This is a genomic window from Pseudomonas sp. AK181, assembly GCF_051122975.1.
GTDB classification, from domain to species: Bacteria; Pseudomonadota; Gammaproteobacteria; order Pseudomonadales; family Pseudomonadaceae; genus Aquipseudomonas; species Aquipseudomonas lactis.
Window position 1 is genome coordinate 1,593,977 of sequence record NZ_CP146348.1, and the last position, 112,025, is coordinate 1,706,001.

The 112,025-nt window shown below is 59.7% G+C and carries 108 protein-coding genes, 1 tRNA gene and 4 pseudogenes (2 of these 113 running past the window's edge); 63 read left to right on the top strand and 50 right to left on the bottom strand.

Going from position 1 to position 112,025, the window contains the following annotated elements; genetic code table 11:
* Positions 1-1,181, bottom strand: the 5' portion of a protein-coding gene (locus tag V8689_RS07435; protein WP_056790515.1) for an OprD family porin. Its footprint begins 112 nt before the window's first position; the window shows 1,181 of its 1,293 coding nt (coding positions 1-1,181); the start codon lies at positions 1,179-1,181; its stop codon lies beyond the left edge, outside the window.
* Between the two features lie 235 nt (positions 1,182-1,416).
* Here V8689_RS07435 and V8689_RS07440 point away from each other — a divergent pair, with 235 nt between their 5' ends.
* Entirely contained in the window at positions 1,417-2,088 is a 672-nt protein-coding gene (locus tag V8689_RS07440) for a response regulator (protein WP_014717358.1), read from the top strand.
* On the top strand, positions 2,081-3,466 hold the full coding sequence (locus V8689_RS07445) for a sensor histidine kinase (RefSeq protein ID WP_003189439.1): 1,386 nt from the start codon (positions 2,081-2,083) through the stop codon (positions 3,464-3,466). Before V8689_RS07440 ends, V8689_RS07445 begins: the two co-directional genes overlap by 8 nt.
* On the opposite strand, the gene V8689_RS07450 is transcribed toward V8689_RS07445, so the two are convergent.
* Positions 3,467-4,288: an HDOD domain-containing protein gene (locus V8689_RS07450; protein WP_056790517.1), complete on the bottom strand. Its 822-nt coding sequence runs from the start codon at positions 4,286-4,288 to the stop codon at positions 3,467-3,469.
* Positions 4,289-4,323: 35 nt separating this feature from the next.
* Positions 4,324-5,265 carry a YgfZ/GcvT domain-containing protein gene (locus V8689_RS07455; RefSeq protein ID WP_056790519.1) on the bottom strand — a complete coding sequence of 314 codons (942 nt, stop codon included), beginning with the start codon at positions 5,263-5,265 and terminating at the stop codon, positions 4,324-4,326.
* A 139-nt stretch (positions 5,266-5,404) separates the two neighbouring features.
* Between V8689_RS07455 and V8689_RS07460 the strand changes: the two genes are divergently transcribed.
* Both V8689_RS07460 and V8689_RS07465 read left to right on the top strand, forming a co-directional pair.
* Complete coding sequence (locus V8689_RS07460) at positions 5,405-5,659, top strand: succinate dehydrogenase assembly factor 2 (RefSeq protein WP_014717362.1); 255 nt, start codon at positions 5,405-5,407, stop codon at positions 5,657-5,659.
* Positions 5,643-6,089 carry a protein YgfX gene (locus V8689_RS07465; RefSeq protein WP_056790523.1) on the top strand — a complete coding sequence of 149 codons (447 nt, stop codon included), beginning with the start codon at positions 5,643-5,645 and terminating at the stop codon, positions 6,087-6,089. The genes V8689_RS07460 and V8689_RS07465 overlap by 17 nt, the downstream gene beginning before the upstream one ends.
* Here the strand turns inward: V8689_RS07465 and V8689_RS07470 are convergent.
* Positions 6,058-6,249 (bottom strand): annotated as a pseudogene (locus V8689_RS07470) (L-aspartate oxidase); the annotation flags it as partial. The gene V8689_RS07465 and the pseudogene V8689_RS07470 overlap by 32 nt on opposite strands.
* Before the next feature lie 43 nt (positions 6,250-6,292).
* On the opposite strand from V8689_RS07470, the gene V8689_RS07475 reads away from it, so the two are divergent.
* The 6 genes from V8689_RS07475 to V8689_RS07500 all read left to right on the top strand — a co-directional run bounded on the left by V8689_RS07475 (position 6,293) and on the right by V8689_RS07500 (position 11,989).
* Positions 6,293-7,735, top strand: coding sequence for a tyrosine-type recombinase/integrase (locus V8689_RS07475; protein ID WP_046784946.1), 1,443 nt, complete (start codon positions 6,293-6,295; stop codon positions 7,733-7,735).
* Positions 7,736-7,814: 79 nt separating this feature from the next.
* A complete protein-coding gene (locus tag V8689_RS07480) occupies positions 7,815-8,429 on the top strand; it encodes a hypothetical protein (RefSeq protein ID WP_046784947.1) in 615 nt (204 codons plus the stop codon).
* 749 nt (positions 8,430-9,178) lie between these two features.
* A complete protein-coding gene (locus tag V8689_RS07485) occupies positions 9,179-9,922 on the top strand; it encodes a hypothetical protein (RefSeq protein ID WP_046784948.1) in 744 nt (247 codons plus the stop codon).
* A gap of 2 nt (positions 9,923-9,924) precedes the next feature.
* Positions 9,925-10,224 carry a hypothetical protein gene (locus V8689_RS07490; RefSeq protein ID WP_020301032.1) on the top strand — a complete coding sequence of 100 codons (300 nt, stop codon included), beginning with the start codon at positions 9,925-9,927 and terminating at the stop codon, positions 10,222-10,224.
* Positions 10,225-10,411: 187 nt separating this feature from the next.
* Positions 10,412-10,828, top strand: coding sequence for a hypothetical protein (locus V8689_RS07495; RefSeq protein ID WP_020301033.1), 417 nt, complete (start codon positions 10,412-10,414; stop codon positions 10,826-10,828).
* Between the two features lie 105 nt (positions 10,829-10,933).
* Complete coding sequence (locus V8689_RS07500) at positions 10,934-11,989, top strand: hypothetical protein (protein ID WP_020301034.1); 1,056 nt, start codon at positions 10,934-10,936, stop codon at positions 11,987-11,989.
* A 614-nt stretch (positions 11,990-12,603) separates the two neighbouring features.
* On the opposite strand, the gene nadB is transcribed toward V8689_RS07500, so the two are convergent.
* Complete coding sequence (gene nadB, locus V8689_RS07505; RefSeq protein ID WP_120247647.1) at positions 12,604-14,211, bottom strand: L-aspartate oxidase; 1,608 nt, start codon at positions 14,209-14,211, stop codon at positions 12,604-12,606.
* 461 nt (positions 14,212-14,672) lie between these two features.
* On the opposite strand from nadB, the gene rpoE reads away from it, so the two are divergent.
* The 4 genes from rpoE (at position 14,673) to V8689_RS07525 (ending at position 18,521) form a co-directional block, all read left to right on the top strand.
* The gene (gene rpoE, locus V8689_RS07510; RefSeq protein WP_003172477.1) at positions 14,673-15,254 is read left to right on the top strand and encodes an RNA polymerase sigma factor RpoE; all 582 of its coding nucleotides are present in this window, start codon (positions 14,673-14,675) and stop codon (positions 15,252-15,254) included.
* Between the two features lie 32 nt (positions 15,255-15,286).
* Positions 15,287-15,874 (top strand): sigma-E factor negative regulatory protein, encoded by a 588-nt coding sequence (locus V8689_RS07515; RefSeq protein ID WP_003189451.1) that lies wholly within the window; start codon positions 15,287-15,289, stop codon positions 15,872-15,874.
* Positions 15,875-15,890: 16 nt separating this feature from the next.
* On the top strand, positions 15,891-16,850 hold the full coding sequence (locus V8689_RS07520) for a MucB/RseB C-terminal domain-containing protein (RefSeq protein WP_056789505.1): 960 nt from the start codon (positions 15,891-15,893) through the stop codon (positions 16,848-16,850).
* Positions 16,851-17,084: 234 nt separating this feature from the next.
* On the top strand, positions 17,085-18,521 hold the full coding sequence (locus tag V8689_RS07525; RefSeq protein WP_014717365.1) for a DegQ family serine endoprotease: 1,437 nt from the start codon (positions 17,085-17,087) through the stop codon (positions 18,519-18,521).
* Between the two features lie 69 nt (positions 18,522-18,590).
* Here the strand turns inward: V8689_RS07525 and V8689_RS07530 are convergent, their stop codons facing one another.
* A complete protein-coding gene (locus V8689_RS07530) occupies positions 18,591-20,024 on the bottom strand; it encodes a M48 family metalloprotease (protein ID WP_003189458.1) in 1,434 nt (477 codons plus the stop codon).
* A gap of 95 nt (positions 20,025-20,119) precedes the next feature.
* Between V8689_RS07530 and V8689_RS07535 the strand changes: the two genes are divergently transcribed.
* The gene (locus V8689_RS07535) at positions 20,120-20,359 is read left to right on the top strand and encodes a sulfurtransferase TusA family protein (RefSeq protein WP_056789507.1); all 240 of its coding nucleotides are present in this window, start codon (positions 20,120-20,122) and stop codon (positions 20,357-20,359) included.
* Between the two features lie 628 nt (positions 20,360-20,987).
* Here V8689_RS07535 and V8689_RS07540 read toward each other — a convergent pair.
* Together V8689_RS07540 and V8689_RS07545 are read right to left on the bottom strand one after the other, a co-directional pair.
* Positions 20,988-21,461, bottom strand: coding sequence for a peroxiredoxin (locus V8689_RS07540; RefSeq protein ID WP_056791658.1), 474 nt, complete (start codon positions 21,459-21,461; stop codon positions 20,988-20,990).
* A 14-nt stretch (positions 21,462-21,475) separates the two neighbouring features.
* Positions 21,476-22,036: a glycine cleavage system protein R gene (locus tag V8689_RS07545; protein ID WP_003189463.1), complete on the bottom strand. Its 561-nt coding sequence runs from the start codon at positions 22,034-22,036 to the stop codon at positions 21,476-21,478.
* A 262-nt stretch (positions 22,037-22,298) separates the two neighbouring features.
* On the opposite strand from V8689_RS07545, the gene dapA reads away from it, so the two are divergent.
* The 7 genes from dapA to hepT all read left to right on the top strand — a co-directional run bounded on the left by dapA (position 22,299) and on the right by hepT (position 26,913).
* Positions 22,299-23,177: a 4-hydroxy-tetrahydrodipicolinate synthase gene (gene dapA, locus V8689_RS07550; RefSeq protein ID WP_056791661.1), complete on the top strand. Its 879-nt coding sequence runs from the start codon at positions 22,299-22,301 to the stop codon at positions 23,175-23,177.
* A 17-nt stretch (positions 23,178-23,194) separates the two neighbouring features.
* Positions 23,195-24,310 (top strand): outer membrane protein assembly factor BamC, encoded by a 1,116-nt coding sequence (gene bamC, locus V8689_RS07555; protein WP_032892980.1) that lies wholly within the window; start codon positions 23,195-23,197, stop codon positions 24,308-24,310.
* Between the two features lie 4 nt (positions 24,311-24,314).
* Entirely contained in the window at positions 24,315-25,073 is a 759-nt protein-coding gene (locus V8689_RS07560) for an MBL fold metallo-hydrolase (protein ID WP_003189469.1), read from the top strand.
* 27 nt (positions 25,074-25,100) lie between these two features.
* Positions 25,101-25,814 carry a phosphoribosylaminoimidazolesuccinocarboxamide synthase gene (gene purC, locus V8689_RS07565; protein WP_027604309.1) on the top strand — a complete coding sequence of 238 codons (714 nt, stop codon included), beginning with the start codon at positions 25,101-25,103 and terminating at the stop codon, positions 25,812-25,814.
* Between the two features lie 83 nt (positions 25,815-25,897).
* A tRNA-Ser gene (locus tag V8689_RS07570) sits at positions 25,898-25,987 on the top strand.
* A 121-nt stretch (positions 25,988-26,108) separates the two neighbouring features.
* Entirely contained in the window at positions 26,109-26,504 is a 396-nt protein-coding gene (gene mntA / locus V8689_RS07575) for a type VII toxin-antitoxin system MntA family adenylyltransferase antitoxin (RefSeq protein ID WP_056791664.1), read from the top strand.
* Complete coding sequence (gene hepT, locus V8689_RS07580; protein WP_056791666.1) at positions 26,494-26,913, top strand: type VII toxin-antitoxin system HepT family RNase toxin; 420 nt, start codon at positions 26,494-26,496, stop codon at positions 26,911-26,913. Before mntA ends, hepT begins: the two co-directional genes overlap by 11 nt.
* A 31-nt stretch (positions 26,914-26,944) precedes the next feature.
* Here hepT and V8689_RS07585 read toward each other — a convergent pair.
* Positions 26,945-27,028 (bottom strand): annotated as a pseudogene (locus V8689_RS07585) (type II toxin-antitoxin system RelB/DinJ family antitoxin); the annotation flags it as partial.
* Between the two features lie 529 nt (positions 27,029-27,557).
* On the opposite strand from V8689_RS07585, the gene V8689_RS07590 reads away from it, so the two are divergent.
* The gene (locus tag V8689_RS07590; protein ID WP_056791669.1) at positions 27,558-27,812 is read left to right on the top strand and encodes a DUF6124 family protein; all 255 of its coding nucleotides are present in this window, start codon (positions 27,558-27,560) and stop codon (positions 27,810-27,812) included.
* 72 nt (positions 27,813-27,884) lie between these two features.
* Here V8689_RS07590 and V8689_RS07595 read toward each other — a convergent pair whose 3' ends face one another.
* From V8689_RS07595 to V8689_RS07610, 4 genes and pseudogenes are all read right to left on the bottom strand, one after another.
* Positions 27,885-29,111: an MFS transporter gene (locus V8689_RS07595; protein WP_056791672.1), complete on the bottom strand. Its 1,227-nt coding sequence runs from the start codon at positions 29,109-29,111 to the stop codon at positions 27,885-27,887.
* A gap of 244 nt (positions 29,112-29,355) precedes the next feature.
* Complete coding sequence (nadS, locus tag V8689_RS07600) at positions 29,356-29,643, bottom strand: NadS family protein (protein ID WP_056791674.1); 288 nt, start codon at positions 29,641-29,643, stop codon at positions 29,356-29,358.
* Between the two features lie 2 nt (positions 29,644-29,645).
* Positions 29,646-29,764, bottom strand: a pseudogene (locus tag V8689_RS07605) (type II toxin-antitoxin system RelE/ParE family toxin); the annotation flags it as partial.
* 30 nt (positions 29,765-29,794) lie between these two features.
* Complete coding sequence (locus tag V8689_RS07610; RefSeq protein WP_056791677.1) at positions 29,795-30,736, bottom strand: LysR family transcriptional regulator; 942 nt, start codon at positions 30,734-30,736, stop codon at positions 29,795-29,797.
* Positions 30,737-30,893: 157 nt separating this feature from the next.
* On the opposite strand from V8689_RS07610, the gene V8689_RS07615 reads away from it, so the two are divergent.
* The 3 genes from V8689_RS07615 to V8689_RS07625 all read left to right on the top strand — a co-directional run bounded on the left by V8689_RS07615 (position 30,894) and on the right by V8689_RS07625 (position 34,626).
* Positions 30,894-32,210 carry an MFS transporter gene (locus V8689_RS07615; protein WP_032892903.1) on the top strand — a complete coding sequence of 439 codons (1,317 nt, stop codon included), beginning with the start codon at positions 30,894-30,896 and terminating at the stop codon, positions 32,208-32,210.
* An 11-nt stretch (positions 32,211-32,221) separates the two neighbouring features.
* Positions 32,222-33,454, top strand: a complete 1,233-nt coding sequence (locus V8689_RS07620) for a Zn-dependent hydrolase (RefSeq protein WP_056791680.1) — start codon at positions 32,222-32,224, stop codon at positions 33,452-33,454.
* A 134-nt stretch (positions 33,455-33,588) separates the two neighbouring features.
* On the top strand, positions 33,589-34,626 hold the full coding sequence (locus tag V8689_RS07625) for a histone deacetylase family protein (RefSeq protein WP_056791683.1): 1,038 nt from the start codon (positions 33,589-33,591) through the stop codon (positions 34,624-34,626).
* Between the two features lie 18 nt (positions 34,627-34,644).
* Here the strand turns inward: V8689_RS07625 and V8689_RS07630 are convergent, their stop codons facing one another.
* Complete coding sequence (locus V8689_RS07630; protein WP_056791685.1) at positions 34,645-34,998, bottom strand: type II toxin-antitoxin system RelE/ParE family toxin; 354 nt, start codon at positions 34,996-34,998, stop codon at positions 34,645-34,647.
* Positions 34,995-35,399, bottom strand: coding sequence for a ribbon-helix-helix domain-containing protein (locus tag V8689_RS07635; RefSeq protein WP_081089413.1), 405 nt, complete (start codon positions 35,397-35,399; stop codon positions 34,995-34,997). Before V8689_RS07635 ends, V8689_RS07630 begins: the two co-directional genes overlap by 4 nt.
* 209 nt (positions 35,400-35,608) lie before the next feature.
* Between V8689_RS07635 and V8689_RS07640 the strand changes: the two genes are divergently transcribed.
* Entirely contained in the window at positions 35,609-36,511 is a 903-nt protein-coding gene (locus V8689_RS07640) for a LysR family transcriptional regulator (protein ID WP_032897556.1), read from the top strand.
* On the opposite strand, the gene V8689_RS07645 is transcribed toward V8689_RS07640, so the two are convergent.
* The gene (locus V8689_RS07645; protein ID WP_056791688.1) at positions 36,503-37,261 is read right to left on the bottom strand and encodes a substrate-binding domain-containing protein; all 759 of its coding nucleotides are present in this window, start codon (positions 37,259-37,261) and stop codon (positions 36,503-36,505) included. The two genes, V8689_RS07640 and V8689_RS07645, sit on opposite strands and share 9 nt — an antisense overlap.
* Complete coding sequence (locus V8689_RS07650; protein WP_056791690.1) at positions 37,258-38,565, bottom strand: MFS transporter; 1,308 nt, start codon at positions 38,563-38,565, stop codon at positions 37,258-37,260. Before V8689_RS07650 ends, V8689_RS07645 begins: the two co-directional genes overlap by 4 nt.
* Positions 38,566-38,762: 197 nt before the next feature.
* On the opposite strand from V8689_RS07650, the gene V8689_RS07655 reads away from it, so the two are divergent.
* Positions 38,763-38,906, top strand: coding sequence for a hypothetical protein (locus V8689_RS07655; protein WP_003189552.1), 144 nt, complete (start codon positions 38,763-38,765; stop codon positions 38,904-38,906).
* Between the two features lie 192 nt (positions 38,907-39,098).
* Complete coding sequence (locus V8689_RS07660; protein ID WP_003189553.1) at positions 39,099-40,025, top strand: LysR substrate-binding domain-containing protein; 927 nt, start codon at positions 39,099-39,101, stop codon at positions 40,023-40,025.
* A gap of 474 nt (positions 40,026-40,499) precedes the next feature.
* Here the strand turns inward: V8689_RS07660 and V8689_RS07665 are convergent, their stop codons facing one another.
* From V8689_RS07665 to V8689_RS07690, 6 genes are all read right to left on the bottom strand, one after another.
* Positions 40,500-41,456: a hypothetical protein gene (locus V8689_RS07665; RefSeq protein WP_056791696.1), complete on the bottom strand. Its 957-nt coding sequence runs from the start codon at positions 41,454-41,456 to the stop codon at positions 40,500-40,502.
* 41 nt (positions 41,457-41,497) lie between these two features.
* Entirely contained in the window at positions 41,498-42,682 is a 1,185-nt protein-coding gene (locus V8689_RS07670) for an amidohydrolase family protein (protein ID WP_056791699.1), read from the bottom strand.
* Positions 42,683-42,700: 18 nt separating this feature from the next.
* Complete coding sequence (locus V8689_RS07675; RefSeq protein WP_081089414.1) at positions 42,701-43,720, bottom strand: TauD/TfdA family dioxygenase; 1,020 nt, start codon at positions 43,718-43,720, stop codon at positions 42,701-42,703.
* Between the two features lie 141 nt (positions 43,721-43,861).
* Positions 43,862-44,959, bottom strand: a complete 1,098-nt coding sequence (locus tag V8689_RS07680) for a fatty acid desaturase family protein (protein ID WP_434520697.1) — start codon at positions 44,957-44,959, stop codon at positions 43,862-43,864.
* A 146-nt stretch (positions 44,960-45,105) separates the two neighbouring features.
* Positions 45,106-45,642, bottom strand: coding sequence for a hypothetical protein (locus V8689_RS07685; RefSeq protein ID WP_056791704.1), 537 nt, complete (start codon positions 45,640-45,642; stop codon positions 45,106-45,108).
* Positions 45,643-45,656: 14 nt separating this feature from the next.
* A complete protein-coding gene (locus V8689_RS07690) occupies positions 45,657-46,616 on the bottom strand; it encodes an isopenicillin N synthase family dioxygenase (protein ID WP_056791707.1) in 960 nt (319 codons plus the stop codon).
* A 278-nt stretch (positions 46,617-46,894) separates the two neighbouring features.
* Between V8689_RS07690 and V8689_RS07695 the strand changes: the two genes are divergently transcribed.
* A complete protein-coding gene (locus tag V8689_RS07695; RefSeq protein ID WP_081089415.1) occupies positions 46,895-47,854 on the top strand; it encodes a LysR substrate-binding domain-containing protein in 960 nt (319 codons plus the stop codon).
* A 32-nt stretch (positions 47,855-47,886) separates the two neighbouring features.
* Here V8689_RS07695 and V8689_RS07700 read toward each other — a convergent pair whose 3' ends face one another.
* From V8689_RS07700 to V8689_RS07715, 4 genes are all read right to left on the bottom strand, one after another.
* The gene (locus tag V8689_RS07700; RefSeq protein ID WP_056791710.1) at positions 47,887-48,822 is read right to left on the bottom strand and encodes a LysR family transcriptional regulator; all 936 of its coding nucleotides are present in this window, start codon (positions 48,820-48,822) and stop codon (positions 47,887-47,889) included.
* A 137-nt stretch (positions 48,823-48,959) separates the two neighbouring features.
* Entirely contained in the window at positions 48,960-50,147 is a 1,188-nt protein-coding gene (locus V8689_RS07705) for a cyanate transporter (protein ID WP_056791713.1), read from the bottom strand.
* A gap of 91 nt (positions 50,148-50,238) precedes the next feature.
* Positions 50,239-51,645 carry a saccharopine dehydrogenase C-terminal domain-containing protein gene (locus V8689_RS07710; RefSeq protein WP_056791716.1) on the bottom strand — a complete coding sequence of 469 codons (1,407 nt, stop codon included), beginning with the start codon at positions 51,643-51,645 and terminating at the stop codon, positions 50,239-50,241.
* Positions 51,646-51,747: 102 nt separating this feature from the next.
* Positions 51,748-53,370: a 5-guanidino-2-oxopentanoate decarboxylase gene (locus tag V8689_RS07715; protein ID WP_056791719.1), complete on the bottom strand. Its 1,623-nt coding sequence runs from the start codon at positions 53,368-53,370 to the stop codon at positions 51,748-51,750.
* A 111-nt stretch (positions 53,371-53,481) separates the two neighbouring features.
* Between V8689_RS07715 and V8689_RS07720 the strand changes: the two genes are divergently transcribed.
* The gene (locus V8689_RS07720; RefSeq protein ID WP_056791724.1) at positions 53,482-54,354 is read left to right on the top strand and encodes a LysR substrate-binding domain-containing protein; all 873 of its coding nucleotides are present in this window, start codon (positions 53,482-53,484) and stop codon (positions 54,352-54,354) included.
* A gap of 636 nt (positions 54,355-54,990) precedes the next feature.
* Here V8689_RS07720 and V8689_RS07725 read toward each other — a convergent pair.
* Both V8689_RS07725 and V8689_RS07730 read right to left on the bottom strand, forming a co-directional pair.
* Positions 54,991-55,605, bottom strand: a complete 615-nt coding sequence (locus tag V8689_RS07725; protein ID WP_056791726.1) for an NAD(P)-dependent oxidoreductase — start codon at positions 55,603-55,605, stop codon at positions 54,991-54,993.
* Positions 55,606-55,639: 34 nt separating this feature from the next.
* A complete protein-coding gene (locus V8689_RS07730) occupies positions 55,640-56,506 on the bottom strand; it encodes an MBL fold metallo-hydrolase (RefSeq protein WP_056791728.1) in 867 nt (288 codons plus the stop codon).
* Positions 56,507-56,611: 105 nt separating this feature from the next.
* On the opposite strand from V8689_RS07730, the gene V8689_RS07735 reads away from it, so the two are divergent.
* Together V8689_RS07735 and V8689_RS07740 are read left to right on the top strand one after the other, a co-directional pair.
* Positions 56,612-57,517: a LysR family transcriptional regulator gene (locus tag V8689_RS07735; protein ID WP_044273488.1), complete on the top strand. Its 906-nt coding sequence runs from the start codon at positions 56,612-56,614 to the stop codon at positions 57,515-57,517.
* Between the two features lie 91 nt (positions 57,518-57,608).
* A complete protein-coding gene (locus V8689_RS07740; protein WP_003189580.1) occupies positions 57,609-57,788 on the top strand; it encodes a hypothetical protein in 180 nt (59 codons plus the stop codon).
* Here the strand turns inward: V8689_RS07740 and V8689_RS07745 are convergent.
* Positions 57,781-58,656 (bottom strand): helix-turn-helix domain-containing protein, encoded by an 876-nt coding sequence (locus tag V8689_RS07745; RefSeq protein ID WP_003189581.1) that lies wholly within the window; start codon positions 58,654-58,656, stop codon positions 57,781-57,783. The two genes, V8689_RS07740 and V8689_RS07745, sit on opposite strands and share 8 nt — an antisense overlap.
* Before the next feature lie 180 nt (positions 58,657-58,836).
* On the opposite strand from V8689_RS07745, the gene pobA reads away from it, so the two are divergent.
* The gene (pobA, locus tag V8689_RS07750) at positions 58,837-60,030 is read left to right on the top strand and encodes a 4-hydroxybenzoate 3-monooxygenase (RefSeq protein WP_056791730.1); all 1,194 of its coding nucleotides are present in this window, start codon (positions 58,837-58,839) and stop codon (positions 60,028-60,030) included.
* Between the two features lie 66 nt (positions 60,031-60,096).
* Positions 60,097-61,614 carry an MDR family MFS transporter gene (locus V8689_RS07755; protein WP_056791733.1) on the top strand — a complete coding sequence of 506 codons (1,518 nt, stop codon included), beginning with the start codon at positions 60,097-60,099 and terminating at the stop codon, positions 61,612-61,614.
* Between the two features lie 56 nt (positions 61,615-61,670).
* Here the strand turns inward: V8689_RS07755 and V8689_RS07760 are convergent, their stop codons facing one another.
* From V8689_RS07760 to V8689_RS07770, 3 genes are read right to left on the bottom strand one after another with little or no spacing between them, the layout of a single operon-like run.
* Entirely contained in the window at positions 61,671-62,510 is an 840-nt protein-coding gene (locus V8689_RS07760) for a cache domain-containing protein (RefSeq protein ID WP_056791735.1), read from the bottom strand.
* 55 nt (positions 62,511-62,565) lie between these two features.
* Positions 62,566-63,036 (bottom strand): cyanase, encoded by a 471-nt coding sequence (cynS, locus tag V8689_RS07765; RefSeq protein WP_014717475.1) that lies wholly within the window; start codon positions 63,034-63,036, stop codon positions 62,566-62,568.
* Between the two features lie 28 nt (positions 63,037-63,064).
* The gene (locus tag V8689_RS07770) at positions 63,065-63,706 is read right to left on the bottom strand and encodes a carbonic anhydrase (protein WP_003189587.1); all 642 of its coding nucleotides are present in this window, start codon (positions 63,704-63,706) and stop codon (positions 63,065-63,067) included.
* Between the two features lie 112 nt (positions 63,707-63,818).
* On the opposite strand from V8689_RS07770, the gene cynR reads away from it, so the two are divergent.
* Positions 63,819-64,670 carry a transcriptional regulator CynR gene (gene cynR, locus V8689_RS07775; protein ID WP_434520698.1) on the top strand — a complete coding sequence of 284 codons (852 nt, stop codon included), beginning with the start codon at positions 63,819-63,821 and terminating at the stop codon, positions 64,668-64,670.
* 501 nt (positions 64,671-65,171) lie between these two features.
* Here the strand turns inward: cynR and V8689_RS07780 are convergent.
* A complete protein-coding gene (locus V8689_RS07780; protein WP_056791738.1) occupies positions 65,172-65,945 on the bottom strand; it encodes a transporter substrate-binding domain-containing protein in 774 nt (257 codons plus the stop codon).
* A gap of 448 nt (positions 65,946-66,393) precedes the next feature.
* On the opposite strand from V8689_RS07780, the gene V8689_RS07785 reads away from it, so the two are divergent.
* From V8689_RS07785 to V8689_RS07805, 5 genes are all read left to right on the top strand, one after another.
* Positions 66,394-67,764 (top strand): glutamine synthetase family protein, encoded by a 1,371-nt coding sequence (locus V8689_RS07785; RefSeq protein WP_056791740.1) that lies wholly within the window; start codon positions 66,394-66,396, stop codon positions 67,762-67,764.
* Positions 67,765-67,865: 101 nt separating this feature from the next.
* The gene (locus V8689_RS07790; protein ID WP_056791741.1) at positions 67,866-68,465 is read left to right on the top strand and encodes a class I SAM-dependent methyltransferase; all 600 of its coding nucleotides are present in this window, start codon (positions 67,866-67,868) and stop codon (positions 68,463-68,465) included.
* Positions 68,466-68,587: 122 nt separating this feature from the next.
* Complete coding sequence (rnd, locus tag V8689_RS07795) at positions 68,588-69,721, top strand: ribonuclease D (protein ID WP_056791743.1); 1,134 nt, start codon at positions 68,588-68,590, stop codon at positions 69,719-69,721.
* Positions 69,718-70,011, top strand: a complete 294-nt coding sequence (locus V8689_RS07800) for a YcgL domain-containing protein (RefSeq protein WP_014717482.1) — start codon at positions 69,718-69,720, stop codon at positions 70,009-70,011. The genes rnd and V8689_RS07800 overlap by 4 nt, the downstream gene beginning before the upstream one ends.
* A gap of 107 nt (positions 70,012-70,118) precedes the next feature.
* Positions 70,119-71,051, top strand: a complete 933-nt coding sequence (locus V8689_RS07805; protein ID WP_056791744.1) for a D-2-hydroxyacid dehydrogenase — start codon at positions 70,119-70,121, stop codon at positions 71,049-71,051.
* Between the two features lie 137 nt (positions 71,052-71,188).
* Here the strand turns inward: V8689_RS07805 and V8689_RS07810 are convergent, their stop codons facing one another.
* Positions 71,189-71,782, bottom strand: a complete 594-nt coding sequence (locus V8689_RS07810) for a nitroreductase family protein (RefSeq protein ID WP_003189601.1) — start codon at positions 71,780-71,782, stop codon at positions 71,189-71,191.
* A 153-nt stretch (positions 71,783-71,935) separates the two neighbouring features.
* Between V8689_RS07810 and V8689_RS07815 the strand changes: the two genes are divergently transcribed.
* Together V8689_RS07815 and V8689_RS07820 are read left to right on the top strand one after the other, a co-directional pair.
* Positions 71,936-72,385, top strand: a complete 450-nt coding sequence (locus V8689_RS07815) for a YcgN family cysteine cluster protein (protein WP_003172524.1) — start codon at positions 71,936-71,938, stop codon at positions 72,383-72,385.
* A gap of 13 nt (positions 72,386-72,398) precedes the next feature.
* Entirely contained in the window at positions 72,399-73,619 is a 1,221-nt protein-coding gene (locus V8689_RS07820; protein ID WP_056791747.1) for a hypothetical protein, read from the top strand.
* Positions 73,620-73,761: 142 nt separating this feature from the next.
* Here the strand turns inward: V8689_RS07820 and V8689_RS07825 are convergent, their stop codons facing one another.
* The 4 genes from V8689_RS07825 to V8689_RS07840 form a co-directional block, all read right to left on the bottom strand.
* Entirely contained in the window at positions 73,762-74,112 is a 351-nt protein-coding gene (locus V8689_RS07825; protein WP_056791748.1) for a YgaP family membrane protein, read from the bottom strand.
* A gap of 67 nt (positions 74,113-74,179) precedes the next feature.
* Positions 74,180-74,647 (bottom strand): RNA methyltransferase, encoded by a 468-nt coding sequence (locus V8689_RS07830; protein ID WP_003189607.1) that lies wholly within the window; start codon positions 74,645-74,647, stop codon positions 74,180-74,182.
* 160 nt (positions 74,648-74,807) lie between these two features.
* On the bottom strand, positions 74,808-75,182 hold the full coding sequence (locus tag V8689_RS07835) for a YajD family HNH nuclease (RefSeq protein WP_003189609.1): 375 nt from the start codon (positions 75,180-75,182) through the stop codon (positions 74,808-74,810).
* Between the two features lie 89 nt (positions 75,183-75,271).
* Complete coding sequence (locus V8689_RS07840) at positions 75,272-75,958, bottom strand: spermidine synthase (RefSeq protein WP_056791750.1); 687 nt, start codon at positions 75,956-75,958, stop codon at positions 75,272-75,274.
* A gap of 78 nt (positions 75,959-76,036) precedes the next feature.
* Between V8689_RS07840 and V8689_RS07845 the strand changes: the two genes are divergently transcribed.
* Entirely contained in the window at positions 76,037-76,318 is a 282-nt protein-coding gene (locus tag V8689_RS07845; protein WP_032892870.1) for a hypothetical protein, read from the top strand.
* Here V8689_RS07845 and V8689_RS07850 read toward each other — a convergent pair.
* On the bottom strand, positions 76,315-78,357 hold the full coding sequence (locus tag V8689_RS07850) for a S9 family peptidase (RefSeq protein WP_056791751.1): 2,043 nt from the start codon (positions 78,355-78,357) through the stop codon (positions 76,315-76,317). The genes V8689_RS07845 and V8689_RS07850 overlap by 4 nt on opposite strands.
* 24 nt (positions 78,358-78,381) lie before the next feature.
* Here V8689_RS07850 and V8689_RS07855 point away from each other — a divergent pair, with 24 nt between their 5' ends.
* The 3 genes from V8689_RS07855 to V8689_RS07865 are packed head-to-tail and all read left to right on the top strand — an operon-like array spanning position 78,382 to position 80,269.
* Positions 78,382-78,909 (top strand): hypothetical protein, encoded by a 528-nt coding sequence (locus tag V8689_RS07855; protein WP_056791752.1) that lies wholly within the window; start codon positions 78,382-78,384, stop codon positions 78,907-78,909.
* Positions 78,910-78,939: 30 nt separating this feature from the next.
* Positions 78,940-79,716: a class II glutamine amidotransferase gene (locus tag V8689_RS07860; RefSeq protein ID WP_003189615.1), complete on the top strand. Its 777-nt coding sequence runs from the start codon at positions 78,940-78,942 to the stop codon at positions 79,714-79,716.
* 10 nt (positions 79,717-79,726) lie between these two features.
* Positions 79,727-80,269, top strand: a complete 543-nt coding sequence (locus V8689_RS07865; RefSeq protein WP_003189617.1) for a DUF2937 family protein — start codon at positions 79,727-79,729, stop codon at positions 80,267-80,269.
* Positions 80,270-80,410: 141 nt separating this feature from the next.
* On the opposite strand, the gene V8689_RS07870 is transcribed toward V8689_RS07865, so the two are convergent.
* The gene (locus V8689_RS07870) at positions 80,411-81,331 is read right to left on the bottom strand and encodes a LysR family transcriptional regulator (protein ID WP_044272889.1); all 921 of its coding nucleotides are present in this window, start codon (positions 81,329-81,331) and stop codon (positions 80,411-80,413) included.
* 175 nt (positions 81,332-81,506) lie between these two features.
* On the opposite strand from V8689_RS07870, the gene V8689_RS07875 reads away from it, so the two are divergent.
* From V8689_RS07875 to V8689_RS07885, 3 genes are read left to right on the top strand one after another with little or no spacing between them, the layout of a single operon-like run.
* Entirely contained in the window at positions 81,507-82,247 is a 741-nt protein-coding gene (locus V8689_RS07875; protein WP_056791753.1) for a 5-oxoprolinase subunit PxpA, read from the top strand.
* Complete coding sequence (gene pxpB, locus V8689_RS07880; RefSeq protein WP_056791754.1) at positions 82,244-82,948, top strand: 5-oxoprolinase subunit PxpB; 705 nt, start codon at positions 82,244-82,246, stop codon at positions 82,946-82,948. The genes V8689_RS07875 and pxpB overlap by 4 nt, the downstream gene beginning before the upstream one ends.
* Positions 82,945-83,862, top strand: a complete 918-nt coding sequence (locus V8689_RS07885) for a biotin-dependent carboxyltransferase family protein (protein ID WP_056791755.1) — start codon at positions 82,945-82,947, stop codon at positions 83,860-83,862. Before pxpB ends, V8689_RS07885 begins: the two co-directional genes overlap by 4 nt.
* 108 nt (positions 83,863-83,970) lie before the next feature.
* On the opposite strand, the gene V8689_RS07890 is transcribed toward V8689_RS07885, so the two are convergent.
* The 3 genes from V8689_RS07890 to V8689_RS07900 all read right to left on the bottom strand — a co-directional run bounded on the left by V8689_RS07890 (position 83,971) and on the right by V8689_RS07900 (position 87,283).
* Positions 83,971-85,149, bottom strand: a complete 1,179-nt coding sequence (locus V8689_RS07890; RefSeq protein ID WP_032892863.1) for a vWA domain-containing protein — start codon at positions 85,147-85,149, stop codon at positions 83,971-83,973.
* Positions 85,149-85,994, bottom strand: a complete 846-nt coding sequence (locus tag V8689_RS07895) for an AAA family ATPase (protein WP_003210690.1) — start codon at positions 85,992-85,994, stop codon at positions 85,149-85,151. The genes V8689_RS07890 and V8689_RS07895 overlap by 1 nt, the downstream gene beginning before the upstream one ends.
* Positions 85,995-86,206: 212 nt before the next feature.
* On the bottom strand, positions 86,207-87,283 hold the full coding sequence (locus V8689_RS07900) for a DUF748 domain-containing protein (protein ID WP_056791756.1): 1,077 nt from the start codon (positions 87,281-87,283) through the stop codon (positions 86,207-86,209).
* A 127-nt stretch (positions 87,284-87,410) separates the two neighbouring features.
* On the opposite strand from V8689_RS07900, the gene cysK reads away from it, so the two are divergent.
* The gene (gene cysK / locus V8689_RS07905; protein ID WP_003189630.1) at positions 87,411-88,385 is read left to right on the top strand and encodes a cysteine synthase A; all 975 of its coding nucleotides are present in this window, start codon (positions 87,411-87,413) and stop codon (positions 88,383-88,385) included.
* Here the strand turns inward: cysK and V8689_RS07910 are convergent.
* Positions 88,384-88,476: pseudogene (locus V8689_RS07910) on the bottom strand (outer membrane lipoprotein carrier protein LolA); the annotation flags it as partial. The gene cysK and the pseudogene V8689_RS07910 sit on opposite strands and share 2 nt — an antisense overlap.
* A gap of 148 nt (positions 88,477-88,624) precedes the next feature.
* On the opposite strand from V8689_RS07910, the gene V8689_RS07915 reads away from it, so the two are divergent.
* On the top strand, positions 88,625-89,563 hold the full coding sequence (locus V8689_RS07915) for an aspartyl/asparaginyl beta-hydroxylase domain-containing protein (RefSeq protein WP_003189633.1): 939 nt from the start codon (positions 88,625-88,627) through the stop codon (positions 89,561-89,563).
* 177 nt (positions 89,564-89,740) lie between these two features.
* Here the strand turns inward: V8689_RS07915 and acnA are convergent, their stop codons facing one another.
* Positions 89,741-92,482 (bottom strand): aconitate hydratase AcnA, encoded by a 2,742-nt coding sequence (gene acnA / locus V8689_RS07920; RefSeq protein ID WP_056791757.1) that lies wholly within the window; start codon positions 92,480-92,482, stop codon positions 89,741-89,743.
* 196 nt (positions 92,483-92,678) lie between these two features.
* Here acnA and rlmM point away from each other — a divergent pair, with 196 nt between their 5' ends.
* Together rlmM and tusA are read left to right on the top strand one after the other, a co-directional pair.
* Positions 92,679-93,755: a 23S rRNA (cytidine(2498)-2'-O)-methyltransferase RlmM gene (gene rlmM / locus V8689_RS07925; protein WP_032892859.1), complete on the top strand. Its 1,077-nt coding sequence runs from the start codon at positions 92,679-92,681 to the stop codon at positions 93,753-93,755.
* Between the two features lie 128 nt (positions 93,756-93,883).
* Positions 93,884-94,129, top strand: a complete 246-nt coding sequence (gene tusA / locus V8689_RS07930; RefSeq protein WP_056791758.1) for a sulfurtransferase TusA — start codon at positions 93,884-93,886, stop codon at positions 94,127-94,129.
* Here the strand turns inward: tusA and V8689_RS07935 are convergent.
* On the bottom strand, positions 94,126-95,520 hold the full coding sequence (locus tag V8689_RS07935; protein WP_056791759.1) for an MATE family efflux transporter: 1,395 nt from the start codon (positions 95,518-95,520) through the stop codon (positions 94,126-94,128). The two genes, tusA and V8689_RS07935, sit on opposite strands and share 4 nt — an antisense overlap.
* A gap of 252 nt (positions 95,521-95,772) precedes the next feature.
* On the opposite strand from V8689_RS07935, the gene pdxB reads away from it, so the two are divergent.
* A complete protein-coding gene (gene pdxB, locus V8689_RS07940) occupies positions 95,773-96,915 on the top strand; it encodes a 4-phosphoerythronate dehydrogenase PdxB (RefSeq protein WP_056791760.1) in 1,143 nt (380 codons plus the stop codon).
* Between the two features lie 162 nt (positions 96,916-97,077).
* On the opposite strand, the gene V8689_RS07945 is transcribed toward pdxB, so the two are convergent.
* Positions 97,078-97,257, bottom strand: a complete 180-nt coding sequence (locus tag V8689_RS07945; RefSeq protein ID WP_056791761.1) for a PA1571 family protein — start codon at positions 97,255-97,257, stop codon at positions 97,078-97,080.
* A 238-nt stretch (positions 97,258-97,495) separates the two neighbouring features.
* On the opposite strand from V8689_RS07945, the gene V8689_RS07950 reads away from it, so the two are divergent.
* A complete protein-coding gene (locus V8689_RS07950) occupies positions 97,496-99,274 on the top strand; it encodes an ABC transporter ATP-binding protein/permease (RefSeq protein ID WP_162259491.1) in 1,779 nt (592 codons plus the stop codon).
* Positions 99,275-99,419: 145 nt separating this feature from the next.
* On the opposite strand, the gene V8689_RS07955 is transcribed toward V8689_RS07950, so the two are convergent.
* A complete protein-coding gene (locus V8689_RS07955) occupies positions 99,420-101,348 on the bottom strand; it encodes a transglycosylase SLT domain-containing protein (RefSeq protein WP_056791764.1) in 1,929 nt (642 codons plus the stop codon).
* Positions 101,349-101,561: 213 nt separating this feature from the next.
* Here V8689_RS07955 and V8689_RS07960 point away from each other — a divergent pair, with 213 nt between their 5' ends.
* Positions 101,562-103,484 (top strand): ATP-binding cassette domain-containing protein, encoded by a 1,923-nt coding sequence (locus tag V8689_RS07960; protein WP_056791766.1) that lies wholly within the window; start codon positions 101,562-101,564, stop codon positions 103,482-103,484.
* A gap of 183 nt (positions 103,485-103,667) precedes the next feature.
* Here the strand turns inward: V8689_RS07960 and V8689_RS07965 are convergent, their stop codons facing one another.
* Positions 103,668-104,108 (bottom strand): universal stress protein, encoded by a 441-nt coding sequence (locus V8689_RS07965; protein WP_056791768.1) that lies wholly within the window; start codon positions 104,106-104,108, stop codon positions 103,668-103,670.
* A 105-nt stretch (positions 104,109-104,213) separates the two neighbouring features.
* Here V8689_RS07965 and V8689_RS07970 point away from each other — a divergent pair, with 105 nt between their 5' ends.
* The 6 genes from V8689_RS07970 to V8689_RS07995 form a co-directional block, all read left to right on the top strand.
* Positions 104,214-104,651, top strand: a complete 438-nt coding sequence (locus V8689_RS07970) for a hypothetical protein (RefSeq protein ID WP_056791770.1) — start codon at positions 104,214-104,216, stop codon at positions 104,649-104,651.
* Between the two features lie 567 nt (positions 104,652-105,218).
* Positions 105,219-107,366 carry a fatty acid oxidation complex subunit alpha FadB gene (gene fadB / locus V8689_RS07975; protein ID WP_003189649.1) on the top strand — a complete coding sequence of 716 codons (2,148 nt, stop codon included), beginning with the start codon at positions 105,219-105,221 and terminating at the stop codon, positions 107,364-107,366.
* A gap of 29 nt (positions 107,367-107,395) precedes the next feature.
* Positions 107,396-108,571 carry an acetyl-CoA C-acyltransferase FadA gene (fadA, locus tag V8689_RS07980; RefSeq protein ID WP_003189650.1) on the top strand — a complete coding sequence of 392 codons (1,176 nt, stop codon included), beginning with the start codon at positions 107,396-107,398 and terminating at the stop codon, positions 108,569-108,571.
* 98 nt (positions 108,572-108,669) lie between these two features.
* A complete protein-coding gene (locus V8689_RS07985) occupies positions 108,670-108,906 on the top strand; it encodes a DUF1653 domain-containing protein (protein ID WP_056791772.1) in 237 nt (78 codons plus the stop codon).
* A gap of 114 nt (positions 108,907-109,020) precedes the next feature.
* Complete coding sequence (topA, locus tag V8689_RS07990) at positions 109,021-111,642, top strand: type I DNA topoisomerase (RefSeq protein WP_056791774.1); 2,622 nt, start codon at positions 109,021-109,023, stop codon at positions 111,640-111,642.
* A 219-nt stretch (positions 111,643-111,861) separates the two neighbouring features.
* Positions 111,862-112,025, top strand: partial view of a DUF6586 family protein gene (locus tag V8689_RS07995; protein ID WP_003189653.1) — the start only. 358 nt of this gene lie beyond the right edge of the window; only the first 164 of its 522 coding nucleotides appear in the window; it begins with the start codon at positions 111,862-111,864; its stop codon lies off the right edge, out of view.

Consider the following 112,025-nt stretch of genomic DNA (forward strand, 5'->3'; position numbering starts at 1 on the left):
GTGCCGCTTTGCACCACGTACTTGATCTCGCTGTTGCGTTCCCACTCCTTGCCGGTCTCGCCGTTCTTGAGCTTGATGTTGTCCCCCGAGAGGTAACGGCTCATGAAACTCAAGCCCGGAATGCCCAGCTTGGCGAAGTCGTAGTCATAGCGTGCCTGCCAGGAGCGTTCTTCGGCGCCGGCAAAATCGTTGATCTGCACGAAGTTGACCAGGTACGGGTCACTGCCATCCACATACGGGAAGGCGCTGTCGCCGGACATGTGCTGGTAGCCGGCGCTGAGCTTATGGCCATTGAGGGCATAGCTGAACAGGCCGTTGAGGGACGTGTTGTCGATATTGCCGCCGCGGGCTGAGCCTGTGTCATCGCTGATCGCCAGGCGCAGGTCGGCGCCGAAAGTGCCAGGGCCCATCGGGCGGGATGCGACCATGCCGAGGAAGTGCTGGCGGTACACGTCGTCGAGTTGGGCGAAGTGGTAGCTGCCGGTGATCTTGTCGGCGAACTTGTAGTCGACGCCACCGAAGTTGAAGTGCTTGCCGGTGGCACCGCTGAGGAAGCGGCTGTTTTTGTTATTGAGCGCGATGTCTTCGTAGTTGGTGTCGTCGCGGTCCTTGGCTTTGTCCAGGCGGCCACCAGTGAACACCAGGTTCTTGAATTCCTTGGAAGTGATCAAGCCACCGTTGAAGGTCTGCGGCAGGATGCGCCCGTCGTTGGGTTTGAGAATCGGCAGTTCGGGGATCAGCGAGCCGATCTTAAGCTCAGTGGCGGAGATTTTCACTTTGCCGGTCAGGCCCAGCTTGGCGTACTCGTTGGCGGCGCGGCCGTCATCGTGGGTCGGCAGCAGGCCGGTGCCGGTGCGGTCGGGGCTGGAGTCGAGCTTGACTCCGAGCATGCCCAGCGCATCCACGCCAAAGCCGACGGTGCCGTCGGTGTAGCCTGATTGCAGGTTGAGCATGAAGCCCTGGGCCCATTCGTCGCGCTTGGATTGCTGGGCACTGGTACCGTCGCGAAAGTCGCGATTGAAGTACATGTTGCGGGTTTCCAGGGTCGCGCTACTGTCTTCGAAGAAGGCAGCCTGGCTGAGTGGCGCAAAGCCGGCAAGGGCAGCGGCACTGGCGAGGGCGGTGTGGGTCAGGCGGGAAGAGCGAACAGGCGGGCAAGCCTGTGGCTGGGTCGACAGCATCGTGGTGTACTCCGTTATTGTTCTTATTTTGGCGAAAACGCTTCGAGGCGTTTTTCGGGCGCTGCGGGTCAGGCAACTCGGCGGGCATAGACCACCGTGGTTAGATCCTAAAGGGCGAAGCTTTCACTAACCTTTCAATCGCCTTTCAATGTTTTCGGGCTTCACAGGCCAGGTTGCGGCTGTAAACTGCCGGGCAAAGCGTGGCGCCGACCACCCCTGAATGAGGTAGAAATCCATGCGTGTCCTGTTGGTTGAAGACCATCTGCAGCTCGCCGAAAGTGTCGCCCAAGCGCTCAAGAGCATGGGTTTGACCGTTGATGTGTTGCATGACGGCGTGGCGGCGGACCTGGCCTTGAGCAGCGAGGAATACGCCGCGGTGATCCTGGACGTAGGGTTGCCGCGCCTGGATGGTTTCGAGGTGCTCGCGCGTTTGCGGGCACGTGGAAAAAACCTGCCGGTGCTGATGCTGACCGCTCGCAGTGATGTAAAAGACCGCGTGCACGGCCTGAACCTGGGCGCCGATGACTACCTGGCCAAGCCGTTTGAACTCACGGAGCTTGAAGCACGGGTCAAGGCACTGTTGCGGCGCAGCGTGTTGGGCGGCGAGCGCCAGCAGACCTGCGGTGTGTTGGTGTACGACCTCGACACCCGGCGCTTCACGGTCGCAGGTGAACTGATGACCTTGACCTCCCGAGAGCAAGCGGTGCTCGAAGCCTTGATCGCCCGGCCGGGCCGCGTGATGAGCAAGGAGCAATTGGCTTCCCAGGTATTTGGCCTGGACGAGGAGGCCAGCCCCGACGCCATCGAGATCTACGTGCATCGCCTGCGCAAAAAGCTCGATGGTCAGCCCATCGCCATCGTCACCTTCCGCGGCCTTGGCTACTTGCTGGAAGCCCGTGATGCATAAGCCCAGCAGCCTGCGCTGGCGCTTGCTTTGCAACCTCGCGTTATTGCTGGTGTTGTTGATGCTCGCCAGCGGCATGAGCGCTTATTGGAACGGTCGCGAAGCCGCCGACACCGCCTATGACCGCACGCTGCTGGCCTCGGCACGCACCATTGCCGCCGGCCTGACCCAGGTGGACGGCACCCTCAGCGCCAATGTGCCTTATGTAGCCCTGGACACCTTTGCCTACGACAGTGCCGGGCGCATTTATTATCAGGTCAATGACATTGATCAGAAGCTGATTTCCGGTTACGAAAACCTGCCCGGCCCGCCGCCCGGCACGCCCCGCACCGACGATTATCCAGCCTTGGCGCGGTTCTACAACGCCATGTACCTGGGCCAGCATGTACGCGTGGTGAGCCTGCTCAAGGCCGTCTCGGAGCCGAACATGAATGGCATGGCCGAAATTCGTGTCGCGGAGACCGACGAAGCGCGGGTGGCCATGGCTCGCAGCCTGATGGCTGATACCCTGCTGCGCCTGGGCATGCTCGCCATCGGCGCATTGTTGCTGGTGTGGTTCGCGGTAAGCGCCGCCCTGCGCCCGCTGGAACGCCTGCGCACGGCTGTAGAAGAGCGCCAGCCCGATGACCTGCGGCCCCTGCCTTTGGTGGAAGTTCAGGATGAATTCGGCCCCTTAGTGCGCTCGCTCAACCATTTCACCGAACGCCTGCGCGGGCAGTTCGAGCGCCAGGCGCAGTTTATTGCCGATGCTGCCCACGAGCTGCGCACACCGTTGGCGGCGCTCAAAGCCAGGCTGGAACTGGGCCTGCGTGCCGAAGAGCCGGCCACCTGGCGCAGCACCCTGGAAACGGCCGCCCAGGGCACCGACCGCCTGACGCACCTGGCCAATCAATTGTTGTCACTGGCCCGCATCGAGAACGGTGCCCGGGCCATTGCCGAAGGCGGTGCGCAACTGCTCGATTTAAGCCAACTGGCCCGTGAGCTCGGTATGGCCATGGCGCCGCTGGCCCACGCGCGGGGCGTGGCCCTGGCGCTGGAGGCCGATGAGCCGGTATGGCTGCGCGGCGAACCGACGCTGCTTAATGAGTTGCTTAGCAACCTGGTGGATAACGCCTTGGCCCATACGCCGCCCGGCGGCAATGTGATTCTGCGGGTGACCGCCCCGGCGGTGCTGGAGGTGGAAGATGACGGCCCCGGTATCCCGCTGGATGAGCGGGATCGGGTGTTCGAGCGCTTTTATCGACGCAGCCAGCAGGGCATGGGCTCGGGCTTGGGGCTGGCGATTGTCGGGGAGATTTGCCGTGCGCACCTGGCGCAGATCAGCCTGCATGATGGCGAGCTGGCGGGGCTTAAGGTACGCGTGAGTTTTATCGCGGGTTGATCAGTAAAACATCGAGCGAGCTTCGTCCAGTTCGCTGCGCAGGGCGTCGCTGTGCAGGTCTATGCGTAACTTCATGAGAGCCGGCAATGTGGCAATCGGCACGGTCCCCAGGGGATGGTCGGTGCCGCGGTGGCAGTACAGCGCGGCGACCTGCACCAGGTCGACGTAGTCCAGGCTGGCAGAGTCGCGTGTCAGGTCCAGGTATTGGCCCGGCACGTTCACCAGCATCTCGGGAAAGTCCCACACCCGCAGCAGCTTGTCCCCCAGCACCGGGTGGATGCTGTCGATGACGTGGTTGAGGCTGACGGGATCGGCCAGCAGCTCGTAGTGGTCCTCGGCATACGTGAGGATCGGCAGCACGCCGATCTGATGCACCAGGCCGCCCAGCGCCGCCTGGTCTGGCTTGAGCTGGCTGTGGCGACGGCACAAGGCGTAGCTCACGCCCGCCACTTCCAGGCTGCGGCGCCACACGTCGCGCATTTTCTGTTCGACCACCTCGGAGCGGGCGTGAAAGATCTGCTCCATCACCAGGCCGATGGCCAGGTTGCTGCTGTAGTTGGTACCGAGCCGGGTAATGGCGGTGTGCAGGTCGGTGACTTCCTGGCTGGCCCGCAGCAACGGGCTGTTGACCACTTTGATCAGGCGCGCCGACAGGGCCGTGTCCCGACTGATCACTTTGCTCAGGTGGCTGATGCTGATCTCCGGGTCTTCGGCGGCCTGGCGAATTTTCAGGGCCACCTCCGGCAATGTCGGCAGAACCAGGTCATCGTTATCGATGGCCGTTACCAACGCTTGTTGGACTTTTTCCGCCAGCTTGTTCATTCATGCTCTCTAGGGTGCTGCAAAAAGTACGGCGATTAACGCTGGATCTCGCGATCTCGGTCCAGTGGGTAGGGCAGGTCAAGCAGGTGCAAGCCCGGGCCTTCCAGGGTGCCCAAGCGCACGTCGCCACTGTCGGCAGCTTCGGCTTGCAGCACCGCGAGAAGTTCAATCGACTGGTCAGCTTTTGCGGCGATGACCACTTCGCCGATTGCGCTGTTATGGCTGGGGGAAAACAGTGGAGTGCCTGGCTCGGGGAGTTCGGCTGTTTCCAGGCTCAGGCGATACAAGCGCCGCTTGAGTTTGCCCAGGTACTGCATGCGCGCGACGATTTCCTGGCCGGTGTAGCAGCCTTTCTTGAAACTCACGCCGCCCACGGCTTGCAGGTTGAGCATCTGCGGGATGAACAGCTCGCGCGTCTGGGGCATTACCTGGCCGATACCAGCACGGATCTGGCCAAGCAGCCAGGCATTCAAGTCGGCCTGTTGCAACTGCGCGGCCAATTGGCTGCGCACGGTGTCGGCGTGTTCGGCAGGTACCCAGAGTTCGGCACGGCCCGGGGAAACGCGGACGGCGATCAATGCCTCGTTGCGTGCCACGCTGTCGGTTTCGACCGGCAGTTCCAGGCCCAGAGCGGTCAAGGCCGCGTCTGCGTTCGCCAGGCCGAAGCGCGCCCAGGCAGCGCTTTCGTCGGTGAGCTTGGACTTGGAGAACACCGCGTACTTTTTCAAATCCGCCAACTGCGGTTCTAGCAATTCGGTGGCCATGGCCAGGAGTACGCCATCACCCTGTAGCAGGATGCGGAAGCTCGACTGCATCCGGCCTTTTTGCGTGCAGCGCGCGCCCAGGCTGGCCTGGGTATCACTCAGGTAATTGAGGTTGCAGGTCAGTTGGCCCTGCAGGAACTTGGCAGCATCGGAGCCGCGGACGGCGAGAACGCCTTCGTGGGACAGGGAGCAGAAAAAAGCGGAGTCAGCCATGGGTCATCGCAGGTCAAAAAGTCATGGGTGCATCATAGAGGGGCGTCCGGCAAATGCATAGTTTCGTCGCGGTCGACCAAAGCCGACTGTTCCGGTGTCGTCGGGGCTGTATACTTGCGCTCTAATTTAGGAGGGCTCCATGGTCGAAGATGTAGAAATCAATCGCCTCTACTGGCACAGCCGTCGCGGCATGCTGGAGCTGGATGTGCTGCTGGTGCCTTTCACCAAAGAGGTGTACGCGACGCTCAATCAGGTGGACCGCGACCTCTACGTCAGGTTGCTCACGTGCGAAGACCAGGACATGTTTGGCTGGTTCATGGAGCGCGCCGAATCCGAAGACCCGGAGCTGCAGCGCATGGTTCGGATGATCCTGGATCGTGTCCAGCCCAAGTAATCGTTTCGAATGCCGCTGGCAGGCCTCGCGGCTGTTGCTGGCGGCCTATGTGCTTGCCCAACTGATCGCGTTGGGCAGCCTGCTGGTTCTAAACCTGCCTTACTCAAGCCTTGGCATCCTGTTATGCCTGGCTCATTGTGCCTGGGTATTACCGCGGCAAATCCTGCTCACTCACCGTTCGTCGATTCGTGGCCTGCGCCGTGACGACGATGGCTGGCAATTATGGAGCGCCGCACGTGGGTGGCACTCTGGGCAACTGCGGCCCGACAGCCTGGCGTTGCCGCTGATCGTGGTGTTGCGTTACCGGGTACAGGGTGAACGGCGAGTGCGGTCCATCTGCGTGCCCAAGGATGCGCAGGCCGCCGATGTGCATCGGCGCCTGCGTGTACGCCTGAAGTTCAGCCGCCGTAGGTGGTTGGCACCAGGATAGTGTCCCGGGCTTCGGGCAGCATCTGGGGGTAGTCGAGGGTGTAATGCAGGCCGCGGCTTTCCTTGCGTTCCATGGCTGAACGAATCATCAACTCGGCCACTTGGGCCAGGTTGCGCAATTCGATCAGGTCGCGGCTGACCTTATAGTTGCTGTAGAACTCGACCCTGTGAGGCTAAACCCAATGGATACAGGGGTTTCAGCCGATGACCGTCAACCACCGCTCCCAAAGTGGGACAAACCTGTTACAAACTGCGCTCGCCAAGCCATACCACTATCGCCGGTCTGGTCGCTATTACCTTCGCCTTCGCCCGCAAGGAACCGTTAAGGGCTTCTTCACGCTGTCACTCAGGACCACCGACAAGGCCACCGCAATGACCATCTCAGACGACATCCTTTCGACCCTCAAGGCCTACCACTTGGACAACCCAGAGGCGTCATGGGATGAACTGCGCGCGCGCCTGACTGACTTCGCTGAGTACAACTTGACGATGGCACACGGTGACAGCTCACTGGTCGCTTACGAGATGATCAACGATGAGCATCACTTGGCGTTGCGTAAGGCGTCCGCAACGTTGCCTCTGAGTGTGAATCAGCAGCGGGCAGTCAGTAAGGCCCTTGAGATCCTTGAGGCCTCTCAGGAGCGTATGCGGGGCCGTTCAGGGAAGCTGGTCGAGATCGTTAAGGACCTCAACGATGAACCTTGTGGCACGCCTGAAGCCCTCTTTCTCTCCCAATCTGTAAATGCTTCTCCGGGTCTGACCTTTAAGTCTCTCTCTGCGCTCTACATGGAGGAACGCAAGGACAGCATTCAGGCCAGCACCATGCGGGACGTGAAGTCATCGTGTGAGGCCATCGGTGCGGTCCTTGGTGACTTGGACATGAAGAGCCACACACGGGAGGACATGAAGGGCCTCAGGGAAAAGCTCCTTGAGGCCCGTAAGCCTTCGACAGTTAAGAAGCTGCTGACCCGGCTATCAACGGTCATGGATTGGGCTGTGAACAATGGCTACCTCGATAAGAGTTTCGATAAGGGCCTGAAGCCAACTAAAGGAGCTGACAGCTCCCGTGAGGCGCTCTCTCAGGATCAGGTAAAGGCCCTGATGGCTCACGCTAAGTCGCTTCCAGTGGACGCTTGGCAGCGCTGGGCGTTGTCCCTTGGAGTGATCACTGGGACCCGTATTGAGGAACTCAGGCAGTTGACCAAGGCTGACGTTAAGCAGGTCGGGACTGTGTGGGTCATCGACATCAATAGGAACGATGGCAAGACAGCCAAGACCAAGAATGCTCTACGTGTCGTACCGCTGACTGACGGGGCCTATGGCTTCGACCTTAAGGCGTTCCTTGAGTTTGTCAGGAAGGCCGACTCTCGGCTGTTCACCTTGGGCGCTGGTCAGTTCTCGAACCTGCTTAATGGTGCGTTACGGGATGTCTTGAGCTTGAACGCTGATCGGACCCAGACTTTCCACTCATTGCGTCACTCACTGGCCGGTGCCTTGAAGGCCGCTGAGGTGCCTGTGGGAACCGCTGAGTCCATCTTGGGTCACGCTTCAGGGTCTATCAGTTATGACCTGTACGGGGCTGGGAGTGCCGTTGAGGTGGGCCGTATGGCGGACGCTCTGGTGAAAGCTTTGAAGCTGGTAAGCTAAGGCTGCATCTATGCTGGTCGCCAACGAGCGCTTAGTATGCGGACATCATGGAACATTAACTAAGTAACGGAGCTGTCAATTGAACAATGGACGTTTCTTCAGTGGCCTCGCTCTTTGTGCAGTGCTTCAAGTCTTTGCGGCTCATGCGCTGGGGCAGGAAAAACTATGGGTCACCACAGATCGTACTGATCGACACACTTGCCCATCTACAGAGTGTGGGGTCGCAGGCCGTCTTATGTTCAGGGAAGGCGTTGACATCTTAGAGCGTAAAGGTCAGTGGGTGCGTATTACTAAAACCTATTCTGCATCCTGTACTGGCGGCGTCAGCGAGTACATTAAGTCTGGAAATAAAGCCTGTACGGCCGTTAATGGCATCAAGGACGGGAAGTTTGCTGAATGGGTTCAGAGCAAAGATTTTAGCCGAGATCGCCCTAAGGACCCTTCAGAGGATGCAAGTGGAGATTACTCTCTCGTAAAAGGTTCAGACGATTATAGGATTTATAAGGACCCATTTGCTAAAGCAGCGCGGGCATTGATAGATGACGGCACTTGTACTGAGGATGACTTCAAGGAAATTGGTGGCTGGATGGCCTCAACGAATCGTGGCGAAGGTGTGTACTTCACTTATTGCGGCGGTATGAAAGTCAACAATAAGGTCTACCTTGATGTCACTTCAGGGAAGACCAGCCGTTAGGTTCGATAAGGACATGCGAGCGGTTGTGAGTCCTGACGTGTTAGCTACACGTTCGTCGAAGATTTAAAAACCCTCACCCAAAGAGGGACAGGCTAAATCAGCGTTGCTTTCCTTTCAAGATGCCGCAAGGTCACCTCAAAGGTGGCCCTCTGCGGGCAAGGCGTGTACGTCCAGTGATCAACGTTACCTCTTTCAGGTAGACCAATGTCCAAGACACCACGACCACCAAGCGCAGCCCTAACGGGATCTGCGGGGCCAGCATCAGGTCCACTGTAGCGATTCTGTCTGCGCACTTCGTGTGAATAGACCCTTGATAGGTTTGGGCCTCCTATCTCTGATCGCACAGTATAAAGGGGCCTTTTAACTTAAAGATCTCTACAAGATGACTCTAAGATTAAGTTTTATTAGTTTAGTTCTATAAATAATAAAAACTTAAAGAGAATGCTCTTAGAGTTACCTTAAGGTCGATCATTAAGATCTTGGGTCTACCTTCGATGTCGTGGTTGTAGAAGTGTGACCGTAGCGGCTCGTTGGTGCTCCAGTATGACCAGATTAAAAACCCTCACAAGAACAGGGACAGACCGCTAAGCTAATCGGTCGCTCTGAATTCCTCTACGCCCGTCGCTGGGCTTTTATCAACGTCAAGTCTTTCTGAATGCTTCTTGAGCCATAGTCGATGCCCGTAGTGGGGCCTTGACGGTCGGCCTGTGGGAGCGAACTCAGGGGGCATTCAAAAGGAGTCCACTACTATGCTGGCCAACACCAATAACCAAACTGATCTGCTGCCTATCGTGATTGAGGGGCAGACCTTCAAGCCGAACGAAGATGGAATGTGGAATCTCAACGAGATCGCCAAGACTCTGAATGTTCGGGAACCGGGTCAGTGGCGTAATGCTGTTCAAGCTGCCCTGATCAAAGATGCAAATTTGCATGTCTCCCACGGTAACGGGACCCTTGCAACAGAAGAGGGCGCAATTGCATACGCCATGTGGGTTTCAACCGACTTTTACCTGATGGTCATTCGTGCGTTCATCGCCATGCGTAACAGTGCCGTCCGTGAGCTGCGCCATAAAGATGCCCTTCTGGACGCAAACATGCCCAAGGCTACGACTCTCGACATGAAGGCTCGCGGCGCGGGTCTGACATGGACCGAGGCTTGCCGTGTGGCTGGTATTCAACAGCCTCGACTTGCTCTTGAATTTCTCGCAAAGGGGGCGATGTTCGTTCACGTCTGTGACGATTTTGGTAGCCGTACTGGTCAGATCCGACCAAAGCAGCAAGGTTTCTCATCAGGCGCCTTTGTGGCGATCTCATCGGACTTCGGCAACCGTGAAGGCTGGAGGGTCAAACCCCGTGGCCTTGACTGGTTGCGTGCAAATACTGAGACCATCAACGTCGGCGTAGCTGAAGCCAAGGCCGCTCAGGCCAAAGCTAAGAAGGCCACTCAGGCATCCCGTGTGGATCGCTGGGGCCGTGCATGCAAGGAGGCATAGCTATGAGCAGTTCCTTCCTCGACCAGCTCAATGCCCTGTGCGTCACCCCCGCGTCCCGCGTGAAGTTGCTGACCCTCCGAGGCATCTGGCGTGATCGACGTGCCCGTAACAGCTTCTATTGCGAGTCATCATGCGGGGTCCATTTGGATTCCCTACTGGCCCACCTCGAAGCCAATCACCCCGGTCTGAGCGCCTTCGTTAAGTCGATCATCGGGTCACCATCGCTCCACATCGACGCGGTACTCCGTGCACGCTTAAAGGTCCCTTTAGGGAAAGCTCAACGCATCATCCATCTACTGTAACGCCGTCCGCCATCGGCACCAAGATCACACCCCGCCAAGTTACAGACCCGTGATCGCACCAACCCAAACCCAGAAGATATTGATCATGTCCTTGAGAGGTCCGTGCGGCTACTCCTTGCCATCTGGTCACGTTGCCTCTATGCGGCAGGGCCATGAATCAATGTCTCGAATTTAGGAGACACCTACCATGCAATTGAACATTCAAAACGTAACGCCCGAAACTGTTGAAGTCCAAGGCCAGAGCGTGACCCGTACCTTCGCTGAAGGCGTGATGCTGTCTGGGCTGATCGCTGGTGCAGGTAAGAATGATTCGGCCCGTGAGGCCATCGTTAAGCAATACCTTGACGCTGGTCTGATCGCTGATGCGTTCCCCGCTGTGGTCCGAGCAGTTCGTGCTCGTGAGGCCCATTCAGCAGCCGAGCGTGAGCGCCAGTTAGCTGAGTCTCGTGCCCATGCTGAGCGCGTTGCTTCCTATGCGACCCCTACGGCCCTTGAGGTCGCCCGTCGCCGTGCCAAGCGTGAGGCCCGCGAAGCTGAATACCGTGCACGTGGTGCTGCTATCCGTGCCGCTAATGGCCGGTCCTCATGGTCCTCGTGGGAATGACTCACGGGCAACCTACTGACTCACACCGTCTTGCCTCCGGTGGCGCTGGCTCTTGTTGGCGTCCCGTTGAACCCCTTCAAGTAAACTTTCAGGAGATACTCAATCATGCCTACTCGTAAACAGAACGCTTTCAAATCCGCCGACCACCGCGAGAACACTGACCGTTACAGCGCACCGACTGCCTATGAGCAGGCCGTGTGGGGCAATGGTGGTAACCTTCAGTTCAACACCCAGGCATCCACAAGCGCCCCATGCAGTGACGGCAGCGTCGCCGCTGAAGGTATCGTTGCGGTCCTTGACGACTTCTTTAATGGTGGCGAATGGCACCAGAACGCCGTTGATGCTATCCCGTGTGAGTTTCGACCTAAGGGCACTGAGCCGACCCCTGTGCAACTGGTCAACATGGTCGACCGCAACGTCGAGTTCGACCCACGTAAGTCGATCTACGACACCTCGACCATTACAAAGGGTGAAGCTGTTGCCGGTGACGTGATCTTTACGGAGCCCACTGATACCGCCGCGTTCTTCTCGCACCGTATGACTCTGTTAGATGCTCATGTGGTGGCAGGTTTCACCAGCAACTCCATCGGCCAAATGCTGGATAAGGCCATGCAGGACTTTGAGAAAGCGTGCGGCTCTACCATCGTGGACATTCTCCTGAAGTCCCCAAGTGTCGAGGTCAAGGAAGTCACCATTGCTGGCACTGGACCACGTGATCGTGCTGAGGATTGGATTGACCAACTAACACTGAGCATCAACCACTCAGTGGGCAACTCCCTGAGTGACTTCGTGCTGCTGATGCACATGACCGAACAGGCAATCCTTGAGCGTGCTGCCCAGCGTGCAGGCGTAGATGATATTGAGGACCTGTTGGGCTGCCGTACCCAGTTCTATTCGGATGGCAACCGTGGCGTCTTCATGCTCCCTAAAGGCTTCGCCTCCCTGTCGTTCCGTGAAGGTAACGACGGTGATGTGTGGTCAATCCTCGCCAGCCGTAACGCCTCGGTACAGGGCTGGGACATCGAAATCACCGGTATCGCTGACGTAATGGCTCAGGCCAAGGTCAAGCTGAAGCTGGCAAACCCAGCGGACCCTACTGAGAAACTTCAGGTCGAGACCGTAGACTTTCCGCTGATCACCCGTGTGGTCGTCAAGCCGTAACACCCGCTGTATCCATGAGGTCCGTAATGGGCCTCATGGGCGAGCTGTTTAGTTGCTATGCTTGGGCATCGACCATGTTACGGCAAGGCCAGCCATGAGTTTTACTCTCTGTTATACCTACAAGGACAAACGGGTGGTTACGAAGATACAAGTCGATCACCTGACCCCATATGCAGCCGTTTGCTTTGCCCTGCTCCAGTCAGGGGCCACCAACGACTCAAGTGGTGGAGGCTGGCCTAAATCCTATGAGGGCATCCTTGAGATTGCCACTCAATACGGTCTCACAAACCTGACGGTTCACCGATCCCTTAACTCTTAGGACAACTTCATGGACACGTTTAGCGCGGCCTACGGGCCTGCGTTGGTGTTCATGTGGCCTTCTGGCTGTATGGGTGCCTCAAGAGCACCTCATGAGGATCTGGCACAAAAATCTGAGTGACCACCTGTAACTACTAACCTGCGCGCTTACCCCCATAGGCCCTCGCATGCTCGCTCAGGCGCACGATAAGGACCCTTGCGGGCAGGTGATAAGGACCTCAGCGTTGGGACAAATGTGCGCCAAAGCTGTTACAAACTGGGGCCCCATGGTGCTACGCTATGGCTCCTAACGTGCCTCATTTGTCGGGTGTAAGGATCGTATCCTTCGCCTCTGGCAGCAGCTCTGGATAGTCCAACGTGTAGTGCAGACCCCGAGATTCCTTACGTTTCATGGCAGACCTGATCATCAGTTCCGCTACTTGAGCAAGGTTCCTCAATTCAATCAGGTCTCTGCTTACGCGATAGTTGCTGTAGAACTCGTCGATCTCATCCAACAGCAAGCGCACCCGATGTTGCGCCCGTTGCAGGCGCTTGTTGGTGCGCACGATGCCCACATAGTCCCACATGAAGCGCCGCAGCTCGTCCCAGTTGTGGGCGATGATCACGTCCTCGTCCGAATCGGTGACCTGGCTTGCGTCCCAGCGGGGCAGGGCAGCTGGTACCGGGATGCGCGGCAGTTGCTCAAGAATGTCCGCTGCCGCCGAGCGCGCATACACGAAGCATTCGAGCAGTGAGTTGCTGGCCATGCGGTTGGCGCCGTGCAGGCCGGTGAAGCTGGTTTCGCCGATGGCATACAGGCCCGGCACGTCGGTGCGGCCATGCTGGTCGACCATTACGCCCCCGCAGGTGTAATGCGCGGCCGGTACCACGGGGATCGGGCCCTTGGTGATGTCGATATTGAAGGTCAGGCAGCGTTCGTAGACCGTCGGGAAGTGGGTCTTGATAAAGGCTTCGGGCTTGTGGCTGATGTCCAGGTACACGCAGTCGATACCCAGGCGCTTCATTTCGTGGTCGATGGCGCGGGCGACGATATCCCGTGGCGCCAGCTCGGCGCGTGGGTCGAAGCGCTGCATGAAGCGCTCGCCATTGGGCAGCTTCAAATGCGCACCTTCGCCGCGCAGGGCTTCGGTGATCAGGAAGCTCTTGGCCTGCGGGTGATACAGGCAGGTGGGGTGAAATTGGTTGAACTCCAGGTTGGCGACCCGGCAGCCCGAGCGCCAGGCCATTGCAATGCCGTCGCCGCAGGCACCGTCGGGGTTGCTTGTATAGAGGTAGACCTTGGCGGCGCCACCCGAGGCGAGAATGGTAAAGCGTGCGCCATAGGTATCGACTTCACCGCTGGTGCGGTTGAGTACGTAGGCGCCCAGGCAGCGCTCGCCCGCCAGGCCCAGGCGTTTTTCGGTGATCAGGTCGACGGCGACGCGCTGCTCCAGCAATTGGATGTTGGGGCGTTGGCGGGCCTGGTCGAGCAGGGTCTTGAAAATCGCGGCCCCGGTGGCATCGGCGGCGTGAATGATTCGGCGATGGCTGTGGCCACCTTCGCGGGTCAGGTGGAACTCAAAACCACCGTCGTCGCTGCCGGCATGTTCATCGCGGGTAAAGGGCACACCTTGGTCGATCAACCATTGGATGGCTTCCCGGCTGTGCTCGACGGTGAAGCGCACGGCGTCTTCATTGCACAGGCCACCGCCAGCGTTAAGGGTGTCTTCGACGTGGGATTGTACGGTGTCGGTGTCATCCAGCACTGCGGCGACACCGCCCTGTGCCCAGAAGGTCGAGCCGTTGGCCAGGTCGCCTTTGCTCAAAACCGCTATACGCAAATGGCTGGGCAGGGTCAGGGCCAGGCTCAAGCCGGCGGCGCCGCTACCGATAACCAGGACATCGTGTTGAAACTGTTGGCTCATTTGACGGATTCCGCAAAAAGCGATCCAAAGGGGGGGCGCAAACAGGACGCCTGGATCGGCGAATCAAAGGGTCACACGGGCCACTAGTATATAGAGGGGTGGAGCGGCACAATAGCCACGCCTTCGTGGCATTGTGAGATTATGCTGCGCAGCTTTGGGAAACAGCCGGTTGGCGGGACGGGAACTTTTTGCATGAGCCCCGACTCAATAGCAGGTTGCCCGAAAGCTGGGAAAACGTTGAGTTTATTGGCCCGTCGGGAGCATTGGACGCGTCACGAAACCGGCGACAAGATTATTCGCGCAGCCGGCACCGACCGTGCTGCGTTTTTCGTGTGTGCCAAATCAGTGCATGCCGGAAACTTGCTTGAAGGGGGAGAACTTTTGCGAAAAGCCCGAGTCTATGTTTGCAAGCCTGATCGTTTAGTTATGCAAGCCTCCTTCAAGTACAACGAGGAGTGTTCATGCTAACCCAGGAAGAGGATCAGCAGCTGGTCGAGCGCGTACAGCGCGGTGATAAGCGAGCATTTGATCTGCTAGTGCTGAAATACCAGCACAAAATTCTCGGGTTGATCGTGCGGTTTGTGCACGACACCCATGAAGCGCAGGACGTTGCACAGGAAGCCTTTATCAAGGCTTACCGTGCACTTGGAAATTTCCGCGGTGACAGTGCGTTTTATACGTGGCTATACCGCATCGCCATTAACACGGCGAAAAACTATCTGGTGTCACGCGGTCGCCGCCCACCAGACAGTGATGTCAGTTCAGAAGATGCAGAATTTTACGATGGTGATCACGGCCTCAAAGATCTCGAGTCGCCGGAGCGTGCATTGCTGCGCGATGAGATCGAAGGCACCGTTCATCGCACTATTCAGCAACTGCCAGAAGATTTGCGTACGGCGTTAACTTTACGTGAATTCGATGGTCTGAGTTACGAAGACATTGCGAGCGTCATGCAATGTCCGGTGGGGACTGTGAGGTCACGGATTTTCCGGGCCCGGGAAGCCATCGACAAAGCCTTGCAACCGTTGTTGCAGGAAAACTAAAGACAGCGGCGACAGCCAAGAGAGGAACCGCCATGAGTCGTGATGCCCTGCAGGAATCGCTGTCCGCAGTGATGGATAACGAAGCGGATGAACTGGAACTTCGTCGAGTGCTCAATGCATTTGATGACGCCGAAACCCGTGATACCTGGTCTCGTTACCAAGTCGCTCGGGCGGTGATGCACAAGGATCTCCTAATCCCTCGTCTGGATATTGCTGCGGCCGTTTCTGCTGCACTGGCTGATGAAGCCGTTCCGGCAAAAGCCTCGCGTGGTCCATGGCGCAGCCTGGGTCGTCTGGCAGTGGCCGCCTCGGTGACCGTTGCTGTGTTGGCAGGTGTTCGCCTGTACAACCAGGACGAGATCGCAGGTAACGAGCTGGCCCAACAGACTCAGCAACCGGTCATGGCCGGTCCGCAAGTCAAAGGCCCGGCCGTGCTGGCTGGCTACAAGGAAAGCACCGATACCACCGGCCCTATGGCCAATGGTGTACTTCAGGGGCAATCCGGCTGGCAGGATCAGCGCCTTCCAGGCTACCTGCGTCAACATGCGCAGGAATCGGCCGCCAAAGGCACTGAAAGCGCTCTGCCATACGCTCGTGCAGCAAGCCAGGAAAACCGCTGATTCGCTAAGGAGCCCTATGCGCGCCATACCGCTCCTTGCGCTTTTGCTCAGTAGTTGGTTTGCACTATCCGCCCATGCCGATGAAGCCCAAGACTGGCTGACTCGACTTGGGCGTGCAGAGCAGCAGCAAAGCTTTGAAGGTACGTTTGTCTACGAACGTAACGGCAGTTTTTCCACCCATGACATCTGGCACCGTGTCCAGGATGGTCATGTCCGTGAACGCTTGTTGCAGCTTGACGGCTCGGCCCAGGAAGCGGTTCGGGTAGACGGCCGGGCGCAATGTGTCAGCGGCTCGTTGGTTACCAGCCTCGGCCATTCTTCTGATGCACCCTCGCGTATTCTTGATCCCAAAAAACTCAATCCATTCTATGAGCTGGCCGTCATTGGAAAATCCCGCGTGGCCGGTCGTAATGCGGTGATTGTGTCGATCAGCCCGCGTGACCCTTACCGTTATGGGTTTGAATTACATCTGGATCGTGAGACTGCGCTGCCGCTCAAGTCCTTGCTGCTCAACGATCAAGGGCAGTTGTTGGAGCGTTTTCAGTTCACGCGCCTGGACCCCTCGGCCATTCCTTCTGACCATGACTTGCAGCCCAGCAGCGACTGTTCGCCGGTAACAATGTCTGCGGCTAAAGCACCTGACCTGTCTGCCACGCAAAGGTGGCATCTGGACTGGCTACCGCCTGGTTTCCAACAGATCAGCAGCGCTACACGCAAAGAACCCCAAACGAAATCTACCGTCGACAGCCTGATGTATGACGACGGGCTCGCGCGTTTTTCGGTGTTTCTTGAGTCGGCCAGTGGCGCTGACGTGAATGAAACCCGCGCTCAGCTTGGGCCAACCGTGGCAGTCTCGCGGCGCTTGAATACGGTGGATGGCGAAATGATGGTCACGGTGGTCGGCGAAATTCCCATCGGCACTGCTGAGCGTATCGCGTTGTCGGTGCGTGGTGAAAAGGCCGCCGCCAAGCCCTGAGATTGTTAATCTTATGTTCATCCTGTTCTTTCAATCTGAGCCCGAATTTCGTTGAGTGCTGGGTGTATGAAATCTCTGGATCAGCATTTTCACTTGCAAAAACTTCCCATGTTTTTTATAGGTCAGGGTTTGATGGCTCTGGCCTTGTTTGTTCGCGGAACAAAAATGCCGGTCGCAGTACCCGGCGTTTATTGAACCCTGTCGCTTAACCCTGCTCGTCGTAACGGGAGCTGTATGTCGATACCACGTTTGAAGTCTTACTTATCCATAGTCGCCACAGTGCTGGTGCTGGGTCAGGCCTTACCTGCGCAAGCGGTCGAGTTGCCTGACTTCACCCAACTGGTGGAGCAGGCCTCGCCTGCCGTGGTGAACATCAGTACCACGCAGAAACTGCCGGATCGCAAAGTCTCGAACCAGCAGATGCCCGACCTGGAAGGCTTGCCGCCCATGTTGCGCGAGTTCTTCGAACGGGGGATGCCGCAACCACGCTCCCCGCGGGGCGGTGGTGGCCAGCGCGAAGCCCAGTCCCTGGGCTCCGGCTTCATCATTTCGCCTGATGGCTACATCCTCACCAACAACCACGTGATTGCCGATGCCGATGAGATTCTCGTGCGCCTGGCTGACCGCAGTGAACTCAAGGCCAAGCTGATTGGCACCGATCCACGTTCTGACGTGGCCTTGCTTAAAATCGATGGCAAGGACTTGCCGGTGCTTAAACTGGGCAAGTCCCAGGACCTGAAGGCCGGTCAGTGGGTGGTCGCGATCGGTTCGCCGTTCGGCTTTGACCATACCGTTACCCAAGGCATCGTCAGCGCCATCGGTCGCAGCCTGCCAAACGAAAACTACGTGCCGTTCATCCAGACCGACGTGCCGATCAACCCGGGCAATTCCGGTGGCCCGCTGTTCAACCTGGCCGGCGAAGTGGTGGGCATCAACTCGCAGATCTACACCCGCTCCGGTGGCTTCATGGGCGTGTCCTTCGCGATCCCGATCGATGTGGCCATGGACGTCTCCAATCAGCTCAAAAGCGGCGGCAAGGTCAGCCGCGGCTGGTTGGGCGTGGTCATCCAGGAAGTGAACAAGGACCTGGCTGAGTCCTTCGGTCTCGACAAACCGGCCGGTGCCCTGGTTGCCCAGATTCAAGACAATGGCCCTGCGGCCAAAGGCGGCCTGAAAGTCGGTGACGTCATCCTGAGCATGAACGGCCAGCCGATCATCATGTCGGCGGACCTGCCTCATCTGGTCGGCGCGCTCAAGGCCGGCGGCAAAGCCAAGCTGGAAGTGATTCGTGACGGCAAGCGCCAGAACGTCGAACTGACCGTAGGTGCCATCCCGGAAGAAGGCGCGACCCTGGATGCCCTGGGCAACGCCAAGCCAGGTGCCGAGCGCAGCAGTAACCGCCTGGGTATCGCGGTGGTTGAACTGACCGCCGAGCAGAAGAAAACCTTCGACCTGCAAAGCGGTGTAGTGATCAAGGAAGTTCAGGACGGCCCAGCCGCCTTGATCGGCCTGCAACCGGGTGACGTGATCACTCACTTGAACAACCAGGCAATTGACACCACCAAGGAATTTGCCGACATCGCCAAGGCGTTGCCGAAGAATCGCTCGGTGTCGATGCGCGTCCTGCGTCAAGGCCGTGCCAGCTTCATCACCTTCAAGCTGGCCGAGTAATCCGCTAGACCCATAAAAAAGCCCCGCTGCCGAACTAACGGCAGCGGGGCTTTTTTGTGGGCGGAGGGTTTAGCTCATCATGCCTTTTACCAGGCGCTCCTGTTCGATCAGTTCACGCTGACGGGCGTCGATGCGTGAGGACAACGGGAAGTTATTGCCAGCGCGCCGCTTGGCAAAGTCCAACTGCTGGATGGCTTGCTGGAAATCCCCCACCAGTGCGAAATATTCGGCACGAGCCTGATGCAGACCAATGATGTTGCCCGACAAGCCGCGTGTTTCGGCGACCTGATACCACACGTCCGGATCGTCCGGGCGCGACTTGAGCAGCCCGTCCAGCGCCTTTTCTGCATCGGCGGTACGGTTCTGTTTAAGCAACAGGTCTACCCGCACCTGGTTCAGCGGATAGTTGCTGGGGTACTGGGTGAGCATGCGGTCGGTACGTTGCTGCGCATCCGGCATGCGGTTGCTGGTGATGTCCAGTTCGATTTGGGCCAGGTTGTAGGTGATGTCGTTGGGCGCCTTGGCCAGCAGCGGCGCCAGGCTTTCCCGTGCTTCCTTGAGTTGAGTGCCCTTGATCTGGGCGATGGCCAGACCATAACGCGCTACGTCATTTTTAGGGTTCTCATCCAACTGCGCCTGGAAGCGCTTGGCAGCCAGGCCTGGTGTGTCTTCGTACTTGAGCTGAACCCGTGCGCGAATCAGTTGATAGCGCAGGCTGTCTTCCTTGCCGCCGGGTTTGGCTTGTTCGGCGCGGTTGCGGGTGTCGGCGATACGCGATTCGGTGACCGGGTGAGTCAGCAGGAACTCCGGTGGCTTGGCGTCGAAGCGGTATTGGCGCATCAGCCGTTCGAACATGGTGGGCATGGAGCGCGGGTCGTAGCCGGCTTTTTCCAGGTTGAGGATGCCGATGCGGTCGGCCTCTTGCTCGTTCTGGCGGGAGAAGCGGCGCTGCTCCTGGATCGCCGCGGCTTGTGAGCCGGCAATCGCGGCGATACCGGCATCGCCGGCACCCGCAGCGGCGGCGATAATGCCGCCCAGCAGGGCGGCCATCATTGGCAGTTGCATGCGTGATTGCGCTTCCACGCCTCGGGCGAAGTGGCGTTGGGACAAGTGCGCCAGCTCGTGGGCCAGTACCGACGCGTATTCGCCTTCGGTCTGTGCATTGAGGAACAAACCGCCGTTGACCCCGACGATCCCGCCCGGTGCCGCAAAGGCGTTGAGCTGTGGGCTGTTGATCAGGATAAATTCCAGGCGCCGGTCATTGACCTGGCTGGTCTCCACCAGCTTGTACACGCTGGTTTCGACGTAATCCTTGAGTTGCGGGTCATTGAGTTGCGAGACTTGGCCGCGCAGGTAGGCCAGCCAGGCGCGGCCCAGTTGGTATTCCTGTTGCGGCGAGACAATGGCAGAACTGGCGTCGCCGAGTGACGGCAGGTCGTCAGCGAAGGCCGGGGAGGCCAGCAGGCAGGCCAGCGTCAGCAGGGTAGGGCGCAAAAAAGTCATGCACAAAGCCTTTCGACAAAGAGCTTACTGTAGCCGGACACTGAGCTTGGGACCAGATATTCTAAGCAGCCCAAATGTTTGCCTGGAGTAACACCATGACCGACGTTGTAGCCTGTGACGCCGAACTCGACGCCAGCGGTCTGAACTGCCCGTTGCCCTTGCTCAAGGCCAAGCTGGAGCTCAATAGACTGGCCAGCGGTGCGGTACTCAAGGTGACTGCCACCGACGCTGGCTCCCAGCGTGATTTTCGCACCTTTGCCAAGCTGGCCGGCCACACACTGGAGCATGAAGACGCCGCCGAGGGTGTGTACCGTTATTGGTTGCGCAAGGCCTGAAGGCCTTATTGAGGCATAGGTATCTACACAACTTCGGTACGACGCTGACCCCTGTGGCGAGGGAGCTTGCTCCCGTGACGACCTGACAGCCGATGCTGATCTACCTGACACACCACGATCCAAATGTGGGAGCTGGCTTGCCTGCGATGACGGCCTGACACCCGACACCCATCTACCTGGCACACCACGATCAACCTGTGGGAGCGGGCTTGCTCGCGAAGGCGGCCTAACAGTCAACATAGTTGGACCGGGTACATATCCGTTATTTAGGTAACGGCCACTTAGGGTTCCGCCCTGCCGGCGGCTCACTTTTGAAAAGCGCAAAAGTAAGCAAAACGCTCTTGCCCCACCACTCGGCACCTCGCTGGGGCTCGGTGTGCCCGTAATCCGCCAGTGATTTGGGGGGCCGCCGCCACGCGCCATCCATGGCGCGGGGCGGCTAAACCGGCATCCCTGCCGGTTTACCCCCCAAATCCCTGTCGAATTCCGGCCAGCGTGGTTTAACGGGGCGCCTGAGATCAAGATCACAAGCAGATCAAGATCAAGAGCGGCTCGCTTCGCATCGTGGTTACCGTGTGCTGCTACAGCCCACAAAGTGGGGTAGATACCTATGCTTATCGAGGCAAGATCAAGCCTTGTTCAGCGCCTGCGCTGCCGCCAAAACCGCATCAACATGCCCCGGCACTTTCACGCCGCGCCATTCCTGACGCAGCACACCTTGGTTGTCGATCAGGAAGGTGCTGCGATCCACGCCCAGGTATTCCTTGCCGTACAGCTTCTTCAACTTGATCACATCAAACAGCTGGCAGACCGCTTCGTCCTTATCGCTGATCAGCTCGAACGGAAATTCTTGTTTGCCCTTGAAGTTCTCGTGGGACTTCACGCTATCACGCGACACGCCGAACACTTCGGTGTTGGCGGCCTTGAACGCGGCGTACTGGTCACGAAAACCCTGGCCTTCGGTGGTGCAGCCAGGGGTGCTGTCCTTGGGGTAAAAGTAGATCACCACTTGCTTGCCCTTGAGGGCTGCGAGGCTGAAGGTCTGGCCGCTGGTGGCCTGGGCCTCGAAATCGGCCACGGGTGTGTCGATGGCTACCGGCATAGAGAAGTACTTCCTTACATTGGGTTCTGTGGGCGCCATGGCTCGATCAAGGCGTCGAGGTTCAGGGCATCGGCGAAATCCAGGAACTGGTCGCGCAACCAACTGATCTGTACGCCGGCCGGCAAGGTCACGGTAAAGGTGGCATTGAGCATGGTGCCGCCGGTTTGTGGCGCCTGGTAGGTGTCACAGGTCAGGTTTTCCAGTTCGACGTTATGGTCGATAAAGAACTGGCACAGCTCGTTGACGATGTCCGAGCGGTAGGCCGAGCTGACATAGGCTACGTAAGGCAGGGCCTGGGGGCGGTTTTCCAGGGCGGCGCTGCGTACCACGTTGACGGTGAAGTCATGCTTCTTGGCCAGGCCCGGCAGACCGGTTTCCAGGCGCGCCAAGGCATCCCAGGAGCCAGAAATCTGCAAGACCAGCGCACTGCACTCGCCATGGCGGGTGAGGCGGGAGGTCACGACGGCGCAGCGGTTCTCATGGCTGGCGCGGCACAGCACGTTGGTCAGCTCCATGGGGTTGGCGCCGAGGGCACTGATAACAAGGAATTGTTCGCGAACTGTGGGGGTGGACATGCAGCCTTCCTAAAGCGATGAGCGGTCGATGCCGTGTGGGCGGTATCGATCAAAGGATCAAGGGTAGCGAAAAGCGTCGCCAAGGGCTAGGAGGTGGCGTTTTCATTGCGTGATCAGCCGGCTTCGGGCGGTGCTTTGGCCCAATGATGGCATTGCCCGACGTTTAGTTGCGCCAGAACGCATCCTCACGCGGTACTTCGCTTGTACAAGCATCTTGGCGCCAGTACCATTACGGCTCTCTTTTTCCGGCAGGAGCGGTTGCATGATTGCGGGCAGTATGGTGGCACTGGTCACACCCATGGATGCACAAGGTCGTCTCGACTGGGACAGCCTGGGCAAACTGGTGGACTTCCACCTGCAAGAGGGCACCAACGCCATTGTTGCGGTCGGCACCACAGGTGAATCGGCCACCCTCGATGTGGAAGAACACATCCAGGTGATCGAGTTCGTGGTCAAGCGCGTGGCGGGCCGCATTGCCGTGATCGCCGGTACGGGCGCCAACTCGACGCGTGAAGCGATCGAGCTGACCAAGAACGCCAAAAAGGCCGGCGCCGACGCTTGCCTGCTGGTAACCCCGTACTACAACAAGCCGACCCAGGAAGGCTTGTATCAGCACTTCAAAGCCATCGCCGAAGCCGTGCAGATCCCGCAGATCCTCTACAACGTGCCGGGCCGCACCGCGTGCGACATGAAGGCCGAGACCGTGATCCGCCTGTCCACCGTGCCGAACATCATCGGCATCAAGGAAGCCACCGGCGACCTGCAGCGCGCCAAGGACATCCTGGCCGGCGTGAGCAGCGACTTCCTGGTGTATTCCGGTGACGACGCCACCGCTGTCGAGCTGATCCTGCTGGGCGGCAAGGGCAACATCTCCGTGACCGCCAACGTGGCCCCGCGTGCCATGAGCGAACTGTGTGCCGCCGCCATTGCCGGCGATGCAGCCACCGCTCGTGCGATCCACGAAAAGCTGATGCCGCTCAACAAGACACTGTTTATCGAATCCAATCCTATTCCCGTGAAGTGGGCGCTGTTTGAGATGGGCCTGATGCCGGACGGTATCCGTCTGCCGCTCACCCCCCTCAGCGAAGCCTGTCACGAACCGCTGCGACAGGCCCTGCGCCAGTCCGGCGTCCTGGTTTAATTGAGGAAGCACTACGCATGAAGCGATTGGCCGGACTTTCCGCACTTGCCTTGATTATCTCCAGCACCAGTGGCTGCGGTTGGGTATGGGGCCCGGAAGGCTACTTCCGTGACCGCGGCAGCGATTACCTGGAAGCGCAAGCAACCAAACCGATGCAACTGCCGCCTGATGTCAATGTCGCCAAGCGCCTTGACCCGTTGCTGCCGATCCCACGCAACGTCGCCGACGATACGGTCAAGGGTGAGTACGTAGTGCCACGCCCACAGCCGATCATGGCCGTTGCCGATGCCAGCGACTACAGCCTGCAAAAAAGCGGCGACAACCGCTGGATCGTGGCTCAGCGCCCACCTGCCGAAGTCTGGCCGGTGGCGGTGCAGTTCTTCCAGGACAACGGTTTCCGCCTCGACCAGCAACGCCCACAGACCGGTGAGTTCACCACCGCGTGGCAGCAAGGTCGTGAGCTGTCTGCCAACATGGCCCAGCGCCTGCTGGCGGGCGGTGTAGCCGCCGACAGCGAAGCCCGTGTGCGTGTGCGCATCGAGCCTGGCGTGCAGCGCAACACCAGCGAAGTCTATGTAGTCAGTGCCGAACGGCCTGCCGGCAGCACGGCTGATGTCGACTTCACCCCGCGATCGGTCAACACCGGCGTGGACGCCGCGCTGGTCGACGAGATGCTGGCCAGCATGAGCCGTATCTCCGAGAAGGGCGGTTCCGTTTCCCTGCTCGCCGCCCGTGATTACGACACCCCTAGCCGCGTCAGCCTCACCGAAGACGGCAGCGGCAACGTCGTGCTGAACCTGGGTGAAGACCTCGACCGGGCCTGGGCCAGTGTTGGCCGCGCGTTGGAGCAGGGCCCTTGGCGCGTTGAAGACATCAACCGCAGCCTGGGCCTGTACTACATCAACGTAGCTGAAAAGGCCGAGAAGAAAGACGACGAGCCAGGTTTCTTCGGCAAATTGTTCGGCAGCGCGCCGACCAAGGAAGAGATCGAAACCCGCGCCGAGCGTTACCAGGTTCGTTTGAGCAAGGTGGGCGAAAGCGTGCAAGTCACCGTCGAGAAGAACATCAACACCGTCGCGCCAGCTGAAACAGCGCGCAAAGTGTTGGGCGTGATTCAAGACAACCTGGGCTGATCCGATGCGTTTTGCCGTTCTCGGCAGCGGTAGCCAAGGGAACGGTACGCTGGTCGCCCATGATGACACGTACGTGCTGGTCGATTGTGGTTTCTCCCTGCGGGAAACCGAGCGGCGCCTGTTGCGCCTGGGGGTTCACCCCACGCAACTGAGCGCGATTCTGGTAACCCACGAACATGCCGACCATGTGCATGGCGTGGGTTTGCTGTCTCGGCGCTACAATTTACCGGTGTACTTGAGTCGCGGCACGTTGCGCGGGATGCGCAAACCCATTGAACCTGCAGGCTTCCTGGCCGGTGGTGAGCAACTGCAAATTGGCGCCCTGAGCATCAATGTTGTTGCGGTTGCTCACGATGCCCAGGAGCCGACGCAATATGTATTCAGTGACGGTGAGCGGCGCTTTGGTGTGCTCACCGATTTGGGTTCTTATTGCGCGAAGGTGCTGGAGGGTTACCGAGACCTCGATGCCTTGATGATCGAGTCCAACCACTGCCGAGACCTGCTGGCGCGCGGTCACTACCCTTACTTTCTCAAGCAACGGGTGGGCGGCGAGCTGGGACATTTGAACAACCACCAGGCCGCATACCTGGTGTACGAGTTGGGCTGGCAAGACCTGCAACACCTGGTCCTGGCTCACCTCAGCAGCAAGAACAACCTGCCGACGCTTGCCCGGCAATGTTTTGTCGACACCCTAGGGTGCGACCCGGACTGGCTGCAATTGGCCGATCAAGATTCAGGGCTCGACTGGCGACACATCGCCTAGCCCACCTTACTCAAAGCGGAGCCCATCATGGAAAAACGTGAAGAACTCTACCGCGGCAAAGCCAAGTCGGTGTACAAGACCGACGACGCCAACCGCCTGATCCTGCTGTTTCGCAACGACACCTCGGCGTTCGACGGCAAGCGCATCGAACAGCTTGACCGCAAAGGCATGGTGAACAACAAGTTCAACGCCTTCATCATGCAGAAACTCGAAGCGGCCGGTATCCCGACCCAATTCGACAAACTGCTGGGCGACAACGAATGCCTGGTCAAGAAGCTCGACATGATCCCGGTCGAGTGCGTCGTGCGTAACTACGCCGCCGGCAGCCTGGTCAAGCGTTTGGGCGTGGAAGAGGGCCTCAAGCTCAACCCTTACACTTTCGAACTGTTCCTGAAGGACGACGCCAAAGGCGACCCGTTCATCAACGAATCCCACGTCGTGGCGTTCGGTTGGGGCACCGCTGAGCAACTGGCGCGCATGAAGGAATTGTCCCTCAAGGTCAACGACGTGCTGAGCAAGCTGTTCGACGACGCCGGCCTGTTGCTGGTGGACTTCAAGCTCGAATTCGGCGTATTCCACGACGGCTCCATCGTCCTGGGCGACGAATTCAGCCCGGACGGCTGCCGCTTGTGGGACAAAGACACCAAGAAGAAGATGGACAAAGACCGCTTCCGCCAAGGCCTCGGTGACGTGATCGAAGCCTACGAAGAAGTCGCCAAACGCCTCGGCGTACCGCTGTAATCGACGCAAGCATCTGATAGCACGGAAAAAAATCGCTTCGGCGCTTTGCATCCATCAATCATGCTGTTATGATGCGCGCCGTTGGAGAGATGCCAGAGTGGCCGAATGGGACGGATTCGAAATCCGTTGTACCTTCACCGGTACCTAGGGTTCGAATCCCTATCTCTCCGCCATTATTTATAAACAGAAACCCCCAATAACTTAACGGTTGTTGGGGGTTTTTGTTTTTGTAGCAGAAATGCGCAGGTAAATTTTGCTACGGTCGTGATTACCTGATGACAATGCGGGTCGATCATGAACTTTGAAAAAGTGCTCACGCATGTGCAGGCTAATCTTCCAAGTCTTTTGGCAGTGTACGTCTTTGGCAGCCAGGTGACGGGCGAGGCAAATGCCGACAGCGATCTTGACTTGGCTGTGCTGATTGAGGGAAGCATTGACCCACTGCTACTGTGGCGTCTATCCGGGGAATTAGCGGATATCGTCAAGGTGCCCGTTGATTTGCTGGACTTACGTGCGGCCTCGACGGTCATGCAATACCAAGTCATAACGACAGGGTGTCGCCTGTGGAGCAAGGACATTCAGGCCGGTATCTTTGAGAGCTACATACTCAGCGAGAAGACTGCGTTGGATTGCGCCAGGGCAGAGCTGCTAGTCGACCTTCAAAAGGACGGAACGGTATATGGCCGATGATGTACTCATCAACAAGGCTGCCAGCATTGAGCGTTACGTTGCTCGTGCTCGGGAGGAGTACGAAAAGGATCCGGCCAGTTTTGCCACTGACTTAACCCGTCAGGATGCGGCCATTCTCAATATTCTGCGTACCTGTGAGGCTGCCCTGGACATGGGGCAACATCTGATTCGTCGTGAGCGTCTCGGTGTCCCCCAAAGTGCTCGTGACGTGTTTGAGCTGCTGGCGCAGGGCGGATGGGTGAATCCTTCCTTGCTCACCAATCTGAAAAACATGGTCGGTTTCCGCAATATCGCTGTGCATGAGTATCGGACGCTTCAGTTGCCTATTACCGTTGCGATCATCACCAAACATCTGGGCGATTTCCTGGCATTCAGTGCACATGTCTTGACTAAGGACGCGGGCCAATAAGCCGATTCAAATGGCCCGCGGTAAATCAAGGCTACAGGTCGTCTAGAGAAACCTTCACTCGCTGAGCAGATGCTTGGCGCTCACGTACGGTCGCTATCAAAGCTTCATCCTCTTTTGCCGTGCGCTTTTTATCCGATTCTTTCACCGTTTCTCTTGGTCTTTTCTTCGCCTCTTGCTCTGTTACGTATTCACCTGTGACCGCATCGCGATATCTCGTTGGCATGTAAGCACCCTAGACAGTATGCCGCCCCGGTGGCGACCTTTTTCAGGCTAGCTCAGAGGCTTATGCGCACAAGGTTCCCTGTGGGCATTCTGGTTACCAAGCTTTTCCGAAACAGGTGCTTACGTTATGCGGGGGCGGCAGTTTTCGGGCAGGGTTGCGTTGGCTGGGGTAGGGCGCTAACCTTCCGCCGTCGCCCTCATGGCGACCGGTTTTGACAGGCCGAATAACGTGCGATCTCTGTGCATCCCCAAACTGGTTCCAGGCGTTTGTCTGTGCCCATTTGTTATGGCGGCTGTGCGTGGGGCATCTTCGGGTGCGCCGGGTTTCCACGTTTCCGGTCTGTCAACCCGCGTACAGCTGCCACCCAATCCTGTTTGACAGCAGGGAGTGGTAGCTTCTTTTCATAACGTGGAGTTACATCATGAAGAACAGCACCGCTGATTTTACCGAAGGGCATGCCCGCAAACTCTTTTGCGTAGTCGCTGACGTCGGCACCGAAGAAGCCCTCACAAACGCCACCGAAATCCTGTCATCTGCCCTGCAAACCGCCTACCAATGCGCCGAAGATCCAGTCAGCACGCAGTCACCCGTGATCATGGCCCTGGCTCAATTGATTGAGAACGCGCAAGCCCTGGTGGACGCTGTCCTTGAGCGTGATTTCCCCACGGCCAAATAAGTACCTGCTTCTGAAACGAAAAAAGCCTGCTGAACTCAACGCTCAGCAGGCTTTTTTGTGGCTGCAACTCGGTCAGGCAGGCTGCGCCACCAAGCTGTTGCTCACCTTGCGGCCCAACACCAGTACGGTCGCAAACCCCAACCCCACCAACACAGTGGCCAGGCTCAACAACACCGCGCTGCCCATTTGGTCGACGATCCGCCCACCAAAGAACGAGCCCAGGGCAATGATCACCTGAAACAGCGCCACGAACAGCGGCATGCCTCGTTCCACATCCTTGGGCGCTACCACGAACATCCAGATGCTGGCGCAGGCCGGGAAGGCGCCAAAGGCAAAGCCCCAGAGCGCGATCAGCACCACGGCGCCTGTCATACCGGTGGCGAAGTAGGGGAACAGGGCGGTGCTGGTACCGATCATCAGCGCCACCAGCAGCAGCGTGTTGCGTACGCTGCGGTTGGCGGCGAAGCCGGCGAACACATTGCCCAGCACGCCTGCCACGCCATACAGCAACAACAATGAGCCAATCGTCGGCCCGTCGAAGCCGGAACTGTGTTTGAAGAACGGCGCGACATAGGTGTACGCAGCAAAGTGCGCCAGGCCGATCAGCAGTACGGCAATCAACCCGACCCGCGCTTGTGGGTTGATAAACAGGGCTGGCAGGTCACGAACCTCAATGGCCTTTTCCGGTTTGAGGCGCGGCAGCAGCAAGACTTGCGCCAGCAGCACCGGCACACCCACCAGCGCGGTGACCAGAAAGGTCATGCGCCAGCCCATCAGGCCGCTGAGCCAGGTGCCTACGGGCACGCCGAGTACGGTGGCCAGGGTCACACCCATCATGATGATCGACGTAGCTTTTGCGACTCCGACGCCCTTGGGCGCCAGCCTGCCGCTGAGGGCGATGGCCGTGGCCCAGAAGCCGCCGATGCTGATGCCGAGCAATACACGCCCGAACAGCAGCAGGCTGAAATCGGTGGCAAAGGCCACCACCCCGTTGGCGAGGATCATGACCAGCGTCAGGCCGATCAGCAGATAGCGGCGGTCCATGGCGCCAATGCCGACCGACAGCAACGGCGCGGCAAGGGCCGCCATGATGCCGGGCAGGGTGACCATCAGGCCGGCGTGGCCGGCACTGATGCCCAAGTCGCTGGCGACGTCGTTGAGCACGCCCACCGGCAGAAACTCGCTGGTCACCAGGGCAAAGGCACCCACGGCGACCGAAAGAATCGCCAGCCACTGCTGTTTGACGCTTTGTTGATTATGTTCGGGAAGGCCGTTAGAGGCCTGGCTCGCGCTTGGCATGGTGTGGGATTCCAAGGTGAAAGTCGCCTGAAGTCAGACGCAGGAGAGGGAAGCTGGGGGCGATTATAGGAATCAGTGCTGGCAATCGAGCAGGCGCTCGTTTCGATAGTAATCATCAGAGCTATCGATGTGAGGTTTTTGAAGAGTCCTCACTCTGCATAAAAAATGAAAAAGCCCGAAGTTGATTCAGCTTCGAGCTTTTCCGGTTATGACGATGTTTTAGGTGAAGCGGTGGAGTTTTATTTTAGCTAGCCAGCGCATTCAGTACATGTACTGGGTCGTTATGGATCGCTTTCAACAACGCCTTTGCCGGCCCAGTAGGTTCGCGACGACCCTGCTCCCAGTTGCGTAACGTGCCGAGCTGAACGTCAATCAGCGCTGCGAATTTAGCCTGGGTCAGCCCTGTCGCCTTACGGATCTCTTTGACTCGCATTGAGTCGATATGGAATTCACGAGAAGGCTCCCGTTCTCCGCTCAGGATCTCGTTCATCTCTTGAACGCTTTCCATCAATTCATCAAAAAATCTGCTCATAGCTATCTCCAGTGCTCAATCGCAGCCTTAAGTGACTTGCGCTCGTCGGCGCTCAAGTCCTGCTGTTCATTTTTGGGATAGATCATCAGTAAATAATCTGTGATGCCGAGACGAAGTGGTAACAATTTTTGTTGCACTAGAATACGGCCAATTATGTTCTGGCCAACCGCCCCAAAAGACACTCAATAAATACCCCCTCCGCCCGACTCATCTTCTGCTCCCGATTCCACAGCACGTGAATATCCACATCCGCAATGCCCTCATCCGGCGGCAGCCGCCAGAGCAGCCCGTTCTGCACATCTTCGGCCACCACATGCACCGGCAGGCATCCCAGGCCAAACCCAGCAATCACCAGGCGCCGCACTTCTTCCAGGCTGGATGACGACGCCACGATCCGTCCGCCGAACCCTTGCTGATCGCGAAAAATCGTCAGTGGCGAGAGCATTCCGCCGATCTGGTCGCTGGTAAAACTCACGAAGTTTTCCGACTGCAAGTCCCCTTCGACCAAGCCTGTGCGTCCGAACAAGGGGTGGTGTTTCCCACAAAAAAACGCATAGCGCTGACGCAGAAACAGATGCTGTTCCAGGCGCGGCTGTGGCCGACGGTTGAGGCTCAGCCCCAGGGTTGCGGTTTTTTCCAGCAGGGCGGCGACGATGTCGGAGCTGCGCATCACTTCGACCTCCAGGTCTACCCGTGGATGCTCGCGATGAAAGCCTGCGAGAAAGTCATCGAACGTGTCGGAATTGATCCGGCTGATCATCAGCAAGCGCACTTTGCCGATCACTTCATCACCCGGCTTTTGCAGGGCATTGCTCATCTGCGAGACCTGGCCGTACATCTCGCCGGCAATGGCGAAGATCTGCTCACCGGCCTCGGTAAGCACGAAGCGCGGGCCACGGCGCAGAATGAGCTGGCAATCGAGCTGTTCTTCCAGGCGCTTGAGCGCCTGGCTGATCGCCGGTTGCGTGAGGTGCAGGCGGGCGGCGGCGCGGCTGATGCTCAGTTCCTGGCCGATCACGCGGAAGGTGCGCAGCAGGTTCCAGTCCAGGCGGTCATTGAGCAGGGGGTGAATATCGCGGCGGGATTCGGGCATGGGGTCGCTCGATAATAAGCAGTTTTTATAATCAAGATAATAAATAGAAAATTGACTAATCATAGCCCCAGACCGAAAAATCGGGCTTAACAAGCGCCACCAGAGCGCATCGGTTTGTCCTTCTCCTGCCAAAAAAATAACCAAAGGAGCCAGCCCCATGAAGCCTTCCGCTTCGCCGCAGCCACGCCGTGCCGCGGCCGCCGCTTTTATCGGCACCATGATCGAGTGGTACGACTTTTACATCTATGCCACCGCTGCGGCGCTGGTATTCGGTCAACTGTTCTTCCCCTCTGACGATAAATTGTTCAGCACCATGGCCGCATTTGGCACCTTTGCCGTTGGCTTTTTTGCACGACCGTTGGGCGGCGTGGTGTTCGGTCATATCGGCGACCGCATCGGGCGCAAGAAGTCCCTGGTGATTACCCTCGTGATGATGGGCGTGGTGACGGTGTGCATCGGCCTGTTGCCGACCTATGCGCAGATCGGCGCTGCGGCCCCGGTGTTGCTGATTTTGCTGCGCGTGGTGCAGGGCATCGCGGTCGGTGGCGAGTGGGGCGGGGCGGTGTTGATGGCCGGGGAACATGCACCAAAGGGGCGCCGTAACTTCTTTGCATCCTTCGCACAGCTGGGCAGCCCGGCCGGTTTGATCCTTTCCTTGCTGGCGTTCAGCGCCGTCACCCGTCTGCCGGAAGAGGACCTGCTCAGTTGGGGCTGGCGCCTGCCGTTCCTGGCCAGTGCCTTGCTGTTAGTCGTCGGCTTGGCGATTCGCCTGGGTGTGAACGAGTCGCCGGAGTTCCTCGAAGACAAAGCCCTGGCGGAAAAAGCTCGCGCCATCAAGAAGGACCAAGCCCCGGTACTGGAGGTGCTGAAGACCGCTTGGCGCCCACTGTTGTTGTGCATTGGTGCCAACACGTTGGGGATTGCCGGTGTGTATTTCACCAACACCTTCATGATTGCCTACAGCACTCAGCAATTGGACCTACCGCGATCACTGATCCTGGAGTGCCTGTTCTTCGTGGCCATTATCCAGTTCTGCGTTCAGCCATTAGCCGCCTGGGTGGCAGAGAAGGTCGGCGCTACGCGGTTCCTGTGCGCCATGTGCGTACTGGCAATGGCTTCGCCGTATCCGATGTTCGTCTTGGTCAGCAGCGGCCAGGCGCCCTTGATCATCCTCGGCATTGCCTTGGCGGTGGTGTGCATGGCGTCGTTCTACGCCGTGATCGCAGGTTATGTCAGCGGCCTGTTTGAAACCCGTGTGCGCTACACCGCGATCTCCCTGGCTTACCAGGTATGCGGCGCGTTGGCCGGTGGCTTGACGCCGCTGATCGGCACCTGGCTGGCCCATCAGTACCTGGGCCAATGGTGGCCGATGGCGGTGTTCTACAGCGTGATCGCAGGGGTGTCGTTGGTGTGCGTACTCGCTTTGTCCCGCCGCCACGCCACGGCCCACCGCCTGGAAATGGCACACAGTTGAAGGAGTCAGCAATGTTGAAGATTAATGGCGAGCGCCTGTGGCATAGCCTGATGGCCATGGCCGAGATCGGCGCGACAGCACGCGGTGGCAGCTGCCGTCTGGCGTTGAGCGCTGAAGACAAGGCCGGTCGGGAGTTGTTCAGCCACTGGTGTAAAGCCGCTGGCCTGACGTTGAGCGTGGACGCTATCGGCAACCTGTTCGCTCGCCGCGCGGGTACCGACAATGACGCCGCCCCGGTGATGATGGGCAGCCACCTGGATACCCAGCCCGAAGGCGGACGCTTCGATGGCGTGTACGGCGTGTTGGCTGGCCTGGAGGTGATCCGCAGCCTCGACGACCACGGCATCCAGACGCGCAAGCCGTTGGAAATTGCGGTGTGGACCAACGAGGAGGGCGCCCGTTTCACCCCGGCCATGCTGGGCTCGGCGGTATTCACCGGCACGCTCGCCCTGGACAAGGCACTGGCCACCGCCGATGTCGACGGTATCAGCGTGAGCGAGGCGTTGCGCACCACCGGCTACAACGGTGAGCGCCCGTTGGGTGGCGCAGTGGATGCGTATTTCGAAGCGCATATCGAGCAAGGCCCGATCCTGGAGGACAACGCCAACAGCATCGGCGTAGTCACCGGTGGTCAAGCGATTCGCTGGCTCGATGTGCGGGTCGAAGGCATGGCCGCGCACGCTGGCACCACGCCGATGCCGTTGCGTAAAGATGCGCTGTACGGCGCGGCGAAAATGATCCAGGCCCTGGAAAACCTCGCCGCCGATTTTGCCCCACAGGGGCTCACCACTGTGGGTGAACTGAGCATTGCCAAGTCGTCGCGCAACACCATTCCCGGCTTGCTCAATTTTACCGTCGACCTGCGCCATCACCATGACGCCGACATCGACGCCATGGAGCAGCAAGTGCGTGCACGCCTGCAGGCAATCGCGGACAACCGTGGCCTGAGCGTCACCATCACCCCGCACTGGATCAGCCCGGCCACGCCGTTCGACGCCGAGTGCGTGGCCTGCGTGCAGGCTGCGGTGGACGGCTTGGGCTACAGCCAGCAGACCATCGTCAGCGGCGCCGGCCATGATGCGATTCACCTGGCGCGCTATTGCCCCACCGCGATGATCTTCATCCCCTGCGTCGACGGCCTCAGCCACAACGAAGCCGAAGATGTCTTGCCCGACGATGTGCGCCAGGGCACCGACGTGCTGCTCAACGCCGTGTTGAAACGCGCCGGTCGAGTTCATTTCTAAAGGCCGACGCCGTACCCCTGTGGGAGCTGGCTTGCCTGCGATTGCGGACTGTCAGAGAACAATGTACTGCCTGGTTCACCGCTATCGCAGGCAAGCCAGCTCCCACAGGTGCCGTGTTTACTCAGGAGCATCCTATGAAGACGTTTTTCCACCCCGAACAACTCCTGCATCATCCACGCAGCTACTATTCCCGCGGCCAGATGCGCACGCCCCAGGAGGTTCCCGAGCGTGCGCGCAACCTGCTGCTGGCTGCGCAAACCCTGGGCTTCGATATCCAGCAACCCACCGATTACGGTATGGACCCTCTGCTCGCCGTACACGGCGGCGCCTACCTGGCTTTTCTTCAAGAAGCTCACCAGCGCTGGAAAGACATCCCCGAAGACTGGGGCGACGAGGTCATGTCCAACATCTTCGTACGTGAACCCAATGCGTTGCGCGGCATCCTGGCCCAGGCTGCGCGCTACCTGGCCGATGGCAGTTGCCCCATCGGTGAGTTGACCTGGCGCTCGGCTTATTGGTCAGCCCAAAGTGCCGTTGCCGCTGCCCAGGCCATCCTCGATGGCGCACCTGCCGCCTACGCCTTGTGCCGGCCCCCAGGCCATCACGCCCGCTTCGACGCGGCCGGTGGTTTTTGTTACATCAACAATGCGGCCGTGGCTGCGCAAGCGCTGCGCCAAGGTTTCCAGCGTGTCGCCGTGCTCGATACCGACATGCATCACGGCCAAGGTATCCAGGAAATTTTCTACGACCGCGACGACGTGCTGTATGTGTCGATCCACGGCGACCCGACCAACTTCTATCCGGGCGTGGCAGGCTTTGCCGAGGAAAAAGGCAACGGCGTCGGCGAAGGGTACAACCTCAACCTGCCAATGGCCCATGGTGCCAGCGAAGCGGTGTTCTTCGAAAAGCTGGAGCAGGCTCTGGCAGCGGTGAAGGACTTCTCGGCGGATGTGCTGGTGTTGTCACTGGGCTTTGATATCTACGAGCTGGACCCCCAAAGCAAAGTCTCGGTGACGCGCGAAGGCTTCGCGCGGTTGGGCGCCCGCATCCGTGCGCTGGGGTTACCCTGTGTGATCGTGCAGGAGGGTGGTTATCACTTGGAGACGCTGGACAGTAACGCGCAGGCATTTTTCAGTACGCCAGCGGCTTGGGGGAAGCGATCAGGCGACTAAGCGCTAAAAGCCTGCTGATCAGTTTTCAGCAGGCTCTTCATACTTCGATGAGCGTTCGTTCCCATCTCCTTGTAATAACGCTGTGTAGTCTTGCCCGCCATAAAACACGCCCACGATCGATACCGTTTTGAGATCAGGCCTCACCCTGAAAGCAATAATGGTGCTGCGACGATAGTGAGTGATGCGCAAGTGTCTCAGCAGGTCATCACGGCGCATGCCACGCAAGGGAAACAGGGCAAGGCTTTCGCAGTAGCTGACAAGATTGTCGATAAAACGCGCCGCTACAGGAGGGGAGCCGACATCGCTGATGTAGTCTTCGAGTGCATCGAGTTGGGTCAAGACCTCGGGCGAAAAAACTACAGAGTAGCTCACACTTCTCCTGTGCCTTTGCGCTGACGTCTGGCCGCCATGTGTTCGCGAACCTGTTCTGGCGATAACCCAAGCTCAGGCTTCGCCTCAAGGGCGGTCGCTGCTGGGATAACTTCGTCTCTGAGCCAATCTTCCATGGCACGATCACCCGCCAGCAACGCCCGCAGCCCGTCGCGAATCACTTCACTTTCGCTGGCATATTCGCCAGTAGCCACCTTGGCTTTGACCAGGGCAGCCATTTCAAGGGGCAAGGTGATGCTCATTTGCTGGGTTGAGCGCATGGGTGAATCCGTCAGAGGTGAGTAGGATTCAATCCTACTCGACCATTGGCGCGATGCAAGAAGCAACTGATCGATGCCGATGCCCGGCACCTCGTCGTCCATCCAGAAGGGGTAGGTTTCCATGAATTGCTACGTCTCCAGTTGTGTAGGTCAGGCTCCAAGTATTGACCCGTTTTGGCGATCGCGTGGCCGTATACGGCCGATAACCTGCTGATATGTATGACTTCATATGTGTAACAGGATGATCTCGACAAACCCTCTCGGCACACATGGCGCCCCACCGGTTCCCATACGATAATGCTCGCCATCTCGACCACTTTGGCCTGCCTCCCGTGATCATCAACTTCGACCTCAACGACCTCCAAGCCTTCCGCGCCGTGGTGGACAAGGGCAGTTTTCGTGGCGCTGCCGAGGCCATCCGAATCTCGCAACCGGCCCTCAGCCGGCGTATCGAAAAGCTCGAATCGGCGCTGGATGTAAAGCTGTTCGAACGCACCACGCGGCGGGTCAGCCTGACCATGGTGGGGCGTGCATTTTTGCCCCAGGTCGAGCGCATGCTCGATGACCTCGACATCGCGCTGATGGGTATCAGCAACGTTGCCTCGACGCGCATGGGTAATGTCACCATCGCCTGCGTGCCTTCTACCGCGTACTACTTCATGCCCCACGTGATCTCCGAGTTCCACAAGCTGTACCCGAAGATTCGCCTGCGGGTGCTGGATGCCAGTGCTGGCGAGGTGAGCAATGCGGTGGCCAGCGGCGAGGCGGACTTTGGTGTGAGTTTCAGCGGCAGCCTGGCCGATGAGGTGGAATTCGAGTTGCTGTTGCAGGAGCGCTATGTGTTGGCCTGCCGGCGTGACCACCCGTTGGCTGGGCGTGACAGCGTGAGCTGGACCGAGGCCTATGAGCATGACTATATCGAGGTGGACAAGACCTCGGGCAACCGCTTCCTGCTCGACCAGGCCCTGCGTGGGGTGCGGGTGAAAAAGCCGAGTATCTGCGAGACGCACCACGTGACCACCATGATCGGGCTGGTGGAGGCGGGGTTGGGCGTAGCGATGGTGCCGTCGATTGCGATGCCGGCGCACACTCACCCGATTCTGGTCAGTGTGCCGCTGGTAGAGCCTCATGTGCTGCGCAATGTGGGCTTGATCAAGCGCCGCGGGCGGACGTTGCCACCGGCGGCGCTGGAGTTGGAGCGTTTGGTGCGGGAGATGCCGTTCCGGTCAGCGTGACACCGAGTCCAGACCGGTGGATTGCACCTCCGGTTGGGCCTCGGGCGATGCCATGAACTGCAACAGCGCCTTGGCCTGCTCCGGGTGTTCGGCGTTCACCGGAATACCCGCGGCAAACCGGGTAACGGACTGCACGTCTTCCGGGATCTTGCCCACAAACGTTACACCCTTGACCGGCAATAACTCCGCCACTTGCTGCAAGCCGACTTCGTAATCGCCCTTGGCTACCTGCTCGCCCACCGGCACGCGTTCGATCATGGTGCCTTTGGCCGGCATGTCGAGTTTCTTGAACAACTCCTTCTCGACATACACGCCGCTGGCGCTATCGGAATAGGCCACCGACTTGGCTTTGCTCAGCACAGCCTTGAGCTCGGCATCGGTATTGATCGCAGGTTTGGCCGCTCCTTCCTTTACCACCAGGCCGATCCGCGAGTCCGCCAATTCCACGCGGGAGGCGGGGTCGACTTTGCCTTGTTTAATCAGTTCATCCAGGGCATAGCCGACCATGATCACCACATCGGCGTGTTCGCCACGGGCCAGACGGTTGGGAATCGCTTCGGGCGCCTTGCCCATGGACGGGCCAAGGATGGTGTCGAGGGTGTCCCCGCTTTGCTCGGCGTATTGCGGGCCGAGCAATTTATACGCGGCGGTGAAGCCGCCCGAGGTCATGACCTTGAGTTGTTCGGCGTGGGCGGTCAGCGCCAGGGTGCCGAGGACGACAGCGGTGAGGGTCTTGAACAGCGGCTTCATTGCGCGGCCTCCTGCATGACTTGGCCACGGGTGTTGGCGCGGCGATACAACGCCAGGGTCGAACACAAGGCACACAGCGCGGCGAAGATCATCCAGTACGCAGGTGAAGCCTTGTCTTCGGTGATGTGAATGAACCAGGTGGAGATCGCTGGGGTAAAGCCACCGAACACCGCCGTCGCCAAGCTATAGGCCAGGGAGAAACCCGCCACGCGCACTTCCACCGGCATGATTTCGGTGAGCGCCGGGATCATCGCGCCGTTGTACATGCCATACAGGAACGAGAACCACAGCAGGGTTTCCAGCATGTGCGCAAAGCTGGGGGCGTTGACCACGTAGGACAGCGCTGGATAAGCCGTAAGGACAGTCAGCACCGTCATGGCGATCAGCACCGGTTTACGGCCGAAGCGGTCGCTTAACGTGCCGCCGATCGGCAGCCAGAAAAAGTTCGAGATCGCGACCAGCAAGGTCACCAGCAAGGCGTCCGAGGTGCTCAGGTGCAACACGGTTTTGCCGAAGGTCGGTGCGTACACGGTGATCAGGTAGAACGCGGTGGTGGTCATGGCCACCATCAGCATGCCGCCGATGACTACGGTCCAGTTCTTCACCAGGGTCGCCATCACTTCACGCATGGTCGGGCGATGCTTGCGGTTGGCGAACTCTTCGGTTTCCTGCAGGTTGCGCCGCAGCACAAAGATAAACGGAATGATCACGCAACCGACGGCAAACGGAATCCGCCAGCCCCAATCGGCCACCACCGCAGGTTCCATCCACATGTTCAGGCCATAACCCAGGGCCGCGGCGACGACGATGGAGATCTGTTGGCTGCCCGACTGCCAGCTGGTGTAGAAGCCTTTACGGCCCGGCGTGGCCATTTCGGACAGGTACACCGACACGCCACCCAGCTCCGCACCGGCCGAGAAGCCTTGCAACAGGCGCCCCAACAGCACCAGAAACGGTGCCCATAGCCCAATGGTCTGATAACTCGGCACCAGTACGATCAGCAGCGTACCGCTGGCCATGATCGACAATGTCACGATCAAGCCTTTGCGACGGCCCACGTCATCAATGTAAGCCCCCAGAATAATCGCGCCCAATGGCCGCATCAGGAAGCCCGCGCCGAACACGGCGAAGGTCATCATTAATGACGCAAACTCATTAGCGGCCGGGAAGAACGCGGCAGCGATATAGGTGGCGTAGAAACCGAACAGGAAGAAGTCGAACTGTTCGAGGAAATTGCCCGAAGTAACGCGCAATACCGCGCCTACTTTCGAGGGGGCAGCCGCAGGCCGGGAAGGGGTCGTCATGGTTTTGTGTCTCCAGCGTTCTTTTTAAAGTGCTTGTTTCGCTTAAGACTTGGGATAGTGGCTGACACATTTAGAAATGATAAGTGACAAATTTGGATTGATTGATGTGTGTTGGCTATCAATCTGAGCCAGCTTCAAAATGGCCTTCCGTGTTCTATGCTTGAGTTTGGGTCCAATTCTTATCGGCGGAGGTCGCTATGGGGAACGAACAGCAGCACAACAAGCCGGAGCGTGAAGAACCCCGGCAGCCGCGCGAAGACGAAAAGCCGCAAACCTGGAAGCATCCAGACGATGGCACCGAGCTTTCCGAACGTGACCAGGAGCGCCCGCTAAAGCCCTGAGCATCAGGTAAAACGCGGTCTAATTGTGGGAGCGGGCTTGCTCGCGAAGGCGGCGTGTCAGTCAACGGATTCGTCGGCTGAACCATTGCGTTCGCGAGCAAGCCCGCTCCCACATGTTTTTACCGTGCACATAGACGCAGCCCCGCAGCCTTCCTAAACTGCCGCTTGTCTTGGGGAAAGGGGCAGGCGCCGATGAATCGCAATGAATTACGCAAGGCCGATATCAACCTGATGGTGGTCTTCGAAGCACTGATGCTCGAGCGCAATGTGACGCGGGTGGCGGAGAAGCTGTTTCTCGGCCAACCGACCATCAGCTCGGCCCTCAACCGCCTGCGTACCCTGTTCAACGACCCGCTGTTTATTCGTGTGGGCCATCGCATGGAGCCTACGGCGCGCGCCGAGGAGATCATCCAGCACCTGTCGCCGGCCTTGGATTCCCTGTCTTCGGCCCTGAGCCTGACCCATGATTTCGACCCGTCCATCAGCACCATGACTTTCCGCATCGGCCTGTCCGATGACGTGGAGTTCGGCCTGCTGCCACCCTTGCTGCGCGCCTTGCGCCAGGAAGCGCCACAGGTGGTGTTTGTGGTGCAGCATGTGGACTACTGGCGCATTCCCGACCTGCTGGCTTCTGGCGACATTACCGTCGGCATCACCCAAACCCGCGGGCTGCCGGCGAATGCCAAGCGCAAGCTGTTGCGGCACATCCGCCCGTGCCTGCTGCGTGCCGATGCCTCGGACACACCGCTGACCCTCGACGAATATTGCGCACGGCCCCACGTGTTGGTGTCCCACACCGCCAACGTCGCCGGGTTTGCGGATGAGTGGCTGGCAGAGGTGGGCCGCAAACGCCATGTGGTGCTGTCGGTGCCGCAATACAGTTCGTTGCCGGCCTTGCTTGCCGGCACCGACATGATCGCCAGCCTGCCGGATTACACCGCCCAGGCTATGGCTGCCAGCGGGAATCTCTTCTGCGAGCCGTTCCCGTTCGAAACCCCGACCCTGGATTTGTCCATGGTGTGGCTCAGCCATGTCGACACCGACCCGGCGGAACGCTGGATGCGCTCGCGGTTGGAGGCATTCATGAGTGATCGCGGGTTGGTAGCGAATAAAGCCTGAGGCTTATATCCGCGTAAGGGCAGGGGGCGGCTCGAGAACGGCTAATCCTCAACGTGCTCTTCTTGAACGGAGTTGCTAATCAGCGACGTACGCAGAATACGGATGCGTTGCTCGGAGTGATAGGCGCCTGCTTCTGTAAACCTGAGGAATGCTCGCGAGCAACACTTACAGCCCCAGATGCTTGAAATATTATAAGGAAAGAAATCAAAGCAGATAGGCGCGTCTTCAGACCAGAAATGGGTACCGTTCGGGTGGTATTCCTCAAGGCTGAGTTCTTGTGCCCTATCGGTCGAGATTTCGCCTATGAAGCGCAATAGGCTGCTCGCTTCGAGTGTTTTGGGTAAGGTTTCCCACCCCTGCGACAAGCCCCGAACACAAGAGCAGGCAGTAGACTCCAGCGAAGAGCGTTCGGCAATCTGCCTGATATTTTCTGGCGTGAGTATCATTTTTATGCAGTTCCAGGGCGGTAATAGCTCAGATTCGATGCTTGCTTAAAACCAGTTTGTTCAAATAGCTTTCAATTTTGGGTAAAACAAACTGCAATATCTTCGGCATGGTGTGAATAGGCAGTTGGCAGCATGCAAAATACAACGCCATTGTGGGCGATAAGCTGACACCAAGAGCAGACCATAATAGTCCAACATTTCTATTGCCACCGTTGAGTGCCATGGTGAACTTGGAGATCAACGATCCGGGATATAAACAGCCCATGAGAAGCTGCAGGCAGACGTTGATGCAGTAGGCGATAGCGATCATTGAGATGGCCAACGAAGGGGTCTCCAGGATTACCTGCTGCATGCCCGCCATCGTGCCTACTGCAAAGAGGAAAAGCGCGATGACGACAATACCGTCAATAGCCAGGCCGTGCGTGGCGACGAAGGTGTGCGAAAAACGACGTATCAAAATAGCAGCGCCTTCGGCGCCTCCTATCAACACGGCCAGTCTGATCGCCAGATCAACAGGGTTCAAGGAGAGTGAAAGGCCATCAGCGAATAGGTGGAGTATCAGCGGAGCGGTGACAGGGATAATTGCCATTGAGCAGAGTGCAGTCACCAACGACATGGAAGGGTCAAGCCCGAGCATTCTTGCGACGGCTGCATTTCCGCTGGCGGGCGGGGCGGCAACAGCGATGGCTATCGCAAGGGATAGTTCTTGATTGCCGGTGAGGTAAAGCGAAAGCATTCCAAAAATATAAGGGCAAGCCACCACCATCAGGGCTGGAAATATCAGGGATATTTTCAAGTTTCTTGCTGCAGTGATGACTTCAGCGTTGTTAATACGCAGGAGAGTGCCCAAGACAAATATGAACACCATGACGGGGAGCAACGGCCTCGCCAAGTCTGCAAGGTAGGGAATAGCCAATCCAATTGCGCAACCGCATGCAAGTACGGTAGGCCCTCTGCGCGTAATTTCGGGCAGAATTCTATGCATATGAGTGCTCTCGAGGCGACGTCCCTTTCGGGACGCTGCTATTAGGTACGCAGAGTTATTTCAGGTGTGACAGATGGCGGTGGCGAGTTCTTGGATTGCCTCACGACCAGGCGCCCGTCGATCAGAATCGAGGTAATACTCGGAAGGTCACCACTGCTGAAACTTCCAAGTACGCTGGGTTGCGCTCCTCCCAAAGGTCCGCAGGCGATCAGAATGTCGGCTTCTCTTCCGACGCCCAGAATCCCGCGGTTCAACTTTCGCACCTTGGCGGTGTTACCCGTTGCGAAGCAGACGGCCTTTTCCGGTGGAACGTCGCCGAAACTACTGAGCAAGGCAATTGCCCTGAGCATGCCAAGCGCGGGAACTCCACATCCGGCAGGAGAATCTGTGCCAATGACGATACGGTCCAGTTGGTTCATTTCTCGTGCGTAATTCAGGGTGGTGACCGCCGCGAACTCGTTCCCGTTATGTACGATTTCCAAGGCACCCAGACAGCCTTCACACAGGCATCTGATTTGGCTGGGTGCCAGTGCGGTATAGCCGCCATTGATATGCCCGATGATATCGGGCGCAATTTCAAGGATTTCTTCTGCGCCCATGCTCTGGGAGGTAGAAATTGAAGGACCGCCCGTGTGGGTGATCGAGGTCATGCCATGTTTGCGAGCCATTTTGACCAATTCAGCTGCACGACTGACTGACTTGACAGGGCCTATCCCGACCTCTCCCAGTTGGTTGATGCCTTGAGCAACCATTTCGGCGAAGTCCTGATCCGAAAATTCATCGTTGAGCAGTGGCGCGCCGGCTTCCATTTTTATTCCGCTAGGGCGTGCATTGGAGAAAGAGCGCTGCGCTGCGATTGCCATGGCGATAGTACCGAGTCTGTCGGTCGGTAGCCCCGGAACGTGCACTTCCCCGGCAGAGATCATGGTCGTCACGCCGCCCTGCAAGGAGTGCCAGATCCAATTGTGGTTGCCAGAGCGCGGGCTGTACTCACCCAGGGTCGGGTGAGTGTGGTTGTCGATCAAGCCTGGCATGACCGTGCTCTGTTTGGCGTCAATCAGCAGGTCTGCGTGTGAAAAATCTACATCTACCGCCTGACCCACGTAGGTGATCATTCCATCAACACTGACGAGGGTATCTGCAGTAATGAGTGGGGTCGCGAGATCACCCGTGAGAAAAGTGCCTATATTATGAATGATTGACGTATATGGCTTATGGTTCGACATTTAAATTATCTCTTTATATCATCGAGTAACGGGTTCGAAGATTCGCGCGCCACATTTGTTGAATGAGCGGAAGTTCCACAAGTTGTTAGTGATGAACAAGCGCTGGATCCAACGATACGCATGCCCCTCTGGATCGAAACTGGGGGTGAACTTATCACGCGAATGGAGCATGAAACGATTGTTGATGTACACCAACTTGCCAGGTTGAATGTCCAGCGGCCGCGCTACGCTTTTAAGCGCGTTGTAAAACCTCAACAGGGTATTTTGTGCTTCGTGATCAGCGGCAATTACCATGTCCGGGTAAAACGCAGCAGTGACTCTAGGGTGAGTCAGCGGGCCGCTCAGAATTGGGTATACATGAGTTTCTTTCGCGCCTGCGGTACTGTTCCTCCAGCGGTAGGGCTGACGAATGATGAAATGTTTGCCATAGAGGATTTCAATATCGGCCTGTTCCAGAGCCTGAAGGGCTTCCCTCGCATCGGCAACCCAGGTTTTAGGGCCCACCCCGGCAGGGTCACCGCGAACGCCGAGAAGCAAAAGAGCCAGCGGCGAGGTGTCTCCACGGGAGTCATAAGCCTGAAAGGCATTTTCGGTGTGCAGGTCCAACTCCAGGTCCGAACCGTTGCCGGTATACTCGCCTACGGCCTCCGGATGCGGTACCAAGTCATTGACCAGTTTTGGCCCCTCATGCTTGATGGAGTAGGGCTCCGCTATCAAACTGCCCAGGGCAACAAGCACATTTTCAGAAAGATAACCACTTTTGAAGTTCAAGCTATTAGCGTCGCCTTGCGGGCTGCCAAATGTGTCATCAATCGGAAGGTTCTCGAATACACAATAAGAAGCATCGTCATCTTTAAGTGATTCAAGCTTTTTTAGAAGACGTGCGGGAAACTTTTGATAAGCGGTCATCCGAATGAGGTGGATGTAGTCTCGCCCTCCTGTTGGCTCGTAACAAATGTCTATGAGCGCGTCCCGAATACTCTCTTTTTCAACGGCCGTCAGCCAGAAGCTGTTGGCGTCTGCACATGAATCGTCCACACACACTCCTTTAAAGGTCTGATTGATTTGTCATGAGTTGAGTTATAAGTAAATTACGACTTTCAAGCGCTGAGGTGGGGGCTCCGTAAGCACGACCTGACAGTGTCCATGCTTTGATAAGGCCCGACCTGAGTGGGTGATTCAACCTAAGAGCTTATCGGTGTAAGCCCCGGTGAAGTGATGGGTGGTAAATTGGCCATCCGCATCATAGGGTTGTCCTTCATCGGTGCTGATGATTCTTGATAATCGCCCACGATGATAGGCAGTCAAGAAGTTGAAGAATGGCGTGCTTTCTTCTCTTGTGTCAGATACTCCGTAAAGCCTCAACTGTTTGATTATTGCAGCTTCAAGGTGTGGCAACATATACCAAGGGCACGTTGGAAAGCAGTGGTGGGCCGCGTGATAACCAAAGTTCAAAATAATCAGATTGAGGAAGGTGAACTTTCTTGCCACCGGTACGGAGAAGGTATTTTGGATTTCGTAGTGTTTTCCATGGGTTAGCTTTTCTCCCTCCGTATACACCTGCTGGAAAGAATGCTGGAAACAGTCGACGAATCGTACGATGTGTATCCTCAGGAAGGAGGAGGCTTGCCATACCAGCACAAGCATCAGGGAGAACCGGGCAAATGTAGCAAAGGCTACAACGTAAATGCACAGGCTTCCAATACCCCTTGTAACCTCGCGCCTGCGGCCACTGAATATCACAGCGTAAATATTGGTAAGCTTGATCAAATAGTAGAAGGCGGGAAGGTATATTTTTTCTGCAACAATGATCGCACTAAATAGCCTTGGATGAGCGACAGCAAAGTGACCACTATCGAACCCACCGATATCGATTTTTTCGGCATGATGGCGAACATGATCTTTTCTATAGTCTTCAAATGAAAAGAAAGAGAGGCCGTTAAGGAAAGACAACAACTCTCCGACGACAGCATTGACTTTCTTCGACTTGAAAACAGAATTGTGCGCGCAATCGTGGCTCAGGTACCAGGACCAGATCTTCGCAAGGGCAATTAAGATAATCGCGCCGAGTACCGCAACGATCTGTTGAGTATACGCCAGGAATATGCCCCATGCAGTGAAGGTTGCTATCACACTTAGTACCATCACTGATGGCAATAGTTTCCGCTCTTTCGCTATTGAAATAAGCAGGGTTTTCACGTTGGCGTCTTTGATGGCGCGCAGATAATTATCAGCATACAGTAAAGGCATCTCATCACCTTCAAGAGCAAAATTCACTGAAACGCTTATTGAGCTGGTTTGCGGGCTAGCATTGAACAACGGATCATGCCTGGACAGGCGTAATCAGTTCCGTGCGCACTGACGGCGGGCTCGAATATAAGTGCACACACAATGCCAAAGATGTATTGCAGGTGTACGGGTGGCTAGGGTTCTTTTGCTGTTGCATCTGGCGCCAGTGAAGGCGGCACTAGCGAGACCGTAGCGTGAGTATCCGTGCCCGAGGGTTCATCGGCGCTACTGGATTTGTAGCCGATCAGTATCACGCCGACGATGCACAATAAAACACCGGCAATGTTTAAATAGGAGAGTCCTTCTTTAAGCAGAAATACACCGATGAAGCCGAGCGCAATGTTGATAATGGCGCCGGTAACGATATTGCCCGTACTGAGGTCCCATCCACTGCGATACATCATCAAGAAGCCGATTTCCATCATTAAGATGCAAAACGCGATGCCTCCCTGAAGCCAGGTCATTTGCTTCAAGCCCGCGAGTAATGTTCCACTGCCCAAAAAAAACGGCAACATCAAAGTGGACAGAATAACGATCGCCACATAAATACTGACAATTGAAACCAAGGGGTTGATCGTAGACGGTATTTTCTTCATGAGCATGTGATAGCCCACGGTGCCCAGTATCGCTACGATCGCTGAAAGATAGAATGTGTATTCTTTACCTAGCACGTTCAATACTCCTACTAGTTGGGTTCAAGTTCACGAAATGTGGTGGTTTCCAAGAACCTCTGGTCCATGTATTCACCCGCGATGATCGCTCTGTATTTCGCAGGGCTGCCCTCTGCGCAACAGCTGGGCAGGCACTCCACTTTCGCGGTGTAGTCTGGATCCATAAAAAACGCCGCCGAGTGGCGTAATTGGCCAGAGGTATTGATCACTCGATGCAGCGTTGCCTTATAACGGTCATTCGTCCAGCGAGACATTAGATCCCCGACATTGACGACAAAGGCATTTGGGATGGGTTTGACTTTGATCCAGGTGCCGTTAGCACTCTGTACCTCCAACCCCCCGGTGGCACTTTCCGAGATCATGGTTATCCAGCCGAAGTCTGTGTGCTCTCCAGCACCCATCGGCGCTCCCTGTGTATATTGAGTGGAGGGATAACGCAGGACTCTCAATTGGGCCATCGGCTTCTTGAATTTATCATCGAAGTAATCGATCGGCATATTGAGCGCAAGGGCAAATACGTTTAGCAGTTTTTTTCCGAACGTGAGCATTTGCGAGTGATATTCCGTCATCGCAAGCTTGAAGTCGGGCAATTCTTCTGGCCATACATTGGGGCCGTAAAAAGGTAATTTGGCTTTTACGAACGCGTCGTCAAGTGACAAGTCCGCTGCCATGTCAAAACCCTCTTTGACATCGCCCAATATGCCATCCGACTTATCAGCGCCTTCGCTAAAGTAGCCACGCATATAGGGAGATTTATGAATTTCGATTTTTTCCTTGGCCTGAACAGGCAGGTCGAAAAACGATTCTATTTGCGAGAAGACAGTTGAAATAAGCGTGTCATCCACACCGTGATTGACGACGGTGAAGAATCCGACCTCCCTGCATGCCTTGTCGATCTCCTTGACTAGACGTGGTGATATCTCTGCTCCTTGCGTCAAACTACCGACGTCAATGATAGGTATGTTCTTTTCCATGAATGCACCGTTTGATCTAACAAAGGCGCAACGAGACCTACTCCATGAATGCTGAAGTGCACTCTGGGATAGACCGTATATAGGCCAGTGTCATTTATTTAGACTAAGGAATTCCGCCAACCCGCAAGCGCTGTCAGTAAGCATTCGACGTTCTCGATCGGCGCGCCTCCTGTTACAGGCTAGGTGGCGTAGCCTAGAATTCACTTCTATGAAAGCGAAGGCAAATCAGATAAAGTAAGCTTGGCTTAGTTTTTTTACCATGGAAGGGGGATTGATTAATGTTCGCAAAATTGCCGTTGACAGCCATTCGTGCATTTGAATCTGCCGCAAGGCTCGGTGGGTTTAAAGCAGCCTCCGCGGAGTTATTTGTCACCCCAGCGGCAGTATCACAACAAATAAAAACACTTGAAAACTTACTAGGCAGTATGCTTTTTGTACGCACACCCCACGGTGTTCAACTCACTGCGAACGGTGAGAGGCTATATTCAAAGGTGCATCTTTCTTTCCTGGATATAAGCAGTAGTATGTCGTCGCTTAAGCCACCTGCCGACTCCAACACACTCCGAGTTTCTACCACGCCGGCATTTGCATCTTTATGGTTGATTCCTCGGCTGGCGAAATTTTATAGTGAACATCCAGACATCCATGTCAGTGTTGAAACCAATAATGAAGTGGTGGATTTATTTCGTGACTCATCTGTTGATTTAGCTATTCGTTGTGGGTTTCGCGATTTCCCAGACTTGTACAGCCACGCGCTTATGCGCGAACAGTTTGGTGTTTTCTCCCACGCCCATTGGAAGCAAGAAGAAGCTGAAACTTCGTTGAAACTTATAAATATACGTTGGGCTACGTCATCGCCCGCTTCAATTAGTTGGGCGTCCTGGTGCGCGGCTGCGAATCATGAAAGTTGGCTATCAAACGCGGTCTATCGTGAATACAACGATGAGCATTTTGCGCTCCAGGCCGCTATTGCCGGGCATGGCTTGACGTTGGCGAGCACGGTCTTGGCTGCAGACTATGTTGCGAATGGATTGCTGATTCCTTACAGACCCGACATCAAGATCCCGGGCGCGCAGTTTTCAGCTGTGTGCGTGCCGGGGCGTGAGCGTTCAGGGGCCGTAAAGCAGTTTCTGGCATGGATGGTAAAAGTAATAGCAGACTGCCATGCCGATTACCCTGTCGCTCGGGATGACGCGTCGCAGGCTGTCACTAAGCGCCGAACGTCACTGGCTATCTGATCAGGGTGTGGAGAGCTGGAGCAGGCGCGATCCTACAACAAACCCTGATCCGCACACACCTTCACCACTTGTTCCCGAAACCAGGTATTGGCGCTGTCCTGCCCACTGGTTTCGTTCCACTGCATATCCAGGGTGAAGCCCGGCAACCCATTGGGGGCTTCGCAAACGCCGAATGCCGGCGCTGGCGCCAGCAACTTTTGCACACGGCGGGGCAGGGTGACGATGAAATCGGTGCCGGCAATCATCTTCAATGCCGCGCTGTAGCTGTTGGCCCGCGCGATCACTTGGCGTTTGCGGGCCTGGCGCGCGAGCCAGCCGTCGATCATGTTGGTGTCGGAGGTCCACGGCGTGGGGAATACGTGGCGCCGCTCAACGAAGGATTGCAGGCTGAACGCCTGTTCCCTTGGCGCCGAGCGTTGGTCGCACACGCAGACCAAGTCGTCCTCCAACAGCATCTGGGTCTTGAAGTCTTTGTGGGCGCGGTGAAAGTGCGGGCCGAAGCAGATCACCAGGTCCAAGCGACCTTCACGCAGGTCGTCGGCGGGGATCTCGGTTTCCAGCTTCTGCACATTGACGATTACCGGCAGGTCGGCATGGTCGAAGCGCTTGAGCAGGCGCGGCAGGATCAACTGTTCGAAATACTCCGGCGCGCACACATTGAAGGTCACCGCCTGTTGGGTCGGGTCGAACGCCTGGCCACCCGCGTGGCACAGGTTGATGCTTTCCAGAATCTTCTGCACATGCTCGTACATGGTGGTGGCTTTGTACGTAGGACGCATGCCTGCACGGGTGTTGATAAACAGCTCATCTTGAAAACTGGTGCGCAGTTTCTTCAGGCTATAGCTCACGGTGGACTGGCTGACGAACAGCGTTTCGGACACCTCGGTAACGCTGCTCTGGTCGTAGACGGCGATAAACACCATCAAATCCTGCATATCGAGCTTTCTGAGCAAGTTACTGTTTAGCATCGGTTTCGTCCGTAAACCCTTTGTACCGAACTCAGTACAAGACTGAGCAAAATGTTAACGGAACGCTCGTACCAATAGAAAGCTCTGTAGGACCTTTCAATGTTTTGTGTGGGACAAAAAGTGTTTGCAATACGACGTCAGCGGATATGCCATGCGTAATGCGCCGGGTTGAAACGCATGACGATCAGCAGCATCAGCCCGCTCACGGCCATCAATGACCACCAGGCCCATTCGAAGCTGCCCAACTGGTCGCGGATCATGCCGGCGATCAGCGGCGACAGGCCGGCGATCAGATAACCGATGCCCTGCACAAACGCGGTAAGGCCACCGGCGCGGCGCGGGTTGTCGAGGTGGTCCAGGGACAGGATCAGGCTCATCGGGAACAGGCCACCAATGCCCAGGCCGAGCAGGCAGGGCCACAACAGGCTCCAGTGTTGCGGGCTGAGAATGAGGCCGCAAAACCCCAGGATGATCAGCACCAGCAGCACCGCCACCACTGCGCGTTTATCCTGGCGACGGTTGGCGATGGCCGGGGTGACCAGGCCGGAGATCACTTCCATGGCGGTCAAGAAACCCAGCAGCAAGCCGGCATTCTGTTCACTCCAACCCTGCTCGACGTAGTACGGTGCCAGCCACGCCAGCACGCAGGTGTAGGACGCGGTGCCGAGGCCAAAAAAGATCGCCAGCAACCAGGCGCGGCGGTTGCTGAAAAATACCTCCTGGGGCCCCGAACCGGCTTGAGGCAAGGGCGGCAGGGCCGAACGCTGGGCATACCAGAACACCAGGGCCAGCAACGCCAGCACTGCCCAGATCGCCAGGCCGATACGCCAACTGCCGGTCCGGGCTTGTACCAACGGTGAGAACGAAGCTGCCAGGGCCGCGCCGCCCATGATCGCGGTGACATACAGGCCCATGAATAACGAGACATTGGCGCTGAACCGCGACTTGATCAGCGCCGGCATCAACGCCTGGATCAGCGCAATGCCGACTCCCGCGGCAATGGCACTCACGATCAGCTCCAGCGCCGAATCCAGGAACAGCCGCGACACAGTCGCCAGCCCAATCACCAGCAGCGACAGCACAATGCTGCGATGCTCGCCCACGCGCTTGGCCAGGCCCATGCCGAAGAACATCGCCAGGCCCATGGCCATGACCGGCAACATGGTCAGTAAGGCGGCGCTGCTGAAACTCAGCGGCACATCCGCGCGAATCGACGCCAGCAGCGGCCCCACGGCTGCCATCGAGGGGCGCAAGTTGAGGGCGACGAGCACCACGCTGACCATCAGCCATACGGCGGTGGTGGATTTTGCCTGAACGTTTTCCATGGGCTTGCCTTGAATGAACAAGGGCGAATCAGGCCATGCAGCGTGTAGCGGGGCAAATCAGAAAGTCGCAGAGGCTATTGAAAAAAACGATTCAGGCCCCTGCGAACTGTGCAAATTGCCATGGGTACTCAACATCGTCGCTTTTGTCCGGCGTGCCTGTGGTGGTCGGCCGCCAGTCAGTCTGCTGTGCAAGCACAGTCCCCAGGTAGGGACTGGCCGTGTCCAGGATGCGCACGTGGTCCATATCCTCGGCCTCGACAATACCGCGGTCGGGATTGCGCACCGCCCATACCATTGCCGCGAACACCCCCGCAGCGACCTGCAGGCTGGTGGCCGTATTGAACGGCACTAGGGCCCGCGCCTGGTCAACCGACAGCATTGAGCCAAACCAATAGGCATTCAGGGCATGCCCCATGAGCAATACCCCGAGTGCATCGACGCCGCCGGCGGCAACATCATTGCTCATTACCCGTTTAGTGCGCGGAGGCTGCCAGTTGTTACCGATCAATTCATTGATCGACAATAACGCCTCGTCGCAGCAGCGGTAGGCATAGTGCAGTGTGGGCCGATAAATCACATCGCCGTGTTCGCGTAGCGTTAAGCAGTCGGCCAATGAACAGGTTTCATGGTGGGTAATCAGCAGGCCCAGGCAGCTCCCCTCCACAGGTGTCCAGGTTTTCAACGACACGGTGGCGCTGGGCTGATCCAGGTAGATCGAGTTTTTTGAACCGCTGCGATGACGCCGCGCGTCCTTGCGCCAGTTTCGCTCATGGGTGCCCCATGCCAACTCTGCCGGCTGTCCGCCCTCGCTGATAAAGCCGTCGACCGACCAGGTATTGACGAACTCTCCACTTTGTTTGGGCTGGGTGGAGCGTTGCGTATCGTGCTCGGCGATGTGCACCACCTTGACTCCCATCTGCATCGCCAGGCGGGCCCACTGCACTTGACCGTCAGCGACGGGCGCCGGGTGTTTGAGCTCGTCGGCCAATCTCAGAAGGCCGGCCTTGAGCAAGTGCGAAATCAAGCCTGGGTTGGCACCATGGGCCACCACCGCCGTAGGCCCCTCGCCGAGCTGCTTGCGCAGTTTGAGCATCTGCTGGCGCAAGGCGTAATTGGTGCGTCGGGCGCTAGACAGTGATGGGTCGGTATAACCGCCGGCCCAGGGTTCGATACAGGTATCGAGGTACAACACGCCCGCATTCGCGGCATACGTCATCAAGGCGATAGAGCTGACGTCCACGGATAAATTGAGCAGGAAGTCGCCGGGGTCCACATGTCGGTCGAGCAAGTCTTCGTAGTTGTCTTTGTCCAAGTGCGCTTTGATAAAGGCAATGCCCTGGGCTTCAAACCATGGGGATTGGTCAAGGATGGGCGCAATGACGGTGATGGTGCGCAGGATCAGTGTGTCCTGTTGTAGCAATAACGCCAGCGTGGCTTTGGCGATGGAGCCAAAGCCAATCACTACGAGGTTGCCGGAAAATATCGATGCCCTAGCCATGTTGCCTCATTGTGCATTGGCATTGTGCATGGCTTGAGTGTTATGGCTTCGCGCGAGTGCGTCTACTGTCAGAACTCACAGGAAGCGTGAGTGATTCAAGGCTCAAATCCCATTGTGCATCCACAGCTTTTGGTCAATTTCGATGAGTGTCGGTCCCTCTCGATCAGCAGCGGCACGCAATGCGGTACGCAAATGTTCGATGCCACGGATGCTTTCTGCCGCACAGCCCAGGGCCTTGGCCACGCCGATAAAGTCCGGTGTGTAGATGTCCACACCCACCGGCTCGATGGCACGGTTGACCATGTACTTCTTGATCTCTTCATAACCCTGGTTATTCCACAACAGCACGATCACCGGTGTACGCGCCTCCACCGCGCTGGCCAGTTCCGGCAGGGTGAATTGCAGCCCGCCGTCGCCGATCAGGCACACCACCGGTTGGCCATCGCCGCGCCCGAGCCAGGCGCCAATGGCGGCGGGCAGGGCATAACCCAGGGTGCCGTACCCGGTGGAGGCGTTGAACCAGCGGCGTGGGTGGTCGAGGTTCAGGGTCAGGTTGCCGCTGTACACCGGTTGAGTAGAGTCGCCCACGAACACCACGCCGGGCAGTTCCTCCAGAACGGTGTTGAGAAACCGGGTTTGCACACGCGTCGCAGCGTCCCACGTAGGTTCCAGCTCGGCCCACAAGCGGGCGACGCGTGCGGTGCCCCAGTCGGGCGTGCGAGGCGCCAATGGCTGGCGGTTCACTTCGGTGAGCAGGGCCTGGGCGGCGATGCGTGCGTCGGCCACTAGCGCAACGTGAGGCGGGTAGTTGCGCACGGTCTGGTCCGGGTCGATATCAACGCGCAGCAGCGCGCCGGGAATGTCGAAGCCGCCGGCGAAGGTGACGTCGTAATCGGTTTCGGCCAATTCCGTGCCGATGGCCAGCACCACGTCGGCTTCAGCCACCAAGGCACGGGTGGCGATCAGGGTTTGCGTGGAGCCGATTAGCAGCGGATGCGCGGCGGGCAACAGGCCCTTGGCGTTAATGGTCAAGGCCACGGGCGCGCCGAGGGCTTCTGCGAGTCGGGTCAGTTCGGCGGCTGCGTCAATGGCGCCGCCACCGGCCAGGATCAACGGGTGTTTGGCCGCAGCCAGCCTCTGGCTCATCTGCTGCACGGCCCCTGGTGCTGCGCCAGCGCGGGCGACGCTGACAGGCGTGCTGCCCAGCAACGCGTCGGCATTTTCCACCAGTACATCCAGAGGAATCTCGATATGCACCGGGCGCGGCCGGCCGGCCTGGAACACCGCAAACGCCCGCGCCAACACACTTGGCAGCTCCGCCGCCGACATCAAGGTGTGGGAGAACGCCGCCACCCCGGCCACCAGCGCGCTCTGGTTGGGCAGCTCATGCAACTTGCCGCGCCCGCCGCCCAGTTGGCTGCGTGACTGCACGCTGGATATCACCAGCATCGGGATCGAGTCGGCATAGGCTTGGCCCATGGCTGTGGTGATATTGGTCATGCCGGGGCCGGTGATGATAAAGCACACGCCGGGCTTGCCACGGGTGCGCGCATAGCCGTCGGCCATGAAGCCGGCGCCCTGTTCGTGGCGCGGGGTGACGTGCCGGATGCTGGAGCGCGCCAAACCCCGGTACAGCTCCACGGTGTGCACGCCGGGGATGCCGAACACGTGGTCCACGCCGTAGCGTTCCAAAAGGTGCACCAATACTTCGCCGCAGGTCGCCATACAGGTCGCTCTTATGAGGGATTCGAAGCGCTATTGGAGCGGTTGGCTGGTGGCGGCAACAATCGATAAAAAGTCATACTCGCCATGTCCTCCCGTCATGGCTGCGCCCCGATGAAACGCCTCCCACCGTTACCTGCGTTGCACACCTTCTGGGTCACGGCCCAGTGCTGCAACTTCACCCGTGCCGCCGAACACCTGCACATCACCCAGGGCGCGGTGAGTCGGCAGGTGGCTGGGCTGGAAAGCCAGTTGGGCTATGCGTTGTTCCAGCGCCAGGCGCGGGGCTTGAGCCTGACGGACGAGGGGCGCGAATGGCTGGCGTGCGCACAACAGGTGTTCGGCTTGCTCGCTGACGCGGTGGAACATATCGGTGAGCGGCGCCGAACCTTGCAGCTCAAAGCGTCCACCTGCGTGATGCGCTGGTTGTTGCCGCGCTTGCTGCAATGGCAAAAAGAACGCCCGGATGTGCCGGTGGAGCTCACCACGACGGTGGCCTATAACGTCGACTTTCGTCGTGAGACGTTTGACGCGGCGGTGATCTACGGGCCCATCGCCGAGCAGTCCGCCGAGGCGCGGCACTTATTCGACGAGCGCCTAACGCCGGTCTGCGTGCCTGGGTTGTTGGGTAGCTTGCATACGCCTCAGGATTTGCAGCACCAGGTGCTGTTGCATCCGACCCGGGACGAGCGCGACTGGGCGTTGTGGCTCAAGGCTGCCAATGCTTGCTTGAGCGATCCCATCCAACGGCATCACTTCGAAACGTTGGACTTGGCAATGACTGTGGCGTCCCAGGGCACCGGGGTGGCGATGGGCGACAGTGCGTTGATTGGCGAGGATCTGAAGGCGGGGCGGTTGGCGATGCCGTTTGAGCTGCGGGTGTCGACGGGGATGGGGTATTACTTGGTGTATCCGCCGGGCAAGGAACCGTCGGTTGGGTTGGTCGAGCTGATGGATTGGTTGGTCAGTGAGGCCAGTGTGGGATGACCGCCGACGCCTATCTAACTGACTCGCCGCGATCCAACTGTGGGAGCTGGCTTGCCTGCGATGGCGCCCTGAAAGCCGACACCTATCTACCTGACACCCCGACGATCCAGATGTGGGAGCTGGCTTGCCTGCGATGACGCCCTGAAAGCCAACGCCTATTTACCAGACACCCCAACGATCCCACTGTGGGAGCAGGCTTGCCTGCGATGACGCGCTGAAAGCCAACGCCTATCCACCTGACACCCCACGATCTAACTGTGTGCGGGCTTGCTCGCGAAGGCGGCTTGGCGGTCAACACAGTTGGATTGTGTACATATCCATTGCTGCGGTAACGGCCGCTTAGGGTTCCGCTCTGACAGCGGGTCACTTTTGGAAAAGAGCCCCAAAAGTAACCAAAAGGGCTCTTGCCCCACCACTCGGCACCTCGCTTGGGCTCGGTGTGCCCGTAATCCGCCAGTGATTTGGGGGGCCGCCGCCACGCGCCATCCATGGCGCGGGGCGGCTAAACCGGCATCCCTGCCGGTTTACCCCCCAAATCCCTGTCGAATTCCGGCCAGCGTGGTTTGACGGGGCGCTTAAGATCAAGATCAAAAGCAGATCAAGAGCGGCTCGCTTCGCATCGTGGTTAGCGTTGGGTCAGTAGCCGACGGTGAAGCGCTGGCGCGAGTGCTTCGGGTTTTCCACTTCATCCAGCATGGCGATGGCGAAGTCGGCAAAACTGATCGAGCTAGTGCCGTCACTGCTCACCAGCAGATCGTCCTTGCCCAGGCGGAATTTGCCGGTGCGCTGGGTGCCGTCGAACAGGGCCGATGGCGACAGGAAGGTCCAATCCAGCTCCTTTTCCTGGCGCAGCGTTTCCAGGAAGTCAGCCCCGGCACTGGCTTCAGCTTTATATTCAGCCGGGAAGCCTTCGCTGTCGATCACGCGCCCGCCATCGGGTAACAGCAGCGAACCTGCGCCGCCGACCACCAACAAACGTTTCACGCCGGCCTTTTTCACCGGGCCGATCACGGCGCTGGCGGGGAGGGTGGAGAAGTGCGCGGCGCTGATCACCACGTCGCTGCCGCTGATGGCCTGTTGCAAGGCCTCGGCATCCAGGGCATCGGCCTGTTTGACCGTAACGCCAGGGCGCACAGCCAGATTGTCGGTATTGCGGGCGATGGCGGTCACGGTATGCCCGCGACGCAGGGCTTCTTCCAGCAGTTGGCTACCGGCGCGGCCGGTGGCACCAATGATTGCGATCTTGCTCATGATGTTCTCCAACAGGGTTAGGGTTTAAAACCAATCACCACTTCATTTCGCCCTTGGCGACTTTGGCGCTCAGTTCCAGCGAGCTTTCGTCGGCGAGGGTGGGGTAACGTTTTTTCATGGCCGCAATCAGTGCGGCGGAATCCTTGGCCTTGGCGGTTTCGAGGTCGAAGGCCTTGATGTAATCGGCGGTGAAGGTGACCGAGGCCAGCGACGGTTTGCCCAGGTAATGGCCCGGCACCACGGTGTTCGGCTTCAGGTCTTTAATGCGCTTGAGGGTAGCCAACCAGTCTTTATGGGATTGCGCGCTCTGGGTATCGGCCATCCACACGTGGATATTTTCAGCGACCACCACACCACCGACCACGGCCTTGATCGACGGGATCCACACAAAGCTGCGATCCGGCTGCGGGCCGTCAAGGCCAACCACTTCAAGCTGTTGCCCTTCCAGGGTCAGGCTGTGGCCTTTGAGCACTTGCGGCACAAGGGTCTTGGCCGGTTTGTCGGCGCCCATTTTCGGGCCCCAGAAGGCCAGCTTGTCGGCGACGGTGGCGTTGATATGGTCAACCACTGGCTGTGGCGCCAGCACCTTGGCGTCGGGGAACGCGGCGGTCAGGGTGTCGAGGCCGAAGTAGTAGTCCGGGTCGCCATGGCTGATGTAGATGGTGGTCAGGTGCTTGCCGCTGGCGCGGATCTTCTGCACCAGTTGCTCGGCTTGGCCTTTGCCGAATTGCGCATCCACCAGGATCGCGTCTTTCTCGCCGCTCACCAGCACCGAACTGACCGGGAAGATCGCGGCTTCGCCTGGGTTGTACACGTCCAGTGTCAGCTCTGCCGCCGCTGCGTGGGCAGCGAAGGCGAGGGCGGCGGTGGCCAGGGTCAAGCGTTTGAAGGTCGAGAACATCGGGCAGCTCCTGCCATCGGTAAGGGATGCACAGAGCTTAGTTGCATAAAACGCGACAAAAAATGCGATGCTGGGACATAGTTTGTTTCTAAAAGCGGGCAAATCATGGATCGTCTTCAAGCAATGCGCGTATTTGTCACCGTAGTGGACCTGGGTAGCCAATCCGCCGCTGCCGACCACCTTGACCTGTCGCGCCCGGTGGTCTCGCGCTACCTGGCCGAGCTGGAAGACTGGGTGGGCGCACGCCTGCTGCACCGCACCACGCGCAAGCTCAGCCTCACCGCCGCCGGGGGGGAAACGCTGCCACGTTGCCGGCAGTTGTTGGATTTGTGTGGGGATATGCAGGCCGCCGTCAGCGAGCCCGATGACGCGCCCCGCGGCCTGTTGCGCCTGAGCGTCAGCACCTCGTTCGGCCAGGCGCAGCTGGGCGCGGCGATTGCCGAATACGTCAAACGCTACCCGTTGGTGACGGTCGATTTGCAGATGCTCGATCGCACGGTGAACCTGGTGGACGAGCGCATTGACCTGGCGATCCGCACCAGCAACGACCTGGACCCCAACCTGATCGCCCGGCGCCTGACCGTATGTCGCTCGGTGGTGTGCGCCACACCGGCCTATCTGCGCGAGCATCCGGCGCCGCAGAAAGTCGAAGACCTGGCCCGGCACAACTGCCTGACCCACTCTTACTTCGGCAAGAGCCTGTGGCATTTCGAAGAAAATGGCGAACACGTGTCGGTGCCGGTCCACGGCAATATCACGGCCAACGAGGCCAGTACGTTAATGCGCGTGACGCTGGCCGGGGCAGGGGTGGCGATGCTGCCCAGTTACCAGGCCGGTGAACTGATCCGCAGTGGAGAATTGGTACGCTTGCTGCCGCACGCCGAGCCACGGCAAATGAATATTTACGCGGTGTACGCCTCACGCAAACACATGCCCTCGGCGCTGCGCAGCCTCTTGGATTTCCTGGTGCTTCGCTTCCCCGAAGAGCCTGTTTGGGACGTCGGGCTTTGAGCTGAAATAAGCGCGCTGAATGGCATCGCATCATGGCAAGTTGACCTATGCTTTAAACAGCACCCTGTAGATCCGTTCAGAGGTCTGTGCCATGAGCATCAAAACCAGAAAGTACCTGACCATTTTCACCCTCTGCGCATTGGCGACAGCGCTGTATGGGACTGCCGCCTACCGCGTCGAGCAAACACGCATGCAGCCGGCGGCGTTCGCCATCAGCTGCCATCAGGACCAATGCGTTCCGCGCACCGGCAGTTTCAGCGCACTCAGGTAGGCTGCTCGGCCTTCAGTTGCTCCCGAAACGCCTTGGGTGAAAACCCGACCCTGCGGCGAAACAGGCGTGAGAAGTTGGTCGGGTCGGAAAAGCCCAACACCTCGGACATCTCGTTGATGGTCATGCTGGTGTAGGTCAGCAGGCGCTTGGCTTCCAGCAACTGGCGGTCATGCATGATCTGCAACGCCGGTTGCCCACCCAACTCCCGACACGTTCCGTTCAAGTGTGAGACCGAGATACCCAGCTTGTGGGCCAGGTCTTCAATCTTGGGGTGTTCGCGGTAATGCTGTTCGACCAGTTGCGTAAACCGGCGAAAGTACTCACGCCCGCGCGGTGCGCGTGGATGGCGGCGTTGGATCGCCTGACGGCTGACCCATACCAGCAACACGCTGACCAGGGCGTGCAGCATCATGTCCCGTGCCGGTTGGTCATCGGCGTATTCGTCCTGCAAACGCATGAACAGGCTGTTCAAGTAATCGCTGTCCTTGCCCGCCGGGTAACTGCCCAGGGTGTGCAGCCCATCGACGGTAGAGCCCAGTTGCGCCTGCAAGTGGCTGACCAGCGGCGCCGAAAGCGTCACCACGAACCCCTCCACATCTTCGGAAAAACGAAAGCCATGCACGCACAGCGGTGGCAGCACTTGCAGGCTCGACTCGTTGAGCGTGGTGCGCTGGCCTTCGATTTCCAGTTGTGCCTGGCCTTTGTGTACATACAGCAACTGGCACAGGTCCGCGTGCCGGTGGGGCTGGATTTCCCACTGGTATTCCCGACTGCGCCGGGAAATGGTTTCGCAGTGCAACAAATCGGGAGTCGGCCACTGCTGGCTTTCCCCGTAAAGCTTGAAGACCGGAATCGCGGTTTTGGTCATGGTTTCAATCCGATACTCAGGATAATGGTTCGGTAATCGCCCCGATTGGCGAAAAGCACAGGTTTTGACGCAGTTTTCACCTTCTTATGCGGCTCGCTCAAGTGAAAAATGTCAGCCATAAGAGCAATGACAACTCTTTCACTCCATACGTTCGCGTGAAGCTTGAAGGCCATAAAAATAATGAAAACCCTTAAAACTCAAGTCGCCATTATTGGCGCCGGTCCTTCCGGATTGCTGCTCGGCCAACTGTTGCACAACGCTGGCATCCAAACCCTTGTTCTAGAGCGCCAGAGCGCCGATTACGTGCAAGGCCGTATCCGCGCCGGTGTGTTGGAACAGGGCATGGTCGACCTGCTGCGCGAAGCCGGCGTCAGCCAACGCATGGACGCCGAAGGTTTGGTGCACGACGGGTTTGACATTGCCCTCAATGGCCAACTTACCTCCATCGACCTCAAGGCCTTGACCGGCGGCCAGTCGGTGATGATCTACGGCCAGACCGAGGTCACCCGCGACCTGATGGCCGCCCGCGCAGCCGCCGGTGCCAACACCCTGTACGAAGCCTCCGATGTTCAACCCCATGACCTGAAAAGTGAACAGCCGTGGCTGACCTTCGAGCATGAAGGCCAAGCCTATCGCCTGGAGTGCGACTACATTGCCGGCTGCGACGGTTTCCATGGCGTGGCCCGCCAGTCGATACCGGCGCAAGCGCTGAAGGTGTTCGAGCGGATCTACCCCTTCGGCTGGCTGGGTGTGCTGGCTGATACGCCGCCGGTACATGCCGAGCTGGTGTACGCCAAACATGCGCGGGGTTTTGCGCTGTGCAGCATGCGGTCGCCGACCCGCAGCCGTTACTACCTGCAAGTGCCGGTCGAAGAGAAGCTGGAAGACTGGGCGGATGAACGTTTCTGGGATGAACTCAAAAGCCGCCTGCCCGGCTCATTGGCCGAACAATTGGTGACCGGCCCCTCGATCGAAAAAAGCATCGCGCCGCTGCGCAGCTTTGTGGTGGAACCGATGCAGTACGGGCGCCTGTTCCTGCTCGGCGATGCCGCGCACATTGTGCCGCCCACCGGCGCCAAGGGCTTGAACCTGGCGGCCAGTGATGTGAGCACCTTGTTCCGCATCTTGCTCAAGGTGTACCGCGAAGGGCGCCTGGACTTGCTGGAAAAATACTCGGCCATCTGCCTGCGCCGGGTGTGGAAAGCCGAGCGGTTTTCCTGGTGGATGACCTCGATGCTGCATCAATTCCCACAGGCGGACGCCTTCAGCCAGCGCATTGCTGAAAGCGAGCTGGACTATTTCATTCACTCCCAGGCCGGGCGCAAAACCATCGCAGAAAATTACGTCGGCCTTCCTTACGAGCCTATCGAATAGCCTGCTATCGTATCGAGCATTCCCACCGGTGACCGTTGCCTGTGGGCCCTGCTCGAAGGTTCTGCCGTGACACACCTCAATCAGCCCGCTCCAACCGTTCCCGCCGTGCGCAGTATCCTGGTCGCGCTGATGATGGCGATTTTCCTGGGTGCCCTGGACCAGACCATCGTCGCCGTGTCCATGCCGGCCATTTCTGCGCAGTTCCATGACGTCAACCTGCTGGCCTGGGTGATCTCCGGCTACATGGTGGCGATGACCGTGGCGGTGCCGATCTACGGCAAGCTGGGTGACCTGTATGGGCGTCGGCCCATGATGCTGATCGGCATGGGCGTGTTCACCCTGGCGTCGCTGTTCTGTGGCCTGGCCCAAAGCATGGAGCAACTGGTGCTGGCGCGGGTGCTGCAGGGCATCGGTGCCGGCGGGATGATCTCGGTGAGCCAGGCGATCATTGGCGACATCATCCCCCCTCGCGAACGGGGGCGTTATCAGGGTTATTTCAGCAGCATGTACGCGGTGGCCAGCGTGGCCGGGCCGGTGCTGGGCGGCTATATGACCGAGTACCTGTCGTGGCGCTGGGTGTTTTTGATCAACCTGCCACTGGGTGCCGGCGCCTGGTACGTGGCCCATCGCACCCTGGTGGGGCTGCCGGTGCCGCAGCGCAAGCCCATCATCGATTACCTCGGCACGGTGCTGATGATCATCGGCTTGACCGCCTTGTTGCTGGGCATCACCGAAATCGGCCAGGGCCATTCATGGCATGACGATCACGTGCTGGGGTTGTTGGCCTGCGCACTGCTGGCGCTGACTGCGTTTGTGTGGCACGAACGCCGCGCGCGGGAACCGTTGTTGCCCATGCACTTGTTTACCAACCGCAGCGCGGTGTTGTGCTGGTGCACGATTTTCGTCACCAGCTTCCAGGCGATTTCCCTGACGGTGCTGATGCCGCTCCGTTACCAGACCGTGACCGGCGCCGGTGCCGACAGCGCGGCCCTGCACTTGCTGCCGTTGGCGATGGGCTTGCCGATGGGCGCGTATTTCGCCGGGCGCATGACCTCGGTGACTGGCCGCTATAAACCGATGATCCTCAGCGGCGCGTTGTTGAGCCCACTGGCGATTCTCGGCATGGCCTACAGCGCGCCCCAGGCGGTGGCGCTCACCAGCGTATTCATGTTGTTGTGCGGAATCGCCGCCGGCATGCAGTTCCCGACCTCGTTGGTGGGTACGCAGAACTCGGTGGAGCAGCGGGACATCGGTGTCGCTACCAGCACCACCAACCTGTTCCGCTCCCTGGGCGGGGCAGTGGGAGTGGCCTGCATGTCGGCGTTGCTGCTGGCGCTGTTGCACGATTCCAGCTTCGCCCATCTGGCAAACGGCGCACTGATGGCCGAAGGCAGTTCCGGCAACGTACTGCTCGACGGCCTCAACGCCGCACCCGGCCCGGCGCAGGATGCGTTGCGCGGCGAGCTGGCGGTGACGTTCCGGCATTTGTTGACGGTGAGTGCGGCGGTGTCGCTGCTGGGGTTGGCGGCTGCGATAGCGATGCCAAACCGAGTGCTGCGCGGCCGTGAAGACAAAGTTAGATAAGCGGACGCGGAGCGTCCCAGGCGGCGTTCCCACGCAGAGCGTGGGAACGATCAGGATCAGGGGCTGTAATACCCCACCGCAACCATGAAATGCCCGCTCTTGCGCACATACGCATGCTTGTTCTCGACCTTGCCCGTCACCGGGTTTTTCCAGCGGTATTTGTATTCGCCCTGGTCCTGCTCGGCCATCATCTTGAGGATTGGCTCACCCACCGGTTTGCCATCCGGGTCCTTGATCTTGGTGAAATCGGTGTTGATCAGGCGCAGGTTGGTGCCGTGGGCGACGTAGCGCCGTGTGTTCAGGTCCACCACGAATACGTAGAGATCATCTTGCAGGAAGCCGCCCTGCAAAGAGTTGATCGCCTTGAGCGTGCCGGTTTCGTCCTTGACCAATGCGTCCACCGCCTTGTTGCGCAGCGCCCGTGCCTGTTCCGGCGTGGCGCGCGGCAAGTAATAACCGACCGCCAGGATGCGTTCGCCCACCCGCTGATAAAACACATGCTTGTGTTCGACCTTGCCGTCATTCCAGTTCTGCCAGCGATAGTCAGCCTGCTGGATACCCTGGCCTTCGGGCACGCTAAGGGCTTGTTTGAACGAGGCTTGCAGGTCGGGCCCGAGCACCTCGGACACGTCGCGACCGATCAGCGCGGAGGAGGGCCCGCCACTGGCCAGCAGCACGCCTTTTGTATCGACCACAAACACATAGCGGTCCTGGTCGATGAACTCGCCCTGACGGCTGAAGGCGGCGAACGCCTTGTCACCTTGCTTGTGGTAGTACGCCAAGGCCTTTTCCAGCAGGGCCTTGGCGGCTTGGGCATCCGCTTCCTGTGCCGTGGCGGCATGCACCTGGCTGCAACACAACAGCAGCAGCCAGGTGTATCGGAGCAGTCTCTTCATTTACCCGTCCCTCGTTCTTGTTGGTGTGCCAAGAGCGTAGACGGTTGGCGGCAAATCAGAAGGGTTTGGTCGGCAGGTATTTGCCGTCCAGGGTGATGACCGCACGGGAGCCGCCGTCCGGGTCTTCGACTTTCTTGATGTCCAGCTTGAAGTTGATGGCGCTGATGATGCCGTCGCCGAACTGCTCATGCACCAAGGCCTTGAGGGTGGAACCGTAGACCTGCAGCATTTCATAGAAACGGTACATGGTTGGATCGGTCGGCACTCCGCTCGGGAAGCTGCCGCGCAGGGGCACGCTTTGCAACAGGCGGCTGGCGTCCTCGTCGAGGCCGAGTTTGCCGCACACGATGTCGGCCGCCTCCTTGGGCAGGGGGTGCTGGCCGAGCAGGGCGGCGGTGACGAATGCCAGGCTCAGCCCGGTGCCGTCGGTGAGGTCCTGCCACGACAGGTTTTTGCGTGCCTTGAGGTCGATAACGGTGTCGGCCAGGGCCAGGCGTGGGGTTTGGGCGAATTGGGATTGCAACATGGTGAGGTCCTCTTGGGTTGAATAAGGTTCAGGCGGCGTGGGCGCGGGTGCTGGGGTGGTCGAGCAGGGAGACGAAGCGCCCGGTGTGCCCGTCCAAAGCGTCAATGCCGCCGGTTTCGATGTCGTACACCCAGCCATGCAGGTTCATCCGGCCTTGTTCCAGCGCCAGGGCGACCGAGGGGTGAGTCTTGAGATTAGCCAGTTGGGCGACCACGTTTTCGCGCACCAAGGCATCCAGGCGGGCAGCGTCCGAGGCATGCGTACGGGCGGCATTGATCACCTTGGCCGACTCGGCATGGCGCAACCAGTTGGCCACGGCGGGCAGGTGGTCCAGGCATTTGCAGGTGGAAATCGCAGTCATCGCGCCGCAGTCCGAGTGCCCGCAAATCACAATGTCGCTGACGCCCAGCACCGCCACGGCATACTCGACCGTGGCCGATACGCCTCCCGGCTCCGGGCCGTAGGACGGCACGATGTTGCCGGCATTGCGGATGACGAACAGATCACCGGGTTCCTGCTGGGTCAACAGCTCAGGGACTACGCGGCTGTCAGAGCAGGACACGAACAAGGTGCCGGGGTTTTGCGTGGTCGCCAGGTGTTTGAACAAGTCACTGCGAGGGGTAAAGGCTTCACGTTGGAATTTGCGAAAGCCGTCGATGAGATGTTGCATGGTGGTTCTCCTTGCGTCGCTGATGGGGCAAGGATGGAAGTTTTCGGCTATAGCGTCCAAGACCGGTTTATGATGCTGTCTATAAGTCATGCCTATAGTTGGAGTGCTGCCCATGCTGTTGCGTCATATCCGTTACTTGCTGGCCGTTGCCGAGCACCGCAACTTCACGCGGGCTGCCGAGGCGCTGCATGTGTCGCAGCCGACTTTGTCGCAACAGATCAAGCAACTGGAAGAAAGCCTGGGCGCGCCACTGCTGGACCGCACCGGGCGCAGTGTCAGCCTGACCGACGCGGGGCAGGCCTATGTGCGTTATGCGCGGCTGGCCTTGCAGGATCTACAGGCCGGCACCCGCGCCATACATGACGTGCAGGACCTGCGCCGGGGGCATTTGCGTCTGGCGATGACGCCGACCTTTACCGCCTACCTGATCGGCCCGCTGCTGGCACGGTTCAATGAGCTGTACCCCGGCATCACCCTGAGCGTCGAGGAACTGACCCAAGACCGTATCGAAGTCGCACTGGGGGAGGACCTGTTGGATATCGGTATCGGGTTTACTGGCGAGCATGGGCTGGAGATCGACTGTGAGGCGCTGTTTGTCGAAGAGCTGAGCCTGGTCGTCAGTGCCAGTCATCGCGAACGCACACAACCGGCCTGGCTCGAACAGCCTCTGGTGCTGCTGAACACAGGCTTTGCCACCCGCCGCTATATCGACGATTACTGCCACCGGCAAGGGGTTAAACCGCAGATTGCCATGGAGGCCAATTCCATCAGTGCGATTATCGAGATTGTACGTAGCACGCCTCTGGCAACTATCCTGCCCCGGGCACTGGCTGAGGCCCAGGCGGGATTGCATGCGGTGGTGATCGAGCCTGTGTTGCCGCAGCGTACTGCGGCCTTGTTGAGCCGCAAGGGGGCGTATCGCAGCGCTGCGTGTGCGGCGTTTGTGGCGTTGATCAAGGCTTAGGACCGCGCAGCCTGCGCTTATCTACCTGACACCCCGCGATCAAACTGTGGGAGCGGGCTTGCTCGCGAAGACGGCCTAACAGTCAACACAGCTGGATTGTGTACATATCCATTCCTGCGGTAACGGCCACTTAGGGTTCCGCCCTGACGGCGGCTCACTTTCGAAAAGCGCGAAAGTAAGCAAAGCGCTCTTGCCCCACCACTCGGCACCTCGCCTAGGCTCGGTGTGCCCGTAATCCGCCAGTGATTTGGGGGGCCGCCGCCACGCGCCATCCATGGCGCGGGGCGGCTAAACCGGCATCCCTGCCGGTTTACCCCCCAAATCACTGTCGAATTCCGGCCAGCGTGGTTTAACGGGGCGCTTGAGATCAAGATCAAGAGCAGATCAAGAGCGGCTCGCTTCGCATCGTGGTTAGCTTGGGCTGCAGCAGCTTTTTGTGTAGGTATTTATGGCCAAATCGCAGGCAAGCCAGCTCCCACATTTAGATCGCGCCGGCTACATTCATGGCGCAGCCAACCACTGCCCCACAATTCCCGCATACGCCCCTGTCGCCACATTCAAATGCAACCACTGATCCACATAACTCTTCCAGGCCACATCATCGCGCGGCAGCAAAAAGGCTTTTTCACTGTACTGCATCGGTTGCTCGGGGTTGACTGCACACAACCCCGGCTTGAGCTTCTGCTGATAACGCGCCTCGCTGGCGTCGGTGATCATCACGTCGGCTTTGCCCGTCAGCAGTTCATCAAAAATCGTTACGTTGTCATGCAGGCGAATTTGCGTCTGGCCCAGGTGTGCACGGGCAAACACTTCGTTGGTGCCGCCCGCCGGTTCGATTACCCGCACCTGGGGCTGGTTGATCTGTTCCACCGTCTGGTAGCGCTGCACGTCGGCGCAGCGTACCAGTGGGATCTTGCCATCGACTCCGAGCGACTGGCTGAAGAAGGCTTTTTTCTGACGTTCCAACGACACGGAAATACCGCCCACGGCGATGTCGCAGCGTTGGGCCAGGAAGTCCGGCATCAGGGTTTTCCAGGTGGTGGGCACCCAGTTGATTTTGGCGTTGAGGCTCTTGGCCAGGGACTCGGCCATGGCAATGTCGATGCCTTCGTAGGCGCCGTCGCTGCGCAGTGAGGTGTAAGGCTTGTAGTCGCCGGTGGTGCACACGGTGAGGGTGCCGCGTGCAATCACTTCGTCAAGGCGTGACGCGGCGGTGTCGGCCTGGGCGACATTGGCCAGGCTTGCCAGTACACAGAGGGCCAGAGGCGCTTTCATGGAGTCGAATCCTTAGGGCACGGTCGAAGCCGCCATAATGCCCGTTTTTTGTAGGAGCGAGCTTGCTCGCGAAAAACCTGAGTGCGCCGCTGTGAATCAGGCACTGCGCGTTATCGTTGACGATCTTCGCGAGCAAGCTCGTTCCTACAGAAAGAATGTTTAGCCAAACTGCAACCAAACTCCGTCAAGCCTGAATTGACCCGCGTATCCCGGCGTGTGACGCTCCGGTATCTCTATCACTGTGACTTGCGCATGCACGCTTGCCCCGACACTCACACCGCGACATTGCCGTCTGCGCTTGCGTTCTGGGCCTTGTTCCATTGCCGGCACGCGCGCCCGCCAGATACCTCTCTCCTACGTTGATCTACCCCCATGGATGACGCGCACCTGTGCGCATCTGCCCGGCGGCGCCTGCGCGCTTGCCTGACGCAAACGTATGAGAATTCCCATGAGTGTTTTTGCCAGCCTGCACGAAGCCCAGGCGTTCCTTGAACAGAACCCCGACATCGAAATGTTCGAGCTGTTTATCCTCGATAACAACGGCGTACCGCGCGGCAAATTGTTGCACCGCGACGAACTGCTGGCGGTGTGCGAAAGTGGCCGGCCATTGCCCAGCACCATCCTCGGCCTGACTATCAATGGCGATGACGTAGAAAACTCCGGGCTGGTGTGGGAGGTGGGGGATATCGACTGCCGCGCCTACCCGATCAGCGGCAGCTTGCAGCGCATGCCGTGGCGCTTGATCCCTACCGCAGCGGTGCAAGTCAGCATGCATCCCACCGAAGGCCTGCCCGCCACCGTGGCCGACCCCAGGCACCTGCTGGCCAACGTTATCGAGGCGCTCAAGGCCGACGGTTATTACCCGGTAATGGCGGCGGAGCTGGAGTTCTACCTGCTCGACCAGAAGCCCGACAGCAACGGCCGCCCGCAACCGGCGCGGGATGTGGATGGCAATCGCCCGCGCTCGACCCAGGTTTACGGCCTGCGCGAACTGGAGCAGATCGAGCCGTTTCTTGCCGACCTCTACAGCGCCTGCAAACTGCAAGGCATTCCGGCGCGCACGGCCATCTCCGAGTACGCGCCGGGCCAAGTGGAAATCACCCTCGAACACCGCACCGACGCGCTGCAGGCGATGGACGAAGCCGTGCGCTACAAACGCCTGGTCAAGGGCGTGGCGCACAAGCATGGAATGACCGCCTGTTTCATGGCCAAGCCGTTCGACGACCTGGCCGGCACCGGCATGCACATGCACGTCAGCCTGGCCGATGCCCAGGGCAATAACCTGTTTGCCAGTGAAGCGGCCGACGGCACGCCGCTGCTGCGCCAGGCCGTGGGCGGCATGCTCAGTACCTTGCTCGATTCACTGTTGATGTTCTGCCCCAACGCCAACTCTTATCGGCGCTTCCAAACCAACAGCTATGCGCCGCTCGCCGCCACCTGGGGCGTGGACAACCGCACCGTCAGCCTGCGCGTGCCCGGTGGCCCGGCCCAATCCCGGCATATCGAACACCGTATCTGCGGCGCCGACGCCAACCCCTACCTGGCGGCCGCCGCGATTCTGGCCGGCATTCATCGAGGCATCCGCGAACAGCTCGACCCTGGCGCCCCGGTGGAGGGCAACGGCTACGCCCAGGCCAAGGAACTGTTGCCCACCGACTGGCTGACCACCTTGCGCGCGCTGGAAAGGTCCCGCTGGGCGCCGGACGCGTTCGGGCGTGAGTTCCTCGGCGTTTACCTGGCGGTCAAACGTGCCGAGTACCGCCAGTTCATGGGCGAGGTGGGGGAGCAGGATTGGCGCTGGTATTTGCACCAGGCATGATCGATTTTAGCGGGTAGGGGCTTTCGACCTTTTTTTCACGTTGCGGCGGTTAAGCTGCGAATCAAGGTCGTTTACTACCGTTTCATTCACATGAGCCCGCGATGTCGCCACAACCTCCATCCTCCATCGAGACCGAATTCACCGAGCGCTATGACCGTGAGCATGCCAGGGGCTGTGGCGACCCGCGTCCGCCCAGGCTGTTGCAGCGCCTGTCGGCGTGGCGCGATGCGCGGCTGGTGCGCCAGGCCCTGAAGGTGGCGGGCGAGCCAGGGCTTATCCTCGACCTGGCGTGCGGTTCCGGGCGCTTCTGGCCGGTGCTGGCCGAACACGTCAACCGCGTGATCCTGGCCTCGGACAACTCCCAGGCGATGCTTGATCACGCGCGCACCCATCACCCGGGCGCGTTGCTCAAGCGTGTCAAAACATTCCAGGGCTCGGCGTTTTCCATTGGCCTTTCGGCGAATGCGGTGGACTGCATTTTCTGCCTGGATTTGTTTCGCCATGTGCCCGACAGCGATGCACGACTCATGTTGTTGCACGAGTTTCACCGTGTCAGCCGCGACACCGTGATTGTTGCCGTGAACGTGGGCACGCCCGTAGAGAGCGAGTTTCGCCAAGCTGGCTTCAAAGTCCTCAACTATCAAGAGTTCCTGCCGGGCTCGCGGCGATGGTGCGTCTACGTTTTGCGTAAGAGAGGTTAACGCCCCTTTGTCGGACTATTCTTCATCTTCTGTCGGAGTTTTCATGATGGCGTGTGCACTGCGGATGCTCGCAAGCCCCTTTCGCGATATATACTGCGCGCCATTCTTCAAGGGAGAGCCGTGTGGCCATCGATATTCACTGGATCTGCGACAACGATAGCCTCGGCCAGCATTGCGCCGAATGGCAGCAGTTGCCATTCGTCGCCCTCGACACCGAATTCATGCGGGTCGACACCTTTTATCCTATTGCCGGGCTGATCCAGATCGGTGATGGCGTGCGCGCTTACCTGATCGACCCCCTGACCATCGACAATTGGCAACCTTTGGCCGCCTTGCTGGAAAACCCAGCGGTGATCAAGGTGGTGCACGCCTGCAGCGAAGACCTGGAAGTGCTGTTGCGCCTGACCGGCAGCTTGCCGGTGCCGTTGTTCGACACCCAATTGGCGGCGGCGTACCTCAACCTCGGTTTCTCCATGGGCTACTCGCGCCTGGTGCAAGCGGTGTTGGATATCGAGCTGCCCAAGGGCGAAACCCGCTCCGACTGGCTGCAGCGGCCATTGTCGGAGACGCAGATCAGCTACGCCGCCGAAGACGCGGTGCACCTGGCCGAGGTTTACACCCGCCTGCGCCCGCAACTGTCGGACGACAAATACGCCTGGGTACTGGAAGACGGCGCCGAACTGGTGGCCAACCTGCGCCGCGAGATCGACCCCTACGAGCTGTACCGCGACGCCAAGCTGGCGTGGAAATTGTCCCGTGCCCAACTGGCGGTGCTGCGTGAACTGTGTGCCTGGCGCGAGCAGCAGGCCCGTGCCCGCGACTTGCCGCGCAACCGCATCATTCGCGAACACTCGTTGTGGCCCTTGGCCAAATCCCAGCCGGATAACCTCGCCGCCCTGGGCAAGATCGAAGACATGCACCCGCGCACCGTGCGCCAGGACGGCCAGTTCCTGCTGGACCTGATCAAACGCACCGCCAGCGTGCCCATGGACCAATGGCCGCCTGCCGTGGCAGAGCCGTTACCCGTGGACGCCGCCGCGCTCATCAAGCAACTGCGGGCCCTGGGCCAAACCTTCGCCGAGCGCCTGGACATGGCACCGGAACTGATGCTGCGCAAGAAAACCCTCGAAGCCCTGGTTAAAAGTGGCTACCCCGATGGGCCTTACCAATTGCCAGACTCGCTGCGTGGCTGGCGCCGCGAGTTGATGGGCCAGGCGCTGCTCGACAACCTGGCCAATGCCGGAGAACAGCCTTGAAACGTATTTGCTCCATCTACCGCAGCAAGAAAAAAGACGGCATGTACCTCTATGTGCTCAAAAGCGATGCTCTGGAGCGCGTACCCGAGCCGTTGATGGAAGCCTTCGGCAAGGCGCATCACGCCTTTGACATGGTGCTGACGCCAGAGCGCAAGCTGTCGCGCGAAGACATCACCGTGGTGCTGGAAAACCTCGACAAGCAGGGCTACCACCTGCAAATGCCACCGGCCGAGGACGAGTACATCGAGCACTTGCCCGAAGAGCTGCTGCGCCGCAACGACCCGATGTGATCGACCAGTGCCCGCCTCAGGGCACAGTTTCAATGGAATCGTATTAGAGGACGGTGGCCGTAAGGATGCGGGCGGCCGTCTGCACTGTTTTTTCAAAGGTTTGAACCATGCGTGTTCTGATTGCTGAACAGGATCATCCGCTCTACGCCCAATTGCTCAGGGACGCCGCCCCAGACCTCGAAGTGCTGACCAGCGGCGACTCGGCCGAACTGTCGCGCCTGGCCGCCGACTGTCCGGTGTGGCTGGGCCAGCCCGACCTGCTGGCGACCCTGCTGCGCCAGGGCCATCATCCGCAATGGCTGCAATCGACCTGGGCGGGCATCACGCCACTGCTGGCCGACGGCTTGCCACGCGACTATCGGCTGACCCGCGCGGTAGGTATTTTTGGCCAGGTCATGGCCGAGTTTATCCTCACCTACATGCTGGGCCACGAGCGCGAAGTACTGGCGCGGTTGGTCAGCCAGGTGGAGCGCAAGTGGGATAACCGCATGGGCCAGAGCCTGGCGGGGCGCAAGGCGCTGATCGTCGGCACCGGTGACATTGGCCAGAGCGTGGCCGAGTTTCTGCTGCCGTTTGGCGTGCAACTGTATGGCATCGCCAGCCAGGCCCGCGAGCAGGCGCCGTTTATCGAAGTGGCCGGGCTGGACCAATTGGGCCGGCTGGTGGGGGAGGTGGATTACGTGATCAACCTGCTGCCCAACACGCCTGATACCCATGATTTGTACGACGCGGCGCTGTTCAAGCAATTCAAGCCCACCGGGTTGTTTATCAACGTCGGGCGCGGCGTGGCGGTGGTGGACGCCGACCTGGTCGATGCGCTCAAAGAAGGGCACCTGGCCGGCGCGGTGATCGACGTGTGCCGCCAGGAGCCCTTGCCGCAACGCCACCCGTTCTGGACGGCGTGGGGTTTGCTGTTGACCGGGCACAGCTCGGCCCCGACCTCGCCGCCGATGATGGTGGAGTTGTTTGTGCAGAACCTGCGGGCGTACCAGGCCAAGCAAGCATTGCGCGGGGAAGTGGATTTCGAGCGCGGTTACTAAGCTTGCCCCATGCCCTCCTGTAGGAGCGAGCTTGCTCGCGAAAAACTCACAGGCGCCGCGCTTATTCAGAAAGTGCGCGTCATCGTTGACGTTCTTCGCGAGCAAGCTCGCTCCTACAGAGGGTTCGAGGGCGATGCTTAGAGGCTAAAGTCCCCCTCGGACACCAGCTCACTCAACGGCTTGCGCGGGCTCGGCATTTCGCGCCCTTGCAGGTACTCCGGCAAGCTCGACTTGTCCCCCAACTTGCCCACCGCCACGGCCGCATGCAGCGCATAGCCCTGGGGAATCTTCAGCTCTTTGCGGGTCAGTTCCTGGTCGAAACCGGCCATGCCGTGGGTGTGCCAGCCGCTGAGGCTGGCTTGTAGCGCCAGGTGGCCCCAGGCCGAGCCGGTGTCGAAGGTGTGCCACAGCGCCGGGGTTTCTTCGGTGGCACCGGGGGCGATGAAGTCGGTTTTCGACGCGATGATCACCAAGGCCGACGCATGCTGCGCCCAATTGCGGTTGAATTCATTGAGCAGGCCCAGGAAACGCTCCCAATCCGGCGTGTCACGGCGCGCATACAGAAACCGCCACGGCTGCGAGTTGTAGGCCGAAGGCGCCCAGCGTGCGGCTTCGAAGAAACTCAGCAGCGTCTCCTGCGGGATGCTCTCGCCGGTAAAGGCGCGGGGCGACCAGCGCTCGGTGAATTGGGTGTGGATCGGATAATCGGCAACGCGGGGGTTATTGCTCATGGACAGATCCTGATGAAAAAACCGGGATTCAAAACTACTGCGCCCAACCAGGCCTGACAAGTCTTGCAACACCGTCAGTCGTAAGCGCTTGGCCCCAACGGGCTTGGGCACTAGACTGGCGGCCTTTTCACCTTCCGATACTGATGCAGAGCCATGGCCGCCAAAGTCGAACCTTTCTGGATACGCAAAACCCTTGAGCACCTCGATCAGGAGGAGTGGGAGTCATTGTGCGACGGCTGTGGCCTGTGCTGCCTGCAAAAGCTTGAGGATGAAGACGACAACAGCGTCTATTACACGCGTATCGCCTGCAAACTGCTCGACCTGAAAACCTGCCAGTGCACCGATTACCCCAACCGCCGCGCCTCGGTGCCCGACTGCATCCAGCTTACGCCGGGCCAGGCCGATCAGTTCAAGTGGTTGCCGCCGACCTGCGGTTACCGCCTGGTCAGCGAGCGCAAGGACTTGCCGCTGTGGCATCACCTGGTCTGCGGCGACCGTGACGCGGTGCACCACGAACGCATTTCCCAGTCCGGGCGCATGCTCAGCGAAGGCAGCGTGCCCGAGGATGACTGGGAGGATTACCTGATTTTCCGCGCAGGCTGAACGAGGAGTGTGTATGAAGGTGGCCGCCAAGTGGGCAGCGGGCCTGGTCGTGCTGGCGCTGAGCGGGCCGGGCTGGTGCGCGAAGAAAGTCGACCTGGATTACCACATCAAGCTGTTGCCCCAAAGCCAGCAGGCCGAGGTGCGCGTCAGCCTGTCCCAGGGCGCGGCGGTGCGCAGCCTGAACTTCGACCTGGGCCGCGACGGTGACTACAGCGACTTCAAGGCCGATGGCCAGTGGCAGGTCACCGGCAACCGTGGCCTGTGGCAACCGAGCGCCGACAAGGCCAGCCTGAGCTACCGGGTGCGCCTGGCCCATGCCCGCAAGCCTGGCGTTTATGACACACGGATCACGCCCGCCTGGGCGTTACTGCGCGGCGAAGACCTGGTGCCGGCCGCCCGTCTCGACCAGCAAGACGGCATCGAGCTGGTCTCACGCCTGCTGTTCGAACTGCCGACGGGGTGGAAGAGCGTCGAAACCGCGTGGCCACGTATTGGCCAAAACAAATTTCGCATCGACAACGTCTCCCGCCTGTTCGACCGCCCCACCGGCTGGATGCTGGCGGGCAACCTCGGCAGCCGTCGCCTGCGCCTGGGTGAAACCGACGTCACCGTGGCCTCGCCCAAGGGCCAGGGCATGCGCCGCATGGACGTGCTGACGTTGCTGACGTTTGTCTGGCCCCAGGTGGAAGCCGCCTTCCCGCGCCATCCCGGCAAACTGTTGATCGTCGGCGCCAGTGACCCGATGCGGCGAGGGGCTTATTCGTTACGCGATTCGATCTACCTCAACAGCCGTACGCCGCTGGTGGGCGAAAATGGCAGCAGCCCGTTGCTGCGCGAAGTGGTGCAGGCCATCGGGCGCTTTAATGACCACGACAGCAGTGACTGGATCAGCGAAGGTTTGGGCGAGTACTACGCGATTGAACTGATGCGACGTGCCGGCGGCATCACCGATGAACGCTATGCGGCGATCCAGGCGCGGCTGACCAAGGAAGGCAAAGACGTCACCACGCTCAAAGGCGAGCACGTCAACGGCGCGACGCTGGCGCGTTCAGTGGTGGTGTTGCAGGAGCTGGACCGTGAGATCCGCGTGAAGACCCACAACAAACGCTCACTGGATGATCTGGCGCAGGCAGTGATGCGGGTGAACAGCATCAACACCCAAGAGTTCGTGCAGTTGGCCGAGAGTGTGATCGGTGAGTCGTCGGTGGTGCTGGACAGCAAACTGCTGCGCTGATCCCAAGCCCTGTGCAATTCAACATGTGGGAGGGGGCTTGCCCCCGATGGCGGTGGGTCAGCAAAAAGTAGGCTGCTGACACTCTGCTATCGGGGGCAAGCCCCCTCCCACATTTGAATCTCCAGCATGTCCAAGTCTTAGGTCAGGCTTTAGGTTTTACCGCCTTTTCAGCCGCCACTTCGGCCTTGGTCTTCAAGTTCTTCAACTCTTCCCCAGCGCGCTCGATTTTCGTGCGCACGCTGTTCATTTCCTGGCGGCCCTGCTCCAGTTTGTCCTTGAGCGAACTGTGCCCGGTAAAGCCACGGGCCAGTGCCACGCCACCAATCGCCACCTGGATCAAGCCGAAAATCCCGCCGCGGCGCAGGCCTTTACCCACCATCATCGCACCGCCGGCCACCGAGCCGATGCGCTCCCAGCCATGCACGTTCTGGGTGGGTTGAGGCTTCAACGGTGTGGCGTCGATGATAGGTCGCAAGGTTTTGCTGTCGCTCATGATCAGTCTCCAACAAGGGCAAGTGTTACTAGCTGACTGCGCGCACGTGCCGGATGTTCCCGCGATCTCAGTACTTGGGCCCCGAACGGGTGTTGTTGCCCTTGGCCAGGCGGTCATAGAGCACCACGTTGACCGTGGCCGCCAGGTTCATGCAGCCGGTGGTGGGGATGTACACCACGTCCTCGCACCAGTCGCGGATCTCTTTGTCCAGGGAGCCGTCTTCGGGGCCGAAGATATACAGCGCGCGGTCGGGGTGGGTGTATTCAGGCAACGGGCGGGCGCCTTCGACCAGTTCCACGGCCACCGGGATGCAGCCTAAGGGCAGGATCTTTTTCAGGTCGTCGATGCCGATCAGCGGGATGTCGTGGTGCACCTTCTTGGTGTCGGTAATGAAGTCCCGGGCGCGCTCGTAACGCACGCCGGTGTAGAACACCGAGGCCACGCCGTAGCAGCCGGCGGCACGCATCACCGAGCCGACGTTTTCGGGGGATTTGGGGTTATACAGACCGATGCAGCTGTAGCGTTTATTGCCCACGGGGAAGGGTGCCTTGAGAAAAACGGCGATTATACGGCCTGGGGGAATGCAGTGCTTGGGCGATCGTCATCGCGGGCAAGCCCGGCTCCCACAGGGACATGCATTCCTACTGTGGGAGCTGGCTTGCCTGCGATGAGGCCGTAACAGGCAAAGAAGAACTTCAGTCGTCCTTCTTCATCAACCCCGCCAACGCCGCAAACGGGTTGTGCGTCGCCTTGGCAATGCTCGGGCTGCTGGTGGAGCCTTCGCCGAAGTACTGCTGGTCGGTGTAGCGCGAGTGTTCGTTATCGTGGCAGTACAGGCACAGCAACTCCCAGTTGGAACCGTCCTGGGGGTTGTCATCATGGTTGTGGTTACGGTGGTGGACGGTCAGTTCACTCAGGCGCTTGCCGGAAAACTCACGGGCGCAGCGGCCACACACATGGGGGTACATCTTCAAGGCTTTATCGCGGTAGCCCATTTCGCGGTCGCGCTGGGCATCGGCGAGGATGCGGTCCAGCTTGGCGGTGTGGGAGGGCGGGTTGTTCGAGCTCATCATGGCTCCTGGCTATTGTTGGGTGGTTCACGGACAAGGTTGATTCTAGCCGCTCCCACAGGGGATTGGCGCGATTGAATCAACCGTTATCAGCCCTTGAGCTTCTCTGCAATCCAGATGGTATGCCGCGTGCCCTTGTTGCCATGGGCAAATACTTGCACTTCCTCGGCCTTGAAGCCGGCCTTGCGCAGTTTGTCACTGAACAGCTTGTCGGCGCTGGCCGACCACACCGCCAGCACGCCTTTGGGCCGCAGAGCCTTGGCACAAGCGGCCAGGCCACTGGCCGAGTACAGCCAATTGTTAGCTTTTTGCGTGAGCCCCTCGGGGCCGTTGTCGACGTCGAGCATGATCGCATCAAAGCCTTGGGGCTCGGCCTGCAGTACCTTGGCCACGTCTTCCAGGCGGACCACGGTGCGCGGGTCCAGCAGCGGGCGTCCGGATTTTTCCCCCAGCGGCCCACGGTTCCATTCCACGACGCCGGGCACCAGTTCGGCCACCACCACTTCGGCGCTCTTGCCCAAATGCTTGAGCGCCGCGGCCAAGGTAAAGCCCATGCCCAGGCCGCCGATCAGCACCCGTGAACCCGGGCGCCCGGCCACCTTGCGGCAGGGAATTTCCGCCAGGGCATCTTCGGAGCCGTGCATGCGCGTGTTCATCAACTGGCCACCGTCACCGCCCTGGATCTTGATGACAAAGTCCTCGCCGTATTCGAACAGGCACAAGGCGCCGCCGTTTTCGGGGATTGGGGTGGTGTCCAGCAGAACGAAACGTTTCATGGAAATCTCATTGGGAAGGGCATTCTTGCGCGGTTGGGAGTAGCCTTAAGGCATTCCGGTCAGGCCATGGAGCCATCGATGAAGTGCAGCATTCTAACGGTCATTGTGTTGAGCGCGCTCGCATTGGGTAACGCGCAGGCTCAGGAGTTACAAACCGTACCGGTCGCGCCCACGCCAACCCCAGGCGCGCCGGGCACGCCAACGCCCACGTTGTACCCGCAAGTCACGCCGCCCGTTGCGCCCAAGACCCATAATGGCGCGCCACCGCTGGCGCCCATTGTGCTGCCGGCGCCGCCCAAGGACCAGACGGTCCCTGGCCTGCAGCAGAACGACAGCAAGCCAAAGACGCCAGGCGGTTAGACCAGGCCGAGGGCCTTGAACACAAAGGCATATTCGAGGGCGACGTCACGTAGCCCCTGATAGCGCCCGCTCATGCCGCCATGGCCGGCGCCCAGTTCGGTCTTGAGCAGCAGCAGGTTGTCGTCCGTCTTGGTATCCCGCAGCTTGGCCACCCACTTGGCGGCTTCCCAGTACTGCACGCGGCTGTCGTTATACCCGGCGATCACCAGCGTGGCCGGGTAAGCCTGGGCGCGGACGTTCTCGTAGGGCGCGTAGGCCTTGATGCGCGCATACACCTCGGGGTCCTCGGGGTTGCCCCATTCGTCGTACTCGGTGATGGTCAGCGGCAGTTCCGGGTCGAGCATGGTATTGAGCACATCGACGAACGGCACTTCGGCAATCGCCGCCTGGAATAACTCCGGGCGCTGGTTGAGCACCGCGCCGATCAACAGGCCACCGGCACTGCCGCCGCTGATCGCCAGTTGCTGGGAGGTGGTCAGGCCTTCGGCGATCAAATGTTCGGCGCAGGCGATAAAGTCGCTGAAGGTGTTCTGCTTGTGTTCCTGCTTGCCGTTGCGATACCAGGCTTCCCCCAGCTCACCGCCGCCGCGCACATGGGCGATGGCAAACGCCACGCCACGGTCGAGCAAGCTCAGGCGCGCATGGGAGAACCACGGGTCCAGGCTTGAGCCGTAGGCCCCGTAGCCATAGAGGTACAGCGGCGTCGGCTTGCCGAGCTGGTCACGCTTGACCACCAGGCTGATGGGCACCTGGGTGCCGTCGGCGGACGTGGCCCACAGGCGTTGGCTGACGTAATCATCGGCGTTGAAGGCGCCCAACACCGGGGTTTCCTTGAGCACGACCTGCGCGCCTGTCGCCAGGTCGAGCTGGCGCACTTGGGCCGGACGGTTCAAGGCCTCGTAGCGCAGGCGGATCTTGTCGCTGGGGAACTCCAGGCTGTTCTGTACGTAGAGGCTATAGGCGGCGTCAGGCAATTGCACCCGATAGGCCGGCACGTTCTCAGGGTGCACTTCGATGACTGGCAGGCCACCAATGCGCAGGCTCAAGGTCATGGCGTCGGCGTTCAGGCTCACGCCGTCGAGCATGACCTCATCGCTGTGGGGGATCAGGTTGTGCCAGTCGGCTTCGGTGGGCGGCGTGCCGGTGTCGGCGGCCACGTACAGCGCATGGTTGATGCCGTCGCGGTTGCTGCGGATAAACCAGGTCCACTGGCCATTGCGTTTGCCGTGGTCGACATCGTATTCGTGGTCTTCGACCCGCGGCGCCAGGCAGGTAAAGGCCAGGTGCGGTTGCTCGGCGTCCAGCGCCCAGACTTCGCTGGTGGTCTTGCTGCCCAGGGCCAGCAACAGTTGGCGCTCGGAGCTTGAGCGGTAGCAATGCAGGAAGAAACGGCCGTCGGGCTCGTGGAACACTTCCTGCGCTGCGGTGCCGTCCAGGCGATAGCGATACAGTTTGTGCGGACGGTGGGTGTCGTCCAGTTCGCCAAAAAACAGGGTCAGGCTGTCGTTGGCCCAGGTCATGCTGCCGTCGCAGTTGTCGAACGCCAGTTCGCTGACCTTGTCGGTCGCCAATTCCTTCACGAACAGGGTGTAGATCTCTTCGCCGCTGGTGTCCAGGCTGTAGGCCAGGCGTTGGTGGTCGGGGCTGATGCTGAACGCGCCCAGGGAGAAAAAGCCGCCATTGGCCAGCACGTTCGGGTCCAGCAACAGTTCTTCGCTGCTGGCGTCCACCTGGTTGCTGTCATCGGCCGGGCGGCGGCAGCGGTAGTGGCGGGCGTACTCGTCGCCGGCGGTGGTGCGGGTGTAATACAAATACGGGCCCCAAGGGGAGGGCAGGGACAGGTCGGTTTCCAGAATGCGGCCCTTGATCTCGTCGAACAGGGTCTCGCGCAACGCCTGCTGATCGGCCAGTTGGGCTTCCTGCCAGGCGTTTTCGGCCTTGAGGTAGTCGAGCACCTCAGGGTTGTCGCGTTCTTGCAGCCAGGCGTACGGGTCTGGGCCTGGGGCCTTGCGGGCAATCGGTGCGGTGGAAATAGGCATGGATAATTCCCTATCTGGCAGACGGTGGCAGGCATTGCAGCCGCGACACGCAAAAGCCGTTATCATAGCCGCCTGTTTGCCAACCTTGCCATGGACACCATGACCGAGAACGACTATCTGACCGCTTGGGGCCTTTACGCCTTCGCCGCTTTGGGCTGCCTGTTGGTGTGGTGGCGCATGACCCGCTGGATCTGGCGCTGGCTGCGCGAGCCCCTGCAATTGCTGATGGCGGTGCTGCTGCTCAGCCCGACCATCGTCGACCCGGTCAAGACCCAGTTTGCGCCGGCCGTGGCCATTACCGCCCTGGACCTGGTGCTCAAGGTCGGCAACAACGCCTGGCGCGCCATTTCCGACCTGTTCATGTACACGATGATCGCGTTTGCCCTGTACATCGTGTTTGTGCTGATCCGCTGGCCCATCGAACGCGCCGCCAACGCTCGCCGTGAGCGCAAGGTGGCTGCGGATGCCGCTTTGGCCGCCGAGCCGGAAGACGACGAACCGTTCCGTCGCCCGGTGCCTGCCGGTGGTATGCGGGTCGAACCGCGCCTTTAACGTTGTTTGCCCTTCAGCGAGAGCCCTGGCATGTGTGAATTATTGGGCATGAGTGCCAACGTCCCCACCGATATCGTGTTCAGCTTTACCGGGCTGATGCAGCGCGGTGGGCGCACTGGCCCGCACCGCGACGGCTGGGGCATTGCCTTCTATGAGGGCCGTGGCCTGCGCCTGTTCCAGGACCCGGCCGCCAGCAGCGAGTCGGAAGTCGCGTTGCTGGTGCAGCGTTACCCCATCAAGAGCGAAGTGGTGATCGGCCATATCCGCCAGGCCAACGTGGGCAAGGTCAGCCTGGCCAATACCCATCCGTTCGTGCGCGAGCTGTGGGGGCGTAACTGGTGCTTTGCCCATAACGGCCAACTGGCGGACTTCAACCCCCGCGCCACCTTCTACCGGCCGGTGGGCGATACCGACAGCGAAGCGGCGTTCTGCGATTTGCTCAACCGCGTGCGCGAAGCCTTCCCCGAGCCAGTGGACATCGAACAGGTGCTGCCCGACCTGATCGCCGCCTGCGCCGAGTACCGCAGCAAAGGCGTGTTCAACTGCCTGCTCAGCGACGGTGACTGGCTGTTCTGCTACTGCTCGACCAAGCTGGCGCAGATCACCCGGCGTGCGCCTTTTGGCCCGGCGCGCTTGAAAGATGTCGACGTGATCGTCGATTTTCAGGCCGAAACCACCCCCAATGATGTGGTAACGGTGATCGCCACCGAACCTTTGACCGACAACGAAAACTGGACCCGCTACGAACCGGGCCAATGGAGCCTGTGGCGACGCGGTGAATGTGTCAGCCAGGGCGTTACCGAGTAAGGAATCGAGCATGTTGCTGAGCTATCTGCGGTTGGTATTGTTTGCCGTTGGCTTGTTGGTCGGCGTGCAGGTGCCGGGGTTTATCAATGACTACGCCAAGCGCGTCGAGGCCCACCTGATCGAGGCCCAGACCGGCTTGCGCGGTTTCGAGTCCACGGCGCAGCAGTTCTTCAACGGTGATATGCAAGCCTTGGTGGCGCATTACCGCGCCAGCGATGACCCGGTATTCCAGAGCGACGCCAGCAGCCTGGGCGCCATGCTCGATCGCCAACTCGAGTTGGACAAGCAATTCCAGGCCATGCAAGGCCCGTGGTACATCCGCGCCCTGCAAGTGGCGGTGGCCGCCGACCCGGATATCCGTCTGGAGACCTGGAATGGCTACAGCTACCAGATTCTACTGACGCCTGAAGCCATGGGCTGGGGCCTGGGCGGGGCGATGTTGTTGTCATTCGGCATTGAATGCCTGTATCGCTTGATCGACTGGGTGGTATTGGGCGGCCGGCGCCTGCGCCAGAGCCGACCCATCGAAGAGCGGGACCTCAAGGGCCTCTAACGACTCACTGATCGTCTGATCGTTCCCACGCTCCGCTGATCGTTCCCACGCTCCGCGTGGGAATGCTTTTCTGACGCTCCGCGTCGCGCGTGGGGGCGCAGAGCGCCCTGGGCTGCATTCCCACGCAGAGCGTGGGAACGATCAGTCGGGTTTATTCAGTTGCATGCGTTCTGCACCGACTTCCTCGGCATAGCGGGCGACGACTTTCTGGCACAACCCGACAATCTCCTCCACCAATTCCACCCCCACGCGCCACGACACCACCACCTGCAAGTTCGGCAGGCGCTGGGCCATGGGCAGCATCACCAATTCCCCCCGCTCCAGCTCTTCGCTGACCAGCACCGGCGGCAGCGCGCCAATGCCGAAGCCATCGCGCAGCAACCGGGTGATCGCCGACACCGAATTCACGCAGTTCATGCGCGGTGCGGCCACACCATTGGCCTGCATCAAACTCAACACGTCCTGATGTGGGTGTGAGTTTTTCGAGTAGGTGATGATGCGTTCCTGGGCCAGTTCGGCGAGGGACGCGTAGTCACGGTTGTAGATCGACTGGCTGGCGACGATCCAGGCCATGGGGTGGCTGGCCAGCTCCAGGCTGCGCACGGTTTCCAGACGCAGCAGGTCGGTTTGCAGGATCAGGTCGAGGAAGCCTTTTTGCAGCTGATCGCTGAGGTTAAGCGCGGTATCGGCGATCAACTCGATCTCTACCAGCGGGTACAGCTTCATCAGTTCAGCGACCAGCGGGCTCAGCCAGGTGTGGATCACCGTGTCCATCGCGCCGATCCGAATGCGCCCGACCTTGCTACTGGTAGTCTCCAGGGACTGCTTCAAGCCCTGCATGGTCACCATCATCTGCTCGGCATAGTCGAGCACTTTCAAGCCTTCCGGGGTCAGGCTCACACCACGCGAATCACGCAGGAACAGCTTCACCCCCAACTCACTTTCCAGCACGGCGATGCGGCTGGAGATCGAGGCCTGGGTGGTGAACAGCTTCTCGGCCGTGAGCCGGAAGCTCTTGAGCTTGGCCACCCAGACGAAGGTTTCGAGGAACTTCAAATTCATGGGATCAACTTTTTCTTATGCATGGATCGGTTTTTATTAGTTGGACGTCGCACCGGGCAAGCGCCAAAAATCGAGCTATTCCACGATAAGCGTCGTCGGGGTGTCAGGACAAGTTGCGAGTTCTGCGTAAAAAATCCCACACTACAAGAAAACAAATCCTACAGGAGCGACCACCGTGAGCCGCCTGCTACTGAACTGCGACATCGGCGAAAGCTTTGGCAACTGGACCATGGGTCTGGACGCCGAAGTCATGCCGTTCATTGATTGCGCCAATGTGGCCTGCGGCTTCCATGCCGGCGACCCGAGCATCATGCGCAAGACCGTCAGCCTGGCGTTCAAGCACGGCGTGCAAGTGGGCGCCCACCCGGCCTACCAGGACCTGCAAGGCTTCGGCCGGCGCTCCATGAACTACACGCCGCAGGAAATCCAGGACCTGTTGCACTACCAGATCGGCGCGCTGGACGGCATCTGCCGGGCTCAGGGCGGGCGTGTCAGCTATGTGAAACCCCATGGCGCGATGTACAACGACATGATGGCCAACCCCGCGCAGTTGCGTGCGGTGATCCAGGCCGTGGCGGCCTACGGCGACCTGCCGCTGATGCTGCTGGCCACCCGTGACAACCGCGCAGCCCAAGCCTTGGGCGACGAATACGGCGTGACCCTGTGGTTCGAAGCCTTCGCTGACCGTGCCTATGACAGTAACGGCCACTTGGTGTCCCGCCAGTTGCCGGGCGCGGTGCATCACGATGCCGACACCATCGTGCAGCAGGCCCTGACCCTTTCCCGTGGCGAAGCGCTGATTGCCAGCGACGGTAGCCCATTGGTGCTCCAGGCCAATACCCTGTGTGTACATGGCGACAACGCCAGCTCGGTTGCCGCCGTGCAGCGTATCCGCGAAGCGTTGAAAACAGCATGAACCCACGCATTGAAGTGGTGGCGATCGACTGCCTGATGGTGCGACTGTTTGACGTGATTGCCGAAGCCAACATGCCGTGGATGCTCGCGGCTACCGAGCGCCTGCGCAATGGTTTTGGCCCGGCATTGGTGGACCTGGTGCCGTCCTACACCACCTTGATGGTGCATTACGATCTTACGGCGCTCACTCCGGCCCAGGCCCGGGCGCTGATCGACCAGGCCCTCACCGATCTGCAACCCCAGGCTCAGGGCAGCGGCCAGTGCCATGTGTTGCCAGTGTGGTACGACCTGAGTGTCGGCCCGGAACTGGCCTTGCTGTCCCAGCGCAGCGGGCTGACTGTCGAGGAGGTGATCCGCCGCCACAGCGCCCACGAGTACCAGGTGTTCGCCCTCGGTTTTGCCCCTGGGTTTGCGTTTATGGGGCTGGTGGACGAAGTGCTCGCCACGCCGCGCCTCAACACGCCGCGCAAACGCGTGGCCGCTGGCAGCGTCGGCATCGCTGAACGGCAAACCGCCGCGTACCCGGTGGTGTCCCCAGGCGGCTGGAACCTGATCGGCCGCACCCCGGCCAAACTGTTCGACCGTGAACGCGACGGCTACAGCCTGATGCAGCCTGGCGACACGGTGCGCTTCGCCCCGGTCAGCCACGCCGAGTTCGTCAACCTGGGTGGCGACGACACGCCGCTGGAGGCGCAGGCATGAGCCGCTTGATCATCGAGGCCAGCACGCCGCTGTGCCTGTTGCAGGACGCCGGGCGGTTTGGCGTGCGTCATCTGGGCGTGACCCAGGGCGGCGCGCTGGATTGGGTGTCGATGTCCTGGGCCAACTGGCTGCTGGACAATGCCCTGGATGCGCCGGTGGTGGAAGTCACCCTCGGCGGCCTTACCCTGCAGGCCGAGGATTATTGCCTGCTGGCCCTGGCGGGTGCGGATCTGGGCGCCTTTGTCGATGAGCGTGCGATCAGCCCCGGTCGCAGTTTTATCCTGCAAAAGGGCCAGCGCCTGCGCTTCACCCAGCCGTTCAACGGGGCACGCGCTTATCTGGCCGCGCCCGGTGGCTTTGATGCGCAGGCTGTACTGGGCAGTTGTGCCACGGTCGTGCGCGAAGCGTTGGGCGGGGTGGACGGTGTCGGCAAGGCATTGGCTGAAGGCGGGCAGTTGGCTTACTCCGGTACGGGCGGCGCAATGAAGGTGCTGGCTAGCCCGGATTTGCAATCCGGTGCATCACTGGACCTGATCATCGGCGCGCAGATAGGCCAGTTCAGCGGGCAGAGTCTGTTCGACGCCTTCAACAGCGAATGGGCCCTGGACAGCCGCGCCGACCGCATGGGCATGCGCTTGCTGGGCACGCCGCTGCAGTACCAGGGGCCGTCGTTGATTTCCGAAGGGATACCGTTGGGCGCGATCCAGGTGCCCCCGGATGGGCAGCCGATTGTGTTGCTCAATGACCGGCAGACCATCGGTGGTTATCCGCGCCTGGGAGCGCTGACGCCCTTGTCGCTGGCGCGGCTGGCGCAGTGCTTGCCGGGGGAGAAGGTGCGGTTGGCACCGGTGGTGCAGGAGGCTGCGCATCGGCAGCACATCAAGTTTTTGCAGCGCTTTAGCCGATCCTTGTAGGAGCGAGCTTGCTCGCGAAAAACGTCAACGATAACGCGGGCATCCAGATGTACGCGGCGGTCTCAGGTTTTTCGCGAGCAAGCTCGCTCCTACAGTAAGGCGGTGGTGTTATTTGGAGAGAAAGCGCATACCTTCTTCCAACCCGCGCAGCGTCAGCGGATACATCTGATCCTCCACCAACTCCCGCACAATGCCCGTCGACGCCGTATAGCCCCAGGTATCTTTCGGGTAGGGGTTAATCCAGATCAGCTTCTTGTACTTGGCCATGAAGCGCTGCATCCACACATACCCCGGCTCCTCGTTCCAATGCTCGACGCTGCCGCCGGCCTGGGTGATCTCATAGGGCGCCATGGACGCATCGCCGATAAAGATCACTTTGTAATCGGCGCCGTATTTGTGCAGCAGGTCCTGGGTGGAGGTGCGTTCGGACGTGCGGCGCTGGTTGTTCTTCCACACCGACTCGTACACGAAGTTGTGGAAGTAGAAGTACTCCAGGTGCTTGAACTCGGTCTTGCACGCGGAGAACAGCTCTTCGCAGATCTTCACGTGGGCGTCCATCGAGCCGCCGATGTCGAACAGCAGCAACAGCTTGATGGTGTTACGCCGCTCGGGGCGCATCTGGATGTTCAGCAAGCCGGCATCGCGGGCGGTGTGGTCGATGGTGCCGTCGATATCCAGCTCTTCGGCCGCGCCCTGGCGGGCAAACTTGCGCAGGCGGCGCAGGGCGATCTTGATGTTGCGCGTGCCCAGTTCCACCTGGTCGTCGAGGTTCTTGTACTCGCGCTGGTCCCAGACTTTCACCGCCTTGCCCTGGCGTTTGCCAGCGTCACCGACGCGAATGCCTTCGGGGTTGTAGCCACCGGAACCAAAGGGGCTGGTGCCGCCGGTGCCGATCCACTTGTTACCACCGGCATGGCGTTCTTTCTGTTCTTCCAGGCGTTTCTTGAATTCTTCGATGAGCTTGTCGAGGCCACCCAGGGACTGGATCTGCGCGCGTTCTTCATCGCTCAACGAGCGTTCGAACTCCTTGCGCAGCCACTCCTCGGGGATCAGCGCCTGCAGGTGGTCGTCGAGCTTTTCCAGGCCGTTGAAATAGGCGCCGAAGGCCCGGTCGAACTTGTCGAAATGCCGCTCGTCCTTGACCAGGATCGCCCGGGCCAAGTAGTAGAACTCGTCCATGTCGGCGAAGGTCACGCGCTGTTTGAGCGCGTTGATCAGGTCGAGCAGCTCGCGCACCGACACCGGTACCTTGGCGGCACGCATTTCGTTGAACAGGTTGAGCAGCATCAGCGATTACCGCGACGGCTCATGAACGCCAGACGCTCCAGCAACTGCACGTCTTGCTCGTTCTTAACCAAAGCGCCGGCCAGGGGAGGGATGGCCTTGGTCGGGTCGCGCTCGCGCAGCACCGCTTCGCCAATATTGTCGGCCATCAGCAGCTTGAGCCAGTCGACCAGCTCGGAGGTGGAAGGTTTTTTCTTCAGGCCCGGCACCTTGCGCACATCGAAGAACACGTCCAGCGCTTCGCTGACCAGGTCTTTCTTGATGTCCGGGTAGTGCACGTCCACGATCTTTTGCAGGGTGGTGCGGTCGGGGAAGGCGATGTAGTGGAAGAAGCAGCGGCGCAGGAACGCGTCCGGCAGCTCTTTCTCGTTGTTGGAGGTAATGATAATGATCGGGCGCTTCTTGGCCTTGATGGTCTCGTCGATTTCGTAAACGTAGAACTCCATCTTGTCGAGTTCTTGCAGCAGGTCGTTGGGGAACTCGATGTCGGCCTTGTCGATTTCATCGATCAGCAGGATCACCCGCTCTTCGGACTCGAAGGCTTCCCACAGCTTGCCCTTCTTCAGGTAATTGCGCACGTCGTGCACTTTGTCCACGCCCAGTTGCGAGTCACGCAGGCGGCTGACCGCGTCGTACTCGTACAGGCCCTGGTGCGCCTTGGTGGTGGACTTGATGTGCCAGGTGATCAACTTGGCACCGAAGGATTCGGCCAGTTGCTCGGCAAGCATGGTCTTGCCAGTGCCCGGTTCGCCCTTGACCAGCAGCGGCCGCTCCAGGGTGATGGCGGCGTTGACGGCCAGTTTCAGGTCATCGGTAGCCACATAGGCCTGGGTGCCTTCGAACTTCATCGGTCATTCCTCGAATTCATCAATGGCCTGACTATACCGCGCAGCCCCGGCGACTGTGAACGCAGACGCGGCATTCAGTCTCTGAATGGCGGGTCACATCAGCCCGGCCCATGCAGGACGTGTGGGAGCTGGCTTGCCTGCGATGGCGGCGTATCAGTGACATATGAGTTGGCTGACCCACCGCCATCGCAGGCAAGCCAGCTCCCACAGGGTTAATCAGCGCTGGGCTTGGGTTGTTCATACCGGGCATTGAACGCCTGGATAAACCCATTGCGCAGAATCGCGATCACCGCCGAAAACGCACTGACATTTTGCTGATGCACGCTACCGCTCAGCTCCACCCGGGTGGCGAACTGATTTTTACGCTGGTTTTTCAGCACGGTTTCGCTGGCGCCCACCACGGCTTCCCAGATCGAGCGGAAGATATTCTTGTCCTGGTTTTCAACGTCTTGTTGCCAGTCGAACACCTCTACATCCCGCAATAGCGGCTTGATGTAGCCGGTGAGCCGGCCCTTTTCAGCCTGGGCTTCGATCACCACGTCACCCGTGCCGGCCTTGAAATCGAACTTGCCATAGGCTGAGGCGAAGTCATTCATGCGCTTGAGTTGCAGGTCGCGGGCGCGGAAGCGGAATTCGAACTCTTCAAAATCACTCAGTGGATCAAAGGTGGCGTTGGCTTCCAGGGGCGCCTGGCCTTGCAGCAGTGCCTTGCCTTCAAAGCGCGCGTCGCGCTTGCCTTTGACATCCACCACATTGGTCAGGTTATAGAAGCTGGCGTTGACCCCGGTGGCGTTGATATTCACCTGGGGCTTGGAGCTGAAATTATGGAAGGCGATCTCGCCGTCTTCGATGCGCACTTCGTTGAGGGTGATCGGCAATAGTTTGCGCAGTTGCTCCTGCCAGTCGGTGCCTTTACCGGTCTGGGACGCCTGCTTGTTGGCACCGCCATCGACAAAGTTGATCTGCGGGCGCACAAAATGCCCCTCGGCCACGACGGCATGGTCGTACCACAGCGAATGCCAGCTCACCGCGAACTCGATCAGCGGCGCCTTGACGAACGGCACCGGGACTTTCCCGTCCACCTTGACGATTTGCAGGCCGTTGATCCGGTAGGCGCCGCGCCATAGCGCCAAGTCCACATCGGCAATTTCGCCACGGTAATCGCCCATGTTGGCGAGTTTATCGTTCAGGTAGTTGCGCACCAGGTAGGGCAGCGCGATGTGCACGGCAATCAGGACCAGCACCAGAGCGGCGATTGTCCCTAACGGCCAACTGTAGCGACGTTTCATAGGGCAGTTCTCCTTGCTTGTAGGAGATTGACTGTTCTGATTGGCGCAACGTTCCTCCGTCTGGACGCTTGGGAGCACGAGGCATACCCTTGGGGCCTTTCCCAACGCCTCGACAATAGGAACCGCCATGAGCCGCATCTTTGCAGACAACGCGCACTCCATCGGTAACACGCCTCTGGTCCAGATCAACCGCATCGCACCGCGTGGCGTGACGATCTTGGCCAAGATCGAAGGGCGCAACCCGAGTTATTCGGTGAAGTGCCGCATTGGCGCCAGCATGGTCTGGGATGCGGAAAGCAGCGGCAAACTCAAGCCGGGCATGACCATTGTCGAGCCGACTTCAGGCAACACCGGTATCGGCCTGGCCTTTGTCGCCGCTGCCCGTGGCTACAAACTGCTGCTGACCATGCCGTCGTCCATGAGCCTTGAGCGCCGTAAAGTGCTCAAGGCTCTGGGCGCCGAACTGGTGCTGACCGAGCCGGCCAAGGGCATGAAGGGCGCTATCGACAAGGCCGCCGAGATCGTCGCCAGCGACCCGGCCACCTACTTTATGCCGGCTCAGTTCGACAACCCGGCAAACCCTGCCATTCACGAGAAAACCACCGGCCCGGAAATCTGGAACGACACCGACGGCGCCGTGGATGTACTGGTGGCGGGCGTAGGGACAGGCGGCACGATCACCGGGGTATCACGCTATATCAAGAACACGGCGGGCAAGCCGATTCTGTCGGTTGCCGTGGAGCCCATGGTTTCCCCGGTGATCACCCAGGCATTGGCAGGTGAAGAGATCAAGCCCAGCCCACACAAGATCCAGGGGATCGGTGCCGGTTTTGTGCCGAAAAACCTCGACCTGTCGATGGTCGACCGTGTGGAGTTGGCGACCGACGAGGAGTCCAAGGCCATGGCCCGGCGCCTGATGCTGGAAGAGGGCATTCTGTGCGGGATCTCGTGTGGTGCCGCCATGGCCGTGGCCGTGCGCCTGGCCGAGAAGCCGGAAATGCAGGGCAAGACTATCGTGGTGATCTTGCCGGACTCCGGTGAGCGCTACCTGTCGAGCATGTTGTTCAGCGATTTGTTTACCGAGCAAGAAAACCAGGCCTGAATACTGTAGGAGCGAGCTTGCTCGCGAAAAAGCTGAGAGCGCCACGTTGTGTCAGTAAGCCCGCGTTATCGTTGACGTTCTTCGCGAGCAAGCTCGCTCCTACAGGTGTTGATACAGGTCAGTCTGTTTTCCTGGGCCTTCTGCATAATGGCTCAAGTGTTTATCATGGCCGGCTGTTACGTCTGGTTTCCCATTGACGGAAATTTGCTGGCCAGGCGCTTATTTCCAGGAGTTGCTGCATGACCTTTTCTTTGGCCGCCAAATTGTCGGTGTTGCTGCTGTTCATCGGCAGCACGCTGTATGTGCACCTGCGTGGCAAGGCCCGTTTGCCGATGTTGCGTCAGTTCGTCAACCATTCGGCGCTGTTCGCCCCGTATAACGCCCTGATGTACCTGTTTTCCGCGGTGCCGTCCAAGCCGTACCTGGACCGCAGCAAGTTCCCGGAACTGGATGTGCTCAAGGACAACTGGGAAGTGATCCGCGAAGAGGCCATGCACCTGTTCGACGAGGGCTACATCCGCGCCGCCGAAAAGAACAACGACGCCGGTTTCGGTTCGTTCTTCAAGAAGGGCTGGAAGCGTTTCTACCTTAAGTGGTACGACAAACCGCTGCCCTCGGCCGAGGCACTGTGCCCCAAGACCGTGGCCCTGGTGAGCAGCATCCCTAACGTCAAGGGCGCGATGTTCGCGCTGTTGCCGGGCGGCAGCCACCTCAACCCGCACCGCGACCCGTTCGCCGGTTCCCTGCGTTATCACCTGGGGCTTGCCACGCCGAACTCCGATGACTGCCGTATCTTCGTCGACGGCCAGGTCTACGCCTGGCGCGACGGTGAAGACGTGATGTTCGACGAGACCTACGTGCATTGGGTAAAAAACGAAACCGAACAGACCCGTGTGATCCTGTTCTGCGACATTGAGCGCCCATTGAGCAACCGCGTAATGACCCGTATCAACCGCTGGGTCAGCAAGCAACTGGGCCGCGCAACCGCACCGCAGAACCTCGATGACGAGCGCGTAGGCGGCATCAACCAGGCGTACGCCTGGAGCAAGACCTTCAGCGACAAGTTCAGCGGCCAGGTCAAACAGTGGAAACGCAAGCATCCGAAGGCCTACCGCATTGCGCGGCCGGTGCTGGCGGTAGTCGTCTTGGTACTGCTGTGGAAGTGGCTGTTCGGCTAAACCGCACACCGTAAAAAGGCGCTGTATCGAAAGATGCAGCGCCTTTTTCATGCCTGGAATGTGATCAAAACAGTGGGAGCTGGCTTGCCTGCGATGGCGGAGTATCAGCTATAAAAATGTTGGCTGACCCACCGCCATCGCAGGCAAGCCAGCTCCCACAGTTGATCTGCGTTGCTCTTAGGACGCGATCAACTGGCGCAGCACATAGTGCAGAATCCCACCGGCCTTGAAGTACTCCACCTCATTCAAGGTATCAATCCGGCACAGCACCTCAACCTTCTCGCTGCTGCCATCCTCCCGCGTGATCACCAACGTCAGGTTCATCCGCGGCTCGATCTCGGCATCCGTCAGCCCGAGGATATCGATCTTCTCCTTGCCGGTGAGCTTGAGTGTCTTGCGGTTCAGATCCAGCTTGAACTGCAACGGCAACACGCCCATGCCCACCAGATTGGAGCGGTGGATACGCTCGAAACTCTCGGCGATCACCGCTTTGACGCCCAGCAGGTTGGTACCCTTGGCCGCCCAGTCGCGGCTGGAGCCGGTGCCGTATTCTTGGCCGGCGATCACCACCAGCGGTGTGCCGGAGGCCTGGTACTTCATGGCGGCATCGTAGATCGCCATTTTCTCGCCAGTGGGGATGTACAGCGTGTTACCGCCTTCTTCGCCGCCGAGCATTTCATTGCGGATACGGATATTGGCGAAGGTGCCGCGCATCATCACTTCATGGTTGCCCCGGCGTGAGCCGTAGGAGTTGAAGTCACGCGGCTCCACGCCCTGTTCGCGCAGGTAGCGCCCGGCCGGGCTGTCGGCCTTGATGTTGCCGGCAGGGGAGATGTGGTCGGTGGTTACCGAATCCCCCAGCAGGGCCAGCACGTTGGCGCCCTTGACGTCCTCGATCACCGGCAGCGGGCCGGCGATGTCGTCGAAGAATGGCGGGTGCTGGATATAGGTGGAATCCTGCTGCCACACGTAGGTGGCTGCCTGCGGCACTTCAATGGCCTGCCACTGCTCGTCGCCGGCAAACACTTCGGCATATTCCTTGTGGAACATGCTGGTGCTGACCTGGGCCACCGCCTCGGCGATTTCCTGGCTGCTGGGCCAGATGTCCTTCAGGTACACCGGATTGCCCTGCTGGTCATTACCCAGCGGCTCGCTGCTGATGTCGATACGCACGGTGCCGGCCAACGCGTAAGCGACGACCAGGGGCGGCGAGGCCAGCCAGTTGGTTTTTACCAGTGGGTGCACGCGGCCTTCGAAGTTACGGTTACCGGACAGCACCGAGGCCACGGTGAGGTCGGCCTTCTGGATGGCTTTTTCGATCGGCTCGGGCAGGGGCCCGGAGTTGCCGATACAGGTGGTGCAGCCGTAGCCCACCAGGTCGAAGCCAAGCTTGTCCAGGTATTGGGTGAGGCCCGCAGCCTTGTAGTAGTCGGTGACCACTTTAGAGCCCGGCGCCAGGGAGCTTTTCACCCAGGGCTTGCGGGTCAGGCCTTTTTCCACGGCTTTCTTTGCCACCAGCCCGGCCGCCATCATCACGCTGGGGTTGGAGGTGTTGGTGCAGGAGGTAATCGCGGCGATCACCACCGCGCCGTTTTTCAGGCGATAGGTGTTGCCTTCGTATTCATAATCCGCCTCGCCGACCAGGTCCGCATTGCCCACGGCAACGCCGCCACCGCCTTCGCTTTCCAGGCGGCCTTCTTCTTTGCTGGTGGGTTTGAATTGCAGGTCGAGAAAATCGCTGAACGCTTGGCCCACGTTTGGCAGGGCAACGCGATCCTGTGGGCGTTTGGGCCCGGCAAGGCTGGCCTCGACAGTGCCCATGTCCAGGGCCAGGGTGTCGGTGAAGATCGGCTCTTGGCCGGCATTGCGCCACAGGCCCTGGGCCTTGGTATAGGCTTCCACCAACTTGACCGTCTCGGCCGGGCGGCCGGACAGGCGCAGGTAGTCCAGGGTCACCTCATCCACCGGGAAAAAGCCACAGGTCGCGCCGTATTCCGGGGCCATGTTGGCGATGGTGGCGCGGTCGGCCAGGGGCAAATCGGCCAGGCCGTCGCCGTAGAATTCGACGAACTTGCCCACCACGCCTTTCTTGCGCAGCATTTGTGTCACGGTCAGCACCAGGTCGGTGGCGGTGATGCCTTCCTTGAGCTTGCCGGTGAGCTTGAAGCCGATCACTTCCGGGATCAGCATCGACACCGGCTGGCCGAGCATCGCCGCCTCGGCTTCGATGCCGCCCACGCCCCAGCCGAGTACGCCGAGGCCGTTGATCATGGTGGTGTGGGAGTCGGTGCCGACCAGGGTGTCGGGGAAGGCGTAGGTGCGGCCGTCTTCCTCTTTGGTCCACACGGTGCGGCCCAGGTATTCGAGGTTGACCTGGTGGCAGATGCCGGTGCCCGGCGGTACCACGCTGAAGTTGTCGAAGGCGCTCTGGCCCCAGCGCAGGAAGGCGTAGCGTTCGCCGTTGCGCTGCATTTCGATATCGACGTTCTGCTCGAAGGCGCTGGTGCTGCCGAACTTGTCGACCATCACCGAGTGGTCAATCACCAGGTCCACCGGTGACAGCGGGTTGATGCGCTGCGGGTCACCGCCGGCCTTGGCCACGGCGGCGCGCATGGCGGCCAGGTCGACCACGGCGGGTACGCCGGTAAAGTCCTGCATCAGCACGCGGGCGGGGCGATACTGGATCTCGCGGTCAGACTGGCGCGCCTTGAGCCAGGCGGCGATGGCCTTGAGGTCGGTGCCGGTGACGGTCTTGGCATCTTCCCAGCGCAGCAGGTTTTCCAGCAGCACCTTGAGGGACATCGGCAGCTTATCCAGGTCACCCAGGCTCTTGGCGGCTTCGGGCAGGCTGAAGTAGTGGTAGGTTTTGCTGTCTATTTGCAGTGTCTTAAGGGTTCTCAGGCTATCAAGGGATGACATTACATGACTCCTTATGGTCCGCACGGCTACGGACCTGACGGGACGAACAGAGCTATCACGTTAGCGCTGTTTTCATTAGCAGGCTAATAACTGGACTCTATCGCTGAGTCCAAGGTTCCGAACTCGGCTATCATGCGCGCGTTTTCATGACAGGTATTGCGATAGCGCAAGGCCAGTTGATTCACCAGGAGATTCAATGAACACCCTTTTTATGCACTGCCGCCCGGGTTTTGAAGGCGAAGTCTGTTCCGAGATCGCGGAGCACGCCGCGCGCCTGAACGTTTCCGGCTACGCCAAGGCCAAGACCGGCAGCGCCTGCGCCGAATTTGTCTGCACCGAAGAAGACGGCGCCCAGCGCCTCATGCACGGCCAACGCTTTGCCGAGCTGATCTTCCCCCGGCAGTGGGCGCGCGGGGTGTTTATCGACCTGCCGGAAACCGACCGCATCAGCGTGATCCTCGCCCACCTGCGCGAATTCCCCGTGTGCGGCAGCCTGTGGCTGGAGATGGTCGACACCAACGACGGCAAGGAACTGTCCAACTTCTGCAAGAAATTCGAAGTGCACCTGCGCAAAGCCCTGCTTAACGCCGGCAAGCTGGTGGACGACCCGAGCAAGCCGCGCCTGCTGCTGACCTTCAAGAGCGGCCGCGAAGTGTTCATGGGCCTGGCCGAATCGAACAACTCGGCGATGTGGCCCATGGGCATTCCGCGCCTCAAGTTCCCGCGTGACGCGCCCAGCCGCTCGACCCTCAAGCTGGAGGAGGCCTGGCACCACTTTATCCCCCGTGACCAGTGGGACGAGCGCCTGCACGGCGACATGACCGGCGTCGACCTCGGCGCAGCGCCGGGCGGCTGGACCTGGCAACTGGTCAACCGTGGCATGCTGGTGACCGCCATCGACAACGGCCCCATGGCCGAAAGCCTGATGGACACAGGCCTGGTGCAGCACCTGATGGCCGACGGCTTCACCTTCGTGCCCAAGCAGCCGGTGGACTGGATGGTCTGCGACATCGTCGAAAAACCCGCGCGCAACGCGGCACTGTTGGAAACCTGGATTGGCGAAGGGCATTGCCGCGAGGCGGTGGTGAACCTGAAGTTGCCGATGAAGCAGCGTTACGCTGAAGTGAAGCGCCTGCTGGAGCGCATCGAAGAGGGGTTCAAGGCGCGTGGCATTCGTGTGGAGATCGGCTGCAAGCAGCTGTACCACGACCGCGAAGAAGTGACATGCCACCTGCGCCGCCTGGTAGATGTAAAGAAATCCAAAAGCCGCTGAGATCAAAAATGTGGGAGCGGGCTTGCCCGCGATAGCGGTATAACAGTGGAAATCTATATTGAATGTGCCCGAGTCATCGCGGGCAAGCCCGCTCCCACAGGAGTCTGGGCCAGTTTCAGGAGTGAAGTATGAGTGTTGATTTAACGGTTGATGGCACCCTCGACGCCACCGGCCTCAACTGCCCGGAGCCGGTGATGATGCTGCACCAGCACATCCGCGACCTGCCGGCGGGCGGCCTGCTCAAGGTGATCGCCACCGACCCGTCGACCCGTCGCGATATCCCCAAGTTCTGCGTGTTTCTCGACCACGAGCTGGTGGGTCAGCAGGAAGTCGCTGGCACCTACCTGTACTGGATCCGCAAGAAAGCCGATTAAGCCAGCGCCTTTTCGGCCCGAATGCGTCGGCGTGCACTGCGCGCCAGGCGCACCACCAACATTCCCGCCGCACAGCTCAAGCCCACGATCAGCCCTTGCCATAAACCGCTCGGGCCGCTGGGCTCACCGAGCCAGTTGGTCAGGCCCAGGGCGTAACCCACCGGCAGGCCCACGCCCCAATAGGCGAACAGGGTCAGCACCATGGTCACCCGGGTGTCCTGGTAGCCGCGCAATGCGCCCGCGGCGGTGACCTGGATCGAGTCGGAGAACTGGAAGAGCGCCGAGAACACGATCAGCATCGACGCCAGATGGATCACCACCGGGTCGGGGGTGTAGATCGCCGCAATCTGCTCGCGAAACAACAGCATCAAGCTGCAGGAAAAGCACGCGTACGCCAGGGCGGTGCCCATGCCGACGCCGGCGGCGAAGCGAGCTTCCCGGGGTTCACCGCGCCCCAACGCCTGGCCGACCCGCACGGTGACGGCCATGCTCAGGGAATAGGGAATCATGAATACCAGGGAGCTGACGTTCAGGGCGATCTGATGGCCGGACACCACGGTAGCGCCCAGGCTGCCAAGCAACAGGGCAATCACCGCGAAAATGCTCGACTCGGCGAAGATCGCCACACCAATCGGCAGGCCTATGCCCAATATGCGCTTGATCACCGTCCATTGCGGCCAGTCGAAGCGCTTGAACAATTCGCTGCTTTGATAGGCCGCGCCCCAGCGCGTCCAGATGGCCAGGCCGATCATCATCACCCACATCGCGATGGCGGTAGCCCAGCCACAGCCCACGCCGCCCATGGCCGGTACGCCAAAGTGGCCGTAGATGAAGATGTAGTTCAGCGGAATATTCAGCGCCAACCCGCACAAGCCCATGACCATGCTCGGCCGTGTACGGCCCAAGCCGTCACTGAAACAGCGAAACACGTAGTACAACGCCACCGCCGGCATACCGGCGGCGATGCCGTGCAGGTAGCCCATGGACGGCTCGATCAGGTCGGGCTCGACCTTCATCGCATGCAGGATCGGCTCGGCGCACAGCAACAACAGCGCGCCGCAGAGGCCGACCACCACGGCCAACCACAACGATTGGCGCACCAGAGGCCCGATCTCGGTGAGTTTGCCCGCGCCATAACGCTCGGCAACTTTCGGCGTGGTGGCCAGCAGAGTACCGGTCATCAACAGGTACACCGGGATCCAGATCGAATTACCCAGGCCCACCGCCGCCAGGTCCTGCGGGCTCACGCGCCCGGCCATCACCGCATCGACGAAGCTCATCGCGGTGGTTGCCAGTTGGCCAATCATGATCGGCAAGGCCAGCGTCAGCAGGCCGCGCACTTCCCGGCTGATGCGGGCGGGGCGGGAGAGGGTAGCGGTGGCAGTGTTCACGTACAGGTGTCCAATAAAAAAGGCAGTCGCAAGGACGGCGGATTCTACGCGTTGACGCAGTGGTCAGGAAAAAACCTGTGTTAGGGATTTGTAAGCAATGCTCCCAGGCCTGCGCTGATCCTGTGTGGGAGCTGGCTTGCCTGCGATGCAGGCACCTCGGTACATCAGGCAAACCGGGCCGATGCAATCGCAGGCAAGCCAGCTCCTACACAGGATCTTCTGTACACTGCCAATCCGCCAAAGGAGCCTGCCATGCTGATTGTTGCCGACGAAAATATCCCGCTGCTCGATGCATTCTTCGAAGGGTTTGGCGAGATTCGCCGTGTGCCTGGCCGTTCCATCGACCGCGCCACGGTCGAGCAGGCCGATGTACTGCTGGTGCGCTCGGTGACCAACGTCAACCGCGCCCTGCTCGAGGGCAGTAACGTGCGTTTTGTCGGCACTTGCACCATCGGCACCGACCACCTGGACCTCGACTACTTCAAGCAAGCGGGTATCCAGTGGTCCAGCGCGCCCGGCTGCAATGCGCGCGGGGTGGTGGACTACGTGCTCGGCAGTTTGCAGACCCTGGCTGAAATCGAAGGCGCCGACCTCAAGCAACGCACCTACGGCATCGTCGGCGCCGGTGAAGTCGGCGGGCGGTTGGTCAAGGTGCTCAAGGGCCTGGGCTGGAATGTGTTGGTGTGCGACCCGCCGCGCCAGGTCACCGAAGATGGTGACTACGTCAGCCTGCAGCAGATCATCGAGCACTGTGACGTGATCAGCTTACATACGCCGATGATCAAGTCCGGCAATGGTTCAACCTGGCACCTGTTTGATCGCCAGCGGCTGGAGCAGCTCAAGCCGGGCACCTGGCTGATCAATGCCAGCCGTGGCGCCGTGGTAGATAACGCCGCCCTGCGCGAGGTGTTGCTGGCGCGCGAGGACCTGCAAGCGGTGCTGGACGTGTGGGAAGGCGAGCCCGAGGTGGACGTCGACCTGGCTGACCTGTGCGTGCTGGCCACGCCCCATATCGCCGGTTACAGCCTCGATGGCAAACAACGCGGCACCGCGCAGATTTACCAGGCGCTGTGCGCGCACCTGGGCCAGGAGCCGAGTATCCACTTAAGTGATTTGCTGCCGGCCCCCTGGCTGGCCGAGATGCACCTTAACGCTACGACTGACCCGGCCTGGGCGCTGGCGACCTTGTGCCGCAGCGTGTACGACCCACGCCGTGACGACGCGGATTTCCGTCGCAGCCTGGTGGGCACGGTGCAGGAGCAGCGCCAGGCCTTTGACCTGCTGCGCAAGCACTATCCGGAGCGTCGCGAGATCGATGGCTTGAAGGTGCGCATCAAGGGGGAGTCGGCGGTGCTGTCACAGATCGTCACTGCTCTGGGCGCCGAACACCTATAACCTATAACTGTAGGAGCGAGCTTGCTCGCGAAAAACCTGAGGGCGCCGCGTTAAATCAGAAACGCTGCGTTATCGTTGACGTTTTTCGCGAGCAAGCTCGCTCCTACAGGGGGGCATAAAAAACCCGGCCACCGGGGCCGGGTTTGAAAGAGCGTGGGCGCTTCAGCCTCGCGGGGCAGGCTTGACCAGTCGCTGTTCCAGCTCGCTGCAGGCTTGCTGGATCATGTCCTCGGTAATCGGCACTTCGCGCCCATTGGCGTCAATGAATGAGCAACCTAGATTGGCTTGATGCTCAATGCGGATTACTTCCACTTTGTCGGTGCTGCTAGTCTGCAAGGTCATGGCCTGTCTCCTCATCAGGTTGTGTACCTACTTTAATTCCCCCGCATGAACGCGCTGTTACAACTCCTTACACGCTCATCGGTTCGAACACCCAGTCCACCAGAAACCGGTACATATTTCCAGATCAGGCTTAGACCGATAGCCTCTAGCGGCTTGCCTCGGCGGGCATAATTAACCTGACTCATTGTTATTCGCGCAAGTTCCCCCAATGTTGGAGGGTACAGACTCCTCATTGGTGATGCCTTCCATGTTCTCCATCCGTCAACGCCGTGCGATTCGCCTGGCCAGCCGCTTTATCGCGCCCTACCGCTGGCAGGCGCTTGGCGCACTGCTGGCGCTGATCGTCACCGCTGGCATCACCTTGTCCATGGGGCAGGGCATACGCCTGCTGGTGGACCAGGGCTTCATGACCCAGTCGCCGCACCTGCTCAACCAGTCCATCGGCCTGTTCATGCTATTGGTGGTCGGCCTGGCCGTAGGCACCTTCACGCGGTTTTACCTGGTGTCGTGGATTGGCGAGCGGGTGGTGGCCGATATTCGCCGGCAGGTGTTCAACCACCTGATCTACCTGCACCCAGGCTTTTACGAGAACAACCGCAGCTCGGAAATCCAGTCGCGGCTGACCACCGACACCACCTTGCTGCAATCGGTGATCGGCTCATCACTGTCGCTGTTTCTGCGCAATGCCCTGATGGTGATCGGCGGCATCGTGTTGCTGTTTATCACTAACCCCAAGCTCACCAGCATCGTGGTGGTGGCGTTGCCGCTGGTGCTGGCGCCGATCCTGATTTTCGGACGTCGGGTGCGCAGCCTGTCGCGTTTAAGTCAGGACCGCATTGCGGATGTCGGCAGCTATGTCGCCGAGACCTTGGGCCAGATCAAGACCGTGCAGGCCTATAACCATCAGGTGCAGGACGAGCAGCGCTTTGCCGTCACCGTCGAGGACGCCTTCAGCACCGCACGTAAGCGCATCTTGCAGCGCTCATGGCTGATTACCCTGGTGATCATGCTGGTGCTCGGCGCGGTGGGTGTGATGCTGTGGGTGGGCGGCATGGACGTGATCAGCGGGCGTATTTCCGGCGGTGAGCTGGCGGCGTTCGTGTTCTACAGCCTGATTGTCGGCAGCGCCGTTGGCACCCTTAGCGAAGTGCTTGGCGAGTTGCAGCGTGCTGCCGGGGCGGCCGAGCGGATCGGTGAGCTGTTGCAGTCAGGCAACGACATCCAGGCGCCGACCACTGGCGGCGTACCCTTGCCGGAACGGGTCAGCGGCCGCATGGAACTGCAAGACCTGCGCTTTTCCTACCCCTCGCGACCGGACAGCTACGCCATCGATGGCTTGAACCTCACCATCAACCCGGGCGAAACCCTGGCGTTGGTAGGGCCGTCCGGCGCGGGCAAATCGACGATCTTCGACCTGCTGCTGCGTTTCTACGACCCCCAGCAAGGCCGCATCCTGCTCGAAGGCCAGCCGCTGACCGAGCTTGACCCGTTAGACCTGCGGCGCCATTTCGCCTTGGTGTCCCAGAGCCCGGCGTTGTTCTTCGGCAGCGTCGAAGACAACATCCGCTACGGCAACCCGTCCGCCACCACCGCCCAGGTGGAAGCCGCCGCGCGTATTGCCCACGCCCACGACTTCATCCTGCAAATGCCCGACGGCTACCAGACCCACCTTGGCGAAAGTGGCCAGGGCCTCTCCGGCGGCCAACGCCAACGCCTGGCCATCGCCCGCGCCTTGCTGGTCGACGCGCCGATCCTGCTGCTGGACGAAGCCACCAGCGCCCTCGACGCTCAGAGCGAACACCTGATCCAGCAAGCCCTGCCGCAGCTCATGCAGGGGCGCACCACGCTGGTGATCGCGCACCGTTTGGCCACGGTGAAGAATGCCGACCGCATTGCGGTGATGGACCAGGGCAAACTGGTGGCGGTGGGCACGCATCAGCAGTTGATTGCGAGCAATCCGCTGTATGCGCGGTTGGCGGCGTTGCAGTTCAGTGATGGAGCTGAACAGGTGAAATAAAAAATGCCCGCCTCTCTCGATGCGGGCATGGAGCCTCTTCTGTAGGAGCGAGCTTGCTCGCGAAAAACTCACAGGCGCCGCGTTTATCCAGAAAGCACGCGTTAGCGTTGACGATTTTCGCGAGCAAGCTCGCTCCTACAACATGTTATTGGTCGTCGAAGTAGCGCTCATGCCAATCCACCAACGGCTGCGGTGAGTTGAGCTTCTGCCCGTAGATCACCGAATAAGACAGCACGTTCTGCACATACTGGCGGGTTTCGTCGAAGGGGATGCTTTCCACCCACACGTCGAAACTCAGGTGGTCAGCGCCGCGCAGCCATTGGCGCACGCGGCCGGGGCCGGCGTTATAGGCGGCGGAGGCGAGCACGCGGTTGCCGTTGAACTGGCTGTGCACCTGGCTCAGGTAAGCCGCGCCGAGCTGAATGTTTTTATCCGGGTCCAGCACCTGGGCCGGGGAGGCCAGGGGGATGCTGAACTTGCGCGCGGTTTCCTTGGCGGTGCCGGGCATCAGTTGCATCAGGCCGCTGGCGCCAACGCCGGAGCGGGCGTCATCCATAAACGCGCTTTCCTGGCGCGTGATGGCAAAGATCCAGCTGGAGTGCAGGCCGCGTACCCTGGCTTCGCGCACCAGGGTGTCGCGGTGAGCCATCGGGAAGCGGATGTCCAGGTCGTCCCAGTACTGGGCCTGGCTGATGGTGCGGATCGCCGGGAAGTACCACTTCATGTCGTAGGCCAGTTTGGCCTGGGCGACCATCTCGTCACGGTTGAAATGACGGCTGACGTGGTACCACTCACGGCGGCCGTCGACGATCTGGCCACGGGCGTAGAACTCCAGGGCCCGGCGCACGCCTGGGGTGTTGCGGACTTTGTTGACCAGGGCCTGGCTCATCACCAGCGGCTTGTTGTTCAACTGGTAAGGGGATTTGGAGCGGTCAGCAGCGAGGAAACCGTAGAAATCCCGCTCCTTGGCCACGTTTTTGTACAGCACCAAAGCCTGCGGGTTCTTCGGCTCGGCCAACTCCAGGCTGCGCGCCTGCCAGTAGCGCCAGCGGTTGGTGGTGGCCAGGTCTTGCGGGAGTTTGCGGGTCAACTGGTAGGCGTCTTCCCAGCGCGCCAGGCGCAACAACAGGCGCAGGCGCCATTCGGAGACCGTATTGTCGCGCAGTTCGGGGTCGTACTTGGTCATGACCTCCAGCGCGCGCGGGTCGAAGCGCTTGGCCAGGGTCAAGCCGATCTCGCGGGCAATCGACACTTTTTCGTCACGGGAGAAGTGCATGCTGCTGGCGTAACCGTCGAGCAGCGACATGGCTTTGTCCGGATCCTGGCGTGCCAGGCGGCGCAGGCCCAGGCCCACGGCGTCAGCCATGGCCTCGGTGGCCGGCTGGAAGCGTGACGGGTCGCTGAGCATGTCGGGCTTTTGCGCTACATCAACCATCAAGCGGCCCTGGGCGCCGAGGGTAGGCAGGGTTTTCACCAGGCTGTTGGCCAGCGCGTAGTTACGCGCTTCGGCGGCGAGCTTGGTGCGCTCCCAGATCTTCTGCTCGGTGAGTTGGCCGGCAGCGGCCCACTGGCCAAACGTGGCGTCACAGGCGGCTGGCTGGGATTTGCCGGTCATCCACAGTTTTTCGGCGGTCTTGTAGCCTTCGGCCTTCAGGTTGTGGCTGAGCTGGTATTGGCCATGCAGGCAGTCCAGCTCGACGAAATTGAGCTTGGTGTCGTAGTACTTTTCAAAGGTCTGCCAATCGCCGCGTTCGGCCAGCCAGCGCAGCCAACGCAGTTTCATCCAGTTGGCCTGGGGCAGGTCGCCGTGTTTGGCGAGGAATTGTTCGATTTCCTCGTTGCTCGCGGTTTTCAGGCGCGCGGTCAGCTCGTCATAGGCCAGGTAGGGCGTGAGCGGGTAATCGGCCAAGGCCTGGCTGTATTGCATGTAGGGGCCGCTGTCACCCTTGGCCAGGGCGCGTTTGGCTTGATCGTAATACTGGCGTTGAGTGGTGAGGTCCACCGCCTGGGCGGATTGAACGGCAGTGGCGGAAAGAAGCAGACAAGATAAAAAGTTGAAAAGGCGACTGCGCATGAGACGTCCGTGCAGAGAAATCACGACTAGCACCGGCACTGCCGACACTGATTGCCCCTAGCTTAGCCTTTTGCCAGCGGCCCGCGAAAGCTTTGCCGGCTGGTTCCTTCAAGTTCGCCGGAAATGTCCTACAGAACGTGTCAATAGAGAAAATGCCGACCGCATCCCACCCTCACATCAGGTAGAATGCGCGCCCAGTTTTTGGAGAAGCGTATGACCCTGCTCAAATTCAGCGATGTGTCCCTTGCTTTCGGCGCCATGCCGTTGTTGGACAAGGTGTCCTGGCAGATCGCCCGTGGTGAGCGGGTGTGCATCATCGGCCGCAACGGCACCGGCAAGTCCAGCATGATGAAGCTGGTAAAAGGCGACCAGAAGCCCGATGACGGCTCTGTGTGGCGTGCCCCGGGCCTCAAGATCGGCGAATTGCCGCAAGAATTGCCGGTGGCCGACGGACGGACAGTGTTCGACGTGGTTGCCGAAGGCCTGGACGGCGTTGGCGAGTTGCTCGCGCAATACCATCACCTGGCGCAGAACTGCGTCACCGAGGAAGACCTCGACAAGCTGATGCACGTCCAGCAAGACCTCGAAGCCCGTGACGGCTGGCGCTTGCAGCAACTGGTGGACAGCACCCTGAGCCGCCTGCAACTGCCGGCCGACAAGACCCTCGCCGAATTGTCCGGCGGCTGGCGTCGTCGCGTGCTGCTGGCCCAGGCCCTGGTGTCCGAGCCGGACCTGCTGCTGCTCGACGAACCGACCAACCACCTGGACATCGGCGCCATTGCCTGGCTTGAAGAAGCCATCAAGGACTTCCAGGGCGCCGTGCTGTTTATCACGCACGACCGTGCTTTCCTGCAGAGCCTGGCCACGCGCATCCTCGAACTGGACCGTGGCGGCCTGATCGACTGGAACGGCGACTACGCCAGCTTTCTGGTGCACAAGGAAGCCGCCCTGGCTGCCGAAGAAACCGCCAACGCGCTGTTCGACAAGAAACTGGCCCAGGAAGAAGTCTGGATCCGCCAGGGCATCAAGGCCCGTCGCACCCGTAACGAAGGCCGCGTGCGTGCCTTGAAAGCCTTGCGCGTCGAGCGCAGTGAGCGCCGCGAGCGTACCGGCAAGGCCAATATCCAGCTCGATACTGCCGACAAGTCGGGCAAGCAAGTGATGGTGCTGGAGAACGTCAGCTTCCATCACCCGGACGGCCCGTTCCTGATCAAGGACTTCTCCATGGTCCTGCAGCGTGGCGACCGTATCGGCCTGCTGGGCGCCAACGGTACCGGCAAGACCACCTTGCTCAAGCTGATGCTCAGCGGCCTGCAACCGACCAGCGGCAAGGTCGAAGAGGGCACTCGCATCGACGTGGCCTACTTTGACCAGTTGCGCCACCAGTTGGACCTGGAAAAGACCGTGATCGACAACGTCGCTGAAGGCCGCGACTTTATCGACATCGACGGCCAGAGCCGCCACGTACTCAGCTACCTGGGGGACTTCCTGTTCAGTCCGCAACGTGCGCGCACGCCGGTCAAGGCGCTGTCGGGTGGTGAGCGCGCGCGCCTGCTGCTGGCCAAGCTGTTCAGCAAGCCGGCCAACCTGCTGGTACTCGACGAACCGACCAACGACCTCGACGTGGAAACCCTGGAACTGCTGGAAGAGGTCCTGCTGACCTTCAACGGCACCGTGCTGATGGTCAGCCACGACCGGGAATTCCTCGACAACGTGGTCACCAGCACCCTGGTCTTCGAAGGTGAAGGCAAGGTGCGTGAATACGTGGGCGGTTATCAGGACTGGCTGCGCCAGGGCGGCTCACCGCGCCTGCTGGGCGTAACTGAAAGCAAATCGGGCAAGGCCGACCTGAATACGGCGGTGGTGACTCCCGTCGCTGCCGAGGCGCCTGCACCGGCTGCTGACGCTGCGCCGGCCAAGAAGAAGCTCAGCTACAAGTTGCAGCGCGAGCTGGAAGCTTTGCCGGGTGATATCGACGCCAAGGAACAGCAGATTGCTGCGGTCGAAGCGGAAATGGCTGACGCTGGTTTCTACCTGCGCCCTGCGGCAGAAACTGCCAAGGTTATCGCCTCCCTGGAGACGTTGAACCAGGAGCTGGAAGCGTTGGTTGAGCGTTGGGCCGAGTTGGATGCCTGAGTGATCCTGCAGCACTAAAAAGCCTGGCGTTCATTCCTATGAGCGCCAGGCTTTTTAATATGAAATGCGATTCAACTGTGGGAGCTGGCTTGCCTGCGATAGCGGTGTATCAGCCACGTGATGCATCAACTGACAGGCTGCTATCGCAGGCAAGCCAGCTCCCACATTAGACCTTCATTGGTCTTACGAACTCTTTACCAGTTTGACGGCCAGTACATCGCACGGCGCGCCGTGCAATACATCATTGGCGGTGGAGCCCAGCAACAACGCCAAGCCGTGGCGCCCATGGCTACCTACTACGATCAGGTCGCAACCCTCTTCCTTGGCCAAGTGGTGAATTTCCTGGCGCGGTTGGCCGTATGTCAGGTGGCAGTCTTCCTTTTTCAGGTGCGGGTATTTGAGAATCAAACGGTCCAGGCGCTCCTTGGCCTGGTCAAATTGTTGTTGCTGCAACTGGGAAAGGTCCATCGGCACGTCACCACCAAAGGCCATGGCCATGGGCTCGACGATGTGTACCAACGACAGTTTGGCGCCATTGGCAATTGCGGATTCCTGTGCGCGCTTGATCACTGGATCGCACTCTTCGGTCAGGTCGACAGCGACCAGAATATGTTCGTAGGGCATGAGGCGTTCCTCCAGGGGGCTGCAATAAATTCAGTATGGCTGCTTTCAAGCGGATGGGGTTGCCGCAGATCAAATCCGCTCATCTAGAAATTCGGGAGTACACATATGACGGTCTGGATAGTGGTGTCAATCCTTGCAGTGGTTTTGAGCCCCCTGGTATGGCTGCGTCCTTCGCGCCAGCAGAGCGGGCGCATGGCCCTGCGCATGGAGGCACGCCGCATCGGGTTGGCCATGCAGTTGGCGCCTCAGGAGTGGCCGCACTGGCTCAAACAGGAGCCGCCGAGCCCTTGCGCGCAGTACTGCCGACCACGGCGTGGCAGCATGCCCGCGACCTGGAGTTACTGGCAGCTGGAGCCGGGGCTGTGGGTCAATCAGTGGCGTGAGCCCTGTGTGGATGAGAAGTTGTTGCTGCATTTTGCAACGCTGCCGGCGAACGTCTACAAGGTCGAGGCCGACAAGCAGATGATTGCCTTGTATTGGGGCGAGAAGGGCGACGCAAGCGTGCTGAAAGATATTGATACGCTGCTCAAGGCCCTGGCCTGATCCTGCCCTTGCTCGCGAAAAACGCCAACGATAACGTGGGTAATCAGGCTATACGCGGCGCTCTCGAGGTTTTCGCGAGCAAGCTCGCTCCTACAGAAAAGCCGCGTAATAAAAAGCCAGGAAAGCCAGGCAATAAAAAGCCCGACATCATCATCGGGCTGGAGGTGGCCAGGCAGGCCGGTAAATCTGTAGGTTGCCGCTAGCCTAGCCGTGTATTGCTTTCTGTACAGCCTTTTCCCACATCTTTTCTATTATTGATCCTGTGAATATTTGAATATTGACGGGTGGCCCGCCTGTGGGCCGGGTTCTGAACTGACTGGAAAGTCGCGTTTTTCCTAGCCTTTGGAGCGATTGACAATTGCTCGGAATTGGATGAAGGTGGCGTACCCAAATCAAACGGGCGTATGAATTGAGCGTTTGCCTGTCAGACGACTCATACAAAACCCGACTATCGCACTGGCGGGTGTGCCTGGCGGATTGGCGTGAGCATTGATCAACTGTCAATGTCAAACCAGAGACCAGCGTCCAGTGTGTACTGTTCAGCTTCCATATCGTGGAGATCAGTTGATGATTTACGAAGGTAAAGCCATCACGGTTAAGGCTCTTGAAAGTGGCATCGTCGAACTCAAATTCGACCTCAAGGGTGAGTCCGTCAACAAGTTCAACCGTCTAACCCTGAACGAACTGCGTCAGGCCGTAGACACCATCAAAGCAGATGCTTCGGTCAAGGGCGTGATCGTCTCCAGCGGCAAGGACGTGTTTATCGTCGGCGCTGACATCACCGAATTCGTCGACAACTTCAAGCTGCCCGATGCCGAGCTGGTGGCTGGCAACCTCGAAGCCAACAAGATCTTCAGCGATTTCGAAGACCTCAACGTGCCGACCGTTGCTGCCATCAATGGCATCGCGTTGGGCGGCGGCCTGGAAATGTGCCTGGCGGCAGATTTCCGCGTCATGTCCGCGACGGCCAAGATCGGCCTGCCGGAAGTCAAGCTGGGCATCTACCCAGGCTTTGGCGGTACCGTGCGCCTGCCGCGCCTGATCGGTGCCGACAACGCGATCGAATGGATCGCCGCCGGCAAGGAAAACAAGGCTGAAGACGCACTGAAAGTCGGTGCCGTCGACGCTGTAGTGGCTCCGGACAAACTGGCCGAAGCCGCGCTGAACCTGATCAAGGGCGCCATCAGCGGCGAATTTGACTACAAGGCCAAGCGTCAGCCGAAGCTGGAAAAACTCAAGCTCAACGCCATCGAACAGATGATGTCGTTCGAAACCGCCAAAGGTTTCGTGGCAGGCCAGGCCGGCCCGAACTACCCGGCGCCGGTTGAAGCGATCAAGACCATCCAGAAGGCCGCGAACTTCGGTCGCGACAAAGCCCTGGAAGTGGAAGCGGCAGGTTTCGTCAAACTGGCGAAAACCTCGGCTGCGCAAAGCCTGATCGGCCTGTTCCTGAACGATCAAGAGCTGAAGAAAAAGGCCAAGGCCTATGACGAAATTGCCAAGGACGTGAAACAGGCTGCCGTACTCGGCGCCGGTATCATGGGTGGCGGTATCGCCTATCAGTCGGCGTCCAAAGGCACGCCGATCCTGATGAAAGACATCAACGAACACGGGATCGAGCAGGGCCTGGCCGAAGCCGCCAAGCTGCTGGTGGGCCGCGTTGATAAAGGCCGCATGACCGCTGCAAAAATGGCTGAAGTGCTTAACGGCATTCGTCCTACGCTGTCCTACGGCGATTTCGGCCACGTCGATCTGGTGGTCGAAGCGGTTGTCGAAAACCCGAAGGTCAAGCAAGCCGTGCTGGCCGAAGTGGAAGCCCAGGTCAAAGATGACACCATCCTGGCCTCCAACACTTCGACCATTTCCATCTCGCTGCTGGCCAAGGCCCTCAAGCGTCCGGAAAACTTCGTCGGCATGCACTTCTTCAACCCGGTGCACATGATGCCGCTGGTAGAAGTGATCCGTGGCGAGAAGTCCAGCGAGCTGGCCGTGGCCACCACCGTTGCCTACGCCAAGAAAATGGGCAAGAACCCGATCGTGGTCAATGACTGCCCGGGCTTTTTGGTCAACCGCGTGCTGTTCCCGTACTTCGGCGGTTTCGCCAAGTTGGTCAGCGCCGGCGTGGATTTTGTGCGCATCGACAAGGTCATGGAAAAATTCGGCTGGCCTATGGGCCCGGCGTACCTGATGGACGTGGTCGGTATCGACACCGGTCACCATGGTCGCGACGTCATGGCTGAAGGCTTCCCGGACCGCATGAAAGACGACCGTCGTTCGGCTGTCGACGCACTCTACGAAGCCAAGCGCCTGGGCCAGAAGAACGGCAAGGGTTTCTACGCCTACGAGACCGACAAGAAGGGCAAGCAGAAGAAAGTGGCCGACCCGTCGGTGCACGAAGTACTCGCTCCGGTCATCTACGAACAGCGTGAGGTGTCCGACGAGGACATCATCAACTGGATGATGATCGCCCTGTGCCTGGAAACCGTGCGTTGCCTGGAAGACGGCATCGTTGAAACCGCCGCCGAAGCCGATATGGGCCTGGTGTACGGTATTGGTTTCCCTCCATTCCGTGGCGGTGCGCTGCGTTACATCGACTCCATCGGTGTGGCCCAGTTCGTTGCCCTGGCTGATCAGTACGCTGATCTGGGCCCGCTGTACCACCCGACCGCGAAGCTGCGTGAAATGGCCAAGAATGGCCAGAGCTTCTTCGGTTAAGTGCCCAGACGACTAGAGCGAGAATATTTATGAGCTTGAATCCAAGAGACGTCGTGATCGTCGACTTCGGTCGTACGCCGATGGGCCGCTCCAAGGGCGGCATGCACCGCAACACCCGCGCCGAAGACATGTCGGCGCACCTGATCAGCAAAGTGCTGGAGCGCAACACCAAGGTCGACCCGAACGAAGTCGAGGACGTGATCTGGGGCTGCGTCAACCAGACCCTGGAGCAGGGCTGGAACATCGCGCGCATGGCGTCGTTGATGACCCAGATCCCGCACACTGCCGCTGGCCAGACCGTCAGCCGCCTGTGTGGCTCCTCGATGAGCGCGCTGCACACCGCTGCGCAAGCGATCATGACTGGCAACGGCGATGTGTTCGTGGTCGGTGGCGTGGAGCACATGGGCCACGTCAGCATGATGCACGGCGTCGATCCTAACCCGCACATGTCTCTCTACGCGGCGAAAGCCTCGGGCATGATGGGCCTGACCGCGGAAATGCTCGGCAAAATGCACGGCATCACCCGTGAAGCCCAGGACGCCTTCGGCTTGCGCTCCCACCAGCTCGCTCACAAGGCGACCGTGGAAGGCAAGTTCAAGGATGAAATCATCCCGATGAACGGCTACGACGAAAACGGTTTCCTAAAACTGTTCGACTACGACGAAACCATTCGTCCGGACACCACCCTGGAAAGCCTGGCGGCCCTCAAGCCAGCCTTCAATCCAAAGGGCGGCACCGTGACAGCCGGTACTTCTTCGCAAATCACCGACGGTGCTTCGTGCATGATCGTGATGTCGGCGCAGCGTGCCCAGGACCTGGGTATCCAGCCGCTGGCGGTGATTCGTTCGATGGCAGTGGCGGGTGTGGATCCGGCGATCATGGGCTATGGTCCAGTACCGGCCACACAAAAAGCCTTGAAGCGCGCAGGCCTTTCCATCTCCGATATCGACTTCTTCGAGCTCAACGAAGCTTTCGCCGCACAGGCCCTGCCAGTGCTGAAAGATTTGAAAGTACTCGACAAGATGAACGAGAAGGTTAACCTGCACGGCGGTGCGATTGCCCTGGGCCACCCATTCGGTTGCTCCGGTGCACGTATCTCCGGCACTTTGCTTAACGTGATGAAGCAAAATGGCGGCAACCTTGGGGTTGCTACCATGTGCATTGGTCTCGGCCAAGGCATCTCTACCGTCTTCGAACGCGTCTAAACGTTCGGTTGACGGAAGCCGGGGCCCAGTGCCCCGGTTTTTGTTTTTTGGAACTTTTAAATATTTTTTTTCAACAAATTTTGCATGAGGGCCAGAGCATGAAAGTCGAACCCGGGCTCTACCAGCATTACAAGGGGCCGCAGTACCGTGTTTTCAGCGTGGCGCGCCACTCTGAAACCGAAGAAGAAGTGGTGTTTTACCAAGCGCTGTATGGCGAATACGGCTTTTGGGTGCGCCCTTTGAGCATGTTCCTGGAGACCGTCGAAGTTGACGGCGAGCAGGTCCCGCGCTTTGCTTTGGTCACGGCCGAAGCCAGTCTTTTTAAAGGGCAATAACGGCAGGTCGCGCAGAATGCTGCGCTTGACCTCATCCGGTTGCCACTATATATAGCGTTGCCGCGTCAGGCGCCAACTGCCTTTCACTTCTCGAATTCAGGAATTTTCCGATCCATGGGCAAATCGCTGGTCATTGTGGAATCCCCGGCTAAGGCCAAGACCATCAACAAGTACTTGGGCAACGAGTACGTGGTGAAGTCGAGTATCGGCCATATCCGAGACCTGCCCACCAGCGGTTCGGCTAGCGCCAGCAAGGAGCCTGCCGCCAAGCGCGGCAAGGCCGCCGCGGGCGAAGGTCCGGTACTCACGCCTAAAGAAAAAGCGCGCAAGCAACTGGTTTCGCGCATGGGTGTGGACCCGGACCATGGCTGGAAGGCCAAGTACGAAATCCTTCCGGGCAAGGAAAAGGTCATCGAAGAGCTGCGCCGGCTCGCCAAAGATGCCGACACCATCTATCTCGCGACGGACTTGGACCGCGAAGGGGAAGCCATTGCCTGGCACCTGCGCGAAGCCATCGGCGGTGATGACAGCCGCTACAAGCGCGTGGTGTTCAACGAAATCACCAAGAAAGCCATTCAGGAAGCCTTCTCCAAGCCGGGCGAGCTGGACATTGACCGTGTCAACGCCCAGCAGGCCCGTCGCTTCCTCGACCGCGTCGTCGGCTACATGGTCTCGCCGTTGCTGTGGGCGAAGATCGCCCGTGGCCTGTCTGCCGGCCGTGTGCAATCGGTAGCGGTCAAGCTGGTGGTGGAGCGTGAGCGCGAGATCCGTGCGTTCATCCCTGAAGAATACTGGGAAGTCCACGCCGACCTCGGCACTGCCAAGGGCGCCAATGTGCGCTTTGAAGTGGCCCGTGAGAAAGGCGAGGCCTTCAAGCCGCTGAACGAAGCCCAGGCCATGGCCGCGCTGGAGAAGCTCAAGGCCTCCAGCTACAGCATCGTCAAGCGTGAAGACAAACCGACCAGCAGCAAGCCGTCGGCGCCGTTCATCACTTCCACCCTGCAACAGGCCGCGAGCAACCGCCTGGGCTTCGGGGTGAAGAAGACCATGATGATGGCCCAGCGTCTGTATGAGGCTGGCTACATCACCTATATGCGTACGGACTCCACCAACCTGTCGCAAGATGCGGTGGCGATGGCGCGTACCTATATTGAAAGCGAATTCGGCAAGACCTACCTGCCGGAGAAGCCGAACGTCTACAGCAGCAAGGAAGGCGCACAAGAGGCTCACGAAGCGATTCGTCCTTCTGACGCCAACACCACGCCTGCCAAGCTGAGCGGCATGGAGCGCGACGCTGAGCGCCTCTACGAGCTGATCTGGCGCCAATTCCTGGCGTGCCAGATGCTGCCAGCGCAATACCTGTCTACTACCGTAAGCGTGGGCGCGGGCGATTTCGAGCTGCGTGCCAAGGGCCGTATCCTCAAGTTCGACGGCTATACCCGTGTAATGCCTCAAATCGCCAAGCCTGGCGATGATGACGTGCTGCCGGACATGGCCCAGGGCGACACGTTGAAGCTGATCAAGCTCGACCCGTCCCAGCACTTCACCAAGCCACCGGCGCGTTATTCCGAAGCCAGCCTGGTCAAAGAGATGGAGAAGCGCGGTATCGGTCGTCCTTCGACCTACGCGGCGATCATCTCCACCATCCAGGACCGTGGCTACGTTGCGCTGCACAACCGTCGTTTCTATTCGGAAAAGATGGGCGACATCGTGACCGAGCGTCTGTCGGAGAGCTTCTCCAACCTGATGGACTACGGCTTCACCGCGGGCATGGAAGAGAACCTCGATGACGTGGCTCAGGGCGAGCGCGACTGGAAAAACGTGCTCGACGAGTTCTACGGCGACTTCAAGAAAAAGCTCGAAGTGGCCGAGAACCCTGAGAACGGGATGCGCGCCAACCAGCCGGTGATGACGGACATTCCGTGCACCACCTGCGGTCGACCGATGCAGATTCGTACCGCCTCCACCGGCGTGTTCCTCGGTTGCTCGGGCTACAGCCTGCCGCCCAAAGAGCGCTGCAAGGCGACGGTCAACCTGGTGCCGGGCGACGAAATTGCGGCTGACGATGAGGGTGAGTCCGAGTCGCTGGTGCTGCGCGGCAAGCACCGCTGCCCGATCTGCAGCACGGCGATGGACGCCTACCTGCTGGACGAGAAGCACAAGCTGCACATCTGCGGTAACAACCCGGATTGCAACGGCTACGAGATCGAAGAGGGCACTTATCGCATCAAGGGCTATGAAGGTCCGAGCCTGGAATGCGACAAGTGCGGCAGTGAGATGCAGCTCAAGACCGGCCGTTTCGGCAAGTTCTTCGGGTGCACCAACCCGACCTGCAAGAACACCCGCAAACTGCTGAAAAGCGGTGACGCGGCGCCGCCGAAGATGGACCCGGTGAAGATGCCTGAACTCAAGTGCGAGAAGGTCAACGACACCTACATCCTGCGTGATGGCGCTTCGGGGCTGTTCCTGGCTGCCAGCCAGTTCCCGAAAAACCGCGAGACCCGTGCGCCCTTGGTGATGGAGATCGTGCCGCACAAGGACGAGATCGATCCGAAGTACCACTTCCTGTGTGAAGCGCCGAAGAAGGACCCGGATGGTCGCCCAACCGTGATCCGCTACAGCCGCAAGACCAAGGAGCAGTACGTGCAGACCGAAGTGGACGGCAAGCCGACTGGCTGGAAAGCGTTCTACGACGGCGGCAAGTGGAAGGTCGAGGACAAGCGCCAAGGCGCTTGATCCGCTAGTCTGTTAACGCCAAAAGCCGTCTGTATAGACGGCTTTTGCTTACTGTAGGATTGTGCTTGTTGTGGCGAGCAAGCTTGCTTGCGCTGGGGTGCGAAGCGCCCCCAATAGCGGGCGACTGCTACGCAGTCGAGCGGGAGCAAGCTCCCTCGCCACAGCAAGCTCGCTCCTACACAGCCAGCATCACGCCTATTCGTTGTGGAGATTGCCGTCATGGCCAACGAACTCTATACCCGTACCAATCAGAAAATTTACTTCGCGGGTTTATCCCTGGAGGCCCTTGGCCGTGCCGAGGAAGGGAAAGAGATGAATGCCATCGCGCTGGTACAGGCGGGGCGCGAAGCGGCGTTGTTCCACCTGTACGGTGCCTTGCTGGG

What these genes read in the sequence shown, in the direction of transcription:
- V8689_RS07525 (WP_014717365.1), top strand. Translation starts at nt 17,085, where the DNA reads ATGTCGATACCACGTTTGAAGTCTTACTTATCCATAGTCGCCACAGTG.
- V8689_RS07660 (WP_003189553.1), top strand. Translation starts at nt 39,099, where the DNA reads ATGAATCGCAATGAATTACGCAAGGCCGATATCAACCTGATGGTGGTC.
- V8689_RS07915 (WP_003189633.1), top strand. Translation starts at nt 88,625, where the DNA reads ATGACCTTTTCTTTGGCCGCCAAATTGTCGGTGTTGCTGCTGTTCATC.
- rpoE (WP_003172477.1), top strand. Translation starts at nt 14,673, where the DNA reads ATGCTAACCCAGGAAGAGGATCAGCAGCTGGTCGAGCGCGTACAGCGC.
- V8689_RS07655 (WP_003189552.1), top strand. Translation starts at nt 38,763, where the DNA reads ATGGGGAACGAACAGCAGCACAACAAGCCGGAGCGTGAAGAACCCCGG.
- bamC (WP_032892980.1), top strand. Translation starts at nt 23,195, where the DNA reads ATGAAGCGATTGGCCGGACTTTCCGCACTTGCCTTGATTATCTCCAGC.
- V8689_RS07725 (WP_056791726.1), bottom strand. Translation starts at nt 55,605, where the DNA reads ATGAGCAAGATCGCAATCATTGGTGCCACCGGCCGCGCCGGTAGCCAA.
- V8689_RS07665 (WP_056791696.1), bottom strand. Translation starts at nt 41,456, where the DNA reads ATGCATAGAATTCTGCCCGAAATTACGCGCAGAGGGCCTACCGTACTT.
- V8689_RS07540 (WP_056791658.1), bottom strand. Translation starts at nt 21,461, where the DNA reads ATGCCGGTAGCCATCGACACACCCGTGGCCGATTTCGAGGCCCAGGCC.
- V8689_RS07445 (WP_003189439.1), top strand. Translation starts at nt 2,081, where the DNA reads ATGCATAAGCCCAGCAGCCTGCGCTGGCGCTTGCTTTGCAACCTCGCG.
- V8689_RS07970 (WP_056791770.1), top strand. Translation starts at nt 104,214, where the DNA reads ATGACGGTCTGGATAGTGGTGTCAATCCTTGCAGTGGTTTTGAGCCCC.
- V8689_RS07650 (WP_056791690.1), bottom strand. Translation starts at nt 38,565, where the DNA reads ATGACGACCCCTTCCCGGCCTGCGGCTGCCCCCTCGAAAGTAGGCGCG.
- topA (WP_056791774.1), top strand. Translation starts at nt 109,021, where the DNA reads ATGGGCAAATCGCTGGTCATTGTGGAATCCCCGGCTAAGGCCAAGACC.
- V8689_RS07730 (WP_056791728.1), bottom strand. Translation starts at nt 56,506, where the DNA reads ATGTTCTCGACCTTCAAACGCTTGACCCTGGCCACCGCCGCCCTCGCC.
- V8689_RS07860 (WP_003189615.1), top strand. Translation starts at nt 78,940, where the DNA reads ATGTGTGAATTATTGGGCATGAGTGCCAACGTCCCCACCGATATCGTG.
- V8689_RS07595 (WP_056791672.1), bottom strand. Translation starts at nt 29,111, where the DNA reads ATGCCAAGCGCGAGCCAGGCCTCTAACGGCCTTCCCGAACATAATCAA.
- V8689_RS07490 (WP_020301032.1), top strand. Translation starts at nt 9,925, where the DNA reads ATGAGCAGTTCCTTCCTCGACCAGCTCAATGCCCTGTGCGTCACCCCC.
- V8689_RS07735 (WP_044273488.1), top strand. Translation starts at nt 56,612, where the DNA reads ATGGATCGTCTTCAAGCAATGCGCGTATTTGTCACCGTAGTGGACCTG.
- V8689_RS07785 (WP_056791740.1), top strand. Translation starts at nt 66,394, where the DNA reads ATGAGTGTTTTTGCCAGCCTGCACGAAGCCCAGGCGTTCCTTGAACAG.
- V8689_RS07455 (WP_056790519.1), bottom strand. Translation starts at nt 5,265, where the DNA reads ATGGCTGACTCCGCTTTTTTCTGCTCCCTGTCCCACGAAGGCGTTCTC.
- V8689_RS07845 (WP_032892870.1), top strand. Translation starts at nt 76,037, where the DNA reads ATGAAGTGCAGCATTCTAACGGTCATTGTGTTGAGCGCGCTCGCATTG.
- V8689_RS07635 (WP_081089413.1), bottom strand. Translation starts at nt 35,399, where the DNA reads ATGGAAACCTACCCCTTCTGGATGGACGACGAGGTGCCGGGCATCGGC.
- V8689_RS07530 (WP_003189458.1), bottom strand. Translation starts at nt 20,024, where the DNA reads ATGACTTTTTTGCGCCCTACCCTGCTGACGCTGGCCTGCCTGCTGGCC.
- V8689_RS07825 (WP_056791748.1), bottom strand. Translation starts at nt 74,112, where the DNA reads ATGAGCGACAGCAAAACCTTGCGACCTATCATCGACGCCACACCGTTG.
- V8689_RS07780 (WP_056791738.1), bottom strand. Translation starts at nt 65,945, where the DNA reads ATGAAAGCGCCTCTGGCCCTCTGTGTACTGGCAAGCCTGGCCAATGTC.
- V8689_RS07450 (WP_056790517.1), bottom strand. Translation starts at nt 4,288, where the DNA reads ATGAACAAGCTGGCGGAAAAAGTCCAACAAGCGTTGGTAACGGCCATC.
- V8689_RS07485 (WP_046784948.1), top strand. Translation starts at nt 9,179, where the DNA reads ATGCTGGCCAACACCAATAACCAAACTGATCTGCTGCCTATCGTGATT.
- V8689_RS07820 (WP_056791747.1), top strand. Translation starts at nt 72,399, where the DNA reads ATGAAGGTGGCCGCCAAGTGGGCAGCGGGCCTGGTCGTGCTGGCGCTG.
- V8689_RS07895 (WP_003210690.1), bottom strand. Translation starts at nt 85,994, where the DNA reads ATGAAGTTCGAAGGCACCCAGGCCTATGTGGCTACCGATGACCTGAAA.
- tusA (WP_056791758.1), top strand. Translation starts at nt 93,884, where the DNA reads ATGAGTGTTGATTTAACGGTTGATGGCACCCTCGACGCCACCGGCCTC.
- pobA (WP_056791730.1), top strand. Translation starts at nt 58,837, where the DNA reads ATGAAAACCCTTAAAACTCAAGTCGCCATTATTGGCGCCGGTCCTTCC.
- hepT (WP_056791666.1), top strand. Translation starts at nt 26,494, where the DNA reads ATGGCCGATGATGTACTCATCAACAAGGCTGCCAGCATTGAGCGTTAC.
- acnA (WP_056791757.1), bottom strand. Translation starts at nt 92,482, where the DNA reads ATGTCATCCCTTGATAGCCTGAGAACCCTTAAGACACTGCAAATAGAC.
- V8689_RS07620 (WP_056791680.1), top strand. Translation starts at nt 32,222, where the DNA reads ATGTTGAAGATTAATGGCGAGCGCCTGTGGCATAGCCTGATGGCCATG.
- nadB (WP_120247647.1), bottom strand. Translation starts at nt 14,211, where the DNA reads ATGAGCCAACAGTTTCAACACGATGTCCTGGTTATCGGTAGCGGCGCC.
- V8689_RS07695 (WP_081089415.1), top strand. Translation starts at nt 46,895, where the DNA reads ATGTTCGCAAAATTGCCGTTGACAGCCATTCGTGCATTTGAATCTGCC.
- V8689_RS07715 (WP_056791719.1), bottom strand. Translation starts at nt 53,370, where the DNA reads ATGGCGACCTGCGGCGAAGTATTGGTGCACCTTTTGGAACGCTACGGC.
- V8689_RS07985 (WP_056791772.1), top strand. Translation starts at nt 108,670, where the DNA reads ATGAAAGTCGAACCCGGGCTCTACCAGCATTACAAGGGGCCGCAGTAC.
- V8689_RS07805 (WP_056791744.1), top strand. Translation starts at nt 70,119, where the DNA reads ATGCGTGTTCTGATTGCTGAACAGGATCATCCGCTCTACGCCCAATTG.
- V8689_RS07945 (WP_056791761.1), bottom strand. Translation starts at nt 97,257, where the DNA reads ATGACCTTGCAGACTAGCAGCACCGACAAAGTGGAAGTAATCCGCATT.
- V8689_RS07670 (WP_056791699.1), bottom strand. Translation starts at nt 42,682, where the DNA reads ATGTCGAACCATAAGCCATATACGTCAATCATTCATAATATAGGCACT.
- V8689_RS07545 (WP_003189463.1), bottom strand. Translation starts at nt 22,036, where the DNA reads ATGTCCACCCCCACAGTTCGCGAACAATTCCTTGTTATCAGTGCCCTC.
- V8689_RS07535 (WP_056789507.1), top strand. Translation starts at nt 20,120, where the DNA reads ATGACCGACGTTGTAGCCTGTGACGCCGAACTCGACGCCAGCGGTCTG.
- mntA (WP_056791664.1), top strand. Translation starts at nt 26,109, where the DNA reads ATGAACTTTGAAAAAGTGCTCACGCATGTGCAGGCTAATCTTCCAAGT.
- V8689_RS07870 (WP_044272889.1), bottom strand. Translation starts at nt 81,331, where the DNA reads ATGAATTTGAAGTTCCTCGAAACCTTCGTCTGGGTGGCCAAGCTCAAG.
- V8689_RS07955 (WP_056791764.1), bottom strand. Translation starts at nt 101,348, where the DNA reads ATGCGCAGTCGCCTTTTCAACTTTTTATCTTGTCTGCTTCTTTCCGCC.
- V8689_RS07865 (WP_003189617.1), top strand. Translation starts at nt 79,727, where the DNA reads ATGTTGCTGAGCTATCTGCGGTTGGTATTGTTTGCCGTTGGCTTGTTG.
- V8689_RS07705 (WP_056791713.1), bottom strand. Translation starts at nt 50,147, where the DNA reads ATGGAAAACGTTCAGGCAAAATCCACCACCGCCGTATGGCTGATGGTC.
- V8689_RS07745 (WP_003189581.1), bottom strand. Translation starts at nt 58,656, where the DNA reads ATGACCAAAACCGCGATTCCGGTCTTCAAGCTTTACGGGGAAAGCCAG.
- V8689_RS07790 (WP_056791741.1), top strand. Translation starts at nt 67,866, where the DNA reads ATGTCGCCACAACCTCCATCCTCCATCGAGACCGAATTCACCGAGCGC.
- V8689_RS07690 (WP_056791707.1), bottom strand. Translation starts at nt 46,616, where the DNA reads ATGGAAAAGAACATACCTATCATTGACGTCGGTAGTTTGACGCAAGGA.
- V8689_RS07840 (WP_056791750.1), bottom strand. Translation starts at nt 75,958, where the DNA reads ATGAAACGTTTCGTTCTGCTGGACACCACCCCAATCCCCGAAAACGGC.
- V8689_RS07900 (WP_056791756.1), bottom strand. Translation starts at nt 87,283, where the DNA reads ATGAAACGTCGCTACAGTTGGCCGTTAGGGACAATCGCCGCTCTGGTG.
- V8689_RS07710 (WP_056791716.1), bottom strand. Translation starts at nt 51,645, where the DNA reads ATGGCTAGGGCATCGATATTTTCCGGCAACCTCGTAGTGATTGGCTTT.
- V8689_RS07495 (WP_020301033.1), top strand. Translation starts at nt 10,412, where the DNA reads ATGCAATTGAACATTCAAAACGTAACGCCCGAAACTGTTGAAGTCCAA.
- pxpB (WP_056791754.1), top strand. Translation starts at nt 82,244, where the DNA reads ATGAACCCACGCATTGAAGTGGTGGCGATCGACTGCCTGATGGTGCGA.
- V8689_RS07950 (WP_162259491.1), top strand. Translation starts at nt 97,496, where the DNA reads ATGCCTTCCATGTTCTCCATCCGTCAACGCCGTGCGATTCGCCTGGCC.
- V8689_RS07520 (WP_056789505.1), top strand. Translation starts at nt 15,891, where the DNA reads ATGCGCGCCATACCGCTCCTTGCGCTTTTGCTCAGTAGTTGGTTTGCA.
- V8689_RS07515 (WP_003189451.1), top strand. Translation starts at nt 15,287, where the DNA reads ATGAGTCGTGATGCCCTGCAGGAATCGCTGTCCGCAGTGATGGATAAC.
- V8689_RS07475 (WP_046784946.1), top strand. Translation starts at nt 6,293, where the DNA reads ATGACCGTCAACCACCGCTCCCAAAGTGGGACAAACCTGTTACAAACT.
- cynR (WP_434520698.1), top strand. Translation starts at nt 63,819, where the DNA reads ATGCTGTTGCGTCATATCCGTTACTTGCTGGCCGTTGCCGAGCACCGC.
- V8689_RS07440 (WP_014717358.1), top strand. Translation starts at nt 1,417, where the DNA reads ATGCGTGTCCTGTTGGTTGAAGACCATCTGCAGCTCGCCGAAAGTGTC.
- V8689_RS07645 (WP_056791688.1), bottom strand. Translation starts at nt 37,261, where the DNA reads ATGAAGCCGCTGTTCAAGACCCTCACCGCTGTCGTCCTCGGCACCCTG.
- V8689_RS07850 (WP_056791751.1), bottom strand. Translation starts at nt 78,357, where the DNA reads ATGCCTATTTCCACCGCACCGATTGCCCGCAAGGCCCCAGGCCCAGAC.
- cysK (WP_003189630.1), top strand. Translation starts at nt 87,411, where the DNA reads ATGAGCCGCATCTTTGCAGACAACGCGCACTCCATCGGTAACACGCCT.
- fadB (WP_003189649.1), top strand. Translation starts at nt 105,219, where the DNA reads ATGATTTACGAAGGTAAAGCCATCACGGTTAAGGCTCTTGAAAGTGGC.
- fadA (WP_003189650.1), top strand. Translation starts at nt 107,396, where the DNA reads ATGAGCTTGAATCCAAGAGACGTCGTGATCGTCGACTTCGGTCGTACG.
- V8689_RS07760 (WP_056791735.1), bottom strand. Translation starts at nt 62,510, where the DNA reads ATGAAGAGACTGCTCCGATACACCTGGCTGCTGCTGTTGTGTTGCAGC.
- V8689_RS07610 (WP_056791677.1), bottom strand. Translation starts at nt 30,736, where the DNA reads ATGCCCGAATCCCGCCGCGATATTCACCCCCTGCTCAATGACCGCCTG.
- V8689_RS07615 (WP_032892903.1), top strand. Translation starts at nt 30,894, where the DNA reads ATGAAGCCTTCCGCTTCGCCGCAGCCACGCCGTGCCGCGGCCGCCGCT.
- pdxB (WP_056791760.1), top strand. Translation starts at nt 95,773, where the DNA reads ATGCTGATTGTTGCCGACGAAAATATCCCGCTGCTCGATGCATTCTTC.
- V8689_RS07835 (WP_003189609.1), bottom strand. Translation starts at nt 75,182, where the DNA reads ATGAGCTCGAACAACCCGCCCTCCCACACCGCCAAGCTGGACCGCATC.
- V8689_RS07890 (WP_032892863.1), bottom strand. Translation starts at nt 85,149, where the DNA reads ATGCTGCTCAACCTGTTCAACGAAATGCGTGCCGCCAAGGTACCGGTG.
- cynS (WP_014717475.1), bottom strand. Translation starts at nt 63,036, where the DNA reads ATGTTGCAATCCCAATTCGCCCAAACCCCACGCCTGGCCCTGGCCGAC.
- V8689_RS07720 (WP_056791724.1), top strand. Translation starts at nt 53,482, where the DNA reads ATGAAACGCCTCCCACCGTTACCTGCGTTGCACACCTTCTGGGTCACG.
- dapA (WP_056791661.1), top strand. Translation starts at nt 22,299, where the DNA reads ATGATTGCGGGCAGTATGGTGGCACTGGTCACACCCATGGATGCACAA.
- V8689_RS07560 (WP_003189469.1), top strand. Translation starts at nt 24,315, where the DNA reads ATGCGTTTTGCCGTTCTCGGCAGCGGTAGCCAAGGGAACGGTACGCTG.
- V8689_RS07960 (WP_056791766.1), top strand. Translation starts at nt 101,562, where the DNA reads ATGACCCTGCTCAAATTCAGCGATGTGTCCCTTGCTTTCGGCGCCATG.
- V8689_RS07810 (WP_003189601.1), bottom strand. Translation starts at nt 71,782, where the DNA reads ATGAGCAATAACCCCCGCGTTGCCGATTATCCGATCCACACCCAATTC.
- nadS (WP_056791674.1), bottom strand. Translation starts at nt 29,643, where the DNA reads ATGAGCAGATTTTTTGATGAATTGATGGAAAGCGTTCAAGAGATGAAC.
- rlmM (WP_032892859.1), top strand. Translation starts at nt 92,679, where the DNA reads ATGAACACCCTTTTTATGCACTGCCGCCCGGGTTTTGAAGGCGAAGTC.
- V8689_RS07965 (WP_056791768.1), bottom strand. Translation starts at nt 104,108, where the DNA reads ATGCCCTACGAACATATTCTGGTCGCTGTCGACCTGACCGAAGAGTGC.
- V8689_RS07740 (WP_003189580.1), top strand. Translation starts at nt 57,609, where the DNA reads ATGAGCATCAAAACCAGAAAGTACCTGACCATTTTCACCCTCTGCGCA.
- V8689_RS07815 (WP_003172524.1), top strand. Translation starts at nt 71,936, where the DNA reads ATGGCCGCCAAAGTCGAACCTTTCTGGATACGCAAAACCCTTGAGCAC.
- V8689_RS07590 (WP_056791669.1), top strand. Translation starts at nt 27,558, where the DNA reads ATGAAGAACAGCACCGCTGATTTTACCGAAGGGCATGCCCGCAAACTC.
- V8689_RS07625 (WP_056791683.1), top strand. Translation starts at nt 33,589, where the DNA reads ATGAAGACGTTTTTCCACCCCGAACAACTCCTGCATCATCCACGCAGC.
- V8689_RS07700 (WP_056791710.1), bottom strand. Translation starts at nt 48,822, where the DNA reads ATGCTAAACAGTAACTTGCTCAGAAAGCTCGATATGCAGGATTTGATG.
- V8689_RS07460 (WP_014717362.1), top strand. Translation starts at nt 5,405, where the DNA reads ATGGTCGAAGATGTAGAAATCAATCGCCTCTACTGGCACAGCCGTCGC.
- V8689_RS07770 (WP_003189587.1), bottom strand. Translation starts at nt 63,706, where the DNA reads ATGCAACATCTCATCGACGGCTTTCGCAAATTCCAACGTGAAGCCTTT.
- purC (WP_027604309.1), top strand. Translation starts at nt 25,101, where the DNA reads ATGGAAAAACGTGAAGAACTCTACCGCGGCAAAGCCAAGTCGGTGTAC.
- V8689_RS07500 (WP_020301034.1), top strand. Translation starts at nt 10,934, where the DNA reads ATGCCTACTCGTAAACAGAACGCTTTCAAATCCGCCGACCACCGCGAG.
- V8689_RS07885 (WP_056791755.1), top strand. Translation starts at nt 82,945, where the DNA reads ATGAGCCGCTTGATCATCGAGGCCAGCACGCCGCTGTGCCTGTTGCAG.